This window comes from Sporosarcina saromensis, assembly GCF_054901285.1.
Map to the genome: position 1 here is coordinate 1,552,501 of NZ_CM142738.1, position 115,343 is coordinate 1,667,843.

The following is a 115,343-nucleotide window of genomic DNA, read 5'->3' on the forward strand; positions in this document are numbered from 1 at the left end:
AGGTCTCTGCAAAACCGTAAGGTGACGTATAGGGGCTGACGCCTGCCCGGTGCTGGAAGGTTAAGAGGAGAGGTCAGCGCAAGCGAAGCTTTGAATTGAAGCCCCAGTAAACGGCGGCCGTAACTATAACGGTCCTAAGGTAGCGAAATTCCTTGTCGGGTAAGTTCCGACCCGCACGAAAGGCGTAACGATCTGGGCACTGTCTCAACGAGAGACTCGGTGAAATTATAATATGCGTGAAGATGCGCATTACCCGCGACAGGACGGAAAGACCCCGTGGAGCTTTACTGTAGCCTGATATTGAATTCCGGTGCAGCCTGTACAGGATAGGTAGGAGCCTTGGAATCCGGAGCGCCAGCTTCGGAGGAGGCAATGGTGGGATACTACCCTGGCTGTATTGGAATTCTAACCCTTACCCGTGATCCGGGTAGGAGACAGTGTCAGGTGGGCAGTTTGACTGGGGCGGTCGCCTCCTAAAGTGTAACGGAGGCGCCCAAAGGTTCCCTCAGAATGGTTGGACATCATTCGTAGAGTGCAAAGGCATAAGGGAGCTTGACTGCGAGACCTACAAGTCGAGCAGGGTCGAAAGACGGGCTTAGTGATCCGGTGGTTCCGCATGGAAGGGCCATCGCTCAACGGATAAAAGCTACCCCGGGGATAACAGGCTTATCTCCCCCAAGAGTCCACATCGACGGGGAGGTTTGGCACCTCGATGTCGGCTCATCGCATCCTGGGGCTGTAGTCGGTCCCAAGGGTTGGGCTGTTCGCCCATTAAAGCGGTACGCGAGCTGGGTTCAGAACGTCGTGAGACAGTTCGGTCCCTATCCGTCGCGGGCGTAGGAAATTTGAGAGGAGCTGTCCTTAGTACGAGAGGACCGGGATGGACATACCGCTGGTGTACCAGTTGTCTTGCCAAAGGCATCGCTGGGTAGCTATGTATGGACGGGATAAATGCTGAAAGCATCTAAGCATGAAGCCCCCCTCAAGATGAGATTTCCCATTACGCAAGTAAGTAAGATCCTCAAAGATGATGAGGTAGATAGGTCCGGGGTGGAAGCGTGGCGACACGTGCAGCTGACGGATACTAATCGATCGAGGACTTATCCTTTAAGAAAAGCGGAGACGACCGCATAGGCGCGACAAGCATAAGACGGCCTGCAAGGAGTGGCATAGCCACGGGAGCAGGATGGCTTATGACCTCGAGCGACTGGGAGTCGAAGCTGGACAATGTTAATTTAGTATAGTTGAACTTGTGTTTAGCAACAATGTTGGTTTTATCCGGTTTTGAGCGAATAAAAATAAATTATTTTAAAAAAAACGCTTGCAATATTGACCAGATTTGATATAATAAATCTTGTCCTGTGAAAAACAGTCTAGTGACGATAGCGAAGAGGTCACACCCGTTCCCATACCGAACACGGAAGTTAAGTTCTTCAGCGCCGATGGTAGTAGGGGGCTTCCCCCTGTGAGAGTAGGACGTCGCTGGGCAGTCATTTACAAGATGACTGAATGTAACAACCGTAAATTAGTTGTTACTGATTATTCCGCAGTAGCTCAGTGGTAGAGCAATCGGCTGTTAACCGATCGGTCGTAGGTTCGAGTCCTACCTGCGGAGCCAATTGGAGAGCTGTCCGAGTGGCCGAAGGAGCACGATTGGAAATCGTGTAGACGGTTAACGCTGTCTCAAGGGTTCAAATCCCTTGCTCTCCGCCAGTTTACTTTACTTATTATATGGCCCCTTGGTCAAGCGGTTAAGACACCGCCCTTTCACGGCGGTAACACGGGTTCGAATCCCGTAGGGGTCACCATTTACTACTTAGCATTACAAAGCAAAAGAAGGAACGTACAACAGTACGTGACCGAGTGACCGAGTGAGTGAAAGAAGCTGACAAAGAGATGCGCAGCTTATCACGCTTTAAACTTGGAGGATTAGCTCAGCTGGGAGAGCACCTGCCTTACAAGCAGGGGGTCGGCGGTTCGAACCCGTCATCCTCCACCATTAACTTAAACGCAACATGTGATTTGTATAATTTCCTAAAAGGAAATTATAACAACATCTTATGAAACACTGAAAGCGTAGGATTTAAAATTCCTACAACTATTATTATCGCGGGGTGGAGCAGTGGTAGCTCGTCGGGCTCATAACCCGAAGGTCACAGGTTCAAATCCTGTCCCCGCAACCAAATGGTCCCGTGGTGTAGCGGTTAACATGCCTGCCTGTCACGCAGGAGATCGCCGGTTCGATCCCGGTCGGGACCGCCATATGTGGCTCAGTAGCTCAGTCGGTAGAGCAAAGGACTGAAAATCCTTGTGTCGGCGGTTCGATTCCGTCCTGAGCCACCATTTTTATATAGTGATGCCGGTGTAGCTCAGTTGGTAGAGCAACTGACTTGTAATCAGTAGGTCGTGGGTTCGACTCCTATCGCCGGCACCATTTTTCCCTTGGTGGGGTAGCGAAGTGGCTAAACGCGGCGGACTGTAAATCCGCTCCCTCCGGGTTCGGCGGTTCGAATCCGTCCCCCACCACCATTATACAGGGGCATAGTTTAACGGTAGAATAGAGGTCTCCAAAACCTTTGGTGTGGGTTCGATTCCTACTGCCCCTGCCATTACTGTTTAATTCAATATGATGGCGGTCGTGGCGAAGTGGTTAACGCATCGGATTGTGGTTCCGACATTCGGGGGTTCGATTCCCCTCGTCCGCCCCATTCACAGCAATTATCCAAAATGAATATAGTTCTATTATGGCGGTCGTGGCGAAGTGGTTAACGCATCGGATTGTGGTTCCGACATTCGGGGGTTCGATTCCCCTCGTCCGCCCCATTTACTTTTTGGGGTATAGCCAAGCGGTAAGGCAACGGACTTTGACTCCGTCATTCGTTGGTTCGAATCCAGCTACCCCAGTTTCGCGGAAGTAGTTCAGTGGTAGAATACGACCTTGCCAAGGTCGGGGTCGCGGGTTCGAATCCCGTCTTCCGCTCCACTTTTCATACGGCGGCATAGCCAAGCGGTAAGGCACGGGTCTGCAACACCCTTACCACCGGTTCGATTCCGGTTGCCGCCTCCAGTTTTATGAACGCTGTGTATTCTGAATATGCCCGAGTGGTGGAATGGCAGACACGTCGCACTCAAAATGCGATGCCGCGAGGCGTGCCGGTTCAAGTCCGGCCTCGGGTATCCACACTTACGAGATACAACCCAGGTTGTATCTTTTTTTATTGGGGAACCATCCTGAAAAACGCTTCTCTCTGTCTTTATGAAGAGGAAGCGTTTTATGCTAGGGGCCTATCTAAGTTTAGTTCATAATGAACTTAAGCCTGATCATTCTCTAATGCAATAGAAGTTTGACCTGCATGCAGCACAAAAGACTCAGCTTCTCCGCCACTCATGCTCGTAAACATCTTGCCGCTCGCTTGAAGAAGTTGAAGGGCTTCTGTTGTGTCCATAGATGGCCGTATAAAGAAAATCTGTATCGCTTCAGTCGTTTCTGCTGTCACTGCTGTTCTGACAGAGTCCACATAAGGACTACCAAAAGGACTGTAATCGTCTTTCAGTAAGAGAAGACGATTTAATGAATTGGGACGACCGTTTAAGCCATCATAGCTGTCGTCTTCATTACCTTGTGTCAGTTGAATATCACCTACAATTTTCGCCAAATCGTAAATGCCGATCGGTATTTCATATTGAAGAGAGAAGAATGTATTTAAATCGACAGCGGTATGCACTGATTGAAGAAACTCTTGTTTCTTTATTCTTCTAAAAAGGGATTCTACTGAAGGACGATAGCGGTTTGGATCCGCGCCAAGAGCTTTCCAAACCGCTCGACATTCTTGTATGTTTGCAAACTCAGTTAATGGTTTAGTGTCCAGCTCGAAATAAAGCTGTTCTTGAAATAATTGGAGCCTACCTTTTAACATTTGAGGAGATTCTGATACCGTAATTTTGGTATAATGGTTAATGCCGATTTTTACATGTGGTAGGATGGTTAAGAGTTCTTTGTCTATTTGAATGTTCAAGCCGATCACCCTTGTTATCTTTTTGTCAATCATATCATAAAGGAGGCGAAACGTTGTGAAGGTCGCTCAGCTTCAACAATCGATAAGAGAGTATGCACATGCAATCGGAATTGATAAAATTGGCTTTACGACGGCAGCCCCTTTTCTTGAATTGAAGAACCGATTAAAAAGACAACAGGAATTGGGGTATCAATCCGGTTTTGAAGAAAGTGACGTTGAAAAACGGACGGAACCGACGTTATTGCTCGATCAGGCTGAGAGTATCATCGCCATAGCAGTAGCTTATCCATCAAAAATGGATGCTTCTCCGAAAGGAAAGAAAGGAGAGCGTCGTGGAATTTTTTGTAGAGCTTCATGGGGGATGGATTATCATGTAGTGCTCCGTGAGAAGCTACAATTGTTGGAAACGTTTATTGCTACACAAGTACCCGACGCCAAGATGCGTTCTATGGTCGATACGGGTGAATTGGTGGACCGTGCGGTAGCGGAACGAGCAGGAATTGGCTGGTCTGCGAAAAACTGCTCCATTATTACACCGGAATTCGGTTCATACGTCTATTTAGGTGAGATGATCACGAACATTCCATTTGCACCGGATACCCCAATGGAAGATGAATGCAAAGATTGTACGCTTTGCTTGGATGCCTGTCCGACGGGAGCACTCATTCAAGGAGGGCAATTGAATGCACAACGTTGCATTGCATTTTTGACTCAATCTAAAAAGCCGATTCCCGAAGAGTTCCGTGCGAAAATTGGAAACCGTATTTACGGTTGTGATACGTGCCAGACGATTTGTCCGAAAAATAAAGGGAAATACAATTTGCATCAGGAAGCATTTACGCCAGAACCTCAGTTGACCAAGCCGCTATTAACACCGATGTTAAAGTTGACGAATCGTCAATTCAAAGAGTCCTTCGGTCATATGTCTGGTTCGTGGCGAGGGAAAAATCCGATACAACGGAATGCAATCCTTGCGCTTGCCCATTTTAAGGAAGAAGCATCAGTTCCTTTATTAGCGGAGCTTCTTGTAAGTGATCCTCGCCCTCTTATTCGAGGAACGACTGCTTGGGCGTTAGGGGAGATTGCTACTGCAGAAGCGATTGAGGCAGTCCAACAAGCATTGCAAACCGAAGAGGATACTGGTGTACGTATAGAGTTGAATAATGTACTTGAATCTGAACAAAGGAAGTGCTGAAATGGCGATACATGTCGCGCTATTTGAACCGCTCATACCAGCGAATACAGGAAATATTGCACGAACATGTGCAGGAACAGGAACGAAGCTTCATTTAATTGAGCCGCTTGGCTTCTCAACCGACGATAAAATGTTGAAACGGGCAGGGCTTGATTACTGGGAGCATGTTGAGATTACGTATCATGCAGGCATCCAACAACTATTTGATGCTTTTCCGGAAGGGGAGTTTTACTTCATTACAAAGTTTGGTGAAAAGACGTATTCGAACTTTGACTTTACCTCTCCAACAAAAGATATTTTCTTCGTTTTCGGGAAAGAAACGACTGGGTTGCCTCCGGAAATCATTGAGCAAAATAAAGAGACATGCCTCCGGATACCGATGAATGAACATATTCGTTCGTTGAACTTATCAAATACAGCTGCCATCCTTATTTATGAGGCGTTACGACAACAATCATTTTTGGATTTACAATAAAAAACGGGACAGCCTTATGTAAGGCGTCCCGTTTTTTAGTACTTATTTCTTTACTTTACCAGGCTTGTCTTCGTACCCACCTGTAAAGATTGCAGATAGGAACGCGAAGCATACGGCCATGATTAGAATTAGGTTCATGAAATGTACCTCCTGTAAAAAAATCATTAGTCCTTTGTATAGTATACCCTAAAGTAACTGGAAAAGAAATGACCGCGATATGAAATTGTGACAATCTCCTTAACAATCAAATCGATTGTTCGCAATATCGTTTTTTTATCGTTACAATTAAGGAAATTAGTGGCGAAGGAGTGTGACATGCAATGAGCTATTTTGCCGGCAACATTGTGTTGAATAATGGGATCGCCATGCCGCAACTCGGTCTTGGTGTCTATAAGATGACAAATGCTGAAGAAACAGTTAAAGCGATTCAGACAGCTTTGCAATATGGCTATCGGGCAATTGATACTGCTTCCATTTATGAGAACGAAGTGGAAACTGGTGAAGCGATTCGTCTATCAGGCATCCCTCGAGAAGAGTTGTTCATTACCTCAAAAGTTTGGAATGCGGAGCAAGGATATGACGAGACTTTACGTGCTTTTGAACAATCGCTTAAGAGAATAGGCGTAGACTACTTGGATCTCTATTTGACGCATTGGCCGGTCGCTGATAAGTACGTAGATACGTACCGTGCGATTGAACGCTTATATGAAGAAAAGCTTATCCGTGCAACAGGAGTTTCCAATCATCATATTCATCATTTAAAGCGTGTGTTTGAAGTGGCGAATGTGAAACCGATGGTCAATCAAATTGAGTTGCACCCGAAGCTTACACAAGAACCGTTACGTCGTTTTTGTAACGATCACGACATTACTGTGACGTCTTGGTCTCCATTGGCAAGAGGACAGCTTCTCGATGATCCTGTGCTTACCCAAATAGGCTTGTCGTACGGAAAAACACCGGCACAAGTCATTATCCGTTGGCATTTGCAACATGGATTGGTCGTCATTCCGAAGTCTGTTACGCCTGAGAGAATCCGCTTGAACATTGACGTTGGTGATTTTCAATTGACGAAAGCGGATATGATGAAGATTGACGCGCTTAATCGAGATGAACGGACGGGCACGAATCCAGATTCGTATGATAATGAATAGATGTTAAAGAAAAGGACAACATCCCGAGCGGTAAGATGTTGTCCTTTTTCACTATTCTATTGTTATGGACTCGCTTGTGAAGGGGTGTACAAAGGAAACTTGTTTAGCGGTTAAACGATATTGGCTGTCAGGTGTTTCGCTCGCCCCGTACAATGTATCCCCGACAACTGGATGGCTGATATGGGCAAAATGGACGCGAATCTGATGCGTACGACCGGTCTCAAGCGTTGCTTCCACTTTTGTCGACTGCTCCAAACGTTCAAGCACTTTGAAGCGTGTAATTGCATCTTGGCCATTTGGAGAGACTCTGCGTCGAGTTGGGTGATGGCGATCGCGTCCGATTGGATACTGAAGCGTGCCTTTGACGCGATTCAAACGACCTTCGACCTCTGCTTCATACATCCGTGTAATTTTACGCTCTTCAATCATTCGATCGAATAGAGCCTTGGCAATTGGGTGTTTGGCTACAAGCACGATACCTGCTGTTCCTTTGTCCAAACGGTGTATATGCTCTGCGTAATATCCATCGTTTTGACTGACGTGGTCCATGATTGCGTTCATGAATGTGCCACCGGTATCAGCTTTGTCAGGATGGACGGCGATGCCTGCTGGCTTATAGGCTGCAAGTAGATGCTCGTCTTCAAAGAGAATTTTAACAGTGTCTATTTTCTCTTTCGTATATGTCGATTGTGCATCACTGAAACGGATGACGAGCTTCGTACCAGCTTCAAGCGGGAGACGCCAGTCCAAAGGTTCCCCGGAAAGATCCGTCACAGCTTTGTCCATCCGTAGCTGGTGTACGGTCTTTTTACCTGCTTGCCATTGATTGCGTAGCAAGTCTTCAATTGTCGTCTGGTCCTGCTGGATTGTGAATTGGATGTTTAACATGTTTTCCTCATTTTTCTTCATCGTAGGCGTCAAAGAACGCTTGGATGTCTTGTTCTGGATTTTTAGGGAGACCGACTGAGCGGGCAACTTCTTTTCCGTCTTTGTAATGAATCAACGCTGGCCAAGATGTAATGCCATATGGCTGCGCTTCATTTTTGAACTCTAGCATATTGTATTGATAAACGTGAATGTCATTTTTTTCTGCAATCGGCATCAGAATAGGTGTCATCTCCATACAATACGGGCACTCAGGTGAGAAGAAATATGCAGTGACAGACTCACCGGAAGTGACTTTTTCATATAATTCGTCTGGTAGAACAATGTTGCTATAATTTTCATTACCGAGTAAGCCAATTGTCGATTGCTCCAAGTCTTCTTTGCCGTATGGATTGTCTTTCAGCTTTGTTTCATTCGATTGGTTGTTCAAAAAGATGATCAGACCGAAGATCACGACAATAATTCCACCGATGATTAGTAGTTTTTTCAATTTACTTAGACTCCTTTTGCCATTTCATTAAAAATAGGCTTGTGATAAAAATCAGTACGAATGCCACGAGTGCCATGAACGGGATGGTGATAAAACCCAAGTAGTTGACGTATTGGCCTGTACAAGGTACATCTCCACATGCAGGTGCATTAGCTTGTAGAAAGCTCAGTTTCTGTAAGCTGTAATGATAGAGAGAAATCGATCCACCGACGAGAGCGAATACTGCGGTCGTCAACGCGATCTTGGCATTTTTCTCAAACAACCCGATTGCAGAAATCAGGACAAGTGGGTACATCAGGATCCGCTGATACCAACAAAACGTACACGGCGTAAAACCACGAACTTCCGAAAAGTACAAGGAGCCGAGCGTAGCGATGAGGGCTATTGTAAAAATAAAAATTAGACCGTTTTCCAACCGTTTATCCATCGTGTCAACTCCTGTTCTACAGACTACCTTTGATTATAAAGTGTCGAATGAAACATGTAAAATAATCGGTACGACAGGATTCGAAGGCTAGGTTGGTGGGTAACTATAAAAGAAGAGGTGAAAAATGTGAGTGAAGAATTTAATGATGTCTCCCCGTTTGAGATGAGTATGGTCGTCCGTCAATTGGAACGGTCAGATATTGCCAAAATCCTGGCGATGCAAAAAGTCTGTTTTCCCGGCATGGAGCCGTGGGAGGAAAGTCAATTACTTAGTCATCTGGCGATCTTTCCAGAGGGACAATTTGTGGCGGAACTGGATGGGGAGATTATCGGGTCTTGTTCAAGCCTAATCGTCAATTTTGACGAATACGATGACCGCCATACGTGGGATGATATTTCTGCGGAAGGCTATATTACGAATCACAATCCTGAGGGGTATAATTTGTACGGCATCGAAGTGATGGTGCATCCGGATTATCGGAGAATGAAAGTCGGACAACGCTTGTACGATGCCCGGAAAGAATTAGCTCAACGTTTGAACTTGAAATCTATTATTATTGGTGGGCGTATTCCGAACTATCATCGGTTTGCGCATGAAATGACGGCAAGGGAGTATGTGTCCGCGGTTTCCCGGCATAAGATTTATGACCCTGTTTTGACGTTCCAAATTATGAATGATTTTACACTCATGCGGGTGAACCCCAATTATTTGCCTGATGATAAAGCATCAAAGAAGTATGCAACATTAATGGAATGGAACAATGTTGATTACAAAGCAACGACGAAACGCCATTACAAAACAAGTTATCCTGTGCGGATTTGTGTTGTTCAATATTTGATGCGCAAAATTTCTTCGTTCGAAGATTTAGCCCATCAATGCGAGTACTTTGTCGATGTAGCGTCTGATGCAAATTCGGATTTTGTTGTGTTCCCGGAAATTTTTACGACTCAACTTATGTCCTTTTTGGATGAACCCTCTCCAAGTCGAGCTGTGCGCAAAATGACGGAATATACGCCTCAATACATTGAACTGTTTACGAATTTAGCTGTTCGTTACAATGTGAACATTATCGGCGGTTCGCATTTTGTAGAGGAAGACGATGAAGAGATTTATAACATTGCGTATTTATTCAGACGGGATGGGTCAATTGAGAAGCAATATAAGATTCATATTACGCCAAATGAACGAAAATGGTGGGGGATTAGTGCGGGTGATTCGGTCAGGGTATTTGATACGGATTGCGGGAAGATTGCGATTCAGATCTGTTACGATATCGAGTTTCCTGAACTTGCACGAATTGCGACGGACAAAGGTGCGATGATCATCTTTACTCCGTTTTGTACCGAAGACCGCCAAGGCTATTTGCGTGTGCGTTATTGTGCGCAAGCCCGCGCTGTTGAGAATCAAATCTATACGGTCATTTCGGGTACAGTTGGAAACTTGCCACAAACGGAAAATATGGACATTCAATACGCACAATCCGCAATTTTTGCGCCTTCTGATTTTGAGTTTGCGCGTGATGGCATTGTAGGCGAGACGAATGCAAACTTGGAAATGGTGTTAATAGGGGACGTGGATTTAGAAATTTTACGCCGCCAACGACAAGATGGTACAGTGAAACAGTTAAAAGACCGTCGTCATGATGTGTACCGAGTGGAGTATAAAAAGGAATAATTATCTAGTCGGAGAGGTATGGAACGAAATCGCTCCATACGAAAAGCATTGATTGACACTTATGTGTCCTAACGCATGTTAGGATAGTACCATGTCTGAGTGGATAGCTTAAATACGATATAAAAAAGGACTGTCTGAGAAAATCTAGACAGTCCTTTTATCATTACGATTCAACCGACAAGTCGGCTGTGTTGTTCATTTCTTCTTCTGTTTCGTGTTTCATCGCTTCCAAGTAAAGGATGTGATGACCTTCGACGTCTTTTACGGTAAATTCGTAGCCTTGTTCAATGATTTTCTCACCTGGCACGGCTTCAAAGCGTTCGGACATGAACCATCCGCCAATTGTGTCGATGTCTTCCTCTACAATGTCGATATTTAACACTTCATTGACGTTTTCGATTAACATCTTCGCGTCAAAAATATAATGGTTTTCGTTGATCATTTGTACTTCAGGTACTTCATCTATGTCAAATTCGTCTTGGATTTCTCCAACAATTTCTTCTAAAATATCTTCAATGGTGACGAGTCCAGCAGTTCCACCATATTCATCCATGAGGACTGCCATGTGAATACGTTCACGTTGAATCTTCAGTAGCAGATCTCCGATAGCCATCGTTTCGATGACGCGAATAATCGGCTGCATGTATTCACTGACGGGCTGATCGCCCGTGGAAGGGTCTTTAATGAAAGCTGTTAACAGGTTTTTCATATTGACCAAACCGATGACGTGGTCTTTGTCTCCGTCTGTGACCGGATATCTTGTAAACTGTTCGACACCTAACATTTCAAACATTTCACGCAACGTCGTATCTTTTTCGACGGTAATCATTTCTGTACGTGGCACCATGATTTCTTTTGCGACACGGTCGTCAAATTCGAAGATTTTATTCACAAATTTATATTCTGATTGGTTAATTTCCCCACCTTTTAAGCTGTCTGAAAGAATGAGACGTAATTCATCTTCAGAGTGGGCGACATCCGATTCTGACACTGTCTTGTATCCGAATAGGCGCGTAATGAGTCGCGCTGATCCATTCATCCCTTTAATGACAGGGTACATGATCATGTAAAATCCGATGAGGGGTTTGGCGAATGCTAGCGTAATGGCTTCCGCCCGTTGAATTGCGATTGTTTTTGGTGCCAATTCACCTACAACAACGTGTAGGAATGTCACGATTGTAAAAGCGACAATGAAAGAAATGAACGTTGCGATATTCGGTGCTAATTCAAAATGGGCGAATATCGGTTTCAAAAGGAGTTTTACTGTCGGTTCTCCTAACATACCAAGACCTAAGGCAGTAATTGTAATCCCTAATTGACAAGCCGATAAATACTCATCTAAATTACTCACTACTTTTTTAGCAGTGACCGCTCTTCGGTTCCCTTCTGCTACAAGCTGATTAATACGCGTTGTTCGTACTTTCACGATTGCAAATTCACTCGCAACAAAAAATGCGGTGAGTGCGATCAAGGCAGCAAATGCTGCCAATCGTATGGCAATTTCCAAATAAGTTTACTTTGTTCCTAACCCGAATGAGGGGTAGAACAAAGTGCACACCTCCTGTAAGGTTAAAATTCGTTAGATGATATAATGATAATTTATTTACAAGAAAAAAACAAATGGTTTTGCATGAATTTTGTATGCTGCATAAAAAAACTGGTGGATGGACAAAGAACGGACAAATTCTCGAGCATAGTGTTTACTGGAACAACATAAAGTAAGATGCCAGCGTGCTGAACGTGGCATCTTACTTAAACAGACATATGGCAGTTCCATTCGTCGATCAGTTGAACATCGGAAAGACATAGTTCAGCAAGAACCAGAGGAAACCGAAGAATATGATGATGTAGGCGGCGTATTTGATGAAGGTTGCGCCTACTAAACTGTTATCGGTTTTTTCTTCGCGTTTCACTTCAATTTGTTTCTTTTCCTCCATTGTAAACATCCCCAGTCCAGTGGAATTTATTGCTTTTTGAATACCCATTCTTTGTGGAATTAAACAATTTGTCTAAATTATATTGACAGATGGAAAAAGGTAGTGGTACTGTATAATTATTCGAAAAACGAAATAGTGAGGAGGCGTGCAAAATGAAAAAGAATGTATGTGCTACACAATTCAATAATTTTTGCGTGCCGACTGTTCTTACTGCATAAATTCATTTTATGGGAACGGCACGTATTGCCGTTCTTTTATACTAAGCACACGCTTATGTTAAGGGCGTGTGCTTTTTCGTTTTTAATGACATGAAAGGCCGGTGTTTTCACGCTTTGCGTGTAACATATAAAAAATGAGGAAAGGAGTGCTGAACATGAACAACATTATTCAGCAACGGAAACTATACCAACAGGAGTCTCTAGAAAGTGATTAGCTAATGTTCAAGGAAGAAGGTTGAAAGCATGTTTTCTGTTTTATTTAAATTAAAGTGGTTTTTTAAAGAAAATCGTAAACGGTATACGATTGCACTTGTTTTGCTAATGTTCGCAAACATTCTTGTCATTTTACCGCCATGGCTCATCGGTAAGGCAATCGATGCAATTCATACACAAACGATGACGGCGAATACATTAGCCCTTTTCATTGGTGCGATGTTTCTCATTATGTTTGTGGCGTACATTGGAAATTTTGTTTGGCAATATCAATTGTTTGGCGGCGCCTATGTAATTGAACGGCAATTACGGACGCGGTTAATGCGCCATTTTTTAAAGATGACCCCGACGTTTTATGAGAAGAACAAGACGGGAGATTTAATGGCTCGATCGACAAATGATTTACGGGCCATTTCAGAGACTGCGGGATTTGGTATTATGACGCTTGTCGATTCGACTGTCTATCTAGGGACACTGATTGTTACGATGGGATTTGTCGTCTCTTGGAAATTGACGTTGGCGGCGATTATTCCATTGCCGATTTTAGCATTCATTTTACAAGTATTAGGGAAGAAAATTCACGAGCGGTATATGACGGCACAGCAAGCGTTCGGGGATTTGAACGATAATGTCCTTGAAGCGGTGGCGGGTGTTCGTGTCGTTCGTGCGTATGTACAAGAACGTGCTTCTGAACAGCGTTTTGCTGAGATGACAGAAGATGTGTACAAGAAAAATATGCACGTTGAAAAGATCGATGCACTGTTTATGCCGTTCTCAAAAGTATTAACGGCGCTGACGTACATGGTTGGTCTAGGGTACGGGGCATTTTTAGTATCGACTGGGGAAATTACACTCGGAAATCTTGTGACGTTTAACGTTTACCTCGGTATGATTGTTTGGCCAATGTTTGCAATCGGTGAGCTAATCAACGTGTTACAGCGCGGGAACGCTTCGTTAGATCGTGTCATGGAGACGTTGAACTATGAAGAGGACGTGAAAGACCCTGAAAATCCGCAAGCAATTGATAAGCCTGAGAGTGTCGGGTTTGCGGATGTTAGCTTCACGTATCCGATGTCCCATGCGGTGAACTTGGATCGCATTGATTTGTCGTTGCAACGTGGGCAGACATTAGGGATTGTCGGCAAAACGGGAAGTGGGAAAACGACTTTCGTGAAGCAATTGTTACGGGAATACCCTGCTGGCGATGGGGACATTGCATTCTCGGATATTTCTCTTCATTCATTGAAGAAAGATCAGGTTCGTGACTGGATTGGCTATGTCCCTCAAGATCATGTCCTGTTCTCACGTTCTGTACGGGACAATATTTTGTTTGGACGTCCTGAAGCAACGGAGGATGATATCGCTGAATCAATTCGCTTGTCACATTTCGAGAAAGACTTGCAAATGCTCCCAGCCGGGTTAGACACACTTGTGGGGGAAAAAGGGGTTGCCCTTTCAGGTGGACAGAAGCAACGGATTTCCATTGCACGTGCACTCGTGAAAAATCCTGAAATCCTTATTTTGGATGACTCGCTTTCTGCTGTCGATGCAAAGACGGAAGCGAAGATCATCGAGAATATCCAATCGGAACGGTCAGGTAAAACGACAATCATTACAACGCATCGTCTCTCTGCGATTCAACATGCGGATTGGATCATTGTGCTGGATGATGGACGTGTTATTGAAGAAGGACGACATGAAGACTTGCTAGCGAACAACGGTTGGTACAAAGAGCAATTCGACCGCCAGCAGATTGGAGGGGTTGAATAATGGGGACAGGAAAACGTCTGTTGGATTATGCATTACAATATAAGAAACTACTTGCGACCGGTTTGGTTTTATTAGCATTTGCGGTCGGAGCGGATTTGATGGGGCCACTCATTGCAAAACGGATTATCGATAATCATATTGCGACTTCAATTGATCAATCCATTAACTTCACACCCATTGCAAAATTACTAGCCGTCTTTTTCGGGTTAGCAGTTGTAACGGCAATTTTACGGTATTTCCAATATTTATTGCTCCAAAATGCAGCCAATCGGATTATCCAGAAAATGCGTAACGAATTATACGGGCATATCCAAACATTGCCGATTCGCTACTTTGATAATTTACCGGCTGGTAAAGTCGTCGCGCGGATTACGAACGACACGGAGGCAATCCGTAATTTGTATGTAACGGTCGTATCGCAATTTGCGATTAGTGGAATGTATATGCTCGGAATTTTCATTGCTTTATTCTACTTGGACCCGAAAATGGGCGCTATTACATTGTTCGTCTTACCTGTTTTGTATGTGTGGATGAAGTTATATAGAAGGTTTGCGTCGAAGGTGAATCATATTATCCGTAGTAAAAACAGTGAGATGAATGCGATGATCAATGAGTCGATTAACGGCATGACGATCATTCAGGCATTCCGTCGTGAAAAGCAGATGGACGGCGAATTTAATGCGTTGAACGAAGAGCATTATACGTATCAAAGTAAGTTATTGAAAGTAGAAGCGGCGACGTCCCATAACCTTGTGGACATTATTCGGTCACTAGCTTTCGTATTTCTGATCTGGTACTTCGGTGGGGCGTCACTCACAGCTGAAAGTGTCGTATCCGTAGGTATGCTTTACGCATTCGTCGATTACATTACTCGTTTGTTCAATCCGATTACGGGTGTCGTCAATCAATTTGCGCGGTTGGAGCATTCACTTGTTGCGGCAGAGCGTGTATTCGATTTGATGGATCGACAAGGCGAACCGGTAAGCGATGATAAAATTGTAAGATACCGAGGGAATGTGCGGTTCGAAGATGTTTGGTTTGCGTATAAGGATGAAGAGTATGTATTGAAGGATATTTCATTCGAAGCGAAACAAGGTGAAACGATTGCCCTTGTTGGTCATACGGGATCAGGGAAAAGCTCAATCATGAATTTGTTGTTCCGCTTTTATGACGTGTCCAAAGGGAAAATTACAATTGACGGAATGAACATCGGGGATCTATCTCGTCAGACAATCCGTGATCATATGGGCATCGTCTTGCAAGACCCGTATTTATTCAGCGGAACGGTTGAGTCGAATATTAGTTTAGGAGATGCACGGATTTCACGGGAGAAGGTCCAACAAGCATTGGATGCTGTAGGTGGCGAACGTGTGTTAAAGCATCTGCCAGGCGGTATTGACGAACCGGTTGTTGAGAAGGGGAGTACGCTTTCTTCAGGGCAGCGACAACTCATTTCATTCGCACGTGCATTGGCATTTGATCCGGCGATATTAATATTAGATGAAGCGACTTCCAACATCGATACAGAGACGGAAGAAATCATTCAGCATGCGATGGATGTGTTGAAAAAAGGGCGGACGACGTTCATTATCGCGCACCGTTTGTCGACGATTAAAAATGCAGACAAAATTCTAGTGTTGGACCGTGGCGAAATTGTGGAACAAGGGAATCACGATGAATTGCTACAGCTAGATGGACAATATGCTCAAATGTATAAACTACAGGCGGGGAATAACTCGAATGTAGGATAAGGTAGAAGCGGCTTGGAAAGTATTCTTTCTGAGCCGTTTTCTTTTGTGAAAATTTACAAGGAGCCGTTCTTTCTAAGTGGATATGATAGGATGAATAGTAGGATAATGAATCGGAAATTGGAGGTGACGTACGAATGAACGAGGAAATTGCTTTGTCGATTTTAGTTGAAGTGAAAGGGTTGAAATCAGAGTTAAATGGTGTCAAACAAGAAATGCACGGGTTTAGGACAGAGTTGAACGATATCATGCTAGAAATTGAAGGTGTGAAAAGAGAACAGCAACTTACAAATGAACGGTTAGTGACGATTGAGGCTAAACAACAGCTCATTTATGAACAAACAGCACACTTAACAGATTTTCGATCGGAGACGCTGGCTCGGATGGAACAGCTTGCGACGAAAGAAGATTTGCGGTTTTTTGATTTGAAAATCGTAGAACATGAACGTGCAATTTTTACAATGCAGCATCGTAGCTAAGTAGAGATAGGTGAGGTAAATGAATAGATGATTTGATTGAAGTCACTATAATCGTAGAGACTTCTTTTTTGTTTCTTGAAATAGTTTGAAAAATGCATTGCATAATAGTTCAGCAACCCGTATATTTAGTGTATCGAAATAGTAGTGTACGGAAAGTTGGAGAATTGAATGAAATGGTTCATTGAGTGGAAAAGACAAGTAACCGCCTTCAATCGGAATGTAAAGTTGTTCATGCTAGGAAACGTGCTTGTTCAAATTGGCATGGGTGTTTTCATGGTCATGTACAATTTGTACATTCGGGAGTTAGGGATGCCGGAAACAGTGAATGGAAAAGTGATTTCCATGACCGCATTGGCGTTGGCAATCATTCTTGTGCCAGCAGGTTTTGTCAGTGATCGACTGGGGCGTAAGTGGCTCATTTTTGGTGGAACATTGTTAACTGCGGGGACATTGTTCTATCGAAGTATCGCTGTGATGGAAACACCGATTGTCGTCGCTGCGTTACTGACGGGTTTATTCATGGCATTCGTTCAAGTGTCAGGCATTCCGTTCTTAGCGGAAAACTCCACACCCGGTGAACGCGTGCATCTGTTTAGTATCAATTTTGCGATTGTAACCGTTGCAAACGTCGTTGGCAGTTTGTCTGGCGGGATGATTGCAGATTTGTTGGAAACTGCTCTAGCCCTTTCAACCGTAGAAGCAATCCGGTCGTCGTTGCTTATCGGCGCAAGTATCTTCACAATTGGATTAATTCCTTTCTTCCGCTTACAAGAGAAGCCGACTGAACCTGTGAAAACAAAACGGATTGAGGGTGTATCAACAGGTGAGGACAGTCTGAAACGGAACCTTCTTGTCATCTTCCATTTTTCCTTTGCCAGCTTGTTGATCGGCTTTGGTTCTGGCTTGGTCGTACCGTATTTGAATTTGTATTTTGCGAACCGTTTTGGGGCATCCAACAGTTATATCGGCTTCGTTTTATCACTTGGCTCAGCAATGACAGCAGTGGCGGTTATGATTGGCCCTGCGTTGTCGAGGCGGGTGGGGAAAGTGAAGGCACTCATCCTGTTTCAATTGCTGTCTATCCCTTTCCTTTTATTGACCGCTTATTCAACTTCGCTTTGGCTTGCTTCGTTAGGGTTTCTGTTGAGGCAGGCTTTGATGAATGCCGGAGGTCCCTTGCAAAGTGCAGTGGCAATGGAAGTTGTAGCGGATAAATACAAAGGGCTCGCAAATTCAATGAACCAAACCGTCTTTAACATTGGCTGGGCGACGATGGGTCCAGTTGCGACAGGATTAGTCGTTGCACAAGGGAGTTATTGGGGGTATGCGTATGCATTCACAATTACAGCTGCTTTGTACGTTATTTCTTCGCTGTATTACTATTTCATCTTCGGTAGAAGGAAATTGCAAGATGAATGAAAAGAGCTGGGACAAAACTCTAAATAGACCGTTCCTCTGCGCTCCAAAAGGCACGCTTTCCGCGGGGCGCGCTTGAGCCTCCTCGTCCGCTGCGCTTCCTGCGGGGTCTCAACATTCGCGCTACAATCCCGCAGGAGTCGGCCTTTTTCCGCTCCGACTCACTCAAGAATTTGAAAAGAAATATTGGAAAAATATAAAAAAACTGCATGACGGCGAATTAGTCATAATGCAGTTTTTTATGTTATGTCCCAGCCTCTTTCGTTGTTCATTGACCTCTTTTATACTGGGTTTCCTTCCAAGCATTTTGTTCATCTGGGACGCGGCTTTTATCCTCAAACACATTCTCGGTTTTTTGGTTCTCAATCTTCATCTGGTCTTTCTCTTTTTTCAATTGTTCAGGTGTTTTTTCTTTATCCACACGAATCGCCTCCTTCATATCGGAGCTTAGTATATGCGGAAAAGCGCCTTTCATTCGTATACGTGGAAAGTCATGAGTTCGTGAATCATTTTTTTGACATTTTCTTCATCAGAAGGCACATCACTTGTCCACTTTATCGTACCGTCAGGCATATACTCCCCTGTGAAGCGTTCTTGTTGATAAAAAAACGAAAACGTCCATCCAGGTAAATTGCCCCCTGCAAACATTGGCGTAAAACGAAAATGCTGTAACATTGACCTGCTCCTTTCATATGACAGTCCTTGCGCGCATAAGGTGAATAAAACATGCGAAAGGGTGCTGACGTGTTTGTCGATCAATTAAAACAAGCGATTCAGAACGAATACAAAGACTATCACTTTTACAAGTCCATGTATGAACAGACAAAAGACCCGCTTTGGCGTGATTTCATCCAACATATGATTGAAGATGAAAAGAGCCATTATGAAATGTTCCAACAACTCTATTATATGTTGACGGGGACATTTGTTCAAAACCCGAAGAAGCCGATTCCATGCTACAATTTCAAAGAATGCGTAAAGAAAGCATTAGTGGATGAGCTTGAAGCGGTAGAAATGTACAAAGAAATGTTGTTGACGATTCCGATTCAACAAGCATACAATCCGCTCTTCATCGCGATGCATGATGAAATGGAGCATGCAATTCGGATGTCCACGATTTACAATTCATTAAGATGAAGCTAAACACGAGACCATCTACTTAGATGCTCCCGTGTTTTTTTTGGATATTTTTTCAGCAAGATAGTGTGCAGCTTCTAGCATTCTCGGGCCATACCAAAACATTTCACCGTCGACGAGTTCAATTTGGACGTCTGGAAGAAAAGCGTTGAATTCCGGGATATGTTTTTCCGTGTAAGGAAATGGTTCCGAAGCGAGCAGTAACACATCCAGATTCGCTTGTTGAAAGTCTTCGATTGTGACGGCGGGATACCTGCCTTCGTGTTGGACGAAGGGATTGGTGAACCCGAGTCTGTCCAGCAACGATTGAATGTACGTATCTTTTCCGACGACCATATACGGCTTGCGCCAAATGACATACGCTGCCCGTTTTCCAGCTCCCAGCGGCAATTTCTCAAAAGCATTGCGCGTAGTTTGAATAAGGGAAGTTGCGGCATTTTCTCGGTCCGTCAATTCACCCATTTCCTCGATCATCGCATACGCTTCCTCAATCGTTTGCACTTCTGCGACATAGACAGGGAAGTATTGTTCAAGTTCTTCAACGATTTCTTTCGTATTTTCCTCTTTTTCTACGATAATTAAATCAGGTGCAACGTCCTGAATGGCGGCTAGCTTCACATTTTTTGTTCCGCCGACAACAGGGACTTCTTCAACTTTCCCTTTCGGATAAATACAATACTTCGTTCGACCGACAATTTCTTGTTCAAGGTTAAGCGCAAAAAGTGTATCTGTGATGCCGGGGCATAACGAAACGATTCGTTTAGGTGGATACGTATACGTGACAGTTCGTCCTACGTGGTCGACTACTGTTTTATTCAAAATAGATTTACTTCCCTTCTATGAAAAAACGCTGCACTTCCTTCGTCACCTGTTCAGGGACTTTTAGTGAAAGTGGCTCTGCATGTAAATAGTTAAACACATTGCAGTCACTCGATTCAAGCATACCAACTGTCATGCGAGGGAGCAGGCGTAGATGAACGGTTTCAGCTTCGCTCGCTTGAATCGGGATACAGAGCGTAAGGTTGAAACTTCCGATTCCGACAGCAGTGAAATACGTGAAGAAACGAAGGAGACTGTCGGCTAAATCTTCATAATCCTCATCCGTAAGATGCTGAAGAGAAGCAGCTTTCGTCATGCCGATGAAATCCATATGACTTTTCGGTGCATATGCATGAACCCAACGAATTGTGCCTGTTTCTCCTATCCAACGTTCCCCGAGAGACTGTTCTTTTTCCGCAAGTGCCAAGTAGTAGTTTTCACCGTTTTTCGCATAATACTCTTTGTTTTTTTCCGTAATGACTGCTTGGTAATTCGTCGGTTGTTCGGAAGCCAGGACATGGATATGCGGGTGAACAATACTGCCTCCAGATGGGGGCATATAGTTCCAGTTGACGGACACATATTTTGTTTGCGGATCAAACTCTACAATGTTTTCAATGTATTGATGAGCAGCTTTACATGCATTGGTTATCAAATCGTCTGTAAATTGTTCAAGCGTTACATAATGCTGATCGGTCATCCGGACAACAGCATTATGTTTACTATATGGAAACAAATTCGGGAAAACGACCGCTTGATCGTGAATGAAACGCCCACCTTCAACGAGTTCATCCGGAAAACGGGGCGTGCTGGTCAATACATTTGGGGTGCAAAACGGACACTTCTCACCTTCTGTCAATTTTGCGAGCTCTGCATAGTCCTTTGGAACAAAGGGTGCACCCATATCATAAATAATGCGTGACGACTCGCCCGTTAACGGATCAAACCGGATTTCCGTCTTCCGGTCAATCAGTTCGCCATTTTGTAAAGGGTCATGAAAGGTGAAAAATTCTTCGTGTGAATGGAATGAAATGGTCAATTTTCTAGTCCTCCTTTAGAAAGTCTAACTAAAACGGATCTCAACTTGTCCTTTCCCATGCGCAACAGTTACAACACCATATGCACCATTCACAAATGTAATTTGCGGCGGTACATGTCCGACATCAGCATCATAAATAATTGGCAAACCTGTCAACTCTTGAATTCTTTCCATAGAATCAAAAACAGTAAAACCTTTAACTTCTTGACCAGCAGGGGAGCGTCCAAATACGATTCCTGCCGCATTGGCAAACCAGCCAGCGTAGTGTAATTGAAGAAGTGACCGATGGAAATCGGTACTGTTCAGTTCACAATTCTCTAGGTACCAAATAATTGGCTCATCGTTCCCATAATTCTTTTGGAATGAAGCGACGTCTCCGTAGGGCGTACCTACTAAGTGACGAATTGTATCGATACAACCTCCTAAAAAACGGCCTTTCATGTGAACCGTATCCTCACCAATTACCTTCCACTTTGTATCGGTATTCAGTTTGTACACATAAGGATCATTCGGAGCATCATGTTGCCATTGGGACTGGTATTTCGTAGAGGACGTTTGGTAAATAGTCGCGCCAGGAGCAGCATGGAGTACGTCCAAAAACTTACGTGCGACGGGTTCCCATTCATCACTTCTCATTTCGACTAAATTGGGTCCATGTGCAGTAGCAATCCCAGTTTTAATCGTAAGAGAGAATAACAAAGTACTTGAATCCGAGTAACCTAGGAGCCATTTCGGTTCAACTTCATCCCAATCCAAAAGAGGGAGGATTTCCATCAGCAGTTCCCCACCCCAAGGAGGGATGATTGCTGCAATCGATGGATCTTTAAGCATTGCCATAAGTTCGGCCGCACGCACCTCTTTAGAAGCTGAAGCTGCTTTCTGTTGAGTCCAAACAGTATCACCAACTTCTACAGAGTATCCACGATTTTCGAACTGCTGTTTAGCATCATGAACTAACTGATGGAGGGCTTCATCTACGCCAGAAGATGGTGCAGTTACACCAATCGTATTTCCTTTTTGCAATGGTTTTGGATAGCGAATCAATACAAACACTCCTTTTTCGTATGTAGAATATGGTAAGATAATTGTATAGTAGTTTACCAATAATTCTTGAAACTGTCACGACTATTTGAAAAGGATGATTGAAATGAGGAGTGCTGTGAAACGATTTGTCTTGTGGGTAGGCTGCATGTCTATCTTTCTGACGGGGTGCGCAAATAGCGAAACAAATGCAATCTACTTAATACCTGAAGCGTACACAGGCTATGCAATTGCAGTTTACAATGTGAAGAATGCGCCGCCCCTCACATACGAAAAAGGATTCGCGGTACATACAATGAATGAGGATGGATACTTTGCAACATCACAACCAGATATGCAATACGGGACTGTGACAGATCAATATTATTATGTGGGTCAAGGAGGAAACCGAACTCCGATCGATCCAACTTGTATTCATACTTTTGGAACAGGCGGCCTACAATCAGATAAGGTAAATGTTTTGTATACAGGCATTGAGGTGACGGATAACTGCTCGGAGGCATTTGCTCATAGCAGTGAGAACTTTGATGATGCGGAGCTAAGGACGATAATGAATAAAGTGACGAAGCAGTATTATGATGTTGAAGCTTATCCGTAAAGTACAAATCGTATTTACTAATGAACGATCTTTTGGTTGAGCAATGTTGTTAGTACGCATATGACTAACGTTTCGGATAAAGAGCAAATAGAAAACAGAGACAGGGGAAAATAGGGATGATTAAATCAGCGACATTATATACAAATCAGTTGAAAGCACTCAAGCGTTTTTATGGGAACTTGCTGGAGCTAGATATTACAGAATCGACTACTGAACAATTCACAGTCAGAGTCGGGACATCACATCTGACATTCAAACAAACAGAGCAACCTGCATTTTATCACTTTGCCATTAACATTCCAGGCAACCAATTTTCCATGATGAAATATTGGATGCAAGATCGCGTGACATTTAACCGGGAAGAGGGAAGAGACGAAGTATATTTCCCAAGTTTTGATGCGGACTCGATGTATTTTGAAGACCCAGCGGGCAATATCGTAGAATTAATCGGGCGAAGAAAGCGGGATTTATTTGGTGATTTAACGAAGGAATCATTTTTGAGTTTAAGTGAAGTTGGTGTCGTGACACCGTACGTCGCGGAAGTAGGAGACGAGTTGCAAGATGTTGGGATTCCGCTTCGTAGCGGAACGGAAGTAGATCCAGATGAGTTGAACTTTCTAGGGCGTAATGACACATTTATCGTCCTCGTGCCAACAGGACGTCGTTGGTATTTTTCCAAAAAGACTTCTGAGACGTTCCCACTGGCGTTTACATGGAATGACACACACATACAAATCGATGCAGACGGAAAGTGTACATGGGGTGAAGAAGGATGAATTGTTGAAGGTGACGTGGTGCACACGTCACTTTTTCTTTTGGGTTCGTTTGAATCGCGATGATCAGTAGACGAAGTATTTGAAGCATGCCCGCATGACTGGGAAAAGTGGGGCGGTTTTCTAACGATTGTGCGTTGGAATACAAAGTTGGCTGCTTAACGCGACATAGAGGGTTCGCATCACAACGTAACCCGTTCGTATCACAACGTAAAGGCTTCGCATCGCAACGTACCGAGGTCGTATCACAATGCTCGCGTCGCATCACAATATAACCCGTTCGTATCACAACGTAAAGGCTGCGCATCACAACGTATCGCGTTCGTATCACAATGCTCGCGTCGCATCACAACATAACCCGTTCGTATCACAATACAAAGGCGTCGTATCACAACGCTCGCTTCACAAAACTCTCCATTTAACTCATGCACATAACCTTTCAAACAAAAAACCGGCTATATCGTAATAGCCGGCCACTTATTAATAGATGAAATCTATCGTTAACCTTTATTCATGAGGAAACAAAGGTAGTTTCTCCAAGAAGAGTATGTCGTCACGTTCTGCTGCATCGCCTTCGGCTAATATAGCCGCTTTTGCTATGACGTGTGCACCAGCTGCTTCAACCAATTCGCCTAATGCACGGAGCGATTCGCCTGTACTGATGACGTCATCGACTAATGCAATCCGTTTGCCTTTCATGAAATCTGCGTCTTTGCGGTCGAGGCATAGGACTTGTTCTTTTTGTGTCGTAATGGATACGACTTCATTCACAAGAGGATCTTCCATGTAAGGTTTGACCGTTTTACGGGCGACGACGTAGCGTGGCATGTCGAGCTGCTTTGAGAGCTCATATATGAGTGGAATTCCTTTCGCTTCTGCAGTTACAAGTACATCCACTTCAGGTAGTTTCGCTGCTAACAACGGTGCAGCTTTACGCACCACTTCTGTATCGCCTAAAATGACAAAACTTGCAATGCTCAATGCATCAGAAATTGGGAGTATTGGTAACTCCCTTTCAATCCCAGCTAGTTGTAATGTATATGTTTTCAACTGTTACCCCTCCAATTAAAATCCGAATACGGTCATAAGAAATTGAACGATGATTCCCGCTAACATGCCTAAAAATGGATCTGTAATCGCCGTGACAATCATTGTCACGCCACCAACTATTCCGTTGCCAGCTCCTTCACCAGTTAACGCAGAAATTGCGTTGCCAGGCAATGTGACAATCGCGCCTAAAACGAAAAGGAATCCAGCGATTGAAGCACTTGGTACAAACTTTCCAATCTTAGGAAGAAGTTTTGCAAATAAAATGATTGCCATCAAGACCATCATTAATACACCAGACCAAACGGCGTGTGGTGCACTTGCTGTTGCAGAAATGACGATTTCAACGGGTGCTCCACCAAAAAAGGAAGAAGCCATATCTGCCAAACTACTAATAATCGTTAACGTATCAACGTTTACATCAGTGTTTGCGATTTCCCCATTTATTTTACCGAAGGCAATATTTGCTCCGATATTTAAACAAACCATCGCTAGCGCACCTCTAATGACAGAAGGGTTTACGACAAGTTTTTGTCTGAACATGCCCTCTTTCATAAGATGGTTAGCGGGATTTGTCACATCTTTTTTCTTTATGAAGGTGTAAACGATACTTGAAAGAAGTACAGAAGCAGTAATTGTATAAACTAAATCTTTTGTTGCGAAATAGGTTACGAGTGCGCTCACCATCGATGTAATACCGATGATGCGATCATTCTTGGCCATATCCCAAGCCACTTTTGTCAGCATGATACCGACACCGGCCATCATCCCGGTTGTAATAATTGGACCAATCCAATCAATAAGGAATTCTAAAAAACCGAAAAGGCCAATCACTAATAAAATCGCCGCTCCGAAGAAAATCATCGAGAGTCGTTCGCGCATATTTTTCCCCATTGTTCCCGCTAACGTAATCGTCTCCGCTTGATAGGAAATGACTGCCACATTACTTGTTGCAGCACTCCCGACCGCACCGACAACGAAGGCTAATGCTGTTGGAACGGATGCGAACCCAAACGTCATCGCGAGCAAACCTTGGGGAAGGGCGTTTAAAACCCCACTTAAAGCAGCCAAAATATCTTTCCAAATGTCCATGTTGTTCTCCTTCCATCACTCCATCTCTCTACGGAAAACAACTGGTTCGTTTGCACGGATAAATGAAAAAACACTTTTGTTCTACAAAAGCACTTTAGAAATCTGTCCGAACGACCATCCATAGTAGGGCAATTAAGGTTGCCCCGTAGAGACTCCCGAACCAAATTATCGGGATTATATGGGTGTGTCTAATGTCTTTGGCTGTTCAAAAATAACACAAATCAAACTATTGCACAATAGCACATTATTTGTAAAAAGGGTGTCATTTTCGTTTGCGCTAGCGAATGCTTTTTCCATTGAACATCGTTCTGTTATAATGAAACGGAACGAACTAGAAAAAGGTGAAGCGATTGAATTTCATATGGACATTGTTATTCATGGCAATGATTGGTGCGTTAATTGGTGGTTTTACAAATCACCTTGCCATTAAGATGCTTTTTCGACCGCATGAAGCGAAGTATATTGGGAAGTGGCGGCTTCCGTTCACGCCGGGGTTAATTCCAAAACGTCGGGATGAATTGGCTGTACAACTCGGGAAGACGGTCACGAATTATTTAGTGACGCCTGATATGTTCAGAAAAAAGTTGCTGACGCCAGAAATGGAAAAGAAGGCGGAGCAATTCCTTCAACGGAAGCTTGACGAGCATATTTTGCATTCTGACAAATCATTGAATGATTGGTTGCAAACAGCTGGTGCGACAACGTTTGCTGCAAAAACAGAAGAAAAAATCATTGAAACGGTAGATGCGCAGCTGTTCAAAGTGAAGCACAAACTGACGACAGGTACGATTGAAGAAGTCGTTCCAGTGGCATGGCAACAACAGTTGAAAAACAAAATTCCTACTGTCACATCCTATTTACTCGAACAATCGGCATCCTATGTCGATTCGTATGAAGGTAAAGTGATGTTTCAAAAGTTGATCAACGACTTTTTGGAGTCAAAAGGAACATTTGGTGGCATGCTCAATATGTTTTTCGGAGATTCCAATTCACTCGTTGAAAAAGTGCAAAAGGAAGCATTGATATTCATTCAAGCACCTGGGACCGCGAACATGCTCACAACGTTGCTCGAAAAGGAGTTTCTCAAACTGCAGCAACGACCGATGGAAGAATTGTTAGCGGATTTCAATTGGGATGGATTGTTTACGTCGATTCGAGCATATGTTAAAAAGGAATTGGCGGTTGACGTACGATTGAATAAGACGCTGCACGATTACTGGCCGGATGGTTCGAAGTGGACGGCTGAAAATGTGACACCAAAGCTCGTTGAATTTGGATTTATGCAAGCGGAGAAACAATTGGATTTGTCACTGCAGAAATTGAAGCTCGATGAAATCGTTAAAGAACAAGTCGATTCATTTCCAGTCGCTGTGCTGGAAGACTTAGTATTAGGTATTTCAAGACGTGAATTTAAAATGATCACCGTACTTGGCGCACTATTAGGTGGAGTCATCGGGATTGTCCAAGGATTGATCGTCTTTTTTACACTATAATATAGGGGGAATTAATAATGACCGTAAACATTTATGATGACTTGAACAGATTGGAAGCGACGTTCCGTAAAACGAACGAATTTGCAGAAGTGACAACAGCGATTGAAGCTGTTAAAGCTGATGAGCAAGCGTTGGAATTGTTCAAGAGCTTCCGTCAAATCCAAATGACGTTGCAAGAAAAACAAATGCGTGGCGAAGAAATTGCACCGGAAGAATTGGAGTATGCTCAGAAAACGGCTCAATTAGCGCAACAAAACGAAAAAATCATGGAAATGCTTCAAGCGGAAATGAAACTAAGTGGTTTGCTAGAAGAAGTAAACCGCGTTCTCATGAAACCTGTCCAAGATTTGTATGAAACGATGTAATGAATAAAAAGAAAAACAGAAAAAATGCATGATGGCAAATTCGCCGTCATGCATTTTTCTGTTTGTACGATGTTTCTTGTTATTTCAAAGTTCTTCTATTACATTTGTGATAACGCATGTGCAGATGCACTGATTTCCTCAGAGCTTTCTTGGAAAGACTTGATGGACGTGAAAATCTTCTCAACGTCCTTATGTAGTTGAGCGTTGCGCGTTTGCAACTTCGACATCGAGTCGACGATTGAAGCAAACGAATTACTGGAAAGTACAATTTGCTTATGTTCTTCATCAATTAACGTCTGTAACGCACCGACTTCTTTTACAATCGTTGTCGTTTTGGAATCCGTTTCTTCTAAAATCATCCCGATTTCCTCAACAGAAGCTTTCGTATTCGCAGCAAGTTTTCCTACCTCTCCAGCTACGACGGCAAATCCTTTTCCGTGTTCACCCGCACGCGCCGCTTCAATGGACGCATTCAATGACAACAGGTTCGTCTGGTTTGCAATATCGGTAACAATTTGCGCGATGGATGCGATTTTTACAGTCAATGTACGTAGTTCTTCAGCACGTACACGGATAGAATCCATGTTGGACTGGATTTCGATACTCTGTCCTTCTGTCTTTTGCAATGCAGTGCGTTCCGTTTCGGAAGCGCTTGTGATTTCATCTGCTAACACCGTATTTTCATCCGCCAAATGATGGAGGTTATCAAGCACTTCTGTCATCTGCTGCACTTCAGTCGTTGTCTTGTCGATGACTTCATACAGGACAGAAGAACTTTGTTGGATCTCGTCCATTAAGGCCGTTTTCTTTTCATTTTCATCCACAAGTTTTTGTTCATGCGCTTGCTCATATACTTCTAACACGAGTTGTTGTTCAAAGTTTAAGATTTTGGAAATGCAGTGGATGGCGGTCACTTTGTCATTCCCCGCTAAGTCGGATTGTTCAATAATGGTAAAGAAGCTGTTCAGTAAGTCTTGAAATGCAGCTAAATACCATTTAGGCTCAAGACCAATTCTTGCATGGATAACCGCGATTTTATGACGTGTTTGTACATAATCGTTGTCGATTTTCCCGTTAAACATTTCAGAGATGTGCTTTTCGAGTGTAATGCGCAGTCGCTCAACGCTACTATTGTTTGCAATGATGGTTTTGAGCGCTACTTCGTTTTCGAGATTTGCGTAAAATTTTGATACAATAGTGGACGCATTCTCTTTGACATACGGAATGAGAATACGTAAAACAGCTAAGTCGATTTCACGGATATTACTCATGCACAGTTGAGATTGTATATCTGCATCTAAGTCTTGGGAAATATGCACATGTTGTAATTCATGTTGTGCCTGTTCGAGCAGTGATGACGATACGGTTGTTTTTTTCTTTGTGAATAAAGCCAATGAAGTTCCCCCTAGAAAGTTGTAAAATGAAAACAATGATAAATGAAAGTTGGAGCGTGCATGCAAAAGATTATCCTATCAAAACCATTTGAACAAGACTGGATTCGAATGTTCACACATCTTGCCAACCTTTTCTTTGAAGAGACAAAGATCAGTTTCGATACGGAAGAGGATGGCATCTATGTTGATGTTCATGTAGAGCAAGATTCGAACAACCGATTTTCAGGAAGTGCCCAGCTTAGACAGAACGACAAAGCGTATTGGGCATCGTTTGAAGAGCAAGTCGAAATGAACGTCACTGAAAAAGAAAGAGCTCGTCAGTTGAAGCGGGTGTATTCCCACGTATTCTTAGATGTGCTGGAACAACTTACGGGCACAACGCAGTCTTGGGGAATACTGACAGGAATACGTCCGATGAAGCTCTACCATAAGTATCGTCAACTTGGACATAATTGTGAAGAGGTTAAAAAGATTTTAATGGAAAACCATCGGATTGCTGAGGAAAAATGTACACTTTTAGAACAGATTGAGAAAGTACAGATACAGGCCATCCCTGATTTACACGCTATTAAAGATGAAGTGAGTATTTACATTGGTATTCCTTTCTGTCCAACGAAGTGTGCGTATTGTACGTTTCCTGCGTATGCCATTCATCGGAAAAACGGTCGTGTCGAGTCGTTTTTGGATGGCCTTCATGAAGAAATCCGTGAAATTGGCAAATGGTTGACGCAAAGGGATAAAAAGATTACGACGATCTATTTTGGGGGTGGGACGCCGACTTCTATTGAAGCGGATGAAATGGACGCTCTTTATCAAACGATGTATGACTCTTTTCCGTATATGGACGAAGTGCGTGAAATAACGGTTGAAGCAGGACGTCCGGATACGATTACACCTGCGAAAATTGACGTATTGAAAAAGTGGGGCATCGATCGGATCAGTGTCAATCCACAATCCTATACGGATGAAACGTTGAAAGCGATCGGTCGGCACCATTCTGTGCAAGAGACGATCGACAAGTTCTGGTTGTCGCGCAATATGGGCATGAACAACATTAATATGGATCTGATTATCGGCTTACCGAATGAAGGCGTAGAAGAGTTCCAGCATTCATTGACAGAAACTGAGAAAATGCAACCGGAATCTTTGACTGTGCATACATTATCCTTTAAACGTGCGTCTGAACTGACGAGGAACAAAGAGAAGTACAAAGTGGCGGACCGTGAAACAGTGGAACGGATGATGCAATTGGGGGAACAATGGACGAAGGAAAATGGCTATGTTCCATACTATTTGTATCGCCAGAAGAACATTCTCGGCAACTTGGAAAATGTCGGGTATGCAAAACCGGGCGAAGAGAGCCTTTATAATATCATCATAATGGAGGAAGTCCAAACGATCATTGGTATTGGGTGTGGTGCTTCGAGTAAGTTCATGGACCCAGTGACAGAGAAAATCACTCAATTCCAAAATCCAAAAGATCCTGCAGCGTACATTTTGACGTTTGAAGATTATATTGACAAGAAAATTGAACACCTTGAACGCATTTTCCCTGAGAAGGTCACAGTTGAGCTGGATCGCTGATGGGCACGAAATCGTAAACGATAAGCAGTACGCTGCTTAACCGGTTACGATTTTCTTTTTGACGGAAAGAAGGAGTTCCACAACATTCCTCGAATATGTACTAATGAATGGTTATTCATTATTGGAGGGATGGAGCATGTTTACGACAATAGAACTAACAAAAGAGGGGCGTTTAGCGCGTTTAGTACTTAATCGACCTGAAGCGATGAATGCGATGGACGATCGGATGATGAAGGAGTTAGCGGATGCTTTTGAAGCTTTGCAAAATGATGAGGAAGTCCAGGTGCTCATTATTGAAGGGGCAGGAAGGGCTTTCTCAGCAGGCGGAGATATTAAAAAGATGGTAGACCCGGATTCGCCGATGGACATCGCGAGTGTAATGGTCGATGTATCACGTTTGGCGAAAGCGCTCTATTCGTTGCCGCAAATTACGATTGCATCGATTCATGGGGCTGCGGCAGGATTAGGTTGCAGTGTTGCACTTGGCTGTGATGTCATTGTTGCGGAAGAATCGAGCAAATTGGCAATGAATTTTATTGGCATCGGGTTAGTGCCTGACGGGGCAGGACACTTCTTCTTAAAAGAACGCGTCGGCATCAATACGGCAAAACAGCTCATTTGGTCCGGTGAAGTGATGGCGGCTGAAAAAGCGAAAGCACTTGCGTTGGTTGATGAAATCGTTCCGGACGGACAAGCTTCGGGTGTATCGACTGCACTCGCGCAAAAGTTTCTCAACGCACCAATCGCAGCCATGCTAGCGTCGAAAAACATATTACACGCACAAAAGATGGATGAATTAGAGAAAGTAGTAGCAATGGAAAGTGAGCAACAAGTGCGTATGCGTCAAACGGAAGATCATTTGGAAGGCATTCAAGCGTTCGTACAAAAACGCAAACCACAATTTAAAGGGAAATAAACCCAGAAGCTGCCGACTCGTCAAATCGGCAGCTTTTCGTATATAGTAATTTTGAATACATTGAGGTTTAACGTCTATACATAACGGTTATGTAAAGATACGGGATTAGAACCTAGGGGGGGACTTAGATGGACTTTGTAATTGCTAACAAAGAAATTAACGACTATTTTCAAGGGAATAAACAATGCTTTGAAGCCGAATTGTTATCGCAAGCTGTCACGGTAAAAGACAAAATAACCGAGATTTTAGAAGTGGGTAATATTGATTTGATCAATAACGCTCACAAATTGGTCAATTGTGTGCTTGAAGGGAAAGGCGAAGAGTTGCAAGATTTCGCAAAGCAGGAAGGAATTTTATGGGCGACGCATGCATTGACGCTGTCGTTTAAGTTGGAATGGGTGCAAGCAATTAGGCGGACACTTTGGATTTTTATTGAACGCTATTTACATGAAAAACAATTGGACATCAATTTTTTCACACTTGAAAAACACATTAATAATCATATCGACCAATTCCTCAATGCGTTCTTCATCAACTACTCTACCTATAAAGATGCATTGCTAAAAGCACAGAGAGAGTTGGTTGAAGATTTGTCTGTACCAATCATTCCGATTACACCGACTGTCTGCATTTTGCCGATCATTGGTGAAGTGGATTATTTCAGGGCGAAAGTGATGGAAGAAAAGGTTCTGATGGAAGTGAGTAGGCTACATATTCAAACGTTGCTCATTGACTTATCTGGTATTGCTGAAATGGAAGAGGAAGTTGTCGACCAACTCATGAAAATAATTGACGGGGCTGCGATGATGGGCTGTAATACGGTCATAACAGGTTTACGACCAGATGTCGTCCGCAGTGTCATCAAACTAGGCGTTCGTTTTGATACAAATACGAAAACCGTAGGCTCCTTGCAACAAGCATTGAAGCTGTATTTGAAGTAAAAGAAAAGGACTCAATCCGCTTAGGAATTGAGTCCTTTTGTTTTGTATTTATCAGCTGTATCACGCCAAGAGAAGTACCCTTTTTCAACAGCAAGAATCAGTAATTCAGCCGTTGCGATATTAGTTGCAAGTGGAATGCCGTATACGTCACATAGACGAAGCAATGCACTGACGTCCGGTTCATGCGGTTGTGCAGTCAATGGATCACGGAAAAATAAAATTAAATCCAATTCACCTGTCGCGATCATCGAACCGATCTGCTGGTCACCGCCGAGTGGACCAGACATCATCCGGTGGACGGTTAGCCCAGTTTCATTCATGATAAGTTTGCCGGTCGTTCCTGTCGCAAATAGGTTGTAATTTGCAAAGATATGTTTATACGCAATGGCGAAGTTCACCATTTCCTCTTTCTTCTGATCATGTGCAATTAGTGCAATATTCAAAGGAGCACCTCCAACTGTAGCTTTCAGCTTTAGTGTACCATTGCACGAGACGAACAGCCAAACAGAAAGATTATTCAGGAATCTATCAAATTAGACATGGAACAAAAGGAGTTTTCCTGCTGGTGAGGCTAAACGATGTGTTTGGTCGAGTAGATTTTGTTCTTCTAACAACGTCCTGCCTTTTTCTTTTGCTGCATCATCCGTTTCAGCGGTGAATGTCTCTTCCGTTAGTAATTTCCCCGTTTTTTCATATGCGGTTAACTTGTACGTTCTCATGTTGTTCATCCTCCCATCCTTTTTATTAGTATACTACGAATGTTCATAGAATGAATAGTAATTCATTTAGATGAAATCTGACTTTCGCATGTAAAGTTTCCTTGACAATACGCATATAGTAAAGTAACCTTTACGTAAAGCGACCTTTACAAAAGAAAGGGGGAGCATGTCACTGGACAATTTAATACGGGAAAAGCGGACGGCAATGGGACTGACCCAAGATGATTTAGCAGAGAAGTTGGAAGTTTCAAGGCAGACGATCATCTCGTTGGAAAAAGGCCGATACAATCCGTCTTTACTGTTAGCGTTTAAAATTGCAAAGCTGTTTCATTGCCAAATCGAAGAGATTTTTTATCCGGAGGAGGAGTGAAGATGTACGAAGGGTTTGATTTCTGGACATTTATGGCCGGATTGCCACTTGGATTGGCCATTTGGGGCGTCGTCTATTATTTTGTCAGGAAAAAAGGGAAGAAGGAGCGCTTGTTTGATGAAAGGTATAAAAACATTCATCGACAAGCGAGAGCTTTTTCATGGATGGTCATGACGGGTGCAATCTTAATTGCTTGGATTATTGTCATGGTTGTAGAGGGTGCAAAATTAGCGTTCTTCATCATGACTGCGTTATGGGTCATTCATATGATGTCGTGGCTAGTGGGCGCGGTGATTGCGAATAGGGAACATTAAGGGAAAGGGGGAAGTTTATGATTCCCACAATGGAAAGTATTGCAGGATTTATTACAGGATTTGGTGTTGTTTCTTTAATCGCATTTATTTATTTTAAAAATGGCAATAAACACCGTCGTTTCGATGAAAGATACAAGGAGATTCATACAAAAGCTAGAACGATATCGTGGTCGATCACGCTCATTGTTCTTGTATGTATGTGGTTGGGGGCATTGCTAATAGAAGGACCTAAGCTTGCATTTTTCCTAGCGGTATTTGCATATGCTGTCATGCTAATTTCGTATGGGGTTAGTGTCCTTGTATTCAGTAAAAGAATGTAACTGAAACCATTAACATAGTTGTTCGTACTGTACAAAGTGGAAACAGGAAAGGGGAAATATTGTGCTACAAATTGAACAAGTGACGAAAAGGTTTGGGGATTTTACAGCTGTTGATCAGCTATCGCTCTCAGTTGAACAAGGAACGATGTATGGGTTCCTTGGAGCGAATGGAGCTGGCAAAACGACAACTTTTAGAATGATCTTAGGGTTATTGAATGCAAATGAAGGGCGGATTTCGTGGAATGGCAAGTCGATTTCTTATGCAACGAGTCCTGAAATCGGCTACTTGCCGGAAGAACGGGGTTTGTATCCGAAAATGAAAGTGGATGAACAGCTGCTGTTCCTTGGTGAGCTACGTGGGATGCGTAAAGCGAATGCCAAAAAGGCCATTCAGTATTGGCTTGACCGCTTTGAAGTGCCCCACTATGTGAATAAAAAAGTGGAGGAGCTGTCTAAAGGGAATCAGCAAAAAATCCAAGTGATTGCTGCGTTGATGCATGATCCGAAGCTTATCATCCTCGACGAACCGTTTTCAGGACTCGATCCGGTCAACGTGGAAATGTTAAAACGTGCAATTATCGACTCGAGAAACAATGGAGCGACGATATTATTTTCTAGCCATCGGATGGATCACGTGGAAGAACTGTGTGAACAACTGAGTATTATCCATCGAGGAAAACAGATTGTCAGTGGTTCATTGCGGGATGTGAAGCGATCATTCGGGCGACAAAATGTGCGGATTCGGTCGGATTATGATTTGACGGCGCTCGATCAATTACAAGGTGTACTAAACGTGAATCATTCGATCGAAGGGGCAGTATTTCAAATTGAAGATGAAACCGTCGCTGCGGAACTGTTAACAGCTGCGTTACAAGCGGGGCCGATTCGTCATTTTGAAATCGAAGAGCCTTCTTTACAAGACATCTTCATTGCAAAGGTGGGGAAAGAGCATGCGTGAGTTTTGGATTGTTTTCAAGCACGCCTTTTTATCAAAAGCAAAGGCGAAATCGTTTTACATTACGACTGCAATCATGGTGGCGGCAATCTTTTTAATTGCAAACTTCTCGAAAATCATTGATACGGTACAAACAATAACAGGTGGGGACGAAACCGAAAATCGTCTCTATGTAGTCGACGAAAGCGGAGAGCTTGTCGGAAAGTTGCAAGCGCAATTGGAAGTTGTCGGCAGTGACCTGAAAGTTGAACAAGCTGAAGACGCAGAGCAAGTACTGATGGAGAAAGTGACCTCAGAAGAAATTGACGCTTTTCTAACTGTGTCTGTGGATGAGCAGAACACGATTCAAGCGACCTATACAACGATGAGTTTACTAGATTTCTCAATGCCGCAACGCATTCAGGAAGCGCTACAATCGATTCAGACTGAAATGAAGGCTGAACAATTGTCATTGACGGGCGAACAAGTTCAAACACTCTTTACGCCTATCCAGTTTGAACAGAAAAATGTGTCTCCTTCGGCTAAGTCTGAAGAAGAGTTAAATCAGGCGAGAGTGCTCGTATATGTGCTGATGTTTGTAATCTACTTCTCTGTCATTATGTATTCAAGTATGATAGCGATGGATGTCGCCACGGAAAAATCGTCAAGGGTGATGGAAATTCTCATTTCAAGTGTGTCACCTGTCAAGCATATGTTTGCGAAGGTGCTTGGCATCGGCTCACTCGGCATCGTGCAGATTATCATTTATGGAATCGCTGGTTTCATCGCGCTGCAGACGTCTGCAACCGAAGTGCCGGGCGGTGTGTCTGACTTCTTCAGTTTGTCGGACATAAATGGAATGACGTTAGCGTATGCGGCGATATTCTTTCTATTAGGCTATTTCTTGTATGCAACACTTGCTGCATTACTCGGTTCATTAGTAAGCCGTACGGAAGATGTGCAACAGATGATTATGCCGATGACGTTACTCATTGTCGCTGCATTTTTAATTGCTGCAACAGGGCTAGGTAATCCGGAAATAGGTTATTTGAAATATGCTTCTTACTTCCCGTTTTTCGCTCCACTCGTTATGTTTCTGCGCGTTGGTATGCTCGATTTGCCAATGTGGGAACCGTTGCTTTCCATTGCGATTATGGTGGCGACAATTTTCTTATTAGGATGGTTCGGTGCGCGCGTGTACCGCGGTGGTGTGTTAATGTATGGCCCATCCCGTTCCTTAAAAGATCTAAAAAAAGCAATTCAATTAGGGAAAGAATAAAAGACGACCACTTCATCATTGGTTTCATTAATGATGAAGTGGTTTTCTTCTATTTCCTTACCATTTTAAGAGAGAATGTGGTAAAATTAGAACAAATATTCGATTTTAGGAAGGGGGCGTCGGGTGTGTTATCGATCCGATTCATTCACACGGCTGATTTGCATTTAGATAGTCCATTTAAAGGGATGACGGGCTTATCCACTGCAGCGTTGCAAACCGTACGGAATAGTACATTCGCCGCTTTTCATCGCCTCATAGAACACGCGGTGGCAAGTAAACCTGATTTTGTCGTCATCGTCGGTGATGTATACGACGGGGAGGACAGAAGTTTGCGTGCGCAGCTCAAATTTCAGCAAGGGATGGAGCGATTACAGGAAGCGGGCATTCCAGTCATTCTATCGTATGGGAACCACGATCATTTAAGTGGCAATTGGACACGGTTTAAATTGCCGCCGAATGTTTATGAATGCAAGGAACACGTTGATAAGGTCACACTTACGGTCCGTGGACAGGAAGTTAATCTGTACGGCTTCAGTTACCCACAACGCCATATTCGACAAGAGATGGTCAGTCAATTCCCTGTCGCAACCGAGCGGAATGCTTTTCATATCGGGCTGCTACATGGCAGTCAATCGGGCAATGAAACGCATGACGTTTATGCGCCGTTCACAATTGATGAATTGCTCGCAAAGCAATACGATTACTGGGCACTCGGACACATCCATTTACGGCAGCACCTTCATGAAGATCCTCCGATTGTCTATCCGGGCAATTTGCAAGGGAGGCACCGCAACGAGGCAGGCGAGAAAGGCTTTTATGAAGTGGAGTTATCGAAAACGGAAGCGGCGTTCACGTTTGTCCCGACATCGACCATTCAATTTGCGACATTACGCATACCTTGTCAACAACTCCGTCATGTGAATGAATTGCTGGAGACGATTCAACAAGCGATTGAAGCGTTCCTGACAGAAAACGGTGCTGCAATTCTCGATTTGGAATTGCAGCAGTTCGATGCAAACTCTGCTTCGTTGGTCGAGCAAAATGGGGAAGAGTTGTTAATGGAAATGCTTGCGGAACAATTGGAAGGACACGAGACGTTTGTTTCAGTGCAACGTCTAACGAGTGTAAATAACTACCGAGCCACGGGGGAACAGGATGCGCTTGTGACGTCCATCCTTGCGCAAATGGATAGCTGGGAACTAGACGAGTGGCACGAACGATTGGAAGACGTGTATAGCAATGTTCGTACACGCCGCTATGTGGAACGATTGACAGAAGAACAAGTCCAAACGATTCGACAACGTGCAGAACAGCTTTTGTTGAATGAACTGCAAGCAGAGAAATGAGGTGAATACGTGAAGCTAAGGAAAATTGTCATTTATGGGTTCGGGAAACATGAAGATAAGACGATTGAGTTCACGGATGGCGTCAATGTCCTATACGGGCATAACGAAGCAGGCAAGACGACAATCCAACAATTCGTTCTCCAGGTGTTGTTTGGTTTTCCAAAAAAACAGAGTGTGTATGTACGGTACGAGCCGAAATCCGGTGGCAAGTATGGCGGACAAGTCCATCTAGAGGATAACACGTACGGGACGTGTGTCGTCGAGCGTGTCCGTGGAAAAGCGACAGGGGAAGTGACCGTCTATTTGCCGGATGGCCGTCAAGGCGGTGAAGAACTGTTACAACGAATCATGCGCCACTATGATCGGGCTTCCTTTGAAGCAATATTTTCCTTTTCAGTCTTGCAGTTACAAGGCTTTGAGCGGATGAATGAAAGTGAATTGAGTCGAACGTTGCTCGCATCTGGAACGACGGGAGTCGATTCGTTAGTTGCGCTGGAAAAGAAGATGGACAAGGAAGCGGGCGATTTATTCAAAAAAGCGGGTCGTGTCCCGGAGATGAATGTCCGTTTGCAACAACTGAAGGAATTGGAAGATGAACTGAAACGAGCAAGAGAGCGTCAGTCGACGTATGCACCAAAAGTGGCTCGCATCCGCGAAATTGAGCAAGAATTGCAAGCGGTCAAGGACCAATATGAGGGTATCCGTGCACGCAACCTCACAATCGATAAGCAGTTACAATTGTTGCCGTTGCATGAACGGAAAAGGTTGCTTCTGGCGAAAAGGAGCGCATTGCGAGAAGGTGGTTTCCCATCGGATGGCATTAGGCGGTATGAAACAATAAACAGTCGGTTGTTGGAAGCTGAAGCGAAACGGCAAGGCTTGGACAATGAAACGAATATGCTGAAAGAACAACTCGAGCGAAATATACAAGCGGAAGATTTGGCAGCGCTAGAAAGTCTGTTAGCTCGGGAACCTGAGTGGCACGAGTGGCGATCGAGTTTAGTCACGATCCAAGATTCTGAACGCCAACTGTTTGCAAAAAAACATCAGTTGCTCGACCGTCTCGGCTTGCAGGATGCAGAAGAGATGTTGCAAGCGGACGTTTCGATCCATCAGGAAGAGCACTTGTATACGGAATTACAGCAAGTTGCTGAACTGGATCGTCAGCTTGAATACATCGATCGCCAGCTTTCACAACTGGAAGCGGAGCTGAAGGAGCTCAAACTGGAATGGCAGCACGTCCAAGAGAAGGGACCGACAGAGGAAGAACTGAAAAAAGCAGATGAGTGGCCGTCCATACGAAGTAAACTGGCAGAAGCGAAAGCCTTTGTGCAGTTGAATGAAAATCGTGTACGCGGAGAGCATCCAGCGGTTTTAATTATACTCCTCCTCGCTTCTGTAGTTGCGATTGGCTTCGGCTTCATCGAACAGCAATGGCTCATTTTGCTTTCTGGTCTTTGCATTGCAGGCGTTGCAGTACTACGGGAAGTCGGAAAACGCAAACAGTCACATGCAGCGTCTCAACAGGAGATGCAACGGCTCATTGAACAATACGGTGGACAAGAAGCGGATGCCGAACTACTTCTCGACGATGTCCGGTTGTATCGTGACAAAACAAAGCAGCTAACGGACGCAATTCAATCCATGGAACGAAAAATAGGGCATTTGGAAACTGATTATGCTAAATCTTCTCAGGAGAAAGAGAGAAAAGAACGCGCTTTACAACAATTTTTCTTGAACTATGGGATGACGAGCATTCCAAATGCGAGTATTGTGCATCAGTTTTTCAGTATGGCACGTTCGTTACAGGAGATTCACCGGGAGCTCAACGACAGTAAACGACGACAGCAATCGCTGAGTGAATACGTCGATTTGCGAGCGTCGGCTATTCGTGCATTCGTCGGTGCAGATTGTCTTGAAGATGTTTTATATGAAAAATTGCGCACAAAGTTTGTTGCTTTGCAAAGCGAGCTGAAGGAGCGGGCGCATGTAGAGGCGCGTCTCGCTACGATTGAACAGCAGCAGAAAGAAATGGATGGACTTATTGCATCATTACGTCAACAGCAGGAAGCGCTGTTCGACGAAGCATCAGTAGAGACGGAAGCAGACTATTACGAAGCATACGAAGCGCATGCGCAACGGTTACAACTCTCTCGGCAATTGGCTGATATCGATGCGCAATTGGATCTACAACCAGTCCTGGAAGTAGATGTGTCAGAGGAAATTGTGCAGGATGAGTTGGTACGCAACGAAAAGGAGCTAAATATACTTACAGCCCGACTAGATGACCTTGTACAAGAGAAAGCGAATTTGCAAGCTGAAACGGATCAGTTATTGACGGACGATGCCTACCAAGTGAAACAACAACAGATTGAAATGAAGAAGACGGAACTCGAGCAATTAGCGATGCGCTGGGCGACTAGGCAAGCGATTGTGCAAGCAATTAGAAGTATGATGACGGAGTTGAAAGACCGGAAGTTGCCACATGTTTTAGAACGGGCACAACAGCTTTTCAGTACACTGACAGCCGGTGCCTATGTAGCATTGGAAATAACGGAAGAAGGGCTGTTCAGAGCGGTTGCAAACAATGCAGTCCGCTATCCAATTATCGAACTGAGTCAAGCGACAAAAGAACAAGCGTACATTTCGTTACGTCTCGCGTTAGCGATGGAAATGAAGGCACAGGCACCATTTCCAGTTTTACTCGATGATCCATTCGTGCATTTTGACGGTGAGCGTTTAAAACGGATGTTGCAGCTGATTGACGAAATAAGTAGTAAACATCAGTTCATCTACATGACGTGCCATGATAAGATAATAGAAGAGTGGACAAATGCAACGATCATAAATGTTTCCACAGTCGGAAACGATAAGGGGGCGGTTTCTATATGAAGAAAGTATTGGAACACCAAGTCGGAGAGTCGGTAGATCTGTTTTTGCTTATTAAACAATCAACGAAAGGGATCACGCAACAAGGAAGTCCTTTCATGACATTGATTTTGCAAGACAAAAGCGGTGACATCGAAGCGAAACTGTGGGATACAAACGAAGAACACGAACAACAATACGCTGCGGCCACTATCGTGAAAGTCGGAGGGGAAATCCATGAGTATCGTGGAAAAAACCAACTGCGTATTAAGAGCATCCGACCTGTAAGGGAAGACGAAACGGTCTCCATTTCGGATTTGGTCCCTTCAGCGGAAAAGAGCAAAGAAGTGTTGTACGAAGAGCTTATGCAATATTTCTTTGAGATGAAAAACCCGCATATCCAACGAATTACGCGTCATTTATTGAAAAAGCACCAACAGGCATTTCTTGTCTATCCGGCTGCCACACGAAACCATCACGACTACGTATCGGGCTTGCTCGACCATGTCGTGTCGATGCTGAAACTCGGAAAAGCGATTGCAGAATTATATCCTTCCTTAAATAAGGACCTGCTCTATGCCGGCATTATTTTGCATGATGTCGGGAAGGTGATCGAATTGTCAGGACCGGTCGGCACACAGTATACGATCGAAGGAAACCTGCTCGGACACATTACCATTATGGTGAATGAAATCGCAAAGGCTGCGGATGAGCTGGAAATCCAAGGCGAAGAAGTGATGTTGCTGCAACATCTCGTCTTGTCCCACCACGGAAAAGAGGAATGGGGCAGTCCGAAACGGCCGATGTTGATGGAAGCGGAAATCCTGCATTACATCGACAACATTGACGCGAAAATGAACATGCTGAACCGTGCAATGGCGAAAACCGGTAACGGAGAATTCACAGAAAGAATTTTCCCACTCGACAACCGTTCGTTTTACAAGCCCAATATTGAATAGGTTGGTTTGGTGAAACAAGAAAAACTGCGTGAACGAAGGAGCCAATGTCCTCGCGTTCACGCAGTTTTTTAAATGAGAAGTTGCTTACTTTTCGTCTTTTTTGTCAGCGTCGTCTTCTTTAGCTGGCATGTACTTGTCCAAAACAGTTTTGTATTCATCGACTTTAATGTCGACATCCGCTGCTTTAATCAATTCTTGCAATTTCGCTTCAAAAAGAACACCTTTTAGGCTGTTTTCGATTTCCGCTTTCAACTCTTCTTCAGTCTTTTCAGATTCAGCTTTACGCGTATCAAGCAACTCGATGACGTGGTAACCGTAGCTCGTTTTTACCGGCTCACTCAGTTCACCTTTTTTCAACGCATACGCTGCATCTTCAAATTCTTGAAGCATTTTACCAGGACCGAACCAACCTAAGTCACCGCCTGTTTCTTGTGCAACGGGTTCAGTGGAATATTCTTTCGCTAGCGCTTCGAAATCCCCACCGTCTTTAATCTTCTGAATGACTTCTTTTGCAGTCTCTTCATCAGGAACAACGATATGACGTGCATGCAATTCCGTCTTCGCACGCTCTAATCCTTTAGCAACATCTTCTTCGGACACTTCTAATGATTCAACCATTTTCTTTTGAAGCATTTGAGACTTAACGTTCTTTTCGAAGAATGCTTCCGTAATACCGTTTTGTTCTAGATACATATCAAAGTTGTCGCCGTACACTTCTTTTTGTTTCTTAATTTCTTCTTCTACTTCTTTATCTGTAATTTTGTATTCATTTTCCAACGCTTGTTGAAGAAGCATATTTTCAATGACTTGAGGGCCAATCGCGTCTTTCATTTCTTCATATAAATCTTGTTTCGTAATTTCACCAGACTTGGTTGTTGCAATCACTTCATCGTCTGAAGCTTTTTGATCGTTACTACATGCAGCAAGGGCTAATACCGAAGCTGCCATTGTCATTGCAAGGACTGTTTTTTTCATGATTATTCTCCCCTAACTTTTGTGTACAACAGTTGATACTATACCATAAAAACGTATAGAAAACAAAAAGGTTCCATCTCGTGAATCGCCTAAATCATCTTTTCACCATCGCATACGATACAAAGAGAGAGGAGGTGCTCTAAATGAGTGGATACAGCCATGGTAATTCCGGCTTCGCGTTGATTGTTGTATTGTTCATTCTTTTGATCATCGTCGGTGCAGCATACTTGTATTAATAACAAAGGTCCAACGCCCTCGTCTTGGGTGTTGGACCTTCTCTTATTTACACGTTCAATAGAACTTCAAGGTAGAAAGACAATATCAGGATCGTAATGAGGATATTGACTGTACGATAGATTTTAGGTTGCTTTTCTTCAGGGATTTCCCGAGATTGGCATAACGCATATGTCATTTTGTTTATCTGAAATAAATAAAATAATGAAAACATCACCGTAACAATAAGGATCATGTCCATTCCTCCTCTTTAACACATACATGTATCATAGCAGACCAAAAGAGAAAAAGACATTATTTTTCTTTCGATGCAGGAACAGGGACAGGCTGTCTTTGCGGTTTTGAGAGGTTGACGGACACCAATTCACCGTCTTCTTCTTCAAAAGCATGATCGATTCTTTTGAAGCCACGCTCAAAAATTTCCATGAAATCTTCCCCATAAATATTCCGCAGCACCGACATGACTTCCAAAAACTCCGGGAACTTCCCGTAAATGCTTTTAATCGGCAACGAGCCTTCCAGAATGCCGTGATTGGAGTTGTAGTAGTTTTCATTCATGCCTTGTAACAGTTGCTCGCCTTCTTCCGTCACAGAGACATATGTATTGCGCCGATCGTCATCTCTCTTGTAAAACTTCAAGTAGCCACGCTCTTCCAGTTTTTTCGAGAAATTAAAAGCGGTCGACACGTGCATGACGCCGAATTTGGCTACATCCGAAATGGAGGCACCTTGTAAATGATACGCAATCCATAAAATATGGTGTTCATTAATATTCAGGTCATAAGGTTTTATCCACTGCTGCCAATCTTTTTCGACTGCTTTCCAAAGCGCTTTTGACATTTGGGCAACACGTTGACTATAAATCATTGCTTCCTTTTGAGAGAACTTTTGCTCAGTCATTGTATACCTCCAACAATTAAATAATTGGTCTTTCTGTCATTATAGCAGGAAAATATCAAATAAAAAAGTTTGAATTGCAAAAACATTGTATAGGGGGAATAGGAAGGGAGTTTTATATGTTGTCAAATCAATGAAATTTCCGTTAGTTTGCAAGAGGAAATAATTTTCGAAGTTGAGTGGGGGGATTCCGCGTGTTTTGTGCGAAAGCAGTCTGTTATGCCTCAAAGTTGATCCGTGCCCAATTCCGCTTTCTGCCACACTTGAATGGTACTGCCAAACCGGCTAATCGAGCAACAAAAAAGACAGAGGACGTACAAATCCTCTGTCGACGGAAGTCTCTCACTTTTGTTGCGCTGCAATGGATTGTTCGAGTTCAGCAAGTGATTGTTGAATAGCGGAGATTTCCTTTTCAAGGCGTTGCTTGTTCTTTTCAGTTGAGCGTTGCCATTGTTCAATCGAGCCTTTCACGTCTTGCACGGCATCAGGAACTAGTTCTTTCGCTTCTTTCGTCATGTGCGTGACGGAATCTTTCAACTCGGAAATTTTCCCTTTTACGTCATTCAATTTAAGTTTCATATCAGTAGAAGCGCTTTTAACGGATGAACGAATTTCACGACCCGATTGTGGAGTTGAAAAAAGAACGGTGACTGCCGCTGTAACGGATCCTGCAAGTAGTCCGTACATAAATGTCGATGCTTTCATGAAGGACACTCCTTTCATTTTGAATAGTATTCCTTTTCATAGTTTAATTAAAACATGGCAACCCGTTCTGGGCAAATAAAAAAAGCTTCGCTCACGAAGAGGAAGCTTTGGGCTATCAATTGGAAACGGCCGTTTTAAACGATGTCCGTTGTAAAAACTTTTGAATGATTGGGTAGATAATGAAGAATACAATCCCGTTCATTGCTATTGTCGGTAAAACAACTGTGACGAATAGCAAAGCAAATGGAACTTCCGCGCCAAGTACAAAAATGGCAACGGACAAGAAAATCGTTCCGGACAATAATGTCCCGACACATGCGATCGCAGTGGAAACAACTAAATGATTCGTTGCTTTTTTCACGAACAAGATGATTGCATAGACGACGAATGCCGTAATGAGCTTGTCTATAATATTGGGGACGAGTCCACCTGGAAATTGGGTGAAGATGCCTGATAGGACACCTGTCGTCGCACCAAGTAATAAGACGCTACGTGAATCTCGGAATAAAAAGATGCCAATAATCATCATTGTTAGCATGAAATCAGGCTTCATGCCATTTCCGTAACCTGGGATCACCAAGTACAAAGCGGCACCAACAGCAACTAATAGTGCCATTAGCGTAAGATTTTTCGTATTCATTTCTCATCTCTCCTCAACTGGGCTCATTATTGTTCTCCTAACGTATCCTCGTGATCGTTAGCGAAAACTTATTGAAAGTATACACATAATAGTCTGAATTGGCAACTGTTATTTATTGCCGATTGTCTTTCGGATTTCATTCGCAAACTCGTGAATCCGTTCTTTCGTCAACTCTTCCACTTGTGGATTCCAGTTGGAAGAGAAGCCGTCCGTTTCATCATAACGTGGAATGAAATGCATATGGAAATGGAAGACGGCTTGGCCTGCAGGCGCGCCATTATTTTGCAAAATGTTCATGCCAGCTGGTGTGAACGTTTCTTTTAATGTGTTCGCGATTTTCGGAGCAACCGCAAATAGATTTGCAGCTTCCGTCTCACTGAACTCATAGAGATTTTCACGATGTGTTTTTGGAATTAATAAAACATGTCCCTTTGTCACAGGGGTAACGTCCATGAAGGCGACGACATGGTCGTCTTCATAAATTTTCTCACTCGGGATTTCCCCTTCAACAATTTTACAAAAAATACAGGATGTCATTGACGTTTCTTCCTTTCTCATTCGGATTTTCCGTTTCATGATTAGCGTGAAAACGGAGATGGATTCATGATTGAAACAAGTGTAGCATAATTTCAATTAACAAGTGAAAGTTGGACAAAGCATTTCGATTGGATGTTTGGTAAAATGAGTACAAGAATGGAGGATGGATATGGCAATTCTCGAAGTACAAGACGTAACAGGTGGCTATACACGTAAACCTGTTTTACACGAACTATCATTTGAAATCGGTGAAGGCGAACTGGTCGGGTTGATCGGTTTGAATGGAGCCGGAAAAAGTACAACGATCAAACATATTATCGGACTCATGAATCCTCATGATGGAGACATAAAAGTGAATGGGGTCACGTTTAGTGACAACCCTGAAGACTATCGGAAAGCATTCTCCTATATACCTGAAACGCCTATTTTGTATGAGGAGCTGACGTTGCGAGAACACCTTGAACTGACTGCGATGGCGTATGGGCTCGATCAAGAAGTATTTGAAGCACGATCAGCAATGTTGTTAAAAGAGTTCATGATGGAAAAGCGGTTGAACTGGTTCCCGTCCCATTTCTCGAAAGGGATGCGCCAAAAAGTGATGATCATGTGCGCGTTTTTAGTGGAACCGTCGCTGTATATTATCGATGAACCGTTTGTCGGATTGGATCCGATTGGTATCCGTTCATTACTTCAGCAAATTACGGAACGAAAAGCGAACGGGGCATCCGTGCTCATGTCGACACACGTTCTTCCAACAGCAGAACAGTATTGCGATCGCATTATTGTTTTACACAACGGACGGGTGCGCGCGCAAGGAACGATGGACGATTTGAGAAAGGCATTCAACCGTCCGAACGCAACATTGGACGAGTTATATATTTCAATGACTGAGGAACAAGATTATGAACAGCATTCGTGACATATGGAGCAATCGGTTTGTTCATTACATGTCCGAACTTCAGCGCTACATGCAATTTGTGTTTACAGGCCATCTCGCAATTGTGCTGCTATTTACAATCGGAGCAGGTGGCTATGCGTACAGCGAATGGCTAAAAGAAGTGCCTGAAACGTTCCCCGCAGCTATTTTATCTGCGTTGCTCATCGGTTTTGCCTTATCGATGGGTTCGCCTGTCACGTTGTTGAAGCCTGCAGATCGTGTATTTTTCTTGCCGATGGAAAAGAAGCTAATGTTGTACTTGAATAAGTCTTTGCGTTTCACGTTTATTACACAACTGCCGATTCCACTGATTTTATTCATTATTGTCGTACCGTTATTGGCGGCAACGGGAGTTGCGGGTAAGCCTCAATTTTACTTGACGGCTGTTGTAATACTCCTTGTGAAATGGCTATATGTTGAGACGGAATATCATTATCGCCATGCGAGCGCGGGTGAAGGTGTGTGGAAAGACCGGTTCATCCGTTTTGTGTTAGCGGCATTGTTATTGTATGTAACGATTGCAGGGTTTCCGATTTTTATTCCACTCGTCGGTTTGCTCATGGCTTTCTATTATGTACTTTGGAAGAAAAGAAGTGCTGTAAAACCTTTTCCATACGATCACTTCATTACGCTTGAACAAAACCGAATGATGCGTTTTTATCGATTCGCTAATTATTTCACGGATGTGCCCCATTTAAAAGGCTCGATCAGTCGACGGGCATGGCTCGGCTTTCTCATGCGGCCAGCAACGTTTGAACGGACATCTTCGCAACGCTATTTGCTAAGAAGAACGTTAATCCGGACCGACGATACATTCTGGTTATGGGTAAGACTCACCGCATTGTCTGTTGCGGGTGTCGTTCTCATTCCTTTCCCAATTGTCATGTACATTTTTAGTGGAGCATTAGCTTTCGCGACGTCGATTCAATTGGTTCATGCATTGCGTGCTGGAGATGAATTCCGGATGGATCAATTATTTCCAGCGGCAACAGATGAACGGACGCCTGCCATTCGCAAAACAGTGAGCGTTGTGCAGCTCATCCAAGCTGTCGCGGTTTTCCTAGCAGCCGTCTTTGCAAGTGGTTTATCCACAACCGCAATTATTGTAACGGTCATCGTCGTCCTCATTTCTGAATTGACAATCCGGTCATCGACAAAGCAGAACGCAGAACAATGACTAGCAAACTAAAAATTAAATAGAATATTCTCAAAATCCTTGCAACTGAATAGCAAAATTATGTATAATAGAAAAAAGGCATCAGGGGTGAGGGAGATGGAAAACAATTATTCATATGCCGATTTCTTAAAAGCCGTGGGAAAAAACAGTTCTTCGCTACAAGCTGAAAGATTGCTAAATGATATCTATATGGATTTGTTTCTAAGTCACATTCATCGCGAACAGACGAAAAGCCGTCTCTTGGAGCTGATTGATCTCGCACTCGATGAAAATGACGAAAAGTCTTTTAAAAGGCTTACGGATGAACTGTTGAAAGTGGAAGACGATTAATAAATAAAAAGCGGGCTGCCCGGTAGGAAACTATCGGAGCAGCCCGTTTTTTTACGATTTATTTTAAAACACATGTTCCCTTATTTCTTTCGACTCGTGAAACTCTATGGTAAACTAGATGTAATCAATAATGATCTTGGGGAGGGAAAGACATGGACCAAACATTCGACTTGCATGCGCCATATGAACCGCTAGGCGATCAACCGGCCGCAATTGCTAAATTGGTCGGCGGTATTAATGAAGGGAAAAAGCATCAGACATTATTAGGGGCAACAGGAACGGGAAAAACGTTTACGGTGTCTAATGTGATAAAAGAAGTGAACAAACCAACACTTGTCATCGCGCATAACAAAACACTCGCAGGGCAATTATATAGTGAGTTCAAAGAATTTTTTCCAAATAATGCAGTAGAGTATTTTGTAAGTTTCTATGATTACTATCAACCGGAAGCGTATGTTCCACATACCGATACGTATATCGAAAAAGATGCAACGATTAACGATGAAATTGATAAATTGCGTCACTCCGCTACCTCTTCTTTGTTTGAACGGAATGACGTGCTGATCGTTGCTTCCGTCTCATGCATTTACGGTCTAGGTTCGCCGGAAGAATACGGGAAACATGTCGTCTCTCTTCGTGCAGGCATGGAAATTGGACGGAACGAATTATTAAGACGGTTTGTCGATAACCAATATTCAAGAAATGACATTAACTTCACACGCGGAACGTTTCGCGTAAGAGGCGATGTCGTTGAAATCTTCCCCGCTTCACAAGACGAACATTGCATCCGAATCGAGTTTTTCGGGGACGAAATTGATCGAATTCGAGAAGTGGATGCATTGACAGGCGAAATTTTAGGGGAACGGGAACACGTTGCCATCTTCCCGAATTCTCACTTTGTTACCGGAGAAGAAAAGCTAACAAAAGCGATTGCCAATATTGAAATTGAATTGGAAGAGCAACTGAAAGTGTTGCGAAAAGAAGATAAGCTGCTCGAGGCACAGCGGTTGGAACAACGAACACGCTATGACTTGGAAATGATGCGCGAAATGGGCTTTTGTTCAGGGATTGAAAACTACTCTAGGCATTTAACGTTGCAACCACCTGGTGCGACACCCTTTACATTGCTCGATTATTTTCCTGATGATTTCCTCATTGTCATTGATGAAAGTCACGTCACATTGCCGCAAATTCGAGGGATGTACAATGGTGACCAAGCTCGTAAACAAGTGTTGGTCGATCACGGCTTCCGGCTTCCATCTGCCTTGGATAACCGGCCACTTATGTTTCAAGAGTTCGAGCGGTACATCCACGAAGCGATCTACGTATCCGCTACACCTGGTCCGTATGAAATTGAGCATACGCCGGAAATGGTCGAGCAGATTATCCGACCCACCGGATTGCTTGATCCGCTCATTGAAGTGCGTCCGATCGAAGGGCAAATTGATGATTTAATCGATGAAATTAATGAGCGTACAAAACGGGATGAACGGGTATTGATTACTACGTTAACGAAGAAAATGTCTGAAGATTTGACGGACTACTTAAAAGATATTGGCATTAAAGTGCAATACTTGCACTCAGAAGTGAAGACGTTGGAACGGATTGAGATAATACGGGAACTGCGGTTAGGAACGTATGACGTGTTGATCGGCATTAACTTACTGCGGGAAGGGCTAGATATTCCTGAAGTATCCCTTGTCGCGATTCTTGACGCAGATAAAGAAGGGTTTTTGCGCTCGGAACGGTCTTTGATCCAGACGATAGGCCGGGCTGCCCGGAACTCAGAAGGGCAAGTCATCATGTATGCAGACCGTTATACCGATTCAATGAAAAAAGCGATTGATGAGACGGCGAGAAGACGTGAAATCCAAATGGCGTACAATGAAAAACATGGCATTACGCCGACGACGATTAAGAAGAAAGTACGGGATGTGATCCGAGCAACTCAAGTTGCGGAAGCAGGAGAACCATCCTTTATGGATAAAGTGACGAAAGGAAAGCCGTTGTCGAAGGATGACAAGGCGAAACTACTTGTCACATTGGAGAAAGAAATGAAAGAGGCAGCGAAAGCGCTAGACTTCGAACGTGCAGCACAATTACGGGATACGATACTAGAATTGAAGGCTGAAAGGTGAAAACGCGATGAAGAATTCGGAGATTATTATTCAAGGGGCCCGAGCGCATAATTTGAAAGATGTTAATGTGAAAATCCCGCGCGACCAGCTTGTCGTCATGACAGGCCTGTCGGGATCGGGGAAATCATCACTTGCTTTTGACACGATTTATGCGGAAGGGCAAAGACGGTATGTAGAATCATTGTCGGCGTATGCACGGCAATTTTTAGGGCAAATGGACAAGCCGGATGTGGATGTCATTGAAGGCTTGTCACCTGCTATTTCGATTGATCAAAAGACGACGAGCCGGAATCCTCGGTCGACAGTCGGTACGGTGACGGAAATATCCGATTACCTCCGCTTGTTGTTTGCCCGTATCGGAAAACCGATTTGTCCGGTGCATGGGACGGAAATTACATCGCAGACGGTTGAGCAAATGGTCGATCGGATTATGGAATTACCCGAACGATCCCGTCTGCAAATTCTTGCACCTGTTATTTCGGGCAGAAAAGGAACGCACGTCAAACTGTTGGAAGACATTAAAAGAGAGGGCTATGTCCGCGTCCGTGTGAACGGGGAAGTGATAGACCTCGATGACAATATTGAGTTGAATAAAAACAAAAAGCATACGATCGAAGTCGTCATTGATCGGATTGTCGTAAAGGAGGGCATCGAGTCGAGGCTGAGCGACTCGCTTGAAGCGGCGCTCCGATTGGCAGAAGGCACGGTTATCGTTGACGTCATCGATGTAGAGGAGTTGCTGTTTAGCGAGCATCATGCTTGTCCGTTATGCGGATTTTCGATTGGAGAGCTTGAGCCGAGAATGTTTTCCTTCAACAGTCCGTTTGGTGCATGTCCTGAGTGCGATGGGCTCGGAACGAAGTTGGAAGTGGACCCGGACCTTGTCATTCCCGATCGCTCATTGACACTGGCAGATGGTGCAATCGTTCCTTGGATTCCAACGAGTTCCCAATATTATCCAGAGTTATTGAAGACAGTTTGTACGCATTTCAATATCCCGATGGATGTGCCTGTGAGTGAGTTGGCGGATGAAGATTTACACATCATTTTGCATGGTTCGAAAGACGAAATGATTAAATTCCAATATACGAATGAATTTGGCAATACACGCGTGAACAACATTTACTTTGAAGGTGTGTTAGCGAATGTTGAACGCCGTTTCAAGGAGACGTCTTCGGATTATATCCGCGAGCAGATGGAGAAGTATATGGCACAACGCCCTTGTCCGACGTGTAACGGTTATCGGTTAAAGGAAGAGTCGCTAGCCGTCAAAGTGAACGGTAGCCACATCGGTGAAGTGACGGCACTCTCAATTACAGATGCAGATGCGTTTTTCAAAAACCTTGTCCTTTCTGAGAAGGATATGCAGATTGCGAGACTCATTTTACGTGAAATCGAGGAGCGGCTCGGCTTCCTTATCAATGTAGGGCTTGATTATTTGACGTTATCAAGAGCAGCGGGTACGTTGTCGGGCGGTGAAGCACAGCGGATTCGGCTTGCGACGCAAATTGGTTCTCGTTTGACGGGTGTACTTTACATTTTGGATGAACCGTCGATCGGTCTTCATCAGCGGGACAATGATCGACTTATCGGTACGTTGCAAAGTATGCGGGATATCGGCAACACGCTCATTGTTGTCGAACATGATGAAGATACGATGATGGCGGCAGATTTCTTAATTGACATTGGTCCGGGGGCTGGTGCTGCAGGTGGGCAGATTGTTGCTGCAGGTCCGCCGACTGAAGTGATGAATGACCCGAACTCATTGACAGGTCAGTATTTAAGTGGAAAGAAATTCATCCCGCTTCCGCAAGAAAGACGGAAGTCCGATGGAAGGGTCGTTTCGATTAAAGGGGCGTCCGAGAACAACTTGAAAAATGTGAACGTGGACTTCCCATTAGGTCAATTCATTGCGGTGACGGGCGTTTCAGGTTCAGGAAAAAGTACGTTGGTGAATGAAGTGCTATACAAAGTGCTTGCCCAAAAGTTAAACCGTTCCAAGCAGAAACCGGGACAATTCAAATCTGTGACGGGACTTGAAGAATTGGAGAAAGTCATTGAAATCGACCAGTCTCCAATTGGGCGGACGCCTCGATCCAATCCAGCGACGTATACAGGTGTGTTTGACGATGTGCGTGATGTGTTTGCGATGACGAACGAAGCGAAAGTACGTGGGTATAAGAAAGGCCGTTTCAGCTTCAATGTGAAAGGCGGACGTTGTGAAGCTTGTCACGGCGATGGCATTATTAAAATCGAGATGCACTTCTTGCCGGATGTTTACGTGCCGTGTGAAGTGTGCCACGGGAAACGATACAACCGTGAAACGCTTGAAGTGACGTATAAAGGCAAAAATATTGCAGATGTTCTGTCGATGACGGTTGAAGATGCACTCGTCTTCTTTGAAAATATCCCGAAAATCAGTCGTAAACTGCAAACGATTGTCGATGTCGGATTAGGGTACGTCCAACTTGGACAACCGGCAACGACGTTATCAGGTGGCGAAGCGCAACGGGTGAAACTCGCATCCGAATTGCATAGACGGTCAAACGGCAAATCGTTTTACATTTTGGATGAACCGACAACAGGTTTGCATGTCCATGATATAGAAAAGTTGCTGAAAGTGTTGCAACGACTCGTTGATTCTGGAAATACGGTTCTCGTCATTGAGCATAATCTTGATGTTATTAAAACGGTCGATCACATTATCGATTTAGGTCCTGAAGGCGGACACAAAGGTGGACAAATTATTGCCACAGGGACACCGGAACAAGTTGCACGCTCGAAAAAATCGTATACTGGCCACTATTTGAAGCCAATCTTAGAGCGCGACGAGCAACGGATGAAAGACAAAATCGAGCAAGCACAAGTATAGAAAGATGAAACCTTCTGCACACTCTTTCGTATATATAGCTATGAAACGTGAGAGTCTCGAACACTTGCTTTGACGGAAGGCTCTTGCAAAGAAAAACCTAGGCATACCAATTTAGGAGGCGGAAATGATGCAAAACGAACGCAAACGTATATTGACCATGCTAGAAAACGGGACCATTTCAATGGATGAGGCCTTGACGTTATTAGAGAAGTTAGAGAACAAGTCGACGGCAGAGAGCGGTCATGTAGATGTTCAACGAACGGAGCATTCGGAGTCGGTCCACGATGAGGATGCTGCGCACACGACAAAAAGAGGAAGAGACAAAAATCCTTCCATGGATGAATTCATTGAAGATATCCGCAAAGATTTTGTAACAGTAGGCGACCGTTTCATGCAATTCATGCAAACGACTGTCGACCGCATGAAAGGTTTCGACTTCGATTCGCCGTTTGGTGGAAGTTCCACTTTCCATCATTCTATTGTGAAGCAGGGAACGGATTTGTCTGAAATTCTCATCGATGTGGATCACGGGAGTGTCATTGTCCAACCGACGGATGCAACAGAGATCCGGCAGAATTTACGGTAAAGGCGTTTAACAACCGATCCGAAGAAGAGGTCAAAAAGGAGTTCCTGGATAAATTAATTTTTGTACAAGATGAAGGGAAACTTCGCCTCTTGAGCGATTTGAAGTTGTACCAAGTGAACATTGATTTGTTTGTGCCGAAGAAGAAGCTCGACAAAATTTCTGCACGATTATTGAATGGAAGCTTTAATTTGAAAGATTTGTCCGTCGACCGTTTATATACAAAAACAGCAAACGGAAAAGTGGACATTGAGCGTATGGAATTTGATGAGGCGGAATTGGAAACAGCCAATGGATCGATCCGTGTGAATGAAAGTACAGGCCGCTTGCTCGAAGCGGAAACGATTAATGGACGCGTATACATTTTAGGGAAATTAAAAGATGTAGAAGCGAAGTCGTTGAACGGCCATGTCGTCGTAACAACAACCGATCAAGCCGCACAAAAGGTGGAAGCACGAACGGTGAGTGGATCTGTCGAGTTATACATTCCATCTGATGTTCCGCTCAATGGGGAAATTTCGACGAACATGGGACGCTTGGATCTGCAGTTGCATGACATTAATAAAACAACGGAGCAGGAGCAATTTTTACAACGTGCTGTCCGTTTCAAGAAAGATGTTGAAGGGGATGCAACGCCACTTCATTTGATTGGAGAAGCGAAGTCCGGTTCTGTCATTGTGTGCTATACGGTGAAACATTCGTAATGAGAATGGGTAGCCTGAAGAGTTGTGTCTTGTATGACGACTCTTCAGGCTTTTTTTGTTTGTAGGGAAATGCGGTGATTTGATTGGAATATGCGGAGTTTGAGTGGATTATGCCGCGTTTGGAGAAGTTATGCGGCGAATGCGTGAGTTTTGCCGCGTTCTGGAGGGATATGCCGCGTTTGACTGGAATATGCGGAGTTTGAAGAAGTTATGCTGTTGTTATCGCGGGGAGTTGTATATGTGGGACTGTTATTGTCGCGCTGAATGGGTTTTGACAATCTAAAAATGGGCTGATTATTGGTGAGGTTATTACTTAAAGTAACGTCGAGTTTTAGGGGAATGCGGCGTTTTGCTTGTATATGCGGCGAATGGAGAAGTTATGCGGCGTTTGAGCGACTTTTGCGGCGTTCTAGAGGGATATGCGGAGTTTGACGGAAGTATGCCGCGTTTGGCTGGAATATGCGGAGTTTGATGAAATTAGGCTGTTGTTGAAGTTGTTGTTATCGCGGGGAGTTGTTTATTTTAACGGTTACAGTCGCGCTGAATGGGTTTTGACAATCTAAAAATGGGCTGATTATTGGTGGGGGTATTACTTAAAGTGACGTCGAGTTTTAGGGGAATGCTGCGTTTTGCTTGGATAAGCGGCGAATGGAGAAGTTATGCGGCGTTTGAGCGACTTTTGCCGCGTTCTCGAGGGATATGCGGAGTTTGACGGAAGTATGCCGCGTTTGACTTGAATATGCGGAGTTTGAAAAAGTTATGCTGTTGTTGAAGTTGATTTTATCGCGGGGAGTTGTATATGTGGGACGGTTATTGTCGCGCTGAATGGGTTTTGGCAAATAAAAAGGGTTGGTTGAGGGTGAGCTGTATGACTAAGGTGATGTACTTGCCTGGCATTTCTTTTTTCTCGTTTCATTTCGAGCGAGCCACCCTCTTCCAAATTACTTTATGTTAAAAGCAGCACAGACGTGGCAAATCCAGTTCCATGCTTATACCAATCCGCTCTTAACCTTTATCTAAACGGTACAGCCATGCTAACACGCCGAATGCGATGGCGTTGGCGCATTGTTGCTGGTATTTCGGATCTAAGAGCAATTGGACTTCTTCGCGATTTGTCATGAAGCCGCATTCGAGTAGAACGGCGGGCATGGTGGTTTCGCGGAGTACGGCGAAATTGGCTTTTTTGATGCCGCGGTCTTTTCGGTTGCAGGCGGTGAGTAATGATGTGTGCAATAGATTTGCGAGCAATTGGGTTTGGGTACCGGCGGTTGGATAGATATACGTTTCGATTCCTTGCGCTGCATTCCATGTGTTGCCGTATGCGTTGGCGTGGATGGAGATGAAGGCTGCAACTTGTTGGCGATTGGCATAGGTGGTCCGTTCTGTAAGTGGAACGTCTCGGGTTTTATCGTGAGCAAATCGAACGGTGATGCCTTTAGCGATTAGATGTTGCTTCGTTAAATTGGCGACGGCGGCATTGAAGGTGAATTCGCGTAAAAGGCCGTCGGGTGAGCGTTTTCCTGGTGTGTTCGGTCCGTGTCCTGCGTCAATTAGTAGTATCGTCATGTTATTCCCTCCTTACTTCTTATATAGAATGGAAGGGGTAAGAAGTGTACAAGTTCGAATTGAATTCATTTAAAATGGAGCAGTTCGTGGTAAAATGGTGCGTAGACAGATTGATATGAAAAGGTGGCGAGAGGATGTCGATTGTGACGGTGAAAGATGTCCAAGAACGTTTTGGACTTGAATTGCTTGGTGGCCACGCAGGGATTGACCGACGGATTGAAGTGAGTGACATTTCACGTCCGGGTCTTGAGATGGCTGGTTATTTCGATTTTTATCCAGCTTCCCGTGTACAATTGCTAGGGAAAACAGAGCTCTCCTTCTTTTATAAACTGACGGCAGCTGAACGGGTGGACCGCATGGAACGGTTATGTTCGCCTGATACACCTGCTTTCATTATTGCGCATCAGATGGAATGTCCAGCAGAACTGATGGCAGTTGCGGAGAAACGCAATATTGCTATCTTACAGACGGATAGCGCAACGACGCGATTTTCGGGGATGCTGACGAATTTCCTTGAAGGTAGGCTCGCTCCGATGACAACGGTCCATGGTGTGTTGGTCGATGTGTATGGCATCGGGGTGTTGATTACCGGGAAAAGCGGTGTGGGGAAAAGTGAGACGGCGCTGGAGCTCGTGAAGAGGGGGCATCGGCTCGTTGCGGATGATGCGGTCGAAATTCGTCAAGTTGCGAAAAATGTCCTCATTGGTAATCCGCCGAAGATTTTGCGGCATATGCTTGAAATTCGTGGCGTCGGCATTATCGACATGATGACGTTATTTGGTGCGAGTGCGGTGAAGGACGATAAACGCGTGCTCATGGTCGTCGATTTAGAAGTGTGGGATCCGGAAAAGATTTATGACCGCTTAGGCATCGATGAGGAGAAGATGAAGATTATTGATTCCGAATTGACGAAGTTGACGGTACCGGTGAGGCCGGGACGGAACTTGTCGGTCATCATTGAAGTGGCGGCAATGGATTACCGCATGAAAAGATTGGGCATTAATGCTGCAGAGGCGTTTTCAAAGAAATTAGACGCGGCAATTCATGATGAAACGACGAAATCTGGCATAGAGGGAATCGAGTGAACAGATGTTTGATTTACTAGCAATTGACCCGACTGCGTTCAAGTTAGGGCCGATTCCTATACGATGGTATGGGATATTAATTACAACAGGGATTATTTTGGCGTTTATCGTCGTGCAAAAGGAAATGGTGAAGCGGGGGATGCATCCTGACTTTTTAACAGACCTGCTCATTTGGGCTGTTCCGATCGCCATTATTAGTGCGCGGATTTACTATGTCATTTTCTCGTGGGATTCGTATAAGGACAATCCTGCTAATATTATCAAGATTTGGGAAGGCGGCATCGCGATTCACGGTGCATTAATCGGTGCATTTTTGACGACATATGTCTATACAAAGCGGAAAGGCATTTCGTTTTGGAAAGTGGCCGACATTGCTGCGCCTGGTATTTTAATTGGCCAAATTATTGGACGTTGGGGGAATTTCATTAACCAAGAAGCGCATGGTGGACCGGTTTCGCAGTCGTTCTTGGAAAATACATGGATTCCTGATTGGATTATGCAACAAATGACGATTAAGGGCGTTACATACCATCCGACATTTTTGTATGAATCGTTATGGAATGTTGTCGGATTGATCATTATTCTTTTATTACGGAAAGTGCGTTTGAAACGCGGAGAGATGTTCTTCTTCTATTTGACGTGGTATTCGATCGGCCGCTACTTCATTGAAGGGATGCGGACGGACAGTTTGTATGGCGGCGATTTACGGGCTGCGCAAATCGTATCCATTTTGGCGATTGTGTTTGCGGTAGCGATGTTCATCTATAGAAGGTTCATTAAAAAAGTGAACGTGCATTATCAAGATAAATAAAAGAGGGTTGGGGACATGGAGACGTTGCGGAATGGGTTGAAAGCGGGATTGAAGACGACGTGGACGTTAGGGAAGATTATATTCCCGATTACGTTGTTGCTCGTCATTTTACAGCATACACCCGTGTTGTCTTGGATTGTGAAGCTTGTTTCACCTTTCATGGGCATTTTTGGATTGAGCGGGGAAGCGGCAATTCCGTTAGTGCTCGGGAATGCGCTCAATTTATATGCGGGGATTGCAGGAATTTTATCGCTTGAGTTGACTGTGAAAGAAGTGTTCATCTTAGCGGTGATGCTCAGCTTTGCGCATAATATTTTCATTGAAACCGGGGTGGCGTTGAAAGTTGGCGTCAAGCTGTGGGTTGTGCTTGTCGTACGGTTCGGATTGGCGGCGTTCTCAGGAATTGTTATTAATTTGTTCTGGAACGGTGGCGGGGAGATTGCGAAATATGGCATAGCACCTGAAGTTGTTGCTGCACCGGAAGGGTGGCTGGCAATCGGTTTGCTTGGTTTGCAAAAAGCGTCATTCGGTGTGCTGCAGCTTGCGATGATCGTCATTCCGTTAATGATTTTTGTGCAGTTTTTGAAAGACCGGCAGTATTTACAGAAGTTTTCCGAGAAACTTGCTCCTTTCACGAAAGTGATCGGTGTGCAACCGAATGCTTCGATGACATTGGTAGCCGGTTTGGTCATCGGATTGGCGTATGGTGCAGGTGTGATGATTCAAGCGGTGCAAGAGGATGGCGTCAGTAAAAAGGATGCGACACTTGCATTCATTTTCCTCATTGCCTGTCACGCCGTCGTGGAGGATACGTTAATATTCATTCCACTCGGGATTCCGGTGTTGCCGTTATTACTGATCCGGCTCGTGACAGCGTTTGTCCTAACGATTGCTGTGGCGGTGATTTGGAAGCAGAACGAACGAAGGAAACTGAAGGAGGTCACGGTGCTAAATGGCTAATATTACGACTTTGTTATTTGATTTTGATGGAACGTTACTCGATACGAATGAGCTGATCATACAATCGTTTGAGCAAGTGTTGAACAGCCGTTATCCAGGGCAATATACGCGGGAGGATATTTTGCCGTTCATGGGTCCAACATTGAAAGAGTCATTTGATACGGTTGACGCTGATTTGTCAGATGTATTGATTCAAGAATATCGGACATGGAACTTGGCGAACCACGACCAACTCGTAAAAGAGTTCGACGGGGTGTCCGAAACGTTGCTACGATTAAAAGAGAACGGACTGAAAATGGCAATTGTATCGACGAAGCGAAACAATATGGTCATGAGAGGGTTACAACTCATGGGGCTGGAAGATTTCTTTGATACCGTCATCGGATTAGATGATGTGCAACGACCGAAGCCTGATCCCGAGCCTTTGTTGCTCGCATTGGAGCGGTTAGGGTCAAAACCCGAGGAAGCACTTATGATCGGGGATAATACCCATGATATTGGTGGGGGCAAAAATGCGGGTGTGCGGACTGCTGGTGTTGCTTGGTCGTTAAAAGGAGAAGCGTTTATTCGTTCGCTGGAACCGGATTATGTGTTGCAGCATATTAGCGATCTTCTTCCAATTACACAGGGTGAAAAAGTGTGAGAAGGACGGAACGGTACCGTACGAAAGGCGATGCGAATTCGCTTTGGCACATTTACCAAACGGTGTCTTTTTGGAAAGTCGCGAAAAACTTCTTTTTCATTCAAGTCGGTCGGTATACGCCTTTCATCCCTTTGAAGAACTTCATCTACCGAACGTTTTTGAGGATGAAAATTGGCGATAAAACGTCGTTTGCGCTTATGGTTATGCCGGATACGATGTTCCCTGAGCGCATCAAAGTAGGGGACAATACAATTATCGGCTTTAATACGACAATTCTTGCGCATGAATATTTAATTGATGAATACCGGATTGGCGATGTGGTCATCGGAGATCGGGTCATGATCGGGGCGAACTCGACAATTTTGCCTGGCGTGGAAATTGGCGATGGGGCGATTGTATCGGCCGCTTCACTCGTAAACCGCGATATTCCTGCAGGTGCATTGGCAGGAGGGAATCCCGTCCGGATCATCTATACCGCGGAACAGATGGAGGCGCGCAAACAGGCTTCCTCTCGTAACCTGCAAGACTAACAGAAATAGAGTGACGGTTCGTAAACTTATGTTATAATAAGGCAAGTTGATTGGGAGGAACGTTTTATGCGTTCCTTCTAATTTTTTCGGAGGAATTTGATTGGACAAAAAACATAAGAACATCGACAAAAAAGTGATTTCATTTATTCCTGACGGTGAATTTTATTATCATAAAGGCGTCAAAGCGATGCAACGCGAACGCTATGATGAAGCTCATAAATATTTACAACGGGCGGTCGAGTTAAGTCCGAATGATCCGCTCATTCTCATGCAATTCGGCATTCTTGTCATGGAGCAAGGCATGTTTGAAGAGGCGTATGAAATTTTAGCGGCTGCCCATGGTTTAGACCCGGAAGAAGAGGATATTATTTTCTATTTGGCGGAAGTCCACGCTCACCTCGGGCTTCTTCGTGATGCGAAAATTTACGCTGAAAAATACATTGCGTTAGCACCGGACGGCCCACTTGCGGACGATTCGATGGAAATCATCGACTTCGCGGAACAAGAAGAGGCGTTCTTCAAAGACGAAGAAATGCCCGATGGCGAAGTGTATTTCTTGCAGGAGAAAGCACGACGTTCCATGGAATCCGGTGATTTTGAAGAGGCGATTAAAATCTTGGAAGCGATCATTATCGACTATCCGGATTTTTGGGCGGCTTATAACAATTTGGCGCTTGCCTATTTTTATGTCGGCAACATCGAGCCGGCAAAGGAATTGCTGTATGACGTGTTGGATAAAAACAAAGGCAACATCCATGCGTTATGCAATCTCGCCGTCTTTTATTATTATGAAAAAGATCAAAAGGAATTGGATCAAATGCTCGATTTGTTACTGAAAATCAAGCCGTACCAATTCGTCCATCGCTATAAATTAGGTGCAACGTTTGCGTTAGTTGGTAAACATAAGGAAGCATATGGCTGGTTGCGCAGCTTGCAGAAAAAAGGTTTTGAAGGGGATGCGGGCTATTATTTCTGGCTTGCCCATTCGGCTTATTTCTCAGGAAATGAGCAAGTTGCAAAGGATGCATATGAAAAACTCGTTGAACTCGATCCAAGTAAGGAAGGGCTAGAGCCTTGGAAAGATGTTCATTCATCCGTAAAGCCGGAATCGTATGAGCAAGATCGCGAGTTTTTGTTAAGTAAAATCGGAAACAAATATCGAAGTGAGCGTCTACTTGGCTTTTATTTGCTTGGCAAGTCGGGCCATAAGCAAGAAATTATTTCCCATCCTGCGTACATCGACTTGGACAAGCTTTCCGTCATGGAACAGTTGTTTTTAGCACATAGCCTCGACTATGAATTCACGATTGTGAATGAATTTGATGAGTCTTTCTTACGAGCAGTGCAAGCGACGGATTTATTGTACGCTGAGTACAAACCGCTGGACAAACAAGGGACGCATTTATTCCAAATGTGGTTTACCCTTTGTGAAGTCGGGTTGCAACGCGCATATCACTTCCGCAATCCGAAAGCGTTGGCGGCGGCTGCCGATTACATGTTCCAGTCATCGCGCTATAAAGGCGTGACGAAAACGGCCATCGCCCGCATGTATGGCATTTCGCCTCAGACGTTGACGAAATATGTGAATGAATTGATCGAATTTCTTCCACATTTTAATCAATAAGGAGAAAAAGTCATTTATTTCATGCAAGCAAAAAAATTGAATGGCTCCTTGAAATCTTATACGATTTGAACAGTGGTATATGTAATGGAGGAGGAAGAACGATGACAACTGAGAAAATCTATGACGTCATTATTATCGGCGCTGGTCCTGCAGGGATGACTGCCGCAGTGTATACATCTAGAGCAAACTTATCAACATTAATGCTAGAGCGCGGAATTCCGGGCGGACAAATGGCGAACACAGAAGAAATCGAGAACTATCCTGGTTTTGAAACGATTTTAGGACCGGATCTTTCGAAGAAAATGTTCGATCACGCGAAAGCGTTCGGTGCTGAATATGCATACGGTGACGTTTCCGAAATTATTGACGGCAAAAGTTATAAAACAATCATTTCAGGAAGAAAAGAATATAAAGCACGTGCGATCATCATTACGACAGGTGCGGAATACCGTAAGATGGGCATTCCTGGCGAGAAAGAACTGACTGGACGCGGCGTGAGCTACTGTGCAGTTTGTGACGGAGCGTTCTTCAAAGGAAAAGACATCGTCGTTATCGGTGGAGGAGACTCTGCTGTTGAAGAAGGTGCATACTTGACGCGTTTTGCTAACAAAGTGACGATTATCCACAGACGTGATGAGTTGCGTGCACAAAAGATCTTGCAAGACCGTGCGTTTGCAAATGAAAAAATTGATTTCATCTGGAATTCAACGGTGAAGCAAGTGAACGACAAAGACGGCAAAATCGGTTCCATTACACTCGTGTCAACAGTGGACGGAACAGAAAAAGAAATGGAAACAGAAGGTATGTTCATCTATATCGGTATGGATCCGTTAACACGACCGTTTAAAGATCTTGGCATCTTGGATGAACACGGCTATGTCGTGACGAACGAAGACATGGAGACGTCCGTACCGGGCATTTACGCTGCTGGTGACGTGCGTCAGAAAATGCTTCGCCAAGTTGTTACAGCAACTGGTGATGGTAGTATCGCTGCACAAGCATGCCAAAAGTATATCGAAGAACTCGCTGAGAAATTAGCGGAAGTATAAGAAGAGAAATGAGCAAGGACGGAGAGGGTGTTTCCGTTCTTGCTTTTTTTTGTGGGTGGCGGGGGGACTATTTTGGGCATAAGCAGGCTTACATTGGGGACGTCAAGCTGGTTATTGGGTGAAAATTATCCGATTGAAAAGGTGAACGAACGCAACAGCGCGCAGGAGGAATATTTTGCGTGAGGGTACGCGGGCGGGATGTAAGTCGGAAGCTTCCCGCCATGACGCGATTAAAAAAAGAGGTTTTTAAAGCTAGGAATTGCAGAAAGTAGTTATGTTACTGGAATCTCTGGCAGTTGTAATAACATTAATGCAACCTTAATATTGTTGTAATGGTTCTGCAATACAGATGGGTTATAGTAAGAGTATCAATTTGACCCCCCTTTTTGATATAGCAAGTTGTTAAGGCTATCTACCGGTTTACCGGTGGGTGGTCTTCTTTTTTTGTCGTTTGGTTGAAAAACATAGTATACTGTACGTACGCGTGTTGAAAAAAGAGAGGATATTTAAATGCAAAGAATTGCTAATTTACTTGTAGTCAAAAACAATCAAGTGCTGTTGTTGAAGAAACCGAGACGTGATTGGTATGTTGCTCCAGGTGGAAAGATCGATTCTGGGGAGTCCATTTACGAAGCGGCGGTGCGGGAGTTTGAGGAAGAGACGGGTGCAGTGCCTGTGAAACCGCATGTGAAGGGGATCTATACGATGATGATTGTGGATCCGGATACGAAGGCGTTGTTGAATGAATGGATGTTGTATACGTTCGTTGCGCACGATTTGACGGGGACGCCATATGAGTCGAATCGGGAAGGGTTGCTGGAGTGGCATCCGGTTGAAAGTTTGGAAACGTTGCCTATGGCGGAAGGCGATCGGGCAAACTTGTTATTTGCAGTCTCCCAATCTGGCGTGCAATATGGTACATTTTATTATACAGAAGAGTTCGAACTGTTGGACGAACGTTTGCAAAACTCGATGGAAGGTGATTGACGACAATGGAGAACGAATTACCGAATAGCGACGTGGAATTGGTCATCATTACGGGGATGTCTGGTGCGGGGAAAACTGTGGCGATGCAAAGTTTCGAGGATCTCGGGTTTTATTGTATCGATAATTTGCCGCCAGAGTTGCTTGTTACGTTTATTGACTTAATGATGAAATCCGAAAACAAGATGAGAAGAATTGCAGCGGTGATGGATACGAGGGGCGGAGACTTGTTCGATTCGCTAATCGGTGCATTGGATGACATGATTCAAATGGATGGTGTAACGGTCAAGCTGCTGTTCTTGGAAGCGAATGATGAGACACTTGTTAGACGGTACAAGGAAACGAGAAGGTCTCATCCGCTCGCTGAAGGTGGCTTGCCATTGACGGGCATCCGAAAAGAGCGGGCATTGCTTTCGGAGTTGCGCGGTCGTGCGCGGTCCATTTACAATACATCTCAACTAAAACCACGAGAATTGCGTGAGAAAATTATGTCCACGTTTTCATCGAAAGGCGATACAGGCTTTTCACTGAACTTTATGTCATTCGGTTTCAAACATGGGATGCCGATCGACGCAGATGTCGTCTTTGACATCCGTTTCTTGCCAAATCCGTATTACATCGATGAATTAAAGCCGAAAACGGGTTTGGATAAAGAAGTCTATGAATATGTGCTAAAATGGAATGATACGCAAGTGCTGATCGAGAAGCTGTCCGATCTGTTTAAATTCATTATTCCTCAATATAAGAACGAAGGAAAATCCCAAGTCGTCATTGCATTTGGCTGTACGGGTGGACAACACCGCTCGGTTACACTTGCAGAGTTTTTCGGTGCTCGGTTCAAGGAAGAGTATAAAACAATTATTACACATCGTGATGTAGAGAAGAGAAAGGGTTGAACGCTATGTTGCAATCCGGGGGAGAGAAAAAAATAGTCGTCTTTGGAGGCGGGACCGGATTGTCCACATTGCTTCGAGGATTGAAAAAGTACCCTGTAGAGTTAACAGCAGTTGTCACTGTGGCGGATGATGGTGGTAGTTCGGGTAGGTTGTTGGATGCTTACGATATTCCACCGCCTGGTGATATTCGTCAAGTGATGGCAGCGCTGTCAGAAGTGGAGCCGTTAATCGAAAAGATGTTTCAATACCGGTTTTCGATTTCGGATGATTTGAAGGGACATTCTCTTGGAAACCTTATGCTTGCTGCATTGACCGACATTACGGGTGATTTTGCCGGTGCGGTTGAAAAGATGGGGCAAGTGCTGAACATTAAAGGGAAAGTATTACCTGCAGCAAACCAAAGAATCACCTTGCATGCGGAGCTCGATGATGGCACAATTGTAACCGGTGAGTCAAAAATACCGGTATACGGACGGAAAATTCAAAAAGTGTATGTATCGCCTCAAGAAGTTGAGCCGCTACCTGAAACGGTGAAAGTGATCGAAGAAGCGGATCTAATTATTTTCGGGCCGGGTAGCTTATATACAAGCATATTACCGACAATACTTGTAAGGGACATACGAGACGCTGTTCTCGCATGCCGCGCGAAAAAGGTCTATATTAATAACTTGACGACGCAAGCAGGAGAGACGTTCGAGTATACAGCCTCCGAACATGTGAAAGCGTTGTATGAGCATGCTGGAAGCGAATTCATCGATACCGTGCTGTTAAATGACACGGATGTGGAACGTATTTATCCGCAAGATGAAGGGGCCGATGTACAACTCCCTGTCGAAAATGATATTGAAGCGTTGAAAGACCTTGTGCAGAACATTGTCGTAAAAGATATTTCAACGATGGTAGATGGCCGAATGATTCATGATGCCCAAAAGGTTGCGTCTTGGGTCATCGGCTATATGGAGCAACCAAACGTTAGCGAGTAGACTTGATTGTCGCCGAGAAAGGGGGGAATGTCATGTCTTTTGCAGCAGAAGTGAAGAAGGAATTGACGCAAATTGAAACGAGTGCTTGTTGTGTGAAAGCTGAAATTGCTGCATTTATTCGCATGAATGGTGCCCTTTCGTTTTCCAACAAACAGTTAAGTTTAGATGTACAGACAGAAAATGCTGCCATTGCGCGGAGGCTCTATTCGAATATTAAAAGGCTATATCCTTATAAAGTGGAGTTGTTAGTCCGGAAGAAAATGCGGTTGAAGAAGAACAATGTGTACATATGCCGTATTCGCGAAGGCGCTAAGCAGTTGCTAGAGGATTTGTATATCCTGACAGGAACGTTTCAGTTTAACAATGAAATCGTCCCGGAGTTGATTAAAAAGAAATGCTGTAAGCGGTCTTATTTGCGCGGAGCGTTTTTGGCTGGCGGGTCGGTGAATAACCCGGAGACATCTTCTTATCATTTGGAGATTTTCTCGTTTTACAAGGAACATAGTGAAGCGCTAGTGGAGCTGATGAATCTGTTCCATTTGAATGCCAAGTCAATTGAGCGGAAGAAAGGGTACATCGCGTATCTGAAGGAAGCGGAGAAGATTTCCGATTTTCTAAGCTTGATGGGTGCGCACGTATCCGTCATGAAGTTCGAGGACGTAAGGATTTTGCGGGATATGCGAAACAGTGTGAACCGTCTTGTGAATTGTGAAACGGCCAATTTGAATAAAACAATTGGAGCGGCACAACGCCAAGTTGAAAATATAAAATTCATCCAGAATACGATCGGGTTGGATCAATTACCTGAACGCCTACAAGAGATTGCCCATTTGCGGATCACCCATCAAGACATTACATTAAAAGAGCTTGGTGAAATGGTTTCAGGTGGGACGGTTAGTAAATCTGGGGTCAATCACCGTTTACGGAAAATCGAAGAGATTGCAGAAAATCTGCGTGTTGGTGGCATTTTGAACTGATTGAGAATGTGAAGACGAAAGGAGTCTAGTGCGAATGGCAGAAAAAACAGTAGAAGTGAAAATGAAGACTGGATTGCAAGCAAGACAAGCTGCATTGTTTGTGCAGGAAGCGAATAAATTTACATCTGACGTGTTTCTGAAGAAGGAAGAACGTCAAGTGAACGCGAAGAGTATTATGGGTGTCATGAGTTTGGCGATTGCAAGAGGTTCATCGGTGACGTTAATTGCTGAAGGCAATGATGAAGAGCAAGCGATCGAAACCCTAACTGCACTTGTAGAAAAAGAAAACTAAAAGAAAAAGCCGTTTCGATTGTTGTGAAACGGCTGTTCCTTTGGACAAAAAAACCTGTAAACAGGCAGGGCCCATTTACAGGTTTTTTATACGTTTACGCCCTCGGCAGGAATCGAACCCACATCTCAAGAACCGGAATCTTACGTGCTATCCGTTGCACCACGAGGGCATATTATGCGCTACTGCTTGTAGCAGACAAATCCCATTATACAAATAGCGCGGCTTGATTGCAAGACTTATTTTTTGTGCGGTTGTCTAACATGCGAGTAAGTGGGGAATGTATGAAGTCTAGGCAGAATAAAGTAGGGAGAATCGGTATTGTCGTGCTATGGACGTTATTACAGTTGTTGACGAGACGATTGCTGAATGCGTAATATTTGACCTTAATTGACCATAGTATGTATGATAGATGTACAGTTGAATAAAAGATTTCAACAGAACGATAATTTCGATCCAGTCAAAAGGAGGAAATAGGATGAATCTCATACCAACAGTTATTGAACAGACAACACGAGGAGAACGCGCTTACGATATTTATTCTCGTTTATTGAAAGACCGTATTATTATGTTAGGGAGCGCAATTGATGACAACGTAGCAAACTCCATCGTTGCACAATTGCTATTCTTGGAAGCGGAAGATCCAGAAAAAGACGTATCCATTTACATTAACAGCCCAGGCGGAAGCATTACAGCTGGTATGGCAATTTACGATACGATGCAATTCATCAAGCCGGACATCCAAACGATTTGTATCGGTATGGCGGCTTCAATGGGATCGTTCTTATTGACGGCGGGTACACCAGGAAAGCGTTACGCGTTACCGAATGCCGAAGTGATGATTCACCAACCACTTGGCGGTGCGCAAGGGCAAGCGACAGAAATCGAAATCGCAGCGAAACGCATTTTGTTCCTTCGCGAGAAGTTGAACACAATTCTTTCCGAGCGTACAGGACAACCGGTTGAAGTCATCGCGAAAGATACGGACCGCGATAATTTCATGACGGCTGAACGTGCGAAGGAATACGGTTTGATCGACCATATTATTACGCGCAGTGACATGAAAGATTTGAAGTAAGGGAATAAGTTAACTTAGGCTGTAGGCATACTTTGTATGTCTGCAGTTTTTTTATGCTTTTTTATGGGGAGAGCTGGCGCAGTATGCTGAGTTCTGCCTAGTTATGCGGCAAACGGCGATGTAATGCGGCGTTTTGAAGAAGTATGCCGCGTTCCGATGAAGTATGCGGCGTTTGAAGGAAGCATGCCGCATTTGCAATCTGTCTTTGCTCCATAAACGTGGGTGGTTTCTTTGTGTGATGGATTAAATGAATCGCGCTGAATGGGTTTTGACCAATTAACGGTTCTCATTTAAGGGAAACATCGTGAAAAAGAAGAATCGGTGATAAACGTGGGAGAAACGGTGATAACGTGTGCCGAACCGGTGATAAACGACCGAGAACCGGTGATAACGTGCTCCGAATCGGTGATAACACGCCTAGAATCGGTGATAACGGAAATAGGAGCGTTCCAAGTTCATTGACCAAAATCGTCTTTGCTAAAAAATACGCAGTATACTGCGTTTGACAACGAAACTTTCCTGGAGAGGGCTGAATCATTGGTTTGAAAAGTGCATTTCTAACATAGGCTTATGGTGGATGAGGACACGTTTAGTAAGCAGGCGATGTAGGGTATGGAACTATGAGTAAATAAGGGAGTGGTTTGATGAAGAAATTACTTGGACCGATTGGCATTATCATTGCAATTGTAGTTGTACTTGGTCTTATTTTCGTGCCGAGTTACAACAAGTTTGTCAATCTAGAGGAGAATGTGGATCAGTCGTATGCGCAAGTGGAGAATCAGTTGCAGCGGAGGTTGGATTTGATTCCAAACTTGGTGAATACGGTGAAAGGATATGCGAGTCATGAGAAGGAAGTGCTGACGCAAATTTCGGAGGCGCGTGCAAAGCTTGCGGGTGCAAGTGGACCGGAAGAGCAGGCGGCTGCGGATTCTGAGTTGTCGAGTGCGTTGAGCCGATTGCTCGTTGTTGTGGAGAATTATCCGGATTTGAAGGCGAATCAGAACTTTACGCAATTGATGGATGAGTTGGCAGGTACGGAAAACCGGATAGCAGTTGCCCGGCAAGACTACAATACTGTCGTTGCTGATTACAATAAGCAGACGAAACGTTTTCCGGGTCGACTCGTCGCGTCGATGTTTGGTTTTGATGAGAAGGAATATTTTAAAACGGATGCAGCTGCGAATGAAGCGCCTGAAGTTGATTTCGGAGATGACAAAGATTGATTCGTCGGACCGTCAGCTTCCTTTTAGCTGCCTGTCTCGTTTTACTTATTCTTCCATTAGGGACGTTCGCAGCTGACATCCCTCCGTGGAATGCGGCAGATCAATATATCCAAGATCGTGCTGGGATTTTATCGAACGAGCAGAAAGCGGAATTGAATCGGCTCGGTAAACAGTTGGATGAAGGAACAACTGCTGAGCTCGTCGTATTGACGTTGCCGAGTATTGGTGACGAGCCGATTGAACAGTTCGCAGTCGATGCGCTCCGAGAATACAAACTCGGGAAAGCGGACAAAAATAACGGTGCGTTGCTCGTCTTGACGACTACACCGAATTCAGAAGGGGATCGTCATTTTGAGTTATCTACGGGTTATGGCTTAGAAGGCGCATTGCCGGACGGTAAAGTCGGTCGCATCATGGATGAAGTGGCGGTACCGTATTTGCAAAATGAGCAACCGGATCTCGCTATTATGGAAGCATACAAATCATATTACAACGTAATTGCCAAGGAATACGGCTGGAATGGCGAATTGGCTGACGTTCAACCGCTTGAACGTGGCGATTCCGGTTTTGGCATTCCGGCACCTATCGTCATTTTCATCATCATCGTCCTTATCGGCATGTTCTCCGGTGGTCGCGGCGGCGGTGGAGGTGGTCGTGGGGGACGCGGAAGAAGCAGAAGTGGTCCCGTCTTTTTCCCGGGCTCGTTCGGCGGCGGTGGCTTCGGTGGAGGCGGCGGCTTCGGCGGTGGCTCAGGCGGTGGTTTCTCAGGCGGTGGCGGCTCCGGTGGCGGCGGAGGAGGCGGCCGTAGTTGGTAATGAACAGGAGGAGGCTTGCAAATCAGTTGCAAGGCCTCCTCTTTCTTTTATACTAAAAGAAAATGGAGAGTCGAGGTGCTTTTTCATGCATGTGCAGTTTTATACGAAAAAAGGGTGTCATTTATGCGACGAAGCGGAGTCTATGATGAAGCTTGTCCAAGAAGACTTTCCGCTTACGTGGACGACGATTGATATTGAATCGGATGATGAGAAGCATGAGCGGTATATGCTGATGATTCCAGTCATTGAGAAAGACGGGGAAGTTCTGTTGTATGGAGCGATCGGGTATGTCGATTTACTGGAGTTGTGTTCAACAATGGTTGGGCAATGATGTGATGATTGATTCGTTTATTTGTTAGTAATGAATGAACGCATGTAGATAAATATAAATTTTTTCTGGAATAGGTAAGTTGAAGGAGACCTTTAAGAATGATTAATTGGACTATAAGAAAAGCAGATGTAAATGATGCTGATGGGTTTCAGAAATGCATGCATAAAGCCTATTTAAAGTATTCGGATAGGATAGATATTCAAACTCTACCTCCAATGAATGTAAATTATAAGGATGAAATAGCTTTTTTTCCAGTTTGGGTGGTGGAAAATAAACATCAAATAATTGCTGGATTAGTATTAGTATTTGAAGAAGATCATGCATCACTTGCTAATATTGCAATAGAACCTGACTTTCAAGGTAAAGGGTTAGGGAAGTTTTTACTGAACTTTGCAGAACAAGAGACTAGAAATAAAGGGTATTTAGAGATGGAATTGGCTACTCATGTTTTATTCACTGAAAATGTATCATTTTACACTAAACAAGGGTGGATTCTCGTAGGTCAAGATGGAACGAAGGTATATATGAAAAAACAATTGATATGAGGCTTTCACACACGGGTGCGCTAATGGAATAAAAGAGATACAGAAGATACGAGAGACCATTCTCTTGTATTTTTTATTTGAGTGCTATCGACCTAACATCCATATGCGTTAGTAAGAATCCAAGTATATGAATAGGAGGGACAACCGATTTATTAACGGCTTGTCATGAATTTCCCCAAATAAACTAAAAAAGTTTGAATATACTAGTGAAGAGGTATATACTTGCAGTATCAACTATATTTTTTTGCAATAGGTGGGACAAAATATTATTAGGTGGGCAGAAAGTGTCCTGCTAGAAAGTGAGGCTTTCCGTGAACTCGAATATACTCGAGGCGCAACGAAAGCTTGTGCCAGAAATGGTGGATGTACTCCATCGACGTTATAAATTATTGACTTTCATTGAGATGTCTGGGCCGATTGGGCGGAGGCCGTTAAGTTTGCTTGCAGGTTTGTCGGAGCGCGAGTGTCGAAATGAGATGGAGAGCTTGCGCGATTTGGATCTCATTCGAATCGCAAAAGAAGGAACGACGATTACTGCGGAAGGGGCAAAAGTGCGGGCGGCTCTTCAGCCAAGCATCGATGAGTGGACGGGACACGGCTTGATCGAGAGAAAGCTGCAGCGTTTATTGCATATCCAGCATGTGAAAATTGTGCCGGGCGATAGTGATGCCAATGATGCGGTGAAAAACTTGTTGGCGAAAGAAGCAGCGAACGAGTTTACGGAGCGCATTGGAGACGGTGAAATTGTCGCGGTTACCGGTGGGACATCGGTTGCGGCGATCCCACACTATATGCACTCGTTTGAACGAGCTGCGCACTTGCACTTCATTGCAGCAAGAGGCGGTGTCGGAAACGACATCGGCTTACAAGCGAACGTTATTGCGGCATCGTTTGCCAGTGCGTGTGGTGGGACGTATAGCACGTTTTACTACCCTGAGTCACTCAGTGGGGAAGCACATGAAGTGTTCAAAAAGGAACCGACGGCGCAGAAGATGATCGATTTGTATGAAAAGACCGATTGTGTCATTCACGGAATCGGGGATGCACAACGGATGGCTGAAATGCGCAATACACCGAGCGAAGAAACGGAAAAACTGCAACAAGATGGCGCAAAAGGTGAAGCATTCGGATATTATTTCGATGAAAATGGCAAGATTGTACACAGGATCAGAACAGTCGGTATTCAAACCGAGCAATTGAAAAAAGTACCGCTCATCATCGCTGTTGCAGGTGGCAAGGCGAAAGCGGACGCGATTGCTGCGTATATGGCGAGTGCGCCTGAGCAAACGCTTCTTGTGACGGATGAAGGGGCAGCACTGGAAATCATCCGTAAATTAGAGAGTACGTCTTAACGACATTAACCATACTTGGAGGGAATTCAAATGACATTAAAAGTAGCGATTAACGGATTCGGACGGATTGGAAGAGTGGTATTCAGAGAGGCAAGCAAGCACGAAGAACTTGAAATTGTTGCGGTTAACGATTTGACGGACGCACCGATGTTGGCGCATTTATTGAAATACGATTCTGTGCACGGGATTTTTGACGCGGAAGTCGGTTCAGAAGACAATCATCTTGTCGTCAACGGGAAGAAGATTAAAGTTTACGCTGAAAAAGACCCAGCGCAACTGCCATGGGGAGACTTAGGTGTGGACGTCGTCATCGAATCCACAGGTGTGTTCAGAGACGAAAAAGGGTTGATGAAACATATCGAAGCGGGCGCGAAAAAAGTGATCTTGTCTGCACCTGCGAAAGGCGACGTGAAAACGCTCGTCATGGGTGTTAATGAACACGAATACGATGCGCAAACGGATAAAGTCGTGTCCAACGCTTCTTGTACGACGAACTGTCTGGCGCCTGTCGTAAAAGTGTTGAATGACCAGTTCGGCATCGAACGCGGGATGATGACAACCGTGCATTCCTACACGAACGACCAACGTATTTTGGATTTGCCACATGACGACTACCGTAGAGCAAGAGCGGCAGCTGAGTCTATGATTCCGACGACAACGGGTGCTGCATCAGCGGTGACAAAAGTCATTCCGGAACTAAAAGGGAAACTTGATGGCATGGCGGTACGTGTACCGACGCCGAATGTGTCACTTGTCGATTTCGTTGTCGAACTGTCAAAAGACGTTACAGTGGAAGATGTGAATGCTGCACTGAAGCATGCATCTGAAAATGAATTGAAAAACATTCTTTACTATAATGAAATTCCACTCGTCTCAAGAGACTACAATGGCAACACGGCTTCATCCACAGTTGACGCACTTTCTACGATGGTGTTGGATAACAACATGGTGAAAGTTATTTCTTGGTATGACAACGAGTCGGGCTACTCTGCACGTTGCATCGACTTGGCACTTTATATGCAAAAACAAGGCATTTGAGGCCAATCAATATAAATCATAGCCAATCGATAGGCTACACCTTATAATAGATAAATGGGTAGGAGGAACGGTGTACAACCCGTTCCTCCTTTTTACTAGCGTGCGTATGAAACAGCTTACTGTTCGTACGCGTTACTACTCTTGGAGGTGTGCAGTTTACATGAATGCCAAACAGACGATCAAGGATATGGACCTAACAGGAAAGCGCGTATTTTGCCGGGTGGATTTCAATGTCCCGATGGAAAACGGTACAGTGACGGACGATACAAGAATCCGTGCAGCCGTACCGACGATTACGTATTTGGTCCAAACGGGCGCAAAAGTCATTTTAGCGAGTCATTTAGGGAGACCAAAAGGGGAAGTGAAAGAGGAATTACGCCTCTCAGCTGTTGGTGAACGATTGGCTGAACTTCTTGGTAAACACGTGACAAAGCTTGACGACTCGATTGGAGCAGACGTAGAACAAGCAGTAGCTGCGATGAACGATGGCGACGTTGTGTTGCTTGAAAACGTTCGTTTCCATGCAGGGGAAGAGAAAAACGACGCGGAACTTGCAAAGCAGTTTGCTGCACTTGCGGATGTATTTGTCAACGATGCGTTCGGTGCTGCTCACCGTGCACATGCGTCCACTGCTGGAATTGCTGCGCATATCCCTGCGGTAAGTGGTTTCTTGCTCCAAAAGGAACTGGATGTCCTTGGCAAAGCGTTATCGGATCCGGATCGTCCTTTTACTGCGATTATCGGAGGTGCGAAAGTAAAGGACAAGATTGGTGTCATTGATAATTTGTTGGACAACGTCGACAATTTATTGATCGGTGGCGGTCTTTCCTATACATTCACAAAAGCACAAGGATATGAAACAGGCAATTCACTTGTTGAAGAAGATAAGATTGAACTCGCACAGTCGTTTATTCAAAAAGCGAAAGAAAAGAACGTCAATTTGTACTTGCCAATCGATGCGGTCGTAGCGGATGCATTTTCTGAAGAGGCGAACGTTCAAACGGTGAAGATCGATGCGATTGAATCCGGTTGGATGGGGCTCGATATCGGACCTGAAACGGCTGCATTGTATGCGGACGTCATCCGTAACTCGAAACTTGTCATTTGGAACGGGCCGATGGGCGTATTTGAAATGGCGCCGTTTTCAGCTGGAACGAAAGAAGTGGCATTGGCAATGGCAGAAACCGAAGCATATACCGTAATCGGTGGTGGTGATTCTGCTGCAGCTGTTGAGAAATTTGACGTTGCGGAGAAGATGGATCACGTGTCTACAGGTGGAGGCGCTTCCTTGGAATTCATGGAAGGGAAAGAACTTCCGGGCGTAACGGTATTGAAAGATCGATAATTAGGAGGGAAAACTTTGCGGAAACGAATCATTGCAGGAAACTGGAAGATGTATAAGACGATGGAGGAAGCGAAGCAATTTGTTACAGAAGTGAACGAACGCTTGCCGCAGTCCGAACAAGTCGACGCAGTCGTTTGCCCACCTTCACTCTATTTGGCAGCGCTTCAGTCAATGACGGAAGGCTGTTCATTGCAAATCGGCGCGCAAACGATGCATGACGTGGCAGAGGGCGCATTTACAGGCGAAGTAAGCCCGAAGATGTTAGCGGCATTGAATATTCCATATGTCATTTTAGGGCATTCGGAACGTCGCCAATATTTCAATGAAACCGATGAAACGGTCAACAAAAAAGTACTGGCAGCATTTGCGAATCAATTGACACCAATCGTTTGTGTCGGGGAAAGCCTTGCTGAACGGGAAGCAGAAAAAACGGTAGAAACAGTTGCTTTGCAAGTACAGAAGGCATTTGAAGGCGTGTCAGCAGAGCAAGCGAAAAATGCCATCATTGCGTACGAACCAATTTGGGCGATCGGTACAGGCAAAACAGCGACTGCTGAAGATGCGAATATTGTTTGTGAAGCAATCCGTGTGGAAATCGATCACTTGTATGATGAGCAAACAGCTACAGCAATCCGCATTCAATACGGCGGCAGTGTAAAGCCTGGCAATTTGGGCGAATTGCTGTCCATGGAACATATCGACGGTGCGCTTGTCGGTGGCGCGAGCCTTGAAGCAGATTCATTCGTGCAAATGATTGAGGTTGCAAGCCATGCCTAAAGCACCTGTTGCATTGATCATCTTAGACGGTTTCGGATTGCGGGATGAAAAGTATGGCAATGCGGTGGCGCAAGCGAACACACCGAATTTCGATATTTTATGGAACAACTACCCTCATTCGACGCTAACAGCTTGTGGCGAAGCGGTCGGTCTTCCGGAAGGCCAAATGGGCAATTCGGAAGTCGGCCACTTGAATATCGGAGCGGGTAGAATTGTCTACCAAAGCCTAACGCGCATTAATAAATCGATCAAAGACGGAGATTTCATGACGAATGCGGCGTTGCTTCGTGCAATTGAGCATGTGAAACAGAAAGGCTCTGCACTACATCTAATGGGTTTGCTGTCCGATGGTGGCGTACATAGCCATTACGAGCATTTATTCGCTTTGCTTCGTCTTGCGAAAATGAACGGCATCGAAAAAGTATATGTCCATGCCTTTTTAGACGGCCGGGATGTAGGTCCGCAAACTGCACCTGGCTATATCGAGAAGACCGAAGACGTGATGGAAGGTATCGGTGTCGGCAAGATTGCTACGGTATCGGGTCGCTATTACGCAATGGACCGCGATAAACGGTGGGACCGTGTAGAAAGTGCTTACCGTGCAATTGTCGACGGAGAAGGAGCTCGTTTTCAAACGGCAATGGCAGGAGTTTTAGCTTCGTATGACGAACTAGTACATGATGAATTCGTTATCCCATTTGTCGTGGAGCAAGACGGACAACCTGTCGGAACGATTGAAGATGAAGATGCGGTCGTTTTCTTCAACTTCAGACCGGACCGTGCGATTCAATTGTCACGGGCATTCACGGATCCAAAGTTTGACGGCTTCCATACCGGACCAAAATCATTGGAACAAGTAAAATTCGTAACGTTTACACATTATAGTGAAGACGTACAAGCGGATGTCGTGTTTACGAATGTCGACTTGACCAACACACTTGGTGAAGTGCTATCGAACAATGGACTCCGTCAATTGCGTATTGCGGAAACTGAGAAGTATCCCCATGTAACATTTTTCATGAGTGGCGGTCGGGAAGAAGAGTTCGAAGGTGAAACAAGGATTTTAATTGCCAGTCCGAAAGTGGCCACGTATGACTTGAAGCCGGAAATGAGTGCTGTCGAAGTGACGGAAGCGCTACTTGCGGAAATTGAAGGTGATCGACAAGATGCGATCATCCTCAATTTCGCGAATCCGGATATGGTCGGCCATAGCGGCTTGCTCGAACCGACGATCAAAGCGATTGAAACAGTCGATGTGTGCCTCGGTAGAATTATTGATGCGTTACTGTTAAAAGGCGGAACAGCGATCGTCACGGCGGACCACGGCAATTCCGATGAGGTCGTGACGCTTGAAGGCAAACCGATGACGGCGCATACGACGAATCCAGTGCCGGTCATCATTACAAAGACCGACATTGACCTTCGTGAAGGCGGTATCTTATCTGATCTTGCGCCGACAATGTTGAAATTGCTAGATATTGAACAACCGGCAGACATGTCCGGAACACCATTATTCTAATTAAAGGGAGAGAATTGTTATGCCAATCATTACCCACATCCAAGCCAGAGAAGTTCTTGATTCACGCGGAAATCCGACGGTTGAAGTTGAAGTGTTCACAGAAAGCGGCGCGTTCGGACGTGCAATCGTTCCATCCGGTGCTTCCACAGGTGAATATGAAGCCGTTGAATTGCGTGATGGCGATAAATCCCGTTACTTAGGAAAAGGCGTGTTAGCTGCAGTTGATCACGTGAATGAAGTGATTGCAGAAGAAATCGTTGATAACTATTCAGTGCTTGACCAAGTTGTCATCGATAAAGCTTTGATCGAACTAGATGGTACGAACAATAAAGGGAAACTTGGTGCGAATGCGATCCTTGGTGTATCCATGGCAGTTGCACACGCAGCGGCAGATTATTTGGATCTTCCACTTTACCAATACCTTGGCGGCGTGAACGCGAAACAATTGCCAGTACCGATGATGAACATCCTCAACGGCGGTGAGCACGCGGATAACAACGTTGACATTCAAGAATTCATGGTCATGCCTGTCGGTGCGGAATCATTCCGTCACGGATTGCGTATGGGCGCTGAAATCTTCCATAGCTTAAAAGACGTGTTAAAAGGAAAAGGCTTGAACACGGCGGTTGGTGACGAAGGCGGCTTTGCACCAAACTTAGCATCGAACGAAGAAGCTCTTTCAACAATTATGGAAGCTATCGAAAAAGCGGGCTACAAGCCAGGCGAAGAAGTATTGCTTGCAATGGACGTTGCGTCTTCCGAGTTTTACGATAAAGAAGCAAACACATACCGCTTAGCTGGTGAAGGCATTACGAAAACATCTGAAGAGATGGTTGCTTGGTATGAAGAGCTTTGCTCAAAATATCCGATCGTTTCAATCGAAGATGGGCTAGACGAAAACGATTGGGCTGGACACAAGCTATTGACAGAGCGTCTTGGCGGGAAAGTCCAATTGGTCGGAGACGATCTATTCGTAACGAATACAGAGAAGTTGGCACGCGGTATTGAAGAAGGCGTTGGCAACTCAATCCTTATCAAGGTAAACCAAATCGGTACATTGACAGAAACATTTGACGCGATCGAAATGGCGAAACGCGCGGGTTATACAGCGGTTATTTCGCACCGTTCTGGTGAATCCGAAGATACGACAATTGCGGACATCGCTGTTGCGACAAACGCAGGTCAAATTAAGACAGGTGCGCCTTCTCGTACGGACCGTGTAGCGAAGTACAACCAATTGCTTCGTATCGAAGATCAGTTGGATGAAACGGCTGTGTATCTAGGAGCGAAGACGTTTTATAATTTGAAGAAGTAAGTAGCGACATAAAGACAAACAGCCGGCGATTGTCGGCTGTTTGTGGAATAATCAAAAAGATATTGTAACAATATGTAATGTTTGCTAGAATAGAGATAGTGTTATGTTCGATTCGGGAGGTGGAACAAAGTGCATGCTTTGTTTATGACGTTGCTAGTTATCGTGTCATTGGCGTTAATCGTTGTTGTGTTATTGCAATCCGGAAAAAGTGCAGGTCTGTCAGGAGCCATCTCCGGTGGTGCCGAACAACTTTTTGGGAAACAGAAAGCGCGTGGGTTGGATTTAGTGCTTCAACGCGTGACAATTATACTTTCAATTTTATTTTTCGTGTTGGCGATTGCCATCGTGAAGATTTGATGGGTAGTTAACGAATTGCATACATGATGAAACGCCTGGCCACCCGTATGGTCGGGCGTTTTTTTCTCTTTGGAAAAGGGAAGGGTATACATAGAAAGCTTTAATAAAACGGGATTTACGCTGCAGGCGGACGCGTTCTGCGGGCACGGCTTCAGTCTCCTCGTCACTGCGTTCCTGCGGGGTCTTCAGCTCGCGCTGTTCCCGCTAGAGTCGCCGCCTTCCGCTGCAATCCCTATATTAGCTTTTATTGTAATGGATTTGTCATAATGGTACGAGGTTTGAATTAACGGCCAACAGCTGTAGGAATATAATTCACAATAAGAGACTCGAATACATTAGAGTGAGTTTGCAATAAATAAGTACTAGCATTCATTACTGCAACCCAGTCTAATACTTCTATTGTTAAAAAGGATTTTGATGATTGGAGTGCAGGGCGGCGACTCTAGGGGGATGAGCGGGACAGGTAAGACCCCACAGAGAGCCAAAGCGTAGCGACGCGAACGAGGAGGCTTACCGCCCGCCCCCCAGAAAGCGTCCGCCCGGAACTGAAATCATCGTTTATGAGGTAGAATTTTTTATTCAACATACATACTGAAAGGATGAGTATAGATATGAGGATTGCGCAGCCGAAGCCGTTCTTTTTTGAGAGTGGGAAGCGGGCGGTTTTGTTATTGCATGGATTTACGGGGACGTCAGCGGATGTGCGGATGTTGGGTCGTTTTTTGGAGAAGAAAGGGTATACGTCACTGGCGCCGCATTACAGGGGACATGGTGTGCCACCTGAGGAATTGATTGAGACCGGGCCGGATGAGTGGTGGGAAGATGTTGTGGCGGGCTATGAGCAGTTGAGAGATGCCGGGTATGAGGAGATTGCGGTTGGTGGATTATCGTTAGGTGGTGTATTTTCATTAAAAATCGGGGTTACACTGCCTGTAAAGGGAATTGTGACGATGTGTGCGCCGATGTCGATGAAGACGACGGATCTCATGTTTGAAGGTGTGTTGAAGTATGCAGCGGATTATAAGAAGTATGAAGGAAAATCGGCTGATGTTATCGAAAAGGAAGTAGAGGCGTTGCGTAAACGCTCGATGCATTCATTGCCTGCTTTGCGTTCGCTCGTGTATGATACGCGGGATGAGCTGGAGAAGGTGGAGGCGCCGTTGTTCGTTGTGCAGTCGCGTGACGATGAAGTGATTGACGTGGAGTCGGCGAACGTCATTTATGACGAAGCGTCTTCTACGAAAAAGGATTTACAATGGTTTGAAAAGTCAGGGCATGTCATTACGCTCGGTCCGGAAAAAGAGGCGCTTCATGAAGAGGTGTATCAATTTCTTGAATCCCTTGACTGGAACGTGTGAAAATGGAAATAGATGACGATAGTTAGAAGTGGAGGGATGGTATTGGACTTTTTTGATGAAGAACTACGGACAAGATTATTGTCTTTTATGAGAGAGGAATCGTATAAACCGCTGACGGTTCAAGAAATCCAGGAGGCGTTAGGGATTGAAGGCGCTGCGGAGTTCAAGGAACTGGTGAAGATGCTCGTTCACCTTGAACAGAAAGGGGACATTGTCCGCTCACGTACGAACCGTTACGGTGTGCCGGAGCGCATGAATTTAGTGCGCGGAAAGTTCATTGGGCATGCGAAAGGCTTCGGATTTGTGACGCCTGAAACGGAAGGAATGGATGATATTTTCATTCCACCACCGGAAGTGAACGGGGCGATGAACGGCGATATCGTGCTTGTCCGCGTGTCGAAGGGCTCGTATGGCGACCGTCGTGAAGGGACGATTATTCGAATTGCAGAGCGCAAGACGACGAAAGTGGTCGGGACGTATCAAGACAACCGCGGATTCGGTTTCGTCATTCCTGATGACAAGAAGTTGCCGATGGACATTTTCATTGGCAAAGGCAACTCGCTGGACGCGGTAGATGGCCACAAAGTGGTCGTGGAAATTACCGATTGGCCGAGTGATATGAAGTCCGCAACGGGAATGGTTGTGCAAATTCTTGGGCACAAAAACGATCCAGGTGTCGATATTTTATCGATTATTCATAAGCATGGGATTGAAGTTGAATTCCCTAAAGAAGTAATGGATCAGGCGAATAAAACACCGGATGAAGTGCAGGAAAAGGATTTATTCAAACGTCGTGACTTACGAGAAGATGTCATCATTACAATTGATGGGGCAGACGCGAAAGACTTGGATGATGCCATTTCACTTGTGAAAAATGACGATGGGACGTATACATTGTCTGTCCATATTGCGGACGTGAGCCATTATGTGCAACAAAATACACCGCTTGACGATGAAGCGTATGAGCGCGCGACGAGTGTGTATTTAACGGACCGAGTTATTCCGATGTTGCCACATAAGCTTTCAAACGGGATTTGTTCATTGAACCCGCATGTCGATCGATTGACGTTGTCTTGTTCGATGAAAATTGACCGCAATGGGAAAGTTGTCGATCATGAGATTTACGAAAGTGTCATTAAGTCGAAAGAGCGAATGACGTATACGGATGTATACAAAATCATCGAAGAAAAAGATGAAGAGCTCATGCAAAAGTACGCACATATCGTTCCAATGTTGAATGAGATGGCGGAACTCGCTTCGATTTTGAGACAAAAGCGAATTGACCGTGGGGCGATTGACTTTGATTTCAAAGAGTCGAAAGTGCTTGTGGATGACAACGGTTGGCCGACGGATATCGTGTTGCGCGAGCGTACGGTGTCTGAACGACTCATCGAGGAATTCATGCTTGCTGCGAATGAAACGGTGGCGGAGCATTTCCATTGGTTGCAAGTGCCGTTCTTATACCGCATTCACGAAGATCCGAAAACCGAAAAACTGCAACGTTTCTTTGAGTTTTTGACGAACTTCGGAATCGTCGTGAAAGGATCTGGCAATAAAGTGCATCCACGCGCGTTGCAGGAAATCGTGGAATCGATTGAAGGTATGCCGGAAGAGACGGTCATTTCGACGATGTTACTCCGTTCCATGCAACAGGCGAAGTACTTTGAAGAAAGCCTAGGCCACTTCGGTTTATCAACGGATTTCTATACGCATTTCACGTCTCCAATCCGACGTTATCCGGATTTGATCGTTCACCGATTGATCCGTACGTATTTGATTGAAAAAGATGTGTCTGCACAGACGCTTGCGCATTGGAATGCCAACTTGGCTGAAATCGCGCAACATACGTCTGAACGTGAACGTCGCGCAGTTGACGCAGAACGTGATACGGACGCGTTGAAGAAAGCGCAGTTCATGCTGGATAAGATCGGTGAGGAATTCGACGGCGTCATTTCTTCCGTTACGAATTTCGGGATGTTCGTTGAGCTTGAAAATACGGTGGAAGGACTTGTCCATGTCAGCTATATGACAGATGATTATTACCGTTTTGACGATCGTCAAATGATGATGATCGGTGAGCATACAGGCAAGCAGTTCCGGATCGGGGATGAAGTGACGATTCGTGTCGTGTCCGTCACACCTGAGGAATCGGCTATCGATTTCGAAATTGCAGGGATGAAGCAATCGTTCCATCGTGCGCGGAAAGAAACGCCGAAAGTCATTCATGCGAAAAAGGGCGGCGGTAGAAGCCAATCTGAAAAGCCGAAAGGTGATAAGAAGCAGGGCGCCAGTTCGCCGAATGCGAAGAAGAAGTTTTACGAAGGCGTAGCGAAAAAGAAGAAGAAAAAGCCGGCTACGCGGAAGAGGAAGTAATAGTAGGAAATAATAAATATAGCAAGCTTACCCGATGATTTACGTTCCAGGCGGACGCTTTCCGGGGGGCGTGCGGTGAGCCTCCTCGTTCGCTTTGCGACCTTGCGGGGTCTCACCTGTCACGCAAATCCCCCAGGAGTCGCCGCCCTTCACTACAATCATCTAGTATGTACTTTTTAATAAAGTGGTAAATGGTACGCATAATCTAATACTACTAATTAGTATTTGTTTTGTGTTTGAAGAGGGGGAGAACGGTATGGCAAAAGGTCAAGGAAAAGTGATCGCGATTAATAAGAAAGCGAATCATGATTATGCGATTGAAGAAACGATTGAAGCAGGCATTGTGCTGCAAGGGACGGAAATCATGTCCGTGCGTAACGGGAAAGTGCAAATTCGAGATGCATTCGTGTTGATTCGGAATAATGAAGCGTGGATTTCCAATATGCACATTAGCCCGTACGACCAAGGGAACCGGTTCAACCATGATCCGTTGCGTTCTAGAAAACTATTGCTTCACAAAAAGCAGATTGCGACATTGATTGGGCAAACAAAGCAAGAAGGGTTTGCGATTGTTCCGTTGAAAATATACTTGAAGGACGGCTTTGCGAAAGTGTTGATCGGCGTTGGTAAAGGGAAGAAACTTTACGATAAACGTGACGACTTGAAGAAGAAAGAAGCGAAGCGTGAAATGGAACGCGCATTCAAAGCAAAACAGCAGTATTGATATTTACGTTAAAATCCTGTATACTGATTGTAGTGAAATAGTTCAGAAGCCTGTTACAGGCATTCCTGACATCCCTTTAAAGGGTCTAGCCACCTTTTATCTCGGGGACGTTACGGATTCGACAGGGGTGGTCTGAGCTTGAGCTGCGCGTCGGAGGGCTCGACTCCGTCAGAAACGGCAGTTAATAATAACTGGCAAAACAAACAACAACTTAGCATTCGCAGCGTAAGCTGATGAATCTGCCTAGCAGTTCCATCGCCCATGTGGCATTGTTAGGCTCAACTTAAGTGGGATACGGTAACGGTCGCCTCCTGAGGCCGTTACAAGAGATTATCAGGATAGCGCTCACGGATAGCCTTGATTGACGGCAAACGTGCGCGCGAACCTAAGTAGTCAATCTACACGCGTAGACGCTGAAGTAGCAGAGCCTTTGGACGCGGGTTCGACTCCCGCCGTCTCCATAAGAATTTATGGATAGTAGTACAGAAAAGAAGCATTGTTTCCTAATTGGAGATTTATGCTTCTTTTTTTATGAATCTATTTATAGGAAAATTCAATCAATTCATTGTGTTTATTGACTCGTACTTTGATAGGAGGATTGGTTTTAAAATGACTTGGCAAGAAGTAAGAGAATTATTTCCTGATCAATTTCTTTTGGTATCGATTTTAGATTACTATGAAGAAGATAATAAAAAAATTGTAACAGAAGTTGCTCCGATACGTACTGTGGCTAAAAAAGATGCAAACAAAGAGTTTTTTAGGGCGAAAGAAGGAACGGTCGTTTATCATACATCGAATGAAGATTTTGTGATTCATCTTCGCAGAGATCCAATGATGAAAGTGAGACGAATTCTAAAATAAGTGTGAAATGTATTGAGTATTCTGCCGACCATAGATTGACAATGTTCGGAATATACTCTAGTGTGAAACATAGGGGAATGGGAAAGGTGTGTTTGTCTTGGCTAGACGGTTTACTGTCATATTTAAAGATGATATAACCATGCTAGTTTATGATGTGATTTATTTTGAACCGAAACAAATTGAGGAAATTAAAGCAATAGCAGCTGAATATGATAAAGATGCTTTACGAAAAGCTGAAAAGTATGGCATTCCCATTTCTTATCTAACTGATAATCAACGAAATATTGTTCTAGAAGAAAAGGAAAAAATGCTTGGGTCTCATAGTGCTGAAGAGCTTAAAAATAAAAACATTATTCAAATTGGAAGTCATTCCTTGGAACGAATTCTTGAACGTATCGGCTCAATTGAGGAAAATGTTATTATAGACTTAATCACGAGACTCAAGATGACCGATGCAATAACTCAGGCACAGTTTAAAGGGTTCCCATCGTTGTCTTATAGTTTAATTGAAAGTGGGAGCCCAGAGAAATATACATTTGCGATCAGTTTTGTAATAAGTAAAAGGAAGGTTCGTTTTATAAAAATGATTACAGTTCATCTGAATAGCGATAAACTAGAAAAAGTCCACTTCAGAGCTAGCGAAGTAAACCTAGATTATTATCGAAAGTTGGCGAACCTGAAAGAACAAATAATTGAACGAAACAAAAAGGACGACAGTGAATAGATAAAAGGTTAGGATTAAAATGTATCTATATAGGGAATATTAGAAGAGGAGGAAGGCACTTTGCACAAAACGTTGGTTAGGGAGGTTGCCGCCATGAAACCGGGAACCAAATCATTAACAAAAGATGTAAAATGGTGTATTGATGAAAAAGTCTATATAGTAAAAAATGTGCCTTATTCTATATTACCAGCTGAAGAGAATGAGTATTTCGAAATGGATGTTTCTATTCGTTTAACCATGATCCGTGATTTAATGTATATGAATGAAATACCGTCTGTGATTGATTATAATGTGGTTAGAGATTTTGAAGTTTAAGCTCACTAAATATAAAATAATTTGATGTACTCTAAACTTTCCACTTCTGATCTTGATTGAGAAGTGGTTTTTAAAATCAAGAAAATGACCGAGGTTAACTTATAGCCATGCCAAGGTAGTACTTCTGTTATTGCGAATCTGTTGAAGTGATGCTACTGGTTGATTATATGGAATTCGATGTTGGCGAACGGTCCCTGTGTGATAAACAATCATGTTAATTCAACCAATATGTATGGTTATTCGGAAGAAATTAATAAGCCTTACCCTTACAACTTCATGTTTGTATGAACATGCAATTGTAATGTATTAACTAAATTGAATTTCACACAGGCACATATTTTTGAAGAAAGCATAAGAAGCATGAACCTTTCCAATCGGGGAGTTCGTGCTTCTTTTTGAATGCTCGGATGTGGCTATGTGGATTTTGTACCGACAATCCGTCTCGCCACAAACCGACTTTCACTCTATAATGAAAGGAGCCATTATTTTTTGTCCGCTCAGTAAAGGAGTTCATGCATGACTACTCAATTCTCAAAGAAACAAACCATCTTCTTGCTTTTCACCATTTTCGCGGTGGCCATCAATATGCGGCCCGCGATCACATCAATCGGCCCGATGCTCGATACGATTCGGGACGACCTCGCCCTCACCAACGCGCAAGTGAGCCTGCTTACCGCGCTGCCGGTCTTTTGCATGGGCTTGTTCGCGTCACTTGCGCCGGTGCTGAACCGGAAAATCGGATTGACCTGGTCGATGTTGCTGATGCTGATTATCATTGGTTGCATGACGGTGCTGCGCGGGTATTATTCTACCTATGCCGCTTTGCTCGTGTCTGCGATCTTGATCGGTATCGGCATTGCGGTCATCGGGCCGCTGTTGTCCGCGATGATTAAGCAGTTCTTTCCGGACCGGGCGACAAGCGTCATCGGCGTCTACACATTCGGCATGGGAGTCGGAGCGACGCTTGGAGCCGGGCTGACTGCGGTCTTTTTCAAATGGACTGGTTCGTACCCTTTTGCTCTCGGCATCTGGGCGTTGCTCGTACTGCTAGGGATCTTCTTCTGCGCGATTTCCTTGCGTGGCAATGTCCGCTTGAAGCAGAGAGAGACACCGGCCGCGAGCGGTGCAGCGAGAATCTCACCGTGGAAGCAGAAAAAAGCCTGGCTGTTCCTCGTGTTCTTTGGCTTGCAGGCATCGAGCTTCTTCTGCGTCATCACATGGGTCGTACCGATTGCGACGGACAGCGGCATGTCACTCGTCGCGGCGAGCGGAGTATTGAGCCTGATGACGGGGATTCAGATCGTCTTGAACCTGATCTTCCCGATTGTCTACGAACGGATTCCGAAACGGAAGCTCTGGCTGCTGTTTTTCCTGATGATGGGCTTAATTTCGATCGGGTTGCTTTCGACTGGCAACTGGACACTCATGTGGATCAGCGCCATTTTCATGAGCCTGCCTCTCGCAGGGCTCTTCCCAATCACATTGCTGTTCCCACTCGACGCGACGGAAACCGCCGAAGACACGAATGCTTGGACCGCCATGATGCAGACTGGCGGCTATATTATGGCTGGCTTCGTCCCGCTCATCATCGCACTTGTCTACGACGTCACCGGCAACCATGCCTACACACTCTGGATTTTCGCCGCATTGTTCATCTGCATGATCGGACTGACGTTCTTGGTCGGGGAGCGGGAGCAGCGATTTGGTTGATAAAGAGGTAGATTATAAGAGCAAACATCCTACTGTCGTGAGATGTTTGCTTTTTTTATACGTGCAGATTCATCCATAAAAAATGTGCCTGTGCTGGTTGAATTAACGTAAATTTTTTGCGTAGAATCCTGTCTTAGCTACGCGTCGGTGGGCTCGACTCCTTCAGACCGACAGTTAAAAATAACTGTAATACACAAAAACCCTCGGAAACTCCTTTTGGAGTTCCCGAGGGTTCAAAATTTTACTATGGTGTTATGAAAACCGCGTACCTTATTGTTGCATTTTACCTGCAGTATAACCGCCATCCACTGCAAGTGTTACACCGCTAATTGATTTTGCAAGATCTGAGCATAGGAATACGACAGCATTTGCTTGATCTTCTGCTGTAGACATTCTTCCAGCTGGAAGTGATTTGAGTACGCCTTCGTATTGTTCTGGAGATGTTTTTGCCCAATATTCAATTGCAGGTGTAATCGTCGCACCAGGTGCAATTGAGTTAATCGTAATGCCTTTTTGGCCATATTCCAATGCAACTGATTTCGTTAAACCAGCGATTGCATGTTTAGAAGCTGTATAAGGAGCCATGTTTGGTGAGCCTTCAATACCAGCACCTGATGCTGTATTGACAATTGCACCGCCGCCATTTTTCATCATTGCATTGACTTGGTGCTTGAGGCAGTAAAACGTACCATACAGATTTACTTTTAGTGTAATATCCCAATCTTTAGAATCCATTTCACCAATTGGTTTAAGACCTTTGTTGATACCCGCATTATTATGTGCAAAGTCCAACTTGCCGAAAGTTTCAACTGTTTTATTTACAAGTGCGATTACTTGCTCCTCATCACTTACATCACATTTGAAGAAGGCTGCTTCGCCACCGTTGTCTTTGATGATTTGTACCGTTTCGAGTCCAGTTTCTTCGCTTACGTCAGAAATCATTACTTTTGCACCTGCTTTTGCTAATGCAACCGCTGCTGCTCTACCGATTCCTGAACCCGCTGCTGTAACTAATCCTGCTTTACCTTCCATAATTCCTACCATTTAAAACACTCCTTTTTTTATAATACAATACGAAAAAATTATAACATTAATAAGCTAAACTAAATAACCCATTAATATGTGTTAAATAACGTACATTACTTGCCTCTTTCATTAGAGAAGCCGGTAATCCTTTGAGTCCAATCCCGTTTGCCCCGATTGAAGCCACGCCGTCTTTACGACCAAGGCTTGCCAATGTACCGGAGTTTGTTGGATCAAGTGCTTCTAACGTTTTTCCTTGTAAATACGCATATAAGTTATAGCCTACAAGCTCACCCATTTGCCATGCATTTTGTGCAGTAGGAGCGTATGGACGACCACCTTCAGAAGGGAAGGCAACCGCACTGTCACCTACAACGAATACATCTGGATGTGAGCTTGATTGGAGAAACTCATTAACCGTTGCACGGCCACGATCTACTGCAAGTTCTGATTCACCAACCAATGGATTACCTGCTACTCCGCCTGTCCAGACAAACGTATTTGCCACAATGGTACGGCCATCTTTCAACGAGATTTCATTACCACTCACATTTGTTACAGGTAGTCCCATTAAGAATTCTACCCCACGTGCTTCTAGGCTTGCAGTTGCGCGCTCAATTAAATGATCAGGTAAGACCGGCAATACTTTTGGACCGGCTTCAACAAGCTTGATTTTCAATTCTTTTGGATCGACACCAAAACTTTTTGCGATTTTTGGCATATGGTCAACAATTTCCCCGACTAATTCGATACCGGTTAAACCGCCACCACCAATTACAATCGTTGCATCGGCTTCATTTTTAGATTTTGCGTAATCACTAATTTTACCGACGATATGATTGTAGATTTTATTCGCATCATTGACTGATTTCAACACCATGCTATTTTCTTCAAGCCCTGGTATACCAAAGTACGCTGTTACACTACCTAATGCGACCACAAGTGCATCATACTTTACAGTTGAACCATCAGCAACCTTTACCTCTTTATTGTCGACGGAGAAAGATTCGACCTTTGCGATTTTTAAATCGATATCTTTACCTTTGAAAAGCTTTTCTAAAGGTATTGAAACGGCCTTCTCAGAAATTGTCCCACCTGCAAGTCGATGCAATTCAGTAATAATCTGATGTGTTGGATATTGATTGATAACAGTGATTGTAGCGTCATCACTTGATAAATAGTTGCGGACAGTTAGAGCAGTTAGAAGACCACCATATCCTGCGCCTAAAATTACAATGCGTTTTGACATTTTGTTATCCCCTTTTTTATCGTCTTGGAGTAGAAGAATTAGCTTCTGTTCTCACGTTCAGCTGCTACTTGCAAATATGAATTCACAAAACGGAAAAGCTTTTGTGCTTGCGGATCTCTCATCATTTTTAGAAGACCAAAAAGACCAATCACTTCGGTACTATCCTCGGCACGGTCTTTGGCTTCGATCATTGTAGCTGCAATATTTTTTACAGAGTCTTTTACCGGCTCGCCTATTTCTCTTATGAAACCAACTGTATCATTTTTTAATACATCATCGGTTGCAACAGATTGAGCAAAATCATAAGACTTATTCAAAATGGTGACAAGCTCGGTTAGTTTTGGTAATTGCTCTACTAAAGCAGTTAATGATTCTTGCACCTCAGGTTTTAACAGTTGATCAAGAACATCTTGTTTTTCTTGATTTGAAGGTACATGTACGCTTTCTTCAGCACGATTTGTTGCATCATGTTGTGCGGTCATTTGCGATTCTCCTTTACTTTATTAGTTAAAATAAACTGATCCTTACATCAGCAATAAATCAAATTATTGTTGAAAGATAACATGGAAAAAAGCTTCAGCTGTGTTTTCCATTGAACAATATACGCCCATATTCGAGTAAGGTCAAACATATATTTAGATGTCTAATTATTTAGTATGAACGATATTGTTCGGAAATTCATGCCTTCTAAATTCATAATTATTTTCATTTTCAAATGAATCATGCGCCTCTTCAGTTTCATAGCTGATAGAGGCTACTTTTATGGAGCAAAGGAAGGTATGGGCGCTATTTTTCATAAAATGGACAATAAGTAAAAGAAGTATAGATCAAAGCAATTATTTGAGATTGTAATTTGCATGTATATTTTATAGAATAACAAACATAGTTTAATTAGAGTACTTTAATTGAACTATAATTCCGTGAAAATTGAGATGGAGAAAGGAAATAGTACATGAAATTTAGAGAGTTTTTAAAAGGTAAAGGTGCGACCTCCGCAATATTTATGGGGGTTTTATATGCAGTTTGTATGTTAGGGATCTTTTTGCCAGGCTACACGGCAATTCCGGGCAATATTGATCAGCTACCAATTGCGATTATTAACGATGACGAAGGGGAGTTTGGGGGGCAAATTGCAGAGAGCCTAGAAGAACAACTTCCATTCGAGAACATAAAAACAGACATTCCGAATAAAGCAGCTTTAGAAGACTTAGAAGATAACGAATTAGCGTTAGTCATTCATATTCCAAAAACGTTTTCAGCTGATTTGAAAAATAGTGATGTTCCATCAAGCATTGAGTTCACGCTCAATGAAGCTGGCGCAACAGTTGTAGCCTCTTCGATGAATCAAGTTGTGTCTCAAATTAATGCGCAATTAAGTGCGCAATTCTCACAGCAAACCGCAGAAGGCATCTTAATGAACGTTAATGTGCCTGAAGAGCAAGCAAAAGAACTAGCGAAGTCTATTGAAAACAGCTATGTAGGCGATATTGTTACCATCAATGACATTCCAGATGGTATGCACAATAATATGCTACCGATGTTCTTAACGATGGCCTTATATGTAGGGGCAATGATTGCTGCAATGCAATTAGTCGGAGCGTTTAAAGCGAATCGCGGGAAAGCAACGAAAACACGTTTATTCATCTACGTGCAAGTAACAGCAATCATCGTTGGACTAATTGCTGGAGTCGTCTCAACAATCATTGTGATGGGGATTAATGATTTAAGCGGAGTTTTATTCCTGCAGATTTTGGGCCAACAAATCCTGAATTATTGGGTAAGCTTTAACTTCACGGCAACGGTCATCTTCTTGTTTGGAGAAGCAGGTATGGTTCTAAATATTCCAATCTTATTAGTTCAGACACTTGCAAATGGAGCAGTCATTCCACGTGCTATGATGTATGCACCTTATGAGTGGGCAAGCCATATTTCACCGATGTATTACTCGGTACAAGCTTATTTTGCAAATCTATTCGGTAGCACAAGTGTAAGCCCTTATGTGTTAGGGTTAGGCCTAGTTGGACTAGTCGCGATGGTAATAAACATTGTGATCGTGTGGAAATTACACAAACCACTGCCAATAGAATCTGCAAAAATTTAAAATCTGCTGAAGTAAATGAGTAGTTTTGATAGAATAAAACTACTATTTACCGAAGGAGCTGAAACAATGGCGATTCAAATTTTTATTCTGACGAAGCTTATGGAAGAAAATAATTACCCATATAAATTGAAAAAACAAATCGCAGAATTACAGCCTCTTGAGACGATCAATGGTTTAACTGAAAGCAAGTTGTATTACCATTTTGAATCATTAGCAAAGCAAGGCTTCATTGAGGTAAAAGAAATCATTAAAGAAGAGCATCGACCAGACAAACAAGTATTTGCAATTACTGAAAAAGGTCAGGAAGTCATACCGAAAAAGATTTATAAACTCTTTGAAAGTGCAGAAACAATTGGGGATATGGTGATTGGTTTAGCCAATTTGAAATATGTGGATCGTGATAAAGTCATCCGTATTTTAGAGAAAAAGGTAAACGGGATCAAAACGACTTGGGACAAGATGTCCAAATTTGAGGGACGACATTTTATTGAACCGGGGCAAGAAGTTCTAGCAGACTTTATTGGCGATTATGCGAACTATCGAATAAATTCCTCAATAGAGTATTTTGAGAGGTTAATTAAACATATTCGAAATGAGGAAATATAAATTTGCTAATAAACAACACCTAGAAAATACGTACGGAGTATTTGAAGAAAAAGCATACACAAACAGATGAATAATAGGGATGTAAACATAGGAAGACTACAATCTCCCTATGTTTTTTCTTATTCCAATGTCCTTTTGTTCAAATTTTACTAAATCGTAGAAGCTAGGCTGTTTTTTTGGATTGGGCATTTAAAAAGAAATAGAAGACGGACCTTCTATTTCTTATAGGGAATATTCAACAATTCAGGAACAGTGACAAACTCGTACCCTTGCTCTTGCAGTGCAGGAATTATTTGGCGAAGAGATTTGATGGTATTCGTTCGATCTCCACTCGGTTCTGAGCCATCGTGCATGAGAATGATTGAGCCTGGTTGAATGTTACCTACTACTCTCGAAGTGATTACTTCCGGTGAATCTTCTTGCCAATCCAACGAATCCACTGACCATCCAATTACGTAATTGTTTATTTCGCCAAGCTTTTCGACGAGTTCATTGTATAAGAAGCCATATGGTGGCCTAAATAATTCTGTCCGGTAACCAATAATGCCGTTCAGGGCATCTTCCGTTCTAGTCACTTCCCGCTCCAGAGTTTGGAGGTCGGATTCTATGACAAGGTTCGGATGGGAATACGTATGGTTTCCGATTACATGTCCATCGTTTTGCATTCGCTTCACAATGTCAGCATTAGCAACGGCTTTTGAACCTAACACGAAGAATGTTGCTGGTACATTGTACTGTTTCAAGACATCTAATACATCATTTGAAAAGCGTGGGTCAGGACCATCATCAAATGTTAAAGCAATCCGTTTTTGATCCGTAGGACCTTGCAAGAAAAAAATATCCGGATACCGCTGTTGTAGAATTCGTAAGTCAACAGGCTGCTGAATTTTTCGACCGGAATTTTCAATTCCTTCGTCAGGATCAGGCAAATCTTCTTTCGGGTCATCTTGTATGACTGCTGTCGACCTTTCCTGCGCTACATATACCAAGGGCTCGTCATTCGCATAAACAGTCCAGACTTCCGTTATATGCAAACTAAATAAAAACCCCGTCACCAACAACCACTTCAATATTCGAATTTGCATCCATTCATCTCCTTTTTATATTTCATAACAGAGACTATTTATTGTCACCATTGTTATGTTCAACTAAATTGGGTTATTTATTCAGAGAGAAATGAACTTGGCTCTAATTTGAAGCGGTAGTTAATAAACAAACAGCATCCTCGCATTCGCTTTTGTGCGCAAAATTTAGAATTCCATTCGCTTTCTAGAAATGTGGAATGAATAGTATCTATATAAATGGCAGACTGAAAACATTCGTTCACATAGGAGCTTCTTTTTTGGACTACTTATATAGAAGGAAGGAAGTGAATTTTTTGAATATGGAGTGAGAATAGAAAAGTATTGCATCGTTTTTAAATCTTATTTATAGTAAGTAATATAACGTATTTTTCGTTTAATATGCGTAAAATGAAACAGGAAGTTCTGAAAAAGGAGGTATCTCTATGGTTGCTGTGAAACAAAGAAACATGATTTTGTTATTACTTTTCATTGGATGGGCGATTGGGAATTTCGATCGTTATTTTATTAACTACGCAGTACTGTCCATAACAAAGGATTTACAATTAAATCCGACCAGTACGGGATTGATTCTTAGTAGTTTTTTTGCAGGGTACGCGCTTATGCAAATTCCCGGGGGCTGGTTGGCTGATAGATTGGGTTCAAGAAGGGTCCTGATCAGCTCCGTTCTAATGTGGTCGATCTTTACGGCTTTGACTGGGGCAGTGTGGTCATTGGGTTCGATGATCATCATCCGTTTCTTATTCGGAGTTGGGGAAGGTGGATTCCAGCCGGCAAGCTCGAAATTGATTTCGCAAACGTTTCCAACGGATAAAAGAGCTTGGGCCATGTCGATCATGTTATCTTCAGGAGGGATTGTGTCGTTAATCGTACCGCTTCTTTCCGCCTATATGCTAACAACAATAGGTTGGCGTACATCGTTCTTGATCCTTGGTGGTATTGGATTTCTTATCACGATCCTCTTCTGGGTCTTCATCAAACTGCCTGCTGATCTCAAAGATGAGGAGAAGACACTGGCGGGGGATTCCCATCAAGGAATTTTCAAACAAATAATAAAAACGCCACTCATGTTGAATCTGTTTCTTGCCTATTACAGCATTTATGCCATTAACTGGGGCTTGGCGACATGGTTGCCGACGTACCTCGTGAATGTGAGAGGACTTGACTTGATTTCACTTGGATGGATGCAAACAATTCCAGGTTTAGCAATGATTTTCGCAATGTATTTAGCAGGATATGTCATCGATAAACTTCCGCTTGGCAAGGAAAAAGTGGTTGGCGCAATTTCTTGTGTTGTTGTTGGTATCCTCCTTTATCTCATGTTCAATGCACCAAGTGTGACAATGTTCGTTGCATACCAGACGATTGTAATTATTTTTATTTCCTTTGTTATGCTTCTGTTACCGGCAATTATTTTGAAAAGACTTCCATCCGCTGTGACGGGGACAAGCATGGGTATTGCAAATACAGGAGGTCAGCTTGCCGGTTTTATAACCCCGCTTGCGATCGGATTTATTGTACAGACGTTTAACGGTTCATATAATGCGGCTTTTTGGATGCTGATCATTTTCGCTATCATCTGTACGATTTCACTTTTGACGTTGAATTTCCGGAAGGGCGAGCTACTGCAAGCTAACGCGTAGGCTTTAACGGTAATTCATATAGATAAGGAGAGATGAATGATGGAATTCAGGAAATCGATTTCAAGTTTGATTGAACAAAAAAAGGATAAATTCATTGCGTTAAGCGATAAAATATGGGAAGTACCTGAATTGTATTTCGAAGAACATCAATCATCCGCCTACTTAATTGGGGCGTTAGAGGAAGAAGGGTTCCATGTCGAGCGGGGAGTCGCGGGACTTAGCACAGCTTTTATCGGGAGTTTCGGGTCAGGGAATCCTATCGTCGCGATTTTAGGCGAATTCGATGCTTTGCCGGGGCTTAGTCAGAAAAAAGGGCTTTCCCATCATGATCCAGTTGTCGAGGACGGCAACGGGCATGGATGTGGCCATAATCTTTTAGGGACTGGAGCGTTTGCGGCGGCGGTCGCCGTTAAAGAATATATGGAACAGAACGGTTTGCAAGGGACGGTTCGTTATTATGGCTGCCCTGCGGAGGAAAATGGATCCGGTAAAGCCTTCATGTCGCGGGCGGGTCTGTTTGACGATGTAGATGTAGCATTCTCTTGGCACCCTTGGGATGTACCAGGACTCATGAATGTGAAAACGCTTGCCAATTATTCTGCACGCTTCAAGTTCAAAGGAAAGAGCGCTCATGCTGCAGCCACTCCTCATTTAGGTAGAAGTGCACTCGATGCAGTAGAGTTAATGAATGTCGGTGTCAATTACTTACGGGAGCATATGGTGCCAGACGCACGAATCCATTATGCGGTTACGGATACAGGCGGCACTTCGCCGAACGTGGTGCAGGCGAATGCCGAAGTCGTCTATTTGATACGGGCAGTTGAAAAGGATGAAGTGGAATCACTTTATGAAAGGGTTCATGACATTGCTCGTGGAGCTGCATTAATGACGGGGACGACATTTGTCGTCGAATTTGTGGGAACTGCTTCCAATCTGATTCCTAATACTGTCCTTGCTGATGTGATGTATGAAAACCTTGTGAATGTCGGGGTTCCATCCTATGATGAAGCGGACGTCGCATTTGCGAAAGAAATCCGACGCACATTGACTGAGGATGATCTCAATAATGCATATGCTGGACGAGACCGGGAAACCGTGAAAAGGCTGAAGGAAAGAGTGATTGCTGATTTCATACCACCCCATTCCACTACCGAAGCGATTCTTTCAGGCTCAACGGACGTCGGGGATGTCAGCTGGGTCGTGCCAACGATGCAGTGCCTCACAAGCTGTTTTGCTTTAGGCACACCGCTCCATACATGGCAAGTCGTGTCGCAAGGAGCAACGCCGATTGCGCATAAGGGAATGTTGCAGGCGGCGGAAGTTATCGCGTCCACGGCGCTGCAAGTCATGGAAAACCCGACGATCATTGAACAGGCGAAAGCCGAGTTGGTGGACCGCTTGGACGGCAAGTCTTATTATTCTTTAATTCCTGATTCAGTAAAATAATATAAAAAAAGTATCGTGAGGACACACTCCCGATACTTTTTTTATATTATTTCGTGCGAAGTTGCAAAAGAATTTCCTCCATTTTAAGCTTACTGGTAAAATTGGATTATCGGAGTTAAGAAAGTAGGTAATGTCATGTACAGAGTAGCGGTTGTTGGTCCAAATCAATCGGTCGACAGGATTCTTACGTTGGCAAGAGAGATTGAAAAAGAATTAGAGTTCGTTCCGTATATTTATTCAAAAACGAACGAAGTAAAAGACTTCATACTGAATCCAGACATACCGGTGGACTTTTGGCTGTTTTCAGGCTATATCCCTTATCAAATTGCAGTCAATTCGACGGGGACGAACGAAAATTTTGTGTTTATCGATTCAAGTGAATTGAGTATTTATAAGGGAATCTTGAAACTTTCCAATGAGATTGGTAAAATTCCGCAACGGATTAGCGTAGATATGGTTTCATCGTTTCATTTTGATGAAGAATTTACCCAGTTGGAAAAGGACCTGGGGAAGGCATTTATTAAGAAATTCGATGTCGAGATTGAGGCGGAGGAATTGTTAGATTTTCATTACGGGTTATGGAAGCGGAATGAAATAGAAGTGGCGTTAACATGCTATCCGACTGTCTATGAAAGTTTGCGGGAAGCAGGTGTACCGGCATATTGGCTATCACCTTCACGCAATGAGATCTACCAGACTATCCGGATGTTCTTTGAAAAGATTAAAACATCATACTACAAAGACACACAAATCAGTGTCAAAATGATTGAAATCGTGAAGTATGGTGTAATAAAGGAAAAAATGAAGGAATCCTATCAACTGGAATACTTGGAGTTGCATTTAAAGAAAACACTTATACAGCTGTGTGAAACATTAGATGGTTTGCTTATTGAACAAGGAAATGGGCGGTATGTGATCTTTAGTACAAGAGGAGCAGTGGAGCGGAAAATCGGGACATTGAAGGAAAAAGTGGATCATCTATCACTTGAAGCGGACTCGACTGTTGCTGTCGGAATTGGCTTTGGTCAAACCGTCTTTACGGCCGAGGTAAATGCAAACCGTGCCGTTCGGGAGTCGAAGGAAAAAGGGAAGCAGGAAATTATCATTATTCAAGAAGATGGCACGATGATTGATGCAGCGGGGAAGGATGAACAGCTTGTCTATTCTTACCGTACGGACGATAATGAATTCGTGAAGAAACTACAAGAAGGAAAAATCAGCGTTAAGACATTTAAACGAATTGAATCGCTTATTCGGAAAATGGATTGGGCCCATTTCACAACGAAGGATCTGGCGATCCACTTGAACATGAGTGAGCGGAATGCCCAGCGGATCGTTTCCGATTTATGCAAAGTGGATTTAGCTGTATGCGTTGGGGAAGAATCACATTATTCGCGGGGAAGACCGGTGAAAGTGTACCAGTTGACATAATAAACGGCACAACATCCTAACATTTTGCGTAGAAATTGGTCATTTTTTTCACACTTAAAACAGGTGCCTGTGTAAGGCTGAATTCAGTTAATTCACTACAATTTCATATACATAAAATCTGGATGTTGTAGGTATCACGTTTCTTATGATTGCTTGTATAACCATTCAAATTGCTTGAATTAACGTGATTGTTTCTGGCACAGGCACCGTCAAAATTCAAAAAAATCATTCCATCAAAATTGCCGAGGCTGCGTATTTTACAGTATGAGAGTCACGATGGTATCCCGATAGGGCGGGATAGGACACACACACGAAAAATCAATGCGGCGTCTTTGGACCCATTCATTCGGTTTTCGGATCGAAGAGCAGCAAGCTGCCGAACAGACCGACGCCGAAAGTCACCATCCCGCCACAGATAAAGCCGAATCCGACCATCGTTGTTATGCTGGATATAGTGAAACCGCTTTCGAATACACCTAACGAAAAGATGATAAAGCCCAGAACAAGTTCGAGTGTTGCTAGTCGTTTCATAAAATATAGGAAATTAATTTGCATCATGATTCCTCCTTACTCGTTCACCGTTTTGACATATTTTCAGTATACGCGTGAGATGATTGTCTTGTAAATGTATTTTGATAATTTTTTAAAAACCGGTGCCTGTGCATGGTTGAATTTAGTTAATTCACTACAATTGTATATATATATAACTTCGGAATGTCTTCGTTGGTTGTTTCTTTGTATACTTATTAAAATTGGTTGAATTAACATGAATGTTTCTTGCACAGCGTTTAATGTGAAATAAGTCAAGTGCCATGTTGTTGCTATTTTTACGCACGCAAAACCAAGCTTCAGAATGGTATTTTTTTGAAACTCAACAATCACAGAACACTCTATAAGGGCATCTTTCCTTAGCGGGAAAGGTCTTACATTTTCATTCCACAGGGATACATCCTATTAAATCCAAACTCTGTTCTTTCACGTTTTATCCGTATTTGTGGAACAAGACCTAAAACAGGTGCCTGTGCAAGGTTGAATTCAGTTAATTCACTACAATTGCATATACATAAAATCTGGATGTTGTATGTATCACGTTTCTTATGATTGCTTGTATAACCATTCAAATTACTTGAATTAACGTGATTGTTTCTGGCACAGGCACCGTCAAAAGTATTAGTATTAAAGTATAAGGCAGTGGTGGCGGGAAAAGTACTCTATAAATGAGAATCAGATGATGGTATACTATAAGTAGAGAATAAGATGTGAATCAAATTAATCCGATAGAGAGCGCGTATAGGAGAAGGGCAGCCACTGCTGCTCTTCTTTTTTCGGCCAACTTTGTTCTTAAAAACGGGTACCTGTGTCAGGTTAAATTTAGTTAATTCATGACAATTGTGTATACAAGAATGTCGTGGTTGTAGTGTTTATTAGTAAAGTTCCTACACCTGCAATCAGTACGCGAATAAAGGTAAATGGTATACTACATTTAAATAATGCGCATTCTATTTGATGAATAGATTCTCTTTTAAAGTCGTGAAAAAAAAAAGTAGGTGAACAAAGTGGGAAAATATCAATTGGATTATAAAGGTCAATCGGCTGTGACTAAATATCATGAAAAAAACAAGCCTGTTAAGTTTGATAAAAAGCAGCATCTTGAAAAGTTACGTACAGAGTATTTGAATAAAAAGCAAAAACAAACAGATCAATAATTGGAGCGAAAGAGGCTGGGACATAACATAAAAAAACTGCATTATGGCTAATTCGCCTTTTAATGCAGTTTTTAATATTTTTCCAGTGTTTCTTTTCAAATTCTTTAGTGAGTCGGAGCGGAAAAAGGCCGACTCCTGCGGGATTGTAGCGCGAATGTTGAGACCCCGCAGGCAGCGCAGCGGACGAGGAGGCTCAAGCGCGCCCCGCGGAAAGCGTGCCTTTTGGAGCGCAGAGGAACGGTCTATTTAGAGTTTTGTCCCAGCGTCTTTATTTGAGCTCCTTTATTGAATGACCGTTTGGAAGGACAACATGTTAGGTAATAAATGGTCCGGTTGTAATCAATCATACAGTATGATATGGTTTAGGGTGAAAACCAATAAGAATAGTAGAAATGGCAGCAATCGTTATACAAAACCTTAAAAACTTAATAGGATGCACTAGGGGTGTTATTTAACTGAGATGAGTAGAAACTCAAACCCTTTGAACCTGATCTAGTTGATGCTAGCGTAGGAAAGTGTGAACATTCATACATATGAAGAGGGATGACTCTGTCTTTTTCTTAGTGTGTCATATTTGTTTTACGCAACTTTCCTTTTGGAAGGTTGCGTATTTTTTTTTGCTGCCATTTGCCTATTCAACTATTACATGTTTAGGAGCTGTTGAAATGACAAAGGTCGTGTTGGTAACAGGAAGTAGTCAAGGATTAGGGGCAACGATCGCAAGGACATTGGCAAGCCAAGGATTTCGGGTCGTCATTAATTACAATAAAAGCAAAGAGGCAGCCGACAAGATGGCTTTTGAGATTGGAAAAGATCATGCGATTGCGATTCAAGCGGATGTCACCAATCGTGCAGAAGTAGAGCGCATGGTGGAAAAGGCAACGGCATACTTCGGGCAAATTGATGTGGTCGTCAATAATGCATTAATCGATTTCAAATTTGATCCAGTCAAGCAGAAGCCGTTTAGTGAACTATCTTGGGAAGATTATCAGGGACAGTTGGATGGGACGTTAAAAGCAGCATTTAACGTCATTCAAAGTGTCATTCCTCAATTTATTGAACGACAAAATGGAAGTATTATCAATATCGGAACGAATCTGTTTCAGAATCCTGTCGTTCCTTATCATGAATACACGACAGCGAAAGCCGGATTGATCGGTTTTACACGCAATATCGCTGCCGAGTTAGGGGCATACGGTATAAAAGCGAATGTCGTTTCAGGGGGCTTATTGAAAACAACGAATGCGAGTGCTGTTACAACGCCGGAAGTATTTGAATTAATTGCGAACGCTACGCCGTTGAAAAAAGTGACAACCCCTCAAGACGTTGCAAATATGGTCGCTTTTTTGTCTTCAGACCATGCGAGCGGCATTACAGGGCAGAATTATACCGTCGATGGCGGCTTAACAATGAATTGACAAATGGGGGTGTGGAGAGTGACTGAACAAAAAGGGAAACAATTGAACTTAGGTGTTTTGCTGTATGGGTGCGGGCACCACCAAGCTGCTTGGCTCATGCCTGACTCAAGTGTTGAACGCATTGGTGAGATTTCCTATTATCAAGACTTGGCCAAGTTGGCGGAAAGGGGCTTGCTTGACGTCGTATTCTTTGCGGATAATCAATCTTTTGCAGGAAAGAGTTCCAGTGAATTGCCGGCATTTTGGTTTGATCCGCTCATCAATTTAACAGCCATCTCCCAAGTGACAGACCATGTCGGGTTAGTTCCGACGATTTCAAGCACTTTTTCCAATCCGTTTACAGCTTCCCGCCAGCTTTTGAGTTTAGACCATATTACTAAAGGTCGTGTAGGTTGGAATCTTGTTACGTCAATGACTGATGTTGAGGCGCAAAATCATAACATGGATCAACTGCCCTCGCATGATGAACGGTATGAAAAGGCAGATGAATTTGCTGTGTTAATGAATAAATTATTTCTTTCATGGGACAGTGAAGCATTTTTGCATCAACGTGAAGAGAAAAAGTTGATCAATCCTGCAAATATCTCGCCATTCCATCATGAAGGCACCTATTTTAAAGTGTGTGGACCGTCCACTACGCCGAAAAGCCCTCAAGGTAAACCGGTGGCGATGCAGGCAGGGGCGTCCAAACAAGGCATTGCATTAGCCGCAAAACATGCTGATGCCGTTTACTCAGTGTCATGGAATCTTAAGCAAGCCAAAAGATTTCGGGACAAATTAAATGAGCAAGTGAAACAAAGCGGGAACAACAGACATATTAAAGTGTTTCCGGGCTTAGTCACCTATGTGGGGGAGAGCCGTGAAGAGGCTTTTGCCAAGAAAGCCGCAATAGATGTGAAACTTCCTATTGAAACAGCTTTAAAACAGCTGAGCATGTTTATCCGGCAAGACTGTTCCGATTGGGCATTGGATGAAAAGGTTCCTCCATTGCCGCCTGTCGAAGAATTTACTGGGCCAGTCGGCCGGTACGAGACGATACTGGAAATTATTCATGATACAAACCCGACAGTAAGGGAGCTGTTGGGGTATCTGAATGCTGGTGGGGGACATTTCACGCTCATCGGCACACCGGAAGAGATTGTCGATCAGATGGAGCTTTGGTTTAAAGAAGGGGTGGCGGATGGATTTAATCTTATGCCGCCGACATTGCCCGGTAGTTTAGAAGACTTTGTTGAATTAATTGTGCCGGAGTTGCAAAAGAGAGGTATTTACAAAAACGATTATGAAGGTCATACGTTACGTGAATATTTAGGGCTTGAAAACAGGTGCTTGTGATAGCGTGAATTCAGTCAATTCACTACGATTGCGTAAATGTAAATTCAGAATATTGTAGGTGTACTGTATGTTATGCTTGCTTGTATACCCATTCAAAGTGCTTGTCTCTGTCACAAGCACCGTCAAAATTGGAGGAATGCAACACATTTTAGTCTCTTTTGTCAGTTTCCTTGAGGAAATCATTGCATCCCCTTGTTAACCCATAATCACGCCCGTCGTGTCCGTTTTTGCTTCCATCAATACGAGATGATGGATGGCTTCTTTCATTATAATAAGTCTCCAGGACATCTCGGTGCTTATTGCCGTGTGTCAATAAAATGGAGAGCTGTACATCTATGCGAGTTTGGGTGATTTTTTGATGTATCATGAAAAATAGATACAATTCCATGAGAAAAGTAGGCAAAAGAACAGAAAGCCTATTTTAATCGAAAATTTTTCAAACATTTCACCACTTGAAATCCAGTGTACATGAAGAATAGCAAAAACTGATGCAGAAGGTCCCTTGGCAACTTTCGAAAGTTCGTGTTTTTTGTCATTGAATTGAGGGTAGGCTATTTACATTGACGACTGCCGATTTTAAATTGGCGGACTTCCAATAGACTAGCGTAGGAGGTAATTTCTTTGAATGAAAAGGACAAGAATCAAAATGAGCAAAAGGGGCAGGACGTACACCGCGAGACATTGACGACACGCCAAGGGCATCCGGTCAGGGACAACCAGAACATCCGGACGATTGGAGACCGCGGACCAGCGACGCTAGAGAACTATCATTTCATCGAGAAGATCTCGCACTTCGATCGTGAGGAGATTCCGGAACGCGTCGTTCATGCGCGGGGTACGGGGGCGCATGGCTATTTTGAGACGTATGGCAAAGTCGGGGACGAGCCGGTGGAGAAGTACACACGGGCGAAAGTGTTTCAAGGTGCTGGGAAGCGGACGCCGTTGCTCGTTCGTTTCTCGACAGTCGGCGGTGCCAAGGATTCACCTGAAACTGCCCGGGATCCGCGAGGCTTTGCGGTGAAAATGTATACGGAAGACGGCAACTGGGACCTCGTCGGCAATAACTTGAAGATCTTTTTCATCCGTGATGCGATGAAGTTCCCGGATATGATCCATGCATTCAAGGCGGACCCGGCATCGAATATTCCGCATCCGCAGCGCATGTTCGACTTTGTCTCCCGCTCGCCGGAAGCGACACATATGATTACGTTCCTGTTCTCACCGTGGGGGATTCCTGCGACGTACCGCCATATGCAAGGCTCTGGGGTGAACACGTATAAATGGGTGAACGATAAAGGCGAGGCGGTTCTCGTGAAGTACCACTGGGAGCCGAAGCAGGGCATCCGGAACTTGACGCAGGAAGAGGCCGATAAGATACAAGCGAAGAACGTCGGCCATGCGACGCAGGATCTCTATGAAGCGATCGAGCGCGGCGACTATCCGGAGTGGGAACTGTTTGTCCAAATCATGGAAGATGACTACCACGACGAACTTGATTTTGATCCGCTGGACGACACGAAACTGTGGCCGGAAGATAAATTCCCGTGGCTGCCGATCGGACGGATGGTGCTTGATCGGAATCCGGTTGATTTTCATGCGGAGATCGAGCAAGCGGCATTCGGAACCGGCGTCCTCGTCGATGGCATGGATTTCTCCGACGACAAAATGTTGCAGGGACGGACGTTCTCTTATTCGGATACGCAGCGCTACCGCATTGGATCCAACTACTTGCAACTGCCATCCAATGCGCCAAAAACTGCGGTCCGCACGAATCAAATGCGCGGCCAGATGGACCACCGCGACCCGAACGAAGCGGGCGACAATCCGCATATCAACTATGAACCATCAATGATTGGCGGTTTACAGGAGGCACCGAAAGGCGAGCGACCGCCTCACCGCCCGACCTTCAACGCGGCAGCGATGAGCGCGCCAATCGACCGGCCGAACAACTACGGCCAGGCCGGTGACACGTACCGCAGCTTTGAGAACTGGGAACTCGATGAATTGATCAACAACCTGTCCGAAGCCCTCGCCGTCTGCGACAAGCGTATCCAGGATGCGATGGTCGAACATTTCACGAAAGCCGATGAGGACTACGGCCGGCGCGTGAAAGAAGGAATCGAACAGAAAATGCAAGAGAACGAGACAATGACCGCCGACGAATACCTGCCAGGTCGCGAGTCCGGCAAGACGAAATTCGGTCTTGGTACGCCGAAAGCAGCCGACGCTGCACATGACGCAGTCGATAAGAGCAACGAAGCAGATCCATATTGATCGGAATATAGGACGGACACCCGCGTGGAAAGGCATGCGGGTGTTTTAGGCGTGCGCGAAGACGTCAGCTGAAAACAGGTACCTAGGTTAAATTCAGTTAATTCACTACAATTGCATAAACATAAATTTATAATGTTGTAGAATAATGTTTGTTATATTTGCTTGTATACCCATTCAAATTGCTTGAATTAACATGTTTGTTTCTGGCACAAACACCGTCAAATTAGAAGAGCAAACATCCAACTGTCGTGAGATGTTTGCTCTTTTATTAAAACCAGGTGCCTATGCATAGTTGATTTAACCTGAATGTTTCTTACACAGACACTGTTCTACATGTTTCACCATGGCATCCTGCTCATTGCGTCACGCAATTCATCAATCGCATGAATTTTTTCTACCGTATTTATTGTAATTGGCAATTGGTCAGTGACCGGTGCTAGTGAAATTGCGGTGTCTTTTTTTACGGTCATGGCTTTTGGTATGCCGCCAAGCTGCTCGGTCAGTTTTAGGAAAGCCTTCTGAATCTCTTCTTTAACATTCAGGGATTTGAGCACTTCCTGATATAACACCAAACCGGGTTCTACATCGAGCGCGACAATCAGGGTTGGGAAATAGGGTCTCTCGAATGGTGAATCTTGAATAGGCTTGTCGATCATGACAAAATCGAAAATAATGGATGTACGGAGTACTTGCATTTTCTCTAGACGTTTTATATCCAATTCGCTTATGTGCAATGATGGCTCGTCGTCTTGCTTCAGCTTTTCTTCTTTCAGCTGAATGTGAACGCTTTGCCATTCATAGCCTTCTTCAGTCTCTTGCACCATTCGTCCAAAAAACGTATTTCCACCTGAGTAGGAGGGAATCGTAAGGCCTCTCTCAACCTCTTTAAGCATTTCTTTTGCTTGTTCAATTGCGACAAGCAGCATACGGCCTTCCTCCTCGTCTACATGCCAAGGGTAGTAGCCAGGTACAAGGCTGCGCATTTGGACCCATTGTTTCCGTCCACGGAACGACATGCCGTGCTGTTTGAGCAAATCGTAATCGGCTGCATCCAGTTCATCTCGGTCGACAAATGAAAGGAGCAAACTGTGCTGCTTCAAAAAGATGTCTCTGGTGGATTCCCCGGAAAGGGTTGATTTTAGCGCTTGGAGTCCAGTATTCCCAACATATACGGCTAATCCGAACTCCTCTCCTCCAGCTCCAAGTATCGAGCAGTAAAGGAACTGACGGCTTTCCCAATCCGCGACAATGAAAATTTGATCATCCTCAAGAAATTCCCATGGCTTGAGTTTGTTGAAGGACTTTGCTTCCTCTAATAGTTCTAGCCAATCAAATTCATCGTCAGGATTAGCGGAATCCAGTAATCCGATTTCCAAGGTTTTTAGTTTAAGGTTTATTTCTTCGGTAAGCTCTCGCCAGTCCTTCTCTTGAATAGAGGCGTCCATAGCCCGGCTATCTTCCTCGGGTGCCAGTTTCATTGCTTTCAAGCAGTATGGATAGTGCACATCCAGTTCGGGCTTCAGGATTTTCTCAAGCACGATTTCATGCTCCCAATCAGCGCCGAAGTCATAGGTGTAAATGGCGCGGTCCTTCTCCGCCATGAACCAGTCGCATATTCTTTCTTCTTGTTCTTCGTAAAAATCGTGGAAAGAGAAAAACGGAAATACCATATTTTCTCTATCTTCAACGGGTCCGATTTCTACCTTTGTCTTCTCTCCACCGCTACGCAACATCATAAACGAATGAAGGTGTGAATCTTCCCAGTCAAACGCCACTTGCAATACGTGATGAAAGTCGACAAAAGACATATTTCCATCCAGTTGAAAACGTCTCCATACAGGCGGGCTCATTCCCTTTAAGCCCACTTTCATTTGATAAATCATGCAATCACACCCACCTATTTAAGTGAATTTTTTGATAGAATAAAATAGATAACTTGAGGCTGCTTTTTATAAGGAGATGATTTGTCTTGGTTACACTTTACACTAGAATGGGCTTTCTTCTCAACAAGATGTAACCGATACTGTGTAAGGTTGAAATCAGTTAATCTACTAAAATTGCACATCTGGATGGTAGGTATACTGTTTGTTATGCTCAAATTGCTTGTTGCTGGCACAGGCACCGTCAAATAGGTCTGTGTAAATAACTCTTGGAGGGATAAACATGGAATGGAATGAAGTTGAAGATGTTGAGGATATAAATAAACTGCTAAAAACGTTTGGTTACTTTCACGACAGTTGCTTAAAAGAGTTGGTGATGTGGAACGACTTCCATGTGCAAAAGGATCTTTCAATGGCATTTGGCGATGGGCTTGATAACAACATTAAAATGCTCTTCCAAAGGCAATTTAACGATCCATCAGCGATCGAATTACTCTTTGAAGGCGTGAAAGAATTTCATCTAGGTGATGCTGGCTTAATCTTAGATGCGAATCTCATACTTCAAGATGGAATGTTTATTTGGGCAGATGCTTATGAATGGAAACCAAATGATAACGACGAGAATATTACTTGGATTGCCTCTATGAAAGTTAAATGACGTGATGTCAGTCATTGGATGGGTGACGAGAGAAGATATGGAGAGCTGACGGAGAGTTGAACAATTGAAAAAGGTATTTATGCTAGGTTAGATTCAGTCAATCCCTTACAATTGCATATACATAAATACCGAATGCTGTAGGTATACTGTTATTATGCTTGCTTGAATACACATTCAAATTACTTGTTTCTGGCACACCATCAAAAAATAAAGCAGAAGAAGCATGTTCGCTCCGGATGAAGGGGGGACATGCTTTTTTTGCTTTGATTCACTTTCGTGACTGTTGAATTGTGCGAAGTAACCAATCATGTACGCCATCCAGTAGAACATCGATCCAACTCACGTAGATTCTCCGATGTGCAAGGGAGTACGTCCATAATCGCTTCCTGTTTTTCATTCACTCCAGCCAATCGGGAACGCGTACGTATCGTTCGCATATTCTGTTAAGAGGTGGTTACAGGATGGAAGGTTTATTTGCGCTGTTCCTTTATGGGAATTTTGTGTTGTTTCTCTTTTTGTATATGTATATACATCGGCACCGCCGACTAATTGGTTTTCATTTAGGTATGAATATTGCAATGACGGCTGGGGGGATGGCTGGCCTCTTGACGGGGATTATGCTGATTTTTCAATACCCGTTTCACTTTACGCTCATAACGATCCTTGCAACCATTATTGGAATGGGGGTAGGGGCGCTATTTGGTGCGTTGTTTGATTACCAAACGATGTTAACGGGACTCATTAACGGACTGATGGTGGGCATTATGGCGCCTATGTTAGGGGCGATTTTAACGGAGCAACTCTTTTTTGGGATCGTCCTTGAAGGATTAACTATTGCTGTCGTCACGATTTTAATCGTCGCGATCAGGAGTACATAAGGAGGGCGCAATGATTATCATTTGGGGGTTAGCTATATGGAATGTTGCAGTAACGATTTACTGTTACCTCATTTTGCGGAAAAGGAAGCAATTATTTGACGACCGATTTGCCACAACCTTAACGAATACGGCAACGTTCATCGCAACAATTGTTGTGAGCTTGCACGTATCGGTTCTGTTAACCGTTGAACTCTCCTTGATTTTCATACTGAACATGATCATTGGGGTTAGCATTGGCTCGCTTTTTGGTTCACTCGTAAAGTACCATTCAGTCCTCATTGGTTTTTACAATGGATTGATTGGTAGTTCAATGGGAGTGATGATTGGGGAAGTCTTGAAGAATCCGCAAATTTGCAGCATCCCAATCTCGAACCAACAGCAAGTAGTCATGAATATGTATCAGCTATGTGGATTTGCAACTCTTTTGCTGATTGTTGTCTTTGGTCTCGTTTTATATTCAATGCGAGTATGAGAGGTGTATGCATATGAAAAAGAACATTGTTATCGCGTTCATCGTTTGCATAGGGTTCGTAGTCGTATATTTGTTTATGCCCCGGACTGTAACCCTTCCGAAACTAGCGCTCGTGAAAGATCCGCATTTGCCTGCGATTACTGGTGAAACCTTCACATTCTCCACCGAAAAACCAAAGCTTGTCGCCTTTTTCTTTACCGAGTGCCCGAATGTTTGTCCCATGACGGTCATCGACTTATTGAAGGTGCAACAGTCGTTGGTAGATGAGGGGATTAGTGAACAACAATACGACGTTGTCTTCATCACGCTCGATCCGGAGGTGGATACGGTTGAGAAAATCCAGCAGTACAAAGAACAATTTGCGATTACTGCAGAGAATTGGTTTTTCCTAAGAGGCACGGTTGAGCAGACAGAGAAAGTTGCCAAGCAGTTCAACATGTATTTCACGAAAGACCCTGATGGCACTATCGTCCATAGCACAACGATGTATGTAGTAGATCGCGACAATCAGATTCGTGCACATCATCCTATGAGTACTGGGGCACAATCAATGAATGTAGAGCAGCTAACTGAAAATTTGAAGAGCCTCTTACAGTAAGCACGGAAGCGGTTTTCAGCATAAACGACTGTACCTAAAAAAGTATTCCCCATATAGTAGCAGAGAGTAGTATTAAACATCATTAGAAAAAAGAGGAGAGGGGGCCATAAGTGGAGCGGAAAAATGCGTACCCTACATTTTCTTCCCCGACAAGTTCAGTGTCAGACGAAGAAACGAGAATTTTAACGGAACACATTAGCCAGATGAACATGTTTAAACTGATTAATTTGTATGAACCGCACCGTAAAGCGTTAACGTTGAAGAAGTTCTTTAAAATGAAACGTCATCAGGAGGTTGTCATCACACTGTTAAACCGTACGGCAAAGGAAGCCGTCATTACAGGAAAAGTGACAACCATTGGCAGAGACTTTGTCATGCTAACCAATTTAAAGAAACGAATTTGGCTCCCTTATACCGCTATCGAATCAGCTACGATCCCCTTTGGTACCCCTACGTACACAAATCCTTATCAAAATCACATTTATGACAATCAACTAAGGAAAAAAATCGTCCTTCGATTTGGTGAAACCGTGTCGAAGCGGGATGCCCTTGTCCAACAGTTTTTTGAAGAGTCCATGCGAACGAATCTCCATGCTTGGAAAGGAACGTGGGTAGTCGTTCGGACTTGCAATCAAACAAAAATCGGGAAAATCCTCAAAACCGATCAAACAAAATTATGCCTAACAATACGCAATGCTGAAGTGGACATTCTGCTTGAAGATATTCAATCTGTCTCAACGATAAGGTTCATGACTATGTGGAAAGAACTGCTTAAATCCTTTAGTAGATGAGTGAATGGACAGAAGAAAGTTTTTATGAAAGAAGGTTGATGAGATGAGTACGAACGACAAAGAGCTCAACGATTTGCCGCTGACTAGTCAGCGCGACGAAAGAATGCTGGATGAGTTAAAAAAGATGAAGGGCAGCCAACTATTAGTTGTTACCAATGCAGTCCAATTAAATCTATTAGGGCAAGTCTTCCGGCCGATTTTTTGTGGCACGGTTGAAGAAGTTCAAGTTGGCCACATTACCTTGTCACCCGTCATTATAAAAATGGTCAATGCTCCTTTTTATAAATTCCCGTTCCCATTAAGCATTCCGCTAGAAAAAATTACAGCATTCTCTAAGGAAGTGCCTTGTGATTTGGTATTCCCACTCACTTAAGAAGTTATTTTTAAGGCAAACAAAACTGCTCATTTTCAAAAAGTCGCACGTAAAGGGAGGATTTATAAGATGGAAAAAGCTGTTCAATTAGGTGAGGTTAACGCGATGCGTTATGAAGCAACCGTGCAGATTTTTAGAAGAAACAAAGGAAAAAAGGTTTTTATCTTAACAGAAGCATTTCCGTTCATGTTTATCGGCATCATCAAAGACGTGGTGGAGGATTACGCTGTGTTGGATGTGCAAGTTACTAGCATTCCTGCACTGGAACGCAAGGAGTGGCTCGTTCATGTTGACAAGATTGAAGTTTTTTATTTTGAAACAGAATTGGGTCCCAAAATTCCTGATTTAAAAGATTAATTGAGAAGAGGGTGTTCAATGAAACGAAGGTACCACGTGGTTGCCATCCCGATACGAATCGTTGTTAATACCTTTGGCGACCACAATCCGAATGGGGTTATGTATGTATTAAAGGAAAATGAGAATAAAGTCAAAGAATTAGTCAGAAAGAATCCTTTTACACCTGTCGAGATTGTGCAACCGCTTGTAATTCGGGCGAATGAAGGCGATGTAGTTGAAATAGTTTTTGAGAACAAACTGCCCTATAACACCGGTATGCATTTTCAAGAGGCGGATTATGATGTCTGTACTTCTGATGGCGCGATGGTGGGGTTTAATAAAGACACGACAGTTGCACCGAATGAATCCATTCTGTATCGAATTCATGCGGTAAAAGATGGCAATTATTTCTTTTCCGATTTAGGAAATCCATCGAGTACTGAGAATGGTTCCAATGGTAACGGATTGTTTGGAGCGTTAGTAGTTCAGTGCCGTTTTTCCTGGTGGACCGACCCAGTTACAGGGAAGCCGTCCAATAGCGGTGTGTATGCCGATATCCATCACCCATTGCTGCCCTCCTTCAGAGAATACGTTTGGATGTTCCACGATGAAATGGAAGTGAATGATCTAACCGGAAACCGGCCCATCAATCATATTTCCAATCAGGAAGAGGAATCATTTCACGGAGCGAACTATCGGTATGAACCTGAGAATAGACGATCACAGCTGCTTGCTGAAGGGGTAGTCTGTCCGAACTGTGAAGGGGAGGAAGTCCATCATGATTCGTGGGTTTTTGGCGATCCATCCGCCCCGATTTTAAGGGGATATGTAGGTGATCCTGCTAAAATCCGACTATTCCATGGGGGACTAAAAGAAACGCATGTCTTCCACTATCATGTCCATCAATGGATTAGTGACCCGCATGATTTATCTTCTGAGATTATTGATGCGCAGGCGATTAGCCCACAGGCTCACTATACAATTGAGCCTCTTTACGGGTTAGGAAGTTTGCAGGGGGCTATCGGAGATACGATTATACACTGCCATCTTTATCCGCACTTTGCAGCAGGAATGTGGGGGATGAACCGCGTATTTGATACCCTCCAAGACGGCAGTCAATGTTATCCGAATGGTGAACCGATTGCAGCGCTTCAGCCGCTTCCAGATCGACCGTTGCCTCCAAAACCGACAAAACTTAGACCGGGCTTTCCGAATTTCATCCCGGGTAAAATCGGATATAAAGCTCCACGGCCACCTCTCGGAATCGTTGGAGGTAGAGGGTTAACAGAATTAGAACATCATGCAGCTGTTCCGAACCCTCGGCCAGGAGCAGTATTTGCCGACCCATGTCCCCCAGGCGTCAATGTCAAAGAATTTAATGTATCGGTTATTGAACTCCCCATTGTTTACAACAAGCAAGGCTGGCATGATCCGAAAGGACGGATGTTTGTCCTGGATGAAGACTTGGAAGCGGTTTGTTCGGGTGAAAAAGAACCTGAACCGCTTGTCTTCCATGCGCCTGCTAACACATGTATCCAAATAAATCTCACGAACCGTCTTCCGCATATTCTTGATGGCGATGCTTTTCAACTGGTAACGCGAACATATGAAGTAGGATTTCATGTTCATTTTGTGAAATTTGATGTCCTTGTTTGTGATGGAGCAAATGTAGGATGGAATTACGATTCATCAGTCTTACCAGGAGAAACGATCATTTACTCGTATTTTGCTGATGTTGAATTAAAAGCATGGTACTTCCATGATCATTTATTTCCATCATCCCATCAGCAACATGGCGTTTTTGGTTCAGGTGTCATTCATCCACGATTTTCTAAGTTTCTAGACTCGGCAACAGGTGAAGAAGTTGACCATGGCACACAAGTTACTGTGGAAAACCCATTGATTCCAAATTACCGTGACTTCGTTTTGTTCGTACAAGACTTTTCGCTGCTCTTTGATAAAAGTGGCAAACCTCTCAATCCACCAGGTTTCCCTGGTTCGCAGGATGACCCTGGCCTCTTTGGAGTGAATTATAAAAATGAGCCATTGCAATTCCGCCTAGGTCCGGAATGTGACCCGGCATATAGTTTTAGTTCCCATGTTCACGGAGATCCGGTTACACCAATTCTTCAAGCTTATGAAGGCGATCCCATTAAGATCAGGCTCTTACAAGGCTCGCAAGAAGAATCCCACAGTTTTAATGTACACGGGTTGAGGTGGTTAAAGGAAAGAAGGGATATGCTGTCGAGGCTTGATTGCCAACACCATATTGGAATTTCAGAGTCTTTCACGTTTGAAACGTTCATCCCTAGAGCAGGGGACTATTTATGGGCTTTTGAAACGGAAGAGGATTTATGGAACGGTCTTTGGGGATTAATACGGGCATTTGCTGAACGAGTTCCGAATCTCATTTCGCTTTCGGATCGGCCTGAGCCTCCGAAACGTTCCAAGCCTTTGCCGGAATGTACAGGGAAGTTGCCGCCACCAGCAAAAGATCCTACTATCTTGCCAGTTAAAGGACCTGTCCGCAAATTCGATATTGTCGCCTTCCAGATTCCTTTAGTATACAACCAATACGGAGATCATGATCCCAATGGAATTATCTTTGCACTCCGTGAGGATATGGACGCAATTCGAAAAGGGAAAAAGAAACCAGAACCCCTTATTATTCGAGCCAATGTTGGAGATACGGTCGATATTACCTTAACAAGTATGCTGCGGTTTGATTTGTTTCCGTTTAAAGATGGAATTTATCCTTATCCAGAGGTGAAGGAACAAGCATTTTATCCGCCATCCTTGCGCATATCGCTCCATCCGCAGCTCATTGATTATGACGTCAAGACCTCTTCCGGGGAAACGGTAGGATTTAACGATGATCAAACGGTCGGTCCAGGTGAAACACGAAATTACCGTTGGTTTGTAGATAGCCAAGTAGGGGCTTGTGGATTATGGGATATGGCCGATTTCCGCAATCATAAAGGGCATGGTGCTTTTGGTGCCTTTATTGCGGAGCCAAGAGGGACGGAATATATCGATCCGTATACCCTTCAGCCTGTTCTTACTGGCGCGAATGTAATTTTGCGAAACCCATTGCTTCCTGATACGAGAGAATTTGTACTCGTCATGCATGATGGGGTAAGACTACTAGACAAAGACTGTCAGGTACTATTCGACCCAGTGGATAGTATTTTATTAGCCCCTCCAGAGATTGATGAGGATTTGCTGGACACGTATGATAATGGATCACGCGGATTTAATTACCGTTCTGAGCGCCTTATCAATCGTTATCGAGAACATCCAGTGCTCCATCAGCTTTTTTCCTCAAAGGTGTTTAAAGATCCGGCGACGCCTTTGTTGGAGAGCTATGTAGGTGACCCGGTCACAATTCGGTTAGTGACACCGGCAGAAAGACGCAGGTCACATACTTTCCACTTGCACGGTCATCGTTGGCGCTTCGACTCGAAAGATAGTAATTCGCGCGTTGAATCCTTCGTAGGTTCACAAGTCGCTGGAGCTATTCGTAATTTGCAATTGTTAGGCGGGGCTGGTTCAGTAACAGGATTTCCAGGTGACTATATGTATCGCTCTGGCAATATTCGATGGGATATTGAAGCAGGCATGTGGGGCATTTTGCGCGTACATCCGCATCCTCAAAAGCATTTACCCCCACTCAACAGTTATCATACGAGCGATCTTGACGATTCAAGTTCCTATGGATTCCTGTAGATTTGTGAAAAGCGATGCACTCTTTCCCGCACTGACGCTCCATGTAGATGGGCAAGAAGGGAGGTGATAGGGATGAAATCTAGACCGGAGGATAAGCGCCCACTTGTTGAACAAGATGCCGTTGAAGACTTTTGTAGTTGTAAAAGCCGTTGTCCCGATAAAATCCCGCATGTCGAAATTCCATCTCCGACGAGCTGTCTACCGATTAGCACACTAAAAGAGCTAAGAAAGAAAATCCATGCAGCCAATGAATTACTCCTTGACCTTGCGTTAGATGATGAAAGACCTGCGGAAGAAACATTTTTGAAGGTCTTCTCAGGTTTAGTAAGCTTGCATGTGGAAGTGGAAATTGATACAGGCCAAATCATAGAAGGAAAAGTCCATTTGGCAGGCTTTGATTTTGTTGTCCTTTTAGATCACAAGGTGGAAATCATTGTGCCATACCTTGTCATCCGTAACGTGAAACCGGTTGGGAAATTTGCTGAACCTGACCATGAAGCAGCTTTGCTAGCAATTGACCCTTGTCTTCGTCGTGACCTTACCTTTTGTTTTGGTGCTACTGTTGCCTCTTCACCAGAATTACTGCAACTGTTTTTCGAAATGCGGTTTACAATCTATTTATTGTTCTTAGAAGCAAAAACAATTGAACTCACATTAGGCGAAGAAATAATAACAGGGTTCGTGACAGATGTGAATAAAGAGACAATTGTTGTGAAGGTGGAAAAAGATACAAAAATCATCTCCACTGAAAAAATCACGATGGTAAAAGTAAAAAAAGAGGCTGGGACATATCAAAAAAAGCTGCATTATGGCTAATTCGCCGTGTGCAGTTTTTTTATATTTTTCCAATGTTTCTTTTCGAATTTTTGAGTGAGTCGGAGCGGAAAAAGGCCGACTCCTGCGGGATTCTAGCGCGAATGTTGAGACCCCACAGGAAGCGCAGCGGACGAGGAGGCTCAAGCGCGCCCCGCGGAAAGCGTGCCTTTTGGAGCGCAGAGGAACGGTCTATTTAGAGTTTTGTCCCAGCCTAGTTGTTAAGTGAATTTTGCATGTCTGTTTCCTCATACGGTTTAATCGTAATTGCTTTAATGTGATCGAAGTGAATGATGGTGAAAGGTACTACCGTCTCCAGATGCTTCGTTACAAGCAGTTCTGGCTCAGGTTGCAGCATGTCGCGATCTGTGACGACGGAGGAGGGAGGCGTGGTGGAAGCTTTGTTGGTGTTCTTCTGTGGTTGTTCGAACAGATTTTTCGACTGTGTAGCAGCTTTTCTTCTTTTCATTGGCTTCGCGATGTCCGTTTTGTGTTCACGCTCAAGCGGAGTGTTTGCTGTTATACATGCTCGAACATCCTCGATCTGCTCCGAATTCACCCATTGAAACCCGCAAATCATCGGTAGCGCAATTGTGATTGGCGAGCCAGAGGATTGCTCCATGCTATGCGGATGGACCGGGTGCAAAACCAAGCAATCCTGGTGTTCAACAAACTTTTTACATGAAAAGAGATGAGTGGTGAAAAAACCATGTGAATGGTCTTTGCCTATCGCTTTCAGGAAGGTGCCATCTTTTAAATAAATGATAAGAAATGGCTGTTTTCGTCCTGTACGATTAAAAAGGGACTGGATCTGTTGAAAAATAGCCTTCACGGAAGTACCCCCCTACCAAAATGTGTCTACTACTATTCGCGTAGTCGAGAGAAAATAGAAATCGCTTCGTAAAATGTTCAGTTGGATTTTATTTACAAATGCAAGGGCCTGGGCATCCGCAATGGTGTTTCAAATGATTGATTTTATCCAATGAAAATAGGATGGTTTGGCTTTTCCGTTTCATATTGCCTTGATCCATGCTCTCTTGTTCTTCAGTCTCCTCTACATCCTTTAACTCCTCAGCATCCTCGGCTTTAGAAACATTTTTTCGCTTGGTATCATTGTGTGGAGATTTAGATTCGACGATTAATTCAACAAAATTTGAACCTACGTGACATATCTTC

111 protein-coding genes, 17 tRNA genes, 2 rRNA genes, 1 other RNA gene and 2 riboswitches (1 of these 133 running past the window's edge) are annotated in these 115,343 nt (G+C 43.9%); of the genes, 100 read left to right on the forward strand and 31 right to left on the reverse strand.

Annotated elements, in window-relative coordinates; all coding sequences use genetic code 11:
* From ACVHUV_RS07625 to ACVHUV_RS07710, 18 genes are all read left to right on the forward strand, one after another.
* Window positions 1-1,108 (forward strand): 23S ribosomal RNA (locus tag ACVHUV_RS07625); it begins 1,825 nt to the left of the window's first position.
* A gap of 264 nt (window positions 1,109-1,372) precedes the next feature.
* Window positions 1,373-1,488, forward strand: a 5S ribosomal RNA gene (gene rrf / locus ACVHUV_RS07630).
* Between the two features lie 55 nt (window positions 1,489-1,543).
* Window positions 1,544-1,618 (forward strand) — tRNA-Asn (locus ACVHUV_RS07635).
* Between the two features lie 3 nt (window positions 1,619-1,621).
* Window positions 1,622-1,713: transfer RNA gene (locus ACVHUV_RS07640), tRNA-Ser, on the forward strand.
* A 20-nt stretch (window positions 1,714-1,733) separates the two neighbouring features.
* Window positions 1,734-1,808: transfer RNA gene (locus ACVHUV_RS07645), tRNA-Glu, on the forward strand.
* A gap of 115 nt (window positions 1,809-1,923) precedes the next feature.
* Window positions 1,924-1,999, forward strand: a tRNA-Val gene (locus tag ACVHUV_RS07650).
* Between the two features lie 109 nt (window positions 2,000-2,108).
* Window positions 2,109-2,183 (forward strand) — tRNA-Met (locus tag ACVHUV_RS07655).
* Between the two features lie 3 nt (window positions 2,184-2,186).
* Window positions 2,187-2,262: transfer RNA gene (locus tag ACVHUV_RS07660), tRNA-Asp, on the forward strand.
* 5 nt (window positions 2,263-2,267) lie between these two features.
* Window positions 2,268-2,343 (forward strand) — tRNA-Phe (locus tag ACVHUV_RS07665).
* Between the two features lie 15 nt (window positions 2,344-2,358).
* Window positions 2,359-2,434, forward strand: a tRNA-Thr gene (locus tag ACVHUV_RS07670).
* 10 nt (window positions 2,435-2,444) lie between these two features.
* Window positions 2,445-2,529 (forward strand) — tRNA-Tyr (locus ACVHUV_RS07675).
* Between the two features lie 6 nt (window positions 2,530-2,535).
* Window positions 2,536-2,609 (forward strand) — tRNA-Trp (locus tag ACVHUV_RS07680).
* Window positions 2,610-2,632: 23 nt separating this feature from the next.
* Window positions 2,633-2,708, forward strand: a tRNA-His gene (locus ACVHUV_RS07685).
* A 39-nt stretch (window positions 2,709-2,747) separates the two neighbouring features.
* Window positions 2,748-2,823 (forward strand) — tRNA-His (locus ACVHUV_RS07690).
* A 9-nt stretch (window positions 2,824-2,832) separates the two neighbouring features.
* Window positions 2,833-2,904: transfer RNA gene (locus ACVHUV_RS07695), tRNA-Gln, on the forward strand.
* Between the two features lie 4 nt (window positions 2,905-2,908).
* A tRNA-Gly gene (locus ACVHUV_RS07700) sits at window positions 2,909-2,983 on the forward strand.
* Window positions 2,984-2,993: 10 nt separating this feature from the next.
* Window positions 2,994-3,067, forward strand: a tRNA-Cys gene (locus ACVHUV_RS07705).
* Between the two features lie 29 nt (window positions 3,068-3,096).
* Window positions 3,097-3,177, forward strand: a tRNA-Leu gene (locus tag ACVHUV_RS07710).
* A gap of 134 nt (window positions 3,178-3,311) precedes the next feature.
* Here the strand turns inward: ACVHUV_RS07710 and ACVHUV_RS07715 are convergent.
* Window positions 3,312-4,016, reverse strand: a complete 705-nt coding sequence (locus ACVHUV_RS07715; protein WP_462086623.1) for a B3/B4 domain-containing protein — start codon at window positions 4,014-4,016, stop codon at window positions 3,312-3,314.
* Between the two features lie 55 nt (window positions 4,017-4,071).
* On the opposite strand from ACVHUV_RS07715, the gene queG reads away from it, so the two are divergent.
* The 3 genes from queG (at window position 4,072) to ACVHUV_RS07730 (ending at window position 6,837) form a co-directional block, all read left to right on the forward strand.
* Window positions 4,072-5,211 carry a tRNA epoxyqueuosine(34) reductase QueG gene (queG, locus tag ACVHUV_RS07720; protein ID WP_462086624.1) on the forward strand — a complete coding sequence of 380 codons (1,140 nt, stop codon included), beginning with the start codon at window positions 4,072-4,074 and terminating at the stop codon, window positions 5,209-5,211.
* A 1-nt stretch (window position 5,212) separates the two neighbouring features.
* Window positions 5,213-5,686, forward strand: coding sequence for a tRNA (uridine(34)/cytosine(34)/5-carboxymethylaminomethyluridine(34)-2'-O)-methyltransferase TrmL (gene trmL / locus ACVHUV_RS07725; protein ID WP_317946340.1), 474 nt, complete (start codon window positions 5,213-5,215; stop codon window positions 5,684-5,686).
* 320 nt (window positions 5,687-6,006) lie between these two features.
* Window positions 6,007-6,837, forward strand: coding sequence for an aldo/keto reductase (locus ACVHUV_RS07730; protein WP_462086625.1), 831 nt, complete (start codon window positions 6,007-6,009; stop codon window positions 6,835-6,837).
* 51 nt (window positions 6,838-6,888) lie between these two features.
* On the opposite strand, the gene ACVHUV_RS07735 is transcribed toward ACVHUV_RS07730, so the two are convergent.
* Genes ACVHUV_RS07735 through ACVHUV_RS07745 form a run of 3 tightly spaced genes read right to left on the reverse strand, consistent with a single transcriptional unit; the run spans window position 6,889 to window position 8,639 of the window.
* Entirely contained in the window at window positions 6,889-7,725 is an 837-nt protein-coding gene (locus ACVHUV_RS07735) for an RluA family pseudouridine synthase (protein WP_462086626.1), read from the reverse strand.
* Between the two features lie 7 nt (window positions 7,726-7,732).
* Window positions 7,733-8,212 (reverse strand): thioredoxin family protein, encoded by a 480-nt coding sequence (locus tag ACVHUV_RS07740; RefSeq protein WP_462086627.1) that lies wholly within the window; start codon window positions 8,210-8,212, stop codon window positions 7,733-7,735.
* 1 nt (window position 8,213) lies between these two features.
* Entirely contained in the window at window positions 8,214-8,639 is a 426-nt protein-coding gene (locus tag ACVHUV_RS07745) for a disulfide oxidoreductase (protein WP_317946333.1), read from the reverse strand.
* Between the two features lie 126 nt (window positions 8,640-8,765).
* Here ACVHUV_RS07745 and ACVHUV_RS07750 point away from each other — a divergent pair, with 126 nt between their 5' ends.
* Window positions 8,766-10,313 (forward strand): GNAT family N-acetyltransferase, encoded by a 1,548-nt coding sequence (locus tag ACVHUV_RS07750; protein ID WP_462086628.1) that lies wholly within the window; start codon window positions 8,766-8,768, stop codon window positions 10,311-10,313.
* 163 nt (window positions 10,314-10,476) lie between these two features.
* Here ACVHUV_RS07750 and ACVHUV_RS07755 read toward each other — a convergent pair whose 3' ends face one another.
* Together ACVHUV_RS07755 and ACVHUV_RS07760 are read right to left on the reverse strand one after the other, a co-directional pair.
* On the reverse strand, window positions 10,477-11,802 hold the full coding sequence (locus ACVHUV_RS07755; protein WP_462086629.1) for a hemolysin family protein: 1,326 nt from the start codon (window positions 11,800-11,802) through the stop codon (window positions 10,477-10,479).
* A gap of 295 nt (window positions 11,803-12,097) precedes the next feature.
* Window positions 12,098-12,250 carry a hypothetical protein gene (locus ACVHUV_RS07760; RefSeq protein WP_371390081.1) on the reverse strand — a complete coding sequence of 51 codons (153 nt, stop codon included), beginning with the start codon at window positions 12,248-12,250 and terminating at the stop codon, window positions 12,098-12,100.
* Window positions 12,251-12,711: 461 nt separating this feature from the next.
* Between ACVHUV_RS07760 and ACVHUV_RS07765 the strand changes: the two genes are divergently transcribed.
* From ACVHUV_RS07765 to ACVHUV_RS07780, 4 genes are all read left to right on the forward strand, one after another.
* Entirely contained in the window at window positions 12,712-14,451 is a 1,740-nt protein-coding gene (locus tag ACVHUV_RS07765) for an ABC transporter ATP-binding protein (RefSeq protein WP_462086630.1), read from the forward strand.
* Window positions 14,451-16,202, forward strand: a complete 1,752-nt coding sequence (locus tag ACVHUV_RS07770) for an ABC transporter ATP-binding protein (protein WP_462086631.1) — start codon at window positions 14,451-14,453, stop codon at window positions 16,200-16,202. The genes ACVHUV_RS07765 and ACVHUV_RS07770 overlap by 1 nt, the downstream gene beginning before the upstream one ends.
* Before the next feature lie 134 nt (window positions 16,203-16,336).
* Entirely contained in the window at window positions 16,337-16,678 is a 342-nt protein-coding gene (locus ACVHUV_RS07775) for a hypothetical protein (protein ID WP_462086632.1), read from the forward strand.
* A gap of 168 nt (window positions 16,679-16,846) precedes the next feature.
* On the forward strand, window positions 16,847-18,097 hold the full coding sequence (locus ACVHUV_RS07780) for an MFS transporter (protein ID WP_462086633.1): 1,251 nt from the start codon (window positions 16,847-16,849) through the stop codon (window positions 18,095-18,097).
* A 265-nt stretch (window positions 18,098-18,362) separates the two neighbouring features.
* On the opposite strand, the gene ACVHUV_RS07785 is transcribed toward ACVHUV_RS07780, so the two are convergent.
* The gene (locus ACVHUV_RS07785; protein ID WP_462086634.1) at window positions 18,363-18,515 is read right to left on the reverse strand and encodes a hypothetical protein; all 153 of its coding nucleotides are present in this window, start codon (window positions 18,513-18,515) and stop codon (window positions 18,363-18,365) included.
* Window positions 18,516-18,565: 50 nt separating this feature from the next.
* On the reverse strand, window positions 18,566-18,769 hold the full coding sequence (locus ACVHUV_RS07790) for a YheE family protein (RefSeq protein WP_317946318.1): 204 nt from the start codon (window positions 18,767-18,769) through the stop codon (window positions 18,566-18,568).
* Window positions 18,770-18,820: 51 nt separating this feature from the next.
* Here ACVHUV_RS07790 and ACVHUV_RS07795 point away from each other — a divergent pair, with 51 nt between their 5' ends.
* The gene (locus tag ACVHUV_RS07795; RefSeq protein ID WP_462086635.1) at window positions 18,821-19,231 is read left to right on the forward strand and encodes a ferritin family protein; all 411 of its coding nucleotides are present in this window, start codon (window positions 18,821-18,823) and stop codon (window positions 19,229-19,231) included.
* Window positions 19,232-19,249: 18 nt separating this feature from the next.
* Here the strand turns inward: ACVHUV_RS07795 and ACVHUV_RS07800 are convergent, their stop codons facing one another.
* From ACVHUV_RS07800 to ACVHUV_RS07810, 3 genes are read right to left on the reverse strand one after another with little or no spacing between them, the layout of a single operon-like run.
* Window positions 19,250-20,050, reverse strand: a complete 801-nt coding sequence (locus ACVHUV_RS07800; protein ID WP_462086636.1) for an ABC transporter substrate-binding protein — start codon at window positions 20,048-20,050, stop codon at window positions 19,250-19,252.
* A 7-nt stretch (window positions 20,051-20,057) separates the two neighbouring features.
* A complete protein-coding gene (locus tag ACVHUV_RS07805; RefSeq protein ID WP_462086637.1) occupies window positions 20,058-21,089 on the reverse strand; it encodes a hypothetical protein in 1,032 nt (343 codons plus the stop codon).
* Window positions 21,090-21,113: 24 nt separating this feature from the next.
* Window positions 21,114-22,142 (reverse strand): S66 family peptidase, encoded by a 1,029-nt coding sequence (locus ACVHUV_RS07810; protein WP_462086638.1) that lies wholly within the window; start codon window positions 22,140-22,142, stop codon window positions 21,114-21,116.
* A 94-nt stretch (window positions 22,143-22,236) separates the two neighbouring features.
* Between ACVHUV_RS07810 and ACVHUV_RS07815 the strand changes: the two genes are divergently transcribed.
* Entirely contained in the window at window positions 22,237-22,728 is a 492-nt protein-coding gene (locus tag ACVHUV_RS07815; RefSeq protein WP_462086639.1) for a DUF6843 domain-containing protein, read from the forward strand.
* Window positions 22,729-22,844: 116 nt separating this feature from the next.
* Window positions 22,845-23,504 (forward strand): toxoflavin lyase-like VOC family protein, encoded by a 660-nt coding sequence (locus tag ACVHUV_RS07820; RefSeq protein ID WP_462086640.1) that lies wholly within the window; start codon window positions 22,845-22,847, stop codon window positions 23,502-23,504.
* 504 nt (window positions 23,505-24,008) lie between these two features.
* Here ACVHUV_RS07820 and ACVHUV_RS07825 read toward each other — a convergent pair.
* Together ACVHUV_RS07825 and ACVHUV_RS07830 are read right to left on the reverse strand one after the other, a co-directional pair.
* Entirely contained in the window at window positions 24,009-24,551 is a 543-nt protein-coding gene (locus ACVHUV_RS07825; RefSeq protein ID WP_462086641.1) for a phosphoribosyltransferase family protein, read from the reverse strand.
* 15 nt (window positions 24,552-24,566) lie between these two features.
* Complete coding sequence (locus ACVHUV_RS07830) at window positions 24,567-25,640, reverse strand: NCS2 family permease (RefSeq protein WP_462086642.1); 1,074 nt, start codon at window positions 25,638-25,640, stop codon at window positions 24,567-24,569.
* 101 nt (window positions 25,641-25,741) lie between these two features.
* Window positions 25,742-25,842: riboswitch (purine riboswitch) on the reverse strand.
* A 139-nt stretch (window positions 25,843-25,981) separates the two neighbouring features.
* Between ACVHUV_RS07830 and ACVHUV_RS07835 the strand changes: the two genes are divergently transcribed.
* Both ACVHUV_RS07835 and ACVHUV_RS07840 read left to right on the forward strand, forming a co-directional pair.
* The gene (locus ACVHUV_RS07835; RefSeq protein WP_462086643.1) at window positions 25,982-27,133 is read left to right on the forward strand and encodes a DUF445 domain-containing protein; all 1,152 of its coding nucleotides are present in this window, start codon (window positions 25,982-25,984) and stop codon (window positions 27,131-27,133) included.
* A gap of 17 nt (window positions 27,134-27,150) precedes the next feature.
* A complete protein-coding gene (locus ACVHUV_RS07840) occupies window positions 27,151-27,498 on the forward strand; it encodes a YlbF family regulator (protein WP_317946300.1) in 348 nt (115 codons plus the stop codon).
* A 98-nt stretch (window positions 27,499-27,596) separates the two neighbouring features.
* On the opposite strand, the gene ACVHUV_RS07845 is transcribed toward ACVHUV_RS07840, so the two are convergent.
* Complete coding sequence (locus ACVHUV_RS07845) at window positions 27,597-28,892, reverse strand: protoglobin domain-containing protein (RefSeq protein ID WP_371390097.1); 1,296 nt, start codon at window positions 28,890-28,892, stop codon at window positions 27,597-27,599.
* Between the two features lie 60 nt (window positions 28,893-28,952).
* Here ACVHUV_RS07845 and ACVHUV_RS07850 point away from each other — a divergent pair, with 60 nt between their 5' ends.
* The 3 genes from ACVHUV_RS07850 (at window position 28,953) to ACVHUV_RS07860 (ending at window position 32,333) form a co-directional block, all read left to right on the forward strand.
* Complete coding sequence (locus ACVHUV_RS07850; RefSeq protein ID WP_462086644.1) at window positions 28,953-30,476, forward strand: coproporphyrinogen III oxidase; 1,524 nt, start codon at window positions 28,953-28,955, stop codon at window positions 30,474-30,476.
* 136 nt (window positions 30,477-30,612) lie between these two features.
* Window positions 30,613-31,392, forward strand: coding sequence for an enoyl-CoA hydratase (locus ACVHUV_RS07855; protein WP_462086645.1), 780 nt, complete (start codon window positions 30,613-30,615; stop codon window positions 31,390-31,392).
* 128 nt (window positions 31,393-31,520) lie between these two features.
* Window positions 31,521-32,333: an STAS domain-containing protein gene (locus ACVHUV_RS07860; RefSeq protein WP_317946296.1), complete on the forward strand. Its 813-nt coding sequence runs from the start codon at window positions 31,521-31,523 to the stop codon at window positions 32,331-32,333.
* 20 nt (window positions 32,334-32,353) lie between these two features.
* On the opposite strand, the gene mgsA is transcribed toward ACVHUV_RS07860, so the two are convergent.
* Together mgsA and ACVHUV_RS07870 are read right to left on the reverse strand one after the other, a co-directional pair.
* The gene (mgsA, locus tag ACVHUV_RS07865; RefSeq protein ID WP_317946294.1) at window positions 32,354-32,776 is read right to left on the reverse strand and encodes a methylglyoxal synthase; all 423 of its coding nucleotides are present in this window, start codon (window positions 32,774-32,776) and stop codon (window positions 32,354-32,356) included.
* A gap of 90 nt (window positions 32,777-32,866) precedes the next feature.
* Window positions 32,867-33,052, reverse strand: coding sequence for a YhzD family protein (locus ACVHUV_RS07870; protein WP_317946292.1), 186 nt, complete (start codon window positions 33,050-33,052; stop codon window positions 32,867-32,869).
* 172 nt (window positions 33,053-33,224) lie between these two features.
* Here ACVHUV_RS07870 and ACVHUV_RS07875 point away from each other — a divergent pair, with 172 nt between their 5' ends.
* From ACVHUV_RS07875 to yhaM, 8 genes are all read left to right on the forward strand, one after another.
* Window positions 33,225-33,422: a helix-turn-helix transcriptional regulator gene (locus ACVHUV_RS07875; RefSeq protein ID WP_462086879.1), complete on the forward strand. Its 198-nt coding sequence runs from the start codon at window positions 33,225-33,227 to the stop codon at window positions 33,420-33,422.
* 2 nt (window positions 33,423-33,424) lie between these two features.
* Window positions 33,425-33,736, forward strand: coding sequence for a DUF2178 domain-containing protein (locus tag ACVHUV_RS07880; RefSeq protein ID WP_317946290.1), 312 nt, complete (start codon window positions 33,425-33,427; stop codon window positions 33,734-33,736).
* A gap of 17 nt (window positions 33,737-33,753) precedes the next feature.
* Window positions 33,754-34,056 carry a DUF2178 domain-containing protein gene (locus ACVHUV_RS07885; protein WP_317946288.1) on the forward strand — a complete coding sequence of 101 codons (303 nt, stop codon included), beginning with the start codon at window positions 33,754-33,756 and terminating at the stop codon, window positions 34,054-34,056.
* Window positions 34,057-34,114: 58 nt separating this feature from the next.
* The gene (locus tag ACVHUV_RS07890; RefSeq protein WP_462086880.1) at window positions 34,115-35,014 is read left to right on the forward strand and encodes an ABC transporter ATP-binding protein; all 900 of its coding nucleotides are present in this window, start codon (window positions 34,115-34,117) and stop codon (window positions 35,012-35,014) included.
* Complete coding sequence (locus ACVHUV_RS07895) at window positions 35,007-36,269, forward strand: ABC transporter permease (protein ID WP_462086646.1); 1,263 nt, start codon at window positions 35,007-35,009, stop codon at window positions 36,267-36,269. The genes ACVHUV_RS07890 and ACVHUV_RS07895 overlap by 8 nt, the downstream gene beginning before the upstream one ends.
* A gap of 125 nt (window positions 36,270-36,394) precedes the next feature.
* Window positions 36,395-37,615 carry a metallophosphoesterase family protein gene (locus tag ACVHUV_RS07900; RefSeq protein WP_462086647.1) on the forward strand — a complete coding sequence of 407 codons (1,221 nt, stop codon included), beginning with the start codon at window positions 36,395-36,397 and terminating at the stop codon, window positions 37,613-37,615.
* Between the two features lie 9 nt (window positions 37,616-37,624).
* Window positions 37,625-40,507, forward strand: coding sequence for an ATP-binding protein (locus ACVHUV_RS07905; RefSeq protein WP_462086648.1), 2,883 nt, complete (start codon window positions 37,625-37,627; stop codon window positions 40,505-40,507).
* Window positions 40,504-41,442, forward strand: coding sequence for a 3'-5' exoribonuclease YhaM (yhaM, locus tag ACVHUV_RS07910; RefSeq protein WP_317946280.1), 939 nt, complete (start codon window positions 40,504-40,506; stop codon window positions 41,440-41,442). Before ACVHUV_RS07905 ends, yhaM begins: the two co-directional genes overlap by 4 nt.
* A gap of 84 nt (window positions 41,443-41,526) precedes the next feature.
* Here the strand turns inward: yhaM and ACVHUV_RS07915 are convergent, their stop codons facing one another.
* Entirely contained in the window at window positions 41,527-42,417 is an 891-nt protein-coding gene (locus ACVHUV_RS07915; RefSeq protein WP_371390104.1) for a peptidylprolyl isomerase, read from the reverse strand.
* A 143-nt stretch (window positions 42,418-42,560) separates the two neighbouring features.
* On the opposite strand from ACVHUV_RS07915, the gene ACVHUV_RS07920 reads away from it, so the two are divergent.
* A complete protein-coding gene (locus ACVHUV_RS07920) occupies window positions 42,561-42,653 on the forward strand; it encodes a YjcZ family sporulation protein (RefSeq protein ID WP_317946277.1) in 93 nt (30 codons plus the stop codon).
* 47 nt (window positions 42,654-42,700) lie between these two features.
* Here the strand turns inward: ACVHUV_RS07920 and ACVHUV_RS07925 are convergent, their stop codons facing one another.
* The 5 genes from ACVHUV_RS07925 to ACVHUV_RS07945 all read right to left on the reverse strand — a co-directional run bounded on the left by ACVHUV_RS07925 (window position 42,701) and on the right by ACVHUV_RS07945 (window position 45,430).
* Window positions 42,701-42,886: a hypothetical protein gene (locus ACVHUV_RS07925; RefSeq protein ID WP_239432685.1), complete on the reverse strand. Its 186-nt coding sequence runs from the start codon at window positions 42,884-42,886 to the stop codon at window positions 42,701-42,703.
* Between the two features lie 59 nt (window positions 42,887-42,945).
* A complete protein-coding gene (locus ACVHUV_RS07930) occupies window positions 42,946-43,551 on the reverse strand; it encodes an HTH-type transcriptional regulator Hpr (protein WP_317946274.1) in 606 nt (201 codons plus the stop codon).
* A gap of 339 nt (window positions 43,552-43,890) precedes the next feature.
* Window positions 43,891-44,253, reverse strand: a complete 363-nt coding sequence (locus tag ACVHUV_RS07935) for a YtxH domain-containing protein (RefSeq protein ID WP_317946273.1) — start codon at window positions 44,251-44,253, stop codon at window positions 43,891-43,893.
* Window positions 44,254-44,368: 115 nt separating this feature from the next.
* Window positions 44,369-44,893 carry a tryptophan transporter gene (locus ACVHUV_RS07940; protein ID WP_462086649.1) on the reverse strand — a complete coding sequence of 175 codons (525 nt, stop codon included), beginning with the start codon at window positions 44,891-44,893 and terminating at the stop codon, window positions 44,369-44,371.
* A gap of 108 nt (window positions 44,894-45,001) precedes the next feature.
* Entirely contained in the window at window positions 45,002-45,430 is a 429-nt protein-coding gene (locus tag ACVHUV_RS07945; protein ID WP_317946270.1) for an HIT family protein, read from the reverse strand.
* A 169-nt stretch (window positions 45,431-45,599) separates the two neighbouring features.
* Between ACVHUV_RS07945 and ACVHUV_RS07950 the strand changes: the two genes are divergently transcribed.
* The 7 genes from ACVHUV_RS07950 to ACVHUV_RS07980 all read left to right on the forward strand — a co-directional run bounded on the left by ACVHUV_RS07950 (window position 45,600) and on the right by ACVHUV_RS07980 (window position 54,171).
* Complete coding sequence (locus tag ACVHUV_RS07950; RefSeq protein WP_462086650.1) at window positions 45,600-46,349, forward strand: ABC transporter ATP-binding protein; 750 nt, start codon at window positions 45,600-45,602, stop codon at window positions 46,347-46,349.
* On the forward strand, window positions 46,333-47,544 hold the full coding sequence (locus ACVHUV_RS07955) for an ABC transporter permease (RefSeq protein ID WP_462086651.1): 1,212 nt from the start codon (window positions 46,333-46,335) through the stop codon (window positions 47,542-47,544). Before ACVHUV_RS07950 ends, ACVHUV_RS07955 begins: the two co-directional genes overlap by 17 nt.
* A 96-nt stretch (window positions 47,545-47,640) precedes the next feature.
* On the forward strand, window positions 47,641-47,874 hold the full coding sequence (locus ACVHUV_RS07960) for an IDEAL domain-containing protein (protein ID WP_317946263.1): 234 nt from the start codon (window positions 47,641-47,643) through the stop codon (window positions 47,872-47,874).
* A gap of 152 nt (window positions 47,875-48,026) precedes the next feature.
* Window positions 48,027-50,012, forward strand: coding sequence for an excinuclease ABC subunit UvrB (uvrB, locus tag ACVHUV_RS07965; protein WP_371390111.1), 1,986 nt, complete (start codon window positions 48,027-48,029; stop codon window positions 50,010-50,012).
* Window positions 50,013-50,019: 7 nt separating this feature from the next.
* Window positions 50,020-52,884 (forward strand): excinuclease ABC subunit UvrA, encoded by a 2,865-nt coding sequence (uvrA, locus tag ACVHUV_RS07970; protein WP_462086652.1) that lies wholly within the window; start codon window positions 50,020-50,022, stop codon window positions 52,882-52,884.
* Between the two features lie 127 nt (window positions 52,885-53,011).
* On the forward strand, window positions 53,012-53,470 hold the full coding sequence (locus ACVHUV_RS07975; protein ID WP_462086653.1) for an SHOCT-like domain-containing protein: 459 nt from the start codon (window positions 53,012-53,014) through the stop codon (window positions 53,468-53,470).
* An 89-nt stretch (window positions 53,471-53,559) separates the two neighbouring features.
* The gene (locus tag ACVHUV_RS07980; protein ID WP_462086654.1) at window positions 53,560-54,171 is read left to right on the forward strand and encodes a DUF4097 family beta strand repeat-containing protein; all 612 of its coding nucleotides are present in this window, start codon (window positions 53,560-53,562) and stop codon (window positions 54,169-54,171) included.
* A gap of 1,005 nt (window positions 54,172-55,176) precedes the next feature.
* Here ACVHUV_RS07980 and ACVHUV_RS07985 read toward each other — a convergent pair.
* On the reverse strand, window positions 55,177-55,737 hold the full coding sequence (locus tag ACVHUV_RS07985) for an N-acetylmuramoyl-L-alanine amidase family protein (protein WP_462086655.1): 561 nt from the start codon (window positions 55,735-55,737) through the stop codon (window positions 55,177-55,179).
* Between the two features lie 134 nt (window positions 55,738-55,871).
* On the opposite strand from ACVHUV_RS07985, the gene hprK reads away from it, so the two are divergent.
* From hprK to ACVHUV_RS08045, 12 genes are all read left to right on the forward strand, one after another.
* Window positions 55,872-56,822, forward strand: a complete 951-nt coding sequence (gene hprK / locus ACVHUV_RS07990) for an HPr(Ser) kinase/phosphatase (RefSeq protein ID WP_462086656.1) — start codon at window positions 55,872-55,874, stop codon at window positions 56,820-56,822.
* A gap of 4 nt (window positions 56,823-56,826) precedes the next feature.
* A complete protein-coding gene (gene lgt, locus ACVHUV_RS07995) occupies window positions 56,827-57,633 on the forward strand; it encodes a prolipoprotein diacylglyceryl transferase (protein ID WP_462086657.1) in 807 nt (268 codons plus the stop codon).
* Window positions 57,634-57,648: 15 nt separating this feature from the next.
* Window positions 57,649-58,593 (forward strand): nucleoside recognition domain-containing protein, encoded by a 945-nt coding sequence (locus tag ACVHUV_RS08000; RefSeq protein ID WP_462086658.1) that lies wholly within the window; start codon window positions 57,649-57,651, stop codon window positions 58,591-58,593.
* Window positions 58,586-59,236, forward strand: a complete 651-nt coding sequence (ppaX, locus tag ACVHUV_RS08005; protein WP_462086659.1) for a pyrophosphatase PpaX — start codon at window positions 58,586-58,588, stop codon at window positions 59,234-59,236. The genes ACVHUV_RS08000 and ppaX overlap by 8 nt, the downstream gene beginning before the upstream one ends.
* On the forward strand, window positions 59,233-59,766 hold the full coding sequence (locus ACVHUV_RS08010; protein ID WP_317946879.1) for an acyltransferase: 534 nt from the start codon (window positions 59,233-59,235) through the stop codon (window positions 59,764-59,766). Before ppaX ends, ACVHUV_RS08010 begins: the two co-directional genes overlap by 4 nt.
* Before the next feature lie 100 nt (window positions 59,767-59,866).
* Window positions 59,867-61,390, forward strand: a complete 1,524-nt coding sequence (locus tag ACVHUV_RS08015) for a tetratricopeptide repeat protein (protein WP_371390122.1) — start codon at window positions 59,867-59,869, stop codon at window positions 61,388-61,390.
* Between the two features lie 101 nt (window positions 61,391-61,491).
* Window positions 61,492-62,439, forward strand: coding sequence for a thioredoxin-disulfide reductase (gene trxB, locus ACVHUV_RS08020; RefSeq protein ID WP_462086660.1), 948 nt, complete (start codon window positions 61,492-61,494; stop codon window positions 62,437-62,439).
* Between the two features lie 510 nt (window positions 62,440-62,949).
* On the forward strand, window positions 62,950-63,426 hold the full coding sequence (locus ACVHUV_RS08025) for an NUDIX domain-containing protein (RefSeq protein ID WP_317946876.1): 477 nt from the start codon (window positions 62,950-62,952) through the stop codon (window positions 63,424-63,426).
* A 5-nt stretch (window positions 63,427-63,431) separates the two neighbouring features.
* The gene (gene rapZ / locus ACVHUV_RS08030; RefSeq protein ID WP_317946875.1) at window positions 63,432-64,319 is read left to right on the forward strand and encodes an RNase adapter RapZ; all 888 of its coding nucleotides are present in this window, start codon (window positions 63,432-63,434) and stop codon (window positions 64,317-64,319) included.
* A 5-nt stretch (window positions 64,320-64,324) separates the two neighbouring features.
* Window positions 64,325-65,302, forward strand: coding sequence for a gluconeogenesis morphogenetic factor MgfK (mgfK, locus tag ACVHUV_RS08035; RefSeq protein ID WP_462086661.1), 978 nt, complete (start codon window positions 64,325-64,327; stop codon window positions 65,300-65,302).
* Window positions 65,303-65,334: 32 nt separating this feature from the next.
* Entirely contained in the window at window positions 65,335-66,279 is a 945-nt protein-coding gene (whiA, locus tag ACVHUV_RS08040) for a DNA-binding protein WhiA (RefSeq protein WP_317946874.1), read from the forward strand.
* Between the two features lie 34 nt (window positions 66,280-66,313).
* Entirely contained in the window at window positions 66,314-66,571 is a 258-nt protein-coding gene (locus tag ACVHUV_RS08045) for an HPr family phosphocarrier protein (protein WP_317946873.1), read from the forward strand.
* A 97-nt stretch (window positions 66,572-66,668) separates the two neighbouring features.
* Here ACVHUV_RS08045 and ACVHUV_RS08050 read toward each other — a convergent pair.
* Window positions 66,669-66,740, reverse strand: a tRNA-Arg gene (locus ACVHUV_RS08050).
* Between the two features lie 306 nt (window positions 66,741-67,046).
* On the opposite strand from ACVHUV_RS08050, the gene clpP reads away from it, so the two are divergent.
* The 20 genes from clpP (at window position 67,047) to ACVHUV_RS08150 (ending at window position 86,328) form a co-directional block, all read left to right on the forward strand.
* Window positions 67,047-67,646 (forward strand): ATP-dependent Clp endopeptidase proteolytic subunit ClpP, encoded by a 600-nt coding sequence (clpP, locus tag ACVHUV_RS08055; protein ID WP_317946872.1) that lies wholly within the window; start codon window positions 67,047-67,049, stop codon window positions 67,644-67,646.
* A 644-nt stretch (window positions 67,647-68,290) separates the two neighbouring features.
* Window positions 68,291-68,869: a LemA family protein gene (locus ACVHUV_RS08060; RefSeq protein WP_462086662.1), complete on the forward strand. Its 579-nt coding sequence runs from the start codon at window positions 68,291-68,293 to the stop codon at window positions 68,867-68,869.
* Entirely contained in the window at window positions 68,866-69,684 is an 819-nt protein-coding gene (locus tag ACVHUV_RS08065) for a TPM domain-containing protein (RefSeq protein ID WP_462086663.1), read from the forward strand. Before ACVHUV_RS08060 ends, ACVHUV_RS08065 begins: the two co-directional genes overlap by 4 nt.
* An 85-nt stretch (window positions 69,685-69,769) precedes the next feature.
* Window positions 69,770-70,015, forward strand: coding sequence for a glutaredoxin family protein (locus ACVHUV_RS08070; protein ID WP_462086664.1), 246 nt, complete (start codon window positions 69,770-69,772; stop codon window positions 70,013-70,015).
* Window positions 70,016-70,113: 98 nt separating this feature from the next.
* Complete coding sequence (locus tag ACVHUV_RS08075; RefSeq protein ID WP_462086665.1) at window positions 70,114-70,560, forward strand: GNAT family N-acetyltransferase; 447 nt, start codon at window positions 70,114-70,116, stop codon at window positions 70,558-70,560.
* 311 nt (window positions 70,561-70,871) lie between these two features.
* Window positions 70,872-71,912 carry a sugar-binding transcriptional regulator gene (locus ACVHUV_RS08080; protein WP_462086666.1) on the forward strand — a complete coding sequence of 347 codons (1,041 nt, stop codon included), beginning with the start codon at window positions 70,872-70,874 and terminating at the stop codon, window positions 71,910-71,912.
* A gap of 30 nt (window positions 71,913-71,942) precedes the next feature.
* Window positions 71,943-72,950, forward strand: coding sequence for a type I glyceraldehyde-3-phosphate dehydrogenase (gene gap, locus ACVHUV_RS08085; protein WP_317946665.1), 1,008 nt, complete (start codon window positions 71,943-71,945; stop codon window positions 72,948-72,950).
* A 160-nt stretch (window positions 72,951-73,110) separates the two neighbouring features.
* Entirely contained in the window at window positions 73,111-74,295 is a 1,185-nt protein-coding gene (locus ACVHUV_RS08090) for a phosphoglycerate kinase (protein ID WP_317946663.1), read from the forward strand.
* Between the two features lie 15 nt (window positions 74,296-74,310).
* The gene (gene tpiA / locus ACVHUV_RS08095) at window positions 74,311-75,072 is read left to right on the forward strand and encodes a triose-phosphate isomerase (protein WP_462086667.1); all 762 of its coding nucleotides are present in this window, start codon (window positions 74,311-74,313) and stop codon (window positions 75,070-75,072) included.
* The gene (gpmI, locus tag ACVHUV_RS08100; protein ID WP_462086668.1) at window positions 75,065-76,591 is read left to right on the forward strand and encodes a 2,3-bisphosphoglycerate-independent phosphoglycerate mutase; all 1,527 of its coding nucleotides are present in this window, start codon (window positions 75,065-75,067) and stop codon (window positions 76,589-76,591) included. The genes tpiA and gpmI overlap by 8 nt, the downstream gene beginning before the upstream one ends.
* Window positions 76,592-76,610: 19 nt before the next feature.
* Window positions 76,611-77,906 (forward strand): phosphopyruvate hydratase, encoded by a 1,296-nt coding sequence (gene eno / locus ACVHUV_RS08105; protein WP_317946657.1) that lies wholly within the window; start codon window positions 76,611-76,613, stop codon window positions 77,904-77,906.
* A 129-nt stretch (window positions 77,907-78,035) separates the two neighbouring features.
* Window positions 78,036-78,263, forward strand: a complete 228-nt coding sequence (gene secG / locus ACVHUV_RS08110; protein WP_317946655.1) for a preprotein translocase subunit SecG — start codon at window positions 78,036-78,038, stop codon at window positions 78,261-78,263.
* 611 nt (window positions 78,264-78,874) lie between these two features.
* Window positions 78,875-79,621 carry an alpha/beta hydrolase gene (locus tag ACVHUV_RS08115; protein WP_462086669.1) on the forward strand — a complete coding sequence of 249 codons (747 nt, stop codon included), beginning with the start codon at window positions 78,875-78,877 and terminating at the stop codon, window positions 79,619-79,621.
* Between the two features lie 36 nt (window positions 79,622-79,657).
* Window positions 79,658-81,994 (forward strand): ribonuclease R, encoded by a 2,337-nt coding sequence (gene rnr / locus ACVHUV_RS08120; RefSeq protein ID WP_462086881.1) that lies wholly within the window; start codon window positions 79,658-79,660, stop codon window positions 81,992-81,994.
* A gap of 256 nt (window positions 81,995-82,250) precedes the next feature.
* Window positions 82,251-82,718 (forward strand): SsrA-binding protein SmpB, encoded by a 468-nt coding sequence (smpB, locus tag ACVHUV_RS08125; RefSeq protein ID WP_462086670.1) that lies wholly within the window; start codon window positions 82,251-82,253, stop codon window positions 82,716-82,718.
* A gap of 103 nt (window positions 82,719-82,821) precedes the next feature.
* Window positions 82,822-83,182, forward strand: a transfer-messenger RNA (tmRNA) gene (gene ssrA, locus ACVHUV_RS08130).
* Between the two features lie 145 nt (window positions 83,183-83,327).
* Window positions 83,328-83,579, forward strand: a complete 252-nt coding sequence (locus tag ACVHUV_RS08135) for a hypothetical protein (protein WP_317946649.1) — start codon at window positions 83,328-83,330, stop codon at window positions 83,577-83,579.
* A gap of 97 nt (window positions 83,580-83,676) precedes the next feature.
* Window positions 83,677-84,303 carry a hypothetical protein gene (locus ACVHUV_RS08140; RefSeq protein WP_462086671.1) on the forward strand — a complete coding sequence of 209 codons (627 nt, stop codon included), beginning with the start codon at window positions 83,677-83,679 and terminating at the stop codon, window positions 84,301-84,303.
* A gap of 60 nt (window positions 84,304-84,363) precedes the next feature.
* Window positions 84,364-84,618 (forward strand): RNA-binding protein, encoded by a 255-nt coding sequence (locus tag ACVHUV_RS08145; RefSeq protein WP_371390139.1) that lies wholly within the window; start codon window positions 84,364-84,366, stop codon window positions 84,616-84,618.
* Window positions 84,619-85,134: 516 nt separating this feature from the next.
* On the forward strand, window positions 85,135-86,328 hold the full coding sequence (locus tag ACVHUV_RS08150; RefSeq protein ID WP_462086672.1) for an MFS transporter: 1,194 nt from the start codon (window positions 85,135-85,137) through the stop codon (window positions 86,326-86,328).
* Window positions 86,329-86,598: 270 nt separating this feature from the next.
* Here the strand turns inward: ACVHUV_RS08150 and ACVHUV_RS08155 are convergent, their stop codons facing one another.
* From ACVHUV_RS08155 to ACVHUV_RS08165, 3 genes are read right to left on the reverse strand one after another with little or no spacing between them, the layout of a single operon-like run.
* Entirely contained in the window at window positions 86,599-87,372 is a 774-nt protein-coding gene (locus tag ACVHUV_RS08155; protein ID WP_462086673.1) for an SDR family NAD(P)-dependent oxidoreductase, read from the reverse strand.
* A gap of 46 nt (window positions 87,373-87,418) precedes the next feature.
* Complete coding sequence (locus ACVHUV_RS08160) at window positions 87,419-88,600, reverse strand: NAD(P)/FAD-dependent oxidoreductase (RefSeq protein ID WP_462086674.1); 1,182 nt, start codon at window positions 88,598-88,600, stop codon at window positions 87,419-87,421.
* Between the two features lie 38 nt (window positions 88,601-88,638).
* A complete protein-coding gene (locus tag ACVHUV_RS08165; protein ID WP_462086675.1) occupies window positions 88,639-89,082 on the reverse strand; it encodes a helical membrane plugin domain-containing protein in 444 nt (147 codons plus the stop codon).
* Between the two features lie 470 nt (window positions 89,083-89,552).
* Between ACVHUV_RS08165 and ACVHUV_RS08170 the strand changes: the two genes are divergently transcribed.
* Window positions 89,553-90,701: a YhgE/Pip domain-containing protein gene (locus ACVHUV_RS08170; protein ID WP_462086676.1), complete on the forward strand. Its 1,149-nt coding sequence runs from the start codon at window positions 89,553-89,555 to the stop codon at window positions 90,699-90,701.
* A 66-nt stretch (window positions 90,702-90,767) separates the two neighbouring features.
* Window positions 90,768-91,307 (forward strand): PadR family transcriptional regulator, encoded by a 540-nt coding sequence (locus ACVHUV_RS08175; protein ID WP_371390145.1) that lies wholly within the window; start codon window positions 90,768-90,770, stop codon window positions 91,305-91,307.
* 215 nt (window positions 91,308-91,522) lie between these two features.
* On the opposite strand, the gene ACVHUV_RS08180 is transcribed toward ACVHUV_RS08175, so the two are convergent.
* Window positions 91,523-92,392 (reverse strand): polysaccharide deacetylase family protein, encoded by an 870-nt coding sequence (locus ACVHUV_RS08180; RefSeq protein ID WP_371390146.1) that lies wholly within the window; start codon window positions 92,390-92,392, stop codon window positions 91,523-91,525.
* A 422-nt stretch (window positions 92,393-92,814) separates the two neighbouring features.
* On the opposite strand from ACVHUV_RS08180, the gene ACVHUV_RS08185 reads away from it, so the two are divergent.
* The 3 genes from ACVHUV_RS08185 (at window position 92,815) to ACVHUV_RS08195 (ending at window position 96,909) form a co-directional block, all read left to right on the forward strand.
* The gene (locus ACVHUV_RS08185) at window positions 92,815-94,032 is read left to right on the forward strand and encodes an MFS transporter (protein WP_462086677.1); all 1,218 of its coding nucleotides are present in this window, start codon (window positions 92,815-92,817) and stop codon (window positions 94,030-94,032) included.
* A gap of 39 nt (window positions 94,033-94,071) precedes the next feature.
* A complete protein-coding gene (locus ACVHUV_RS08190) occupies window positions 94,072-95,478 on the forward strand; it encodes a M20 family metallopeptidase (protein WP_462086678.1) in 1,407 nt (468 codons plus the stop codon).
* A 135-nt stretch (window positions 95,479-95,613) separates the two neighbouring features.
* Window positions 95,614-96,909 (forward strand): hypothetical protein, encoded by a 1,296-nt coding sequence (locus ACVHUV_RS08195; protein WP_462086679.1) that lies wholly within the window; start codon window positions 95,614-95,616, stop codon window positions 96,907-96,909.
* 342 nt (window positions 96,910-97,251) lie between these two features.
* Here the strand turns inward: ACVHUV_RS08195 and ACVHUV_RS08200 are convergent, their stop codons facing one another.
* Window positions 97,252-97,464 carry a hypothetical protein gene (locus ACVHUV_RS08200; RefSeq protein ID WP_371390150.1) on the reverse strand — a complete coding sequence of 71 codons (213 nt, stop codon included), beginning with the start codon at window positions 97,462-97,464 and terminating at the stop codon, window positions 97,252-97,254.
* A 1,001-nt stretch (window positions 97,465-98,465) separates the two neighbouring features.
* Here ACVHUV_RS08200 and ACVHUV_RS08205 point away from each other — a divergent pair.
* From ACVHUV_RS08205 to ACVHUV_RS08220, 4 genes are all read left to right on the forward strand, one after another.
* Window positions 98,466-98,615 (forward strand): hypothetical protein, encoded by a 150-nt coding sequence (locus ACVHUV_RS08205; protein ID WP_317945483.1) that lies wholly within the window; start codon window positions 98,466-98,468, stop codon window positions 98,613-98,615.
* A gap of 430 nt (window positions 98,616-99,045) precedes the next feature.
* Window positions 99,046-99,146, forward strand: a riboswitch (TPP riboswitch).
* A 134-nt stretch (window positions 99,147-99,280) separates the two neighbouring features.
* Window positions 99,281-100,033: a 3-oxoacyl-ACP reductase gene (locus ACVHUV_RS08210; protein WP_462086680.1), complete on the forward strand. Its 753-nt coding sequence runs from the start codon at window positions 99,281-99,283 to the stop codon at window positions 100,031-100,033.
* Window positions 100,034-100,051: 18 nt separating this feature from the next.
* Window positions 100,052-101,368 carry an LLM class flavin-dependent oxidoreductase gene (locus tag ACVHUV_RS08215; protein ID WP_462086681.1) on the forward strand — a complete coding sequence of 439 codons (1,317 nt, stop codon included), beginning with the start codon at window positions 100,052-100,054 and terminating at the stop codon, window positions 101,366-101,368.
* A 621-nt stretch (window positions 101,369-101,989) separates the two neighbouring features.
* Window positions 101,990-103,642, forward strand: coding sequence for a catalase (locus ACVHUV_RS08220; protein WP_462086682.1), 1,653 nt, complete (start codon window positions 101,990-101,992; stop codon window positions 103,640-103,642).
* 338 nt (window positions 103,643-103,980) lie between these two features.
* On the opposite strand, the gene ACVHUV_RS08225 is transcribed toward ACVHUV_RS08220, so the two are convergent.
* Window positions 103,981-105,525 carry a plasmid pRiA4b ORF-3 family protein gene (locus tag ACVHUV_RS08225; protein ID WP_462086683.1) on the reverse strand — a complete coding sequence of 515 codons (1,545 nt, stop codon included), beginning with the start codon at window positions 105,523-105,525 and terminating at the stop codon, window positions 103,981-103,983.
* A gap of 280 nt (window positions 105,526-105,805) precedes the next feature.
* Here ACVHUV_RS08225 and ACVHUV_RS08230 point away from each other — a divergent pair, with 280 nt between their 5' ends.
* The 9 genes from ACVHUV_RS08230 to ACVHUV_RS08270 all read left to right on the forward strand — a co-directional run bounded on the left by ACVHUV_RS08230 (window position 105,806) and on the right by ACVHUV_RS08270 (window position 114,170).
* Window positions 105,806-106,180, forward strand: a complete 375-nt coding sequence (locus tag ACVHUV_RS08230; RefSeq protein WP_462086684.1) for a hypothetical protein — start codon at window positions 105,806-105,808, stop codon at window positions 106,178-106,180.
* A gap of 461 nt (window positions 106,181-106,641) precedes the next feature.
* Window positions 106,642-107,058, forward strand: a complete 417-nt coding sequence (locus tag ACVHUV_RS08235) for a hypothetical protein (protein ID WP_462086685.1) — start codon at window positions 106,642-106,644, stop codon at window positions 107,056-107,058.
* 10 nt (window positions 107,059-107,068) lie between these two features.
* Complete coding sequence (locus ACVHUV_RS08240) at window positions 107,069-107,530, forward strand: hypothetical protein (RefSeq protein ID WP_462086686.1); 462 nt, start codon at window positions 107,069-107,071, stop codon at window positions 107,528-107,530.
* Between the two features lie 13 nt (window positions 107,531-107,543).
* Window positions 107,544-108,128, forward strand: coding sequence for an SCO family protein (locus ACVHUV_RS08245; protein ID WP_462086687.1), 585 nt, complete (start codon window positions 107,544-107,546; stop codon window positions 108,126-108,128).
* A gap of 110 nt (window positions 108,129-108,238) precedes the next feature.
* Window positions 108,239-108,919, forward strand: coding sequence for a hypothetical protein (locus tag ACVHUV_RS08250; protein ID WP_462086688.1), 681 nt, complete (start codon window positions 108,239-108,241; stop codon window positions 108,917-108,919).
* Window positions 108,920-108,962: 43 nt separating this feature from the next.
* Entirely contained in the window at window positions 108,963-109,292 is a 330-nt protein-coding gene (locus ACVHUV_RS08255; RefSeq protein ID WP_462086689.1) for a hypothetical protein, read from the forward strand.
* A 69-nt stretch (window positions 109,293-109,361) separates the two neighbouring features.
* Window positions 109,362-109,649 (forward strand): hypothetical protein, encoded by a 288-nt coding sequence (locus ACVHUV_RS08260; protein WP_462086690.1) that lies wholly within the window; start codon window positions 109,362-109,364, stop codon window positions 109,647-109,649.
* 18 nt (window positions 109,650-109,667) lie between these two features.
* A complete protein-coding gene (locus ACVHUV_RS08265) occupies window positions 109,668-113,354 on the forward strand; it encodes a multicopper oxidase domain-containing protein (RefSeq protein WP_462086691.1) in 3,687 nt (1,228 codons plus the stop codon).
* 72 nt (window positions 113,355-113,426) lie between these two features.
* On the forward strand, window positions 113,427-114,170 hold the full coding sequence (locus tag ACVHUV_RS08270; RefSeq protein ID WP_462086692.1) for a hypothetical protein: 744 nt from the start codon (window positions 113,427-113,429) through the stop codon (window positions 114,168-114,170).
* A gap of 211 nt (window positions 114,171-114,381) precedes the next feature.
* Here ACVHUV_RS08270 and ACVHUV_RS08275 read toward each other — a convergent pair whose 3' ends face one another.
* A complete protein-coding gene (locus tag ACVHUV_RS08275; protein ID WP_462086693.1) occupies window positions 114,382-114,999 on the reverse strand; it encodes a hypothetical protein in 618 nt (205 codons plus the stop codon).
* Between the last annotated feature and the right edge of the window lie 344 nt (window positions 115,000-115,343).

What these genes read in the sequence shown, in the direction of transcription:
- trmL (WP_317946340.1), top strand. Translation starts at nt 5,213, where the DNA reads ATGGCGATACATGTCGCGCTATTTGAACCGCTCATACCAGCGAATACA.
- ACVHUV_RS07730 (WP_462086625.1), top strand. Translation starts at nt 6,007, where the DNA reads ATGAGCTATTTTGCCGGCAACATTGTGTTGAATAATGGGATCGCCATG.
- ACVHUV_RS07735 (WP_462086626.1), bottom strand. Translation starts at nt 7,725, where the DNA reads ATGTTAAACATCCAATTCACAATCCAGCAGGACCAGACGACAATTGAA.
- ACVHUV_RS07745 (WP_317946333.1), bottom strand. Translation starts at nt 8,639, where the DNA reads ATGGATAAACGGTTGGAAAACGGTCTAATTTTTATTTTTACAATAGCC.
- ACVHUV_RS07760 (WP_371390081.1), bottom strand. Translation starts at nt 12,250, where the DNA reads ATGGAGGAAAAGAAACAAATTGAAGTGAAACGCGAAGAAAAAACCGAT.
- ACVHUV_RS07765 (WP_462086630.1), top strand. Translation starts at nt 12,712, where the DNA reads ATGTTTTCTGTTTTATTTAAATTAAAGTGGTTTTTTAAAGAAAATCGT.
- ACVHUV_RS07770 (WP_462086631.1), top strand. Translation starts at nt 14,451, where the DNA reads ATGGGGACAGGAAAACGTCTGTTGGATTATGCATTACAATATAAGAAA.
- ACVHUV_RS07775 (WP_462086632.1), top strand. Translation starts at nt 16,337, where the DNA reads ATGAACGAGGAAATTGCTTTGTCGATTTTAGTTGAAGTGAAAGGGTTG.
- ACVHUV_RS07780 (WP_462086633.1), top strand. Translation starts at nt 16,847, where the DNA reads ATGAAATGGTTCATTGAGTGGAAAAGACAAGTAACCGCCTTCAATCGG.
- ACVHUV_RS07790 (WP_317946318.1), bottom strand. Translation starts at nt 18,769, where the DNA reads ATGTTACAGCATTTTCGTTTTACGCCAATGTTTGCAGGGGGCAATTTA.
- ACVHUV_RS07795 (WP_462086635.1), top strand. Translation starts at nt 18,821, where the DNA reads ATGCGAAAGGGTGCTGACGTGTTTGTCGATCAATTAAAACAAGCGATT.
- ACVHUV_RS07815 (WP_462086639.1), top strand. Translation starts at nt 22,237, where the DNA reads ATGAGGAGTGCTGTGAAACGATTTGTCTTGTGGGTAGGCTGCATGTCT.
- ACVHUV_RS07820 (WP_462086640.1), top strand. Translation starts at nt 22,845, where the DNA reads ATGATTAAATCAGCGACATTATATACAAATCAGTTGAAAGCACTCAAG.
- ACVHUV_RS07830 (WP_462086642.1), bottom strand. Translation starts at nt 25,640, where the DNA reads ATGGACATTTGGAAAGATATTTTGGCTGCTTTAAGTGGGGTTTTAAAC.
- ACVHUV_RS07840 (WP_317946300.1), top strand. Translation starts at nt 27,151, where the DNA reads ATGACCGTAAACATTTATGATGACTTGAACAGATTGGAAGCGACGTTC.
- ACVHUV_RS07850 (WP_462086644.1), top strand. Translation starts at nt 28,953, where the DNA reads ATGCAAAAGATTATCCTATCAAAACCATTTGAACAAGACTGGATTCGA.
- ACVHUV_RS07855 (WP_462086645.1), top strand. Translation starts at nt 30,613, where the DNA reads ATGTTTACGACAATAGAACTAACAAAAGAGGGGCGTTTAGCGCGTTTA.
- ACVHUV_RS07860 (WP_317946296.1), top strand. Translation starts at nt 31,521, where the DNA reads ATGGACTTTGTAATTGCTAACAAAGAAATTAACGACTATTTTCAAGGG.
- ACVHUV_RS07870 (WP_317946292.1), bottom strand. Translation starts at nt 33,052, where the DNA reads ATGAGAACGTACAAGTTAACCGCATATGAAAAAACGGGGAAATTACTA.
- ACVHUV_RS07880 (WP_317946290.1), top strand. Translation starts at nt 33,425, where the DNA reads ATGTACGAAGGGTTTGATTTCTGGACATTTATGGCCGGATTGCCACTT.
- ACVHUV_RS07885 (WP_317946288.1), top strand. Translation starts at nt 33,754, where the DNA reads ATGATTCCCACAATGGAAAGTATTGCAGGATTTATTACAGGATTTGGT.
- ACVHUV_RS07895 (WP_462086646.1), top strand. Translation starts at nt 35,007, where the DNA reads ATGCGTGAGTTTTGGATTGTTTTCAAGCACGCCTTTTTATCAAAAGCA.
- yhaM (WP_317946280.1), top strand. Translation starts at nt 40,504, where the DNA reads ATGAAGAAAGTATTGGAACACCAAGTCGGAGAGTCGGTAGATCTGTTT.
- ACVHUV_RS07915 (WP_371390104.1), bottom strand. Translation starts at nt 42,417, where the DNA reads ATGAAAAAAACAGTCCTTGCAATGACAATGGCAGCTTCGGTATTAGCC.
- ACVHUV_RS07920 (WP_317946277.1), top strand. Translation starts at nt 42,561, where the DNA reads ATGAGTGGATACAGCCATGGTAATTCCGGCTTCGCGTTGATTGTTGTA.
- ACVHUV_RS07925 (WP_239432685.1), bottom strand. Translation starts at nt 42,886, where the DNA reads ATGATCCTTATTGTTACGGTGATGTTTTCATTATTTTATTTATTTCAG.
- ACVHUV_RS07930 (WP_317946274.1), bottom strand. Translation starts at nt 43,551, where the DNA reads ATGACTGAGCAAAAGTTCTCTCAAAAGGAAGCAATGATTTATAGTCAA.
- ACVHUV_RS07935 (WP_317946273.1), bottom strand. Translation starts at nt 44,253, where the DNA reads ATGAAAGCATCGACATTTATGTACGGACTACTTGCAGGATCCGTTACA.
- ACVHUV_RS07940 (WP_462086649.1), bottom strand. Translation starts at nt 44,893, where the DNA reads ATGAATACGAAAAATCTTACGCTAATGGCACTATTAGTTGCTGTTGGT.
- ACVHUV_RS07945 (WP_317946270.1), bottom strand. Translation starts at nt 45,430, where the DNA reads ATGACATCCTGTATTTTTTGTAAAATTGTTGAAGGGGAAATCCCGAGT.
- ACVHUV_RS07950 (WP_462086650.1), top strand. Translation starts at nt 45,600, where the DNA reads ATGGCAATTCTCGAAGTACAAGACGTAACAGGTGGCTATACACGTAAA.
- ACVHUV_RS07955 (WP_462086651.1), top strand. Translation starts at nt 46,333, where the DNA reads ATGAACAGCATTCGTGACATATGGAGCAATCGGTTTGTTCATTACATG.
- ACVHUV_RS07960 (WP_317946263.1), top strand. Translation starts at nt 47,641, where the DNA reads ATGGAAAACAATTATTCATATGCCGATTTCTTAAAAGCCGTGGGAAAA.
- uvrB (WP_371390111.1), top strand. Translation starts at nt 48,027, where the DNA reads ATGGACCAAACATTCGACTTGCATGCGCCATATGAACCGCTAGGCGAT.
- uvrA (WP_462086652.1), top strand. Translation starts at nt 50,020, where the DNA reads ATGAAGAATTCGGAGATTATTATTCAAGGGGCCCGAGCGCATAATTTG.
- ACVHUV_RS07975 (WP_462086653.1), top strand. Translation starts at nt 53,012, where the DNA reads ATGCAAAACGAACGCAAACGTATATTGACCATGCTAGAAAACGGGACC.
- ACVHUV_RS07985 (WP_462086655.1), bottom strand. Translation starts at nt 55,737, where the DNA reads ATGACGATACTACTAATTGACGCAGGACACGGACCGAACACACCAGGA.
- hprK (WP_462086656.1), top strand. Translation starts at nt 55,872, where the DNA reads ATGTCGATTGTGACGGTGAAAGATGTCCAAGAACGTTTTGGACTTGAA.
- lgt (WP_462086657.1), top strand. Translation starts at nt 56,827, where the DNA reads ATGTTTGATTTACTAGCAATTGACCCGACTGCGTTCAAGTTAGGGCCG.
- ACVHUV_RS08000 (WP_462086658.1), top strand. Translation starts at nt 57,649, where the DNA reads ATGGAGACGTTGCGGAATGGGTTGAAAGCGGGATTGAAGACGACGTGG.
- ppaX (WP_462086659.1), top strand. Translation starts at nt 58,586, where the DNA reads ATGGCTAATATTACGACTTTGTTATTTGATTTTGATGGAACGTTACTC.
- trxB (WP_462086660.1), top strand. Translation starts at nt 61,492, where the DNA reads ATGACAACTGAGAAAATCTATGACGTCATTATTATCGGCGCTGGTCCT.
- ACVHUV_RS08025 (WP_317946876.1), top strand. Translation starts at nt 62,950, where the DNA reads ATGCAAAGAATTGCTAATTTACTTGTAGTCAAAAACAATCAAGTGCTG.
- rapZ (WP_317946875.1), top strand. Translation starts at nt 63,432, where the DNA reads ATGGAGAACGAATTACCGAATAGCGACGTGGAATTGGTCATCATTACG.
- mgfK (WP_462086661.1), top strand. Translation starts at nt 64,325, where the DNA reads ATGTTGCAATCCGGGGGAGAGAAAAAAATAGTCGTCTTTGGAGGCGGG.
- whiA (WP_317946874.1), top strand. Translation starts at nt 65,335, where the DNA reads ATGTCTTTTGCAGCAGAAGTGAAGAAGGAATTGACGCAAATTGAAACG.
- ACVHUV_RS08045 (WP_317946873.1), top strand. Translation starts at nt 66,314, where the DNA reads ATGGCAGAAAAAACAGTAGAAGTGAAAATGAAGACTGGATTGCAAGCA.
- clpP (WP_317946872.1), top strand. Translation starts at nt 67,047, where the DNA reads ATGAATCTCATACCAACAGTTATTGAACAGACAACACGAGGAGAACGC.
- ACVHUV_RS08060 (WP_462086662.1), top strand. Translation starts at nt 68,291, where the DNA reads ATGAAGAAATTACTTGGACCGATTGGCATTATCATTGCAATTGTAGTT.
- ACVHUV_RS08070 (WP_462086664.1), top strand. Translation starts at nt 69,770, where the DNA reads ATGCATGTGCAGTTTTATACGAAAAAAGGGTGTCATTTATGCGACGAA.
- ACVHUV_RS08075 (WP_462086665.1), top strand. Translation starts at nt 70,114, where the DNA reads ATGATTAATTGGACTATAAGAAAAGCAGATGTAAATGATGCTGATGGG.
- gap (WP_317946665.1), top strand. Translation starts at nt 71,943, where the DNA reads ATGACATTAAAAGTAGCGATTAACGGATTCGGACGGATTGGAAGAGTG.
- ACVHUV_RS08090 (WP_317946663.1), top strand. Translation starts at nt 73,111, where the DNA reads ATGAATGCCAAACAGACGATCAAGGATATGGACCTAACAGGAAAGCGC.
- gpmI (WP_462086668.1), top strand. Translation starts at nt 75,065, where the DNA reads ATGCCTAAAGCACCTGTTGCATTGATCATCTTAGACGGTTTCGGATTG.
- eno (WP_317946657.1), top strand. Translation starts at nt 76,611, where the DNA reads ATGCCAATCATTACCCACATCCAAGCCAGAGAAGTTCTTGATTCACGC.
- ACVHUV_RS08115 (WP_462086669.1), top strand. Translation starts at nt 78,875, where the DNA reads ATGAGGATTGCGCAGCCGAAGCCGTTCTTTTTTGAGAGTGGGAAGCGG.
- rnr (WP_462086881.1), top strand. Translation starts at nt 79,658, where the DNA reads ATGGTATTGGACTTTTTTGATGAAGAACTACGGACAAGATTATTGTCT.
- smpB (WP_462086670.1), top strand. Translation starts at nt 82,251, where the DNA reads ATGGCAAAAGGTCAAGGAAAAGTGATCGCGATTAATAAGAAAGCGAAT.
- ACVHUV_RS08135 (WP_317946649.1), top strand. Translation starts at nt 83,328, where the DNA reads ATGACTTGGCAAGAAGTAAGAGAATTATTTCCTGATCAATTTCTTTTG.
- ACVHUV_RS08150 (WP_462086672.1), top strand. Translation starts at nt 85,135, where the DNA reads ATGACTACTCAATTCTCAAAGAAACAAACCATCTTCTTGCTTTTCACC.
- ACVHUV_RS08155 (WP_462086673.1), bottom strand. Translation starts at nt 87,372, where the DNA reads ATGGTAGGAATTATGGAAGGTAAAGCAGGATTAGTTACAGCAGCGGGT.
- ACVHUV_RS08160 (WP_462086674.1), bottom strand. Translation starts at nt 88,600, where the DNA reads ATGTCAAAACGCATTGTAATTTTAGGCGCAGGATATGGTGGTCTTCTA.
- ACVHUV_RS08165 (WP_462086675.1), bottom strand. Translation starts at nt 89,082, where the DNA reads ATGACCGCACAACATGATGCAACAAATCGTGCTGAAGAAAGCGTACAT.
- ACVHUV_RS08170 (WP_462086676.1), top strand. Translation starts at nt 89,553, where the DNA reads ATGAAATTTAGAGAGTTTTTAAAAGGTAAAGGTGCGACCTCCGCAATA.
- ACVHUV_RS08175 (WP_371390145.1), top strand. Translation starts at nt 90,768, where the DNA reads ATGGCGATTCAAATTTTTATTCTGACGAAGCTTATGGAAGAAAATAAT.
- ACVHUV_RS08180 (WP_371390146.1), bottom strand. Translation starts at nt 92,392, where the DNA reads ATGCAAATTCGAATATTGAAGTGGTTGTTGGTGACGGGGTTTTTATTT.
- ACVHUV_RS08185 (WP_462086677.1), top strand. Translation starts at nt 92,815, where the DNA reads ATGGTTGCTGTGAAACAAAGAAACATGATTTTGTTATTACTTTTCATT.
- ACVHUV_RS08190 (WP_462086678.1), top strand. Translation starts at nt 94,072, where the DNA reads ATGGAATTCAGGAAATCGATTTCAAGTTTGATTGAACAAAAAAAGGAT.
- ACVHUV_RS08195 (WP_462086679.1), top strand. Translation starts at nt 95,614, where the DNA reads ATGTACAGAGTAGCGGTTGTTGGTCCAAATCAATCGGTCGACAGGATT.
- ACVHUV_RS08200 (WP_371390150.1), bottom strand. Translation starts at nt 97,464, where the DNA reads ATGCAAATTAATTTCCTATATTTTATGAAACGACTAGCAACACTCGAA.
- ACVHUV_RS08210 (WP_462086680.1), top strand. Translation starts at nt 99,281, where the DNA reads ATGACAAAGGTCGTGTTGGTAACAGGAAGTAGTCAAGGATTAGGGGCA.
- ACVHUV_RS08225 (WP_462086683.1), bottom strand. Translation starts at nt 105,525, where the DNA reads ATGATTTATCAAATGAAAGTGGGCTTAAAGGGAATGAGCCCGCCTGTA.
- ACVHUV_RS08230 (WP_462086684.1), top strand. Translation starts at nt 105,806, where the DNA reads ATGGAATGGAATGAAGTTGAAGATGTTGAGGATATAAATAAACTGCTA.
- ACVHUV_RS08235 (WP_462086685.1), top strand. Translation starts at nt 106,642, where the DNA reads ATGGAAGGTTTATTTGCGCTGTTCCTTTATGGGAATTTTGTGTTGTTT.
- ACVHUV_RS08240 (WP_462086686.1), top strand. Translation starts at nt 107,069, where the DNA reads ATGATTATCATTTGGGGGTTAGCTATATGGAATGTTGCAGTAACGATT.
- ACVHUV_RS08245 (WP_462086687.1), top strand. Translation starts at nt 107,544, where the DNA reads ATGAAAAAGAACATTGTTATCGCGTTCATCGTTTGCATAGGGTTCGTA.
- ACVHUV_RS08255 (WP_462086689.1), top strand. Translation starts at nt 108,963, where the DNA reads ATGAGTACGAACGACAAAGAGCTCAACGATTTGCCGCTGACTAGTCAG.
- ACVHUV_RS08260 (WP_462086690.1), top strand. Translation starts at nt 109,362, where the DNA reads ATGGAAAAAGCTGTTCAATTAGGTGAGGTTAACGCGATGCGTTATGAA.
- ACVHUV_RS08265 (WP_462086691.1), top strand. Translation starts at nt 109,668, where the DNA reads ATGAAACGAAGGTACCACGTGGTTGCCATCCCGATACGAATCGTTGTT.
- ACVHUV_RS08270 (WP_462086692.1), top strand. Translation starts at nt 113,427, where the DNA reads ATGAAATCTAGACCGGAGGATAAGCGCCCACTTGTTGAACAAGATGCC.